Source organism: Bradyrhizobium liaoningense (genome assembly GCF_018130955.1).
GTDB classification, from domain to species: Bacteria; Pseudomonadota; Alphaproteobacteria; order Rhizobiales; family Xanthobacteraceae; genus Bradyrhizobium; species Bradyrhizobium liaoningense_C.
Genome location: NZ_JAFCJM010000016.1, coordinates 1 through 115,343 on the forward strand (window position 1 = coordinate 1; position 115,343 = coordinate 115,343).

Genomic DNA, 115,343 nt, shown 5'->3' on the forward strand with positions numbered 1-115,343 from the left:
CTCTCCAGCAGATCAATCTGCTCAGAGAATCATATCCGCTCGACACTCGATATGGGAAAGAGTCACAGCCTCGTAGGATGGGTTGAGCCCTTGCGAAACCCATCATAATCGCCGAGGCGATCGGCGATGGGTTTGGCTTCGCTTTACCCATCCTGCGAGCTAATTGCCGTTATCCGCCGCAAGGCGCAGAAATTGCCGCTTCATCGCGTTGACCCTCGCGACATAGCTTGCGACGAGGTGATCGCCGCAGCGCTCGCCGGCCATCATCTGAAAGTGACGGCGCGCGTAGGCTGTGGCGGGACCCGCGCCGCAGAGATGGATGAAGGCGGCCAGATCCTGCTTCTGCTGCGCGCTTGCCTTCACATCGCCCGCACGGCCGAGAACATCGGCCACATTGTTGTCCAGATACACCGATGCCAGCTCGATCGCGTGGCTCGGAATCGCGCGGATATAGAGACTGGTGAACCCGCAGCCGGTATCCGTGACCGCGTTATCACGGACACAGAACCGTGCGGCCTCGGCGTAGGCTGCGTCTAGCATCTGGTAGAGGCCGACGGCGCTGGAGGCGGGCCGGTAGATCGCGAGGGGATTGAGGCTCAATCGCCAGCGCCAGTAGGTGCGCGCGACCGGATTGCCTGAACTCTCGACCTGCGCCAGCGCGGCCAGCAATTCGGGCGTGATCGTAGCGGTGGAATGCTTGCGGAACAGCGGCCCGTATTGCCGCCAGTTCTCTGATGGATCCTTGTCGAGGGCGTTGCCGACAAGGACAAACAGCTCAGTCGGCTTGCGGATCATTTGATAGACGATGTTCAGAAGCGCGACGCCCGCAACCAGGATCGCCACGCCGCCCGCGATCCGAGCCATCCGCGGTGCTCGTGCGAACCTCTTCCGCGCCCACCGCGCGCCCCGCCGCAAGCTGCGAAGGCGACGGAGGAGGCGACTGCTTTTTCTTGGCATGGGTCTTGTGGGCGTCCATCACGCCAATTGCTGCGCTCCACCGCTGAGGCGACATGTCAGTCGGCAGGGTTCCCACGTGCTGTGCGGGACCCGTCGGTTAACACATTGGTCATTCGTTTGCGGTCATTTTCGTAGCCTCATTCAACAAAGAGGCACCATGACTGACATCACCATTCCCGGCGGAAAAATTCGTTCGTTCGTCGAGCGAATCGAGAACCTGGATACTGAATTGCAGGAGTTGAACGAGCAGAAGAAGGAGGTCTTCTCGGAAGCGAAGGCCGAGGGTTTCGATGTGAAGATCCTCAAGGAGATCATCAAGTTGAGGAAGCAGGACCAGGACGAGCGCGACGAGCGCGAAACCCTGCTTGATCTCTATATGCGCGCGATGGACACGGCGCAGACCGAGAGTGTCGCAAAGGCGGCGTGATACAAATCATCAAATCAAGTGACGAGAGTCGCTTGAGTTGGCGAGCCGGTCCGCGCTTCGCGCGGCCCGGTTGCACCTGCAAGCGACATCGCGAGGAAGCAGAATTTTAAGATTCGCTGCGGGCCGATTTGCGCGATTCCGATTCGTTCCTTGAGAACGAAGCGGAGTCAGATGCAGAACGAATGTCTCTGCAAAGGCATGTGAGTGAGCTTACGGTGCTCGCACGGCGTAGAGTCTTTGGTAGATCATCCGCTCGGGGAGCCGATCCAGCAGCCGGTAGCCAAGCGGCAGCTTGAGGAGGATGCCGACGATCCGAGATGAAAGCGGATGCCAATAGACCGACAGATTATAGAATCTGATGACCGTGAATCCGAGCGTCTTGAATTCGAGCATCAATCGCCTGTGGCTGAAGTATCTCTGATAATCGATGATGGGACCCGAAAGCCAAAGCAACTTGCCGGAGTGTTCCCTGGCAACCTTCGCCAGAAATGCTCCCTGCTCCTCATGGGACAAATAGTGGATACATTCGAGGGCTGCGATCACGTCGTAACCCCCAAACGACGTGTCCAGGAGGTCCGCGGCCTCGAACCTGGCATTTCCCAGATTCAACGACTTCGCGCGGGCAATCGCGACATCGCTGATATCGACGGCAGTCACCGATCGCGCCCTGTGAAAAATCACCTGGGTGAGGTGGCCTTCGCCGCAGCCAAGCTCAAGAACCGTTTTCTTGCGAATGGATCGCGTCAGGCGCCGGCGCAGCACCTTGTCCCTGAATGTCGCGCGCGCGTAGCCCCACGGATCAGGCGTTGCATAGTAGCGATTGAAATCTTCGGCCGTGCGCATGGCGAGGCGGCTAGAGGCTGGCGCCTGAGGCCATCAGCATTGCGCCGACGGCCATGAGAAGAACTCCTGGCCAATTCGATTTGAAGCCAAGGAAGCGCAGACTCCGCCGCGGCGGTTCCAGCGTACCGCGAACGTCCCGAGCGGAATCCTGACCGCTAAGCGGTCCTCGCCAAATCGTGGCGCGCGCCATGTACAGGAGTCCGCCGATGATGAGCAGCGCGCCAAGGCCCATCAGGACCATTTTCGCCTCTCAACTCGTCAGTGCCACCCATAACGGACGTAGCCTATTTCAAAACCTTGAATGGTGATTGGTTCCACACACCGCCGCCATCGCTGGGTATCGGCTTCCGCCTTCGCTCGCTGAGCTTCGGCGAGACAAGTCCGCCTTCGCTCTCCGAGCCATGGCGGACAAGTCGCTCTGCCCATCATACCGGCTCACCAATCCGGATCGCCGTAATAAGGGTCGACCATGTATGGCGGGGGCGTCCAGGGTCCGCGCGGCGGCCTGGGCCGCCGAGGTGTGGCCGCGGGAATGTGCCGACGCGCAGCCATATCGGTCTCCTTCATCACGCTCTGCCCGGCGGGTTTCGCGGATAAGGTCGTAAGCTGCGTTTGCAGCGCCTGGACCTGCGCGGCGAGGCGCGCATTGTCATGAGCACCTTTCTCCTGCGCGGTCTTGAGTTGTTGAATGGCGTCGGCCTGCTCGCGAAGCGTTTGCTCGTTGCGGCTCTTCTGTTGCTCGAGCTTTTCGTTGATGCTCGCAAGTGCCTCGGTGATGGTCTTGAGCGATTGCGTCAGCTCGGCGGATGCCTGGTTGGGCGATGTAGCGCCGGCCGGCGGAGCGCTTTCCGCCTCCTTGTGGGCCGGCGGTGCGGGCAGGGGCGTCTGCTCATCCGCAGCAGCCAGCAGGACCGTCGGCGGCCCTGCCGGACTGCGAACCTCTGATACCTCCGGGGGCGGGTTCGCGACCGGCGGGGCCCATCGGGCCATGATCGCCTTGGCCTCATCGCGGTATTGCGAGGCGAACGCAGCACCAAGGACGCCTATCGCCAGCAACAGGCCAACGAAGGCTCGCAGCATGGGCCGGTCCCCTTTCAGGCCTTGATGGCGAGCCTTGCTCTCCGGCGCTGGCGCCTGGGGAGCGTCGCCTCGTTCCGCACCAGCTCTTACCTGCCGGACCGGTGGGCTGTCGCTGCCGCGCTCCAATCCGGAGACCACTCGATCCAGCCGTGCAAGTTCCTCATTGGCGCTCTTGATCCGTTCATAGGCCTGCGCCAGCTCGACATCCGAGCGCTGTCTGCCTTGCGGATCGTCCGGCTTGGGGGCGTCCGGTTTGGGGGCGTCCGGTTTGGGGTCGTGCGTCTCAGGCACCGATGCGCTCTCCATCCAGTCTTGCGTCAACGGAATGAGTGCGGCAGTCCGCGGATGTGGAAAGAATAGGTCCCGCCGCCGTCGCGATCAAGACAACGCAAGCTGTTCTATCTCGAGCGTTCGGCCGCCGCAGTCAGCACTGGATAGCGGGCGTAGAACGTGTCGACGCGGTCCCGCCACATCGCCACGAACGCGGCCGAGGTGAGACCATCGACCGACTTCCATTCGCGTTTGACCGCCGGCAGCGTGTTGCCCCAGATGGCTCGCTTGCACCATCGCTCGCCCTTCTCCGAGCCCTCCTGGGTTGCGCACATGGACTTCCAGGCAATCCGCTGCGGATGGCTGATGTGTTCGGCGGCTCCTTGCCAGCCCTGCTGGTGGATCAGGTAGAGATCGGAAAGGGTCGGCTTCTTCTGCGTTAATATTTCGAAGAGCGCAGCCTCGGTGAGGAACTTGTAGGCGGCACCCATCGCGTTGTCGCGCGGATTGAGGATATCGCCCGATCCGAATTTGCCGAACTCGTACTTGCTCAGCTGGAACAGGCCGATATAGGAGCCGGTGCGTTGCTTCGGATTGAAATCGGATTCGATCTTGGCGACTGCCTTCATGAAATTGGCGTCGATACCGAACGCTTCGGCCGCGCGTTCGATCTCCTGGACCGGCGTTCCGAGCGGAACGTCGCTCAACGCCGACAAGGCGATCTTCGCGGGCTTCTCCGGCGGCGGAATTTCCGAATAGACGTAGTACTTGAGATACGATTGTTTGCCTTCGCCTGGATTGGGCGACGGAGCCGGCGCACGGTCCTGCGGTTGCGCCGCCTCGTTTTCTGGCGGCGCAGTCTCCAGGCTGGCGACCTGCAACCCTGGCCCTTGCGAACCGGTTACATCGGACGGCGGCACCGAGTCCCGCGCCGCGGCGCTGAATCCCGCCGCAACTTTCGCATTCGCCGATAATCCCGTATCGAATTTCGCCGCGATGACCGGGGTCGGATACGCCGCGCTGGCATTTGTCAGCGCCGTCGTCACATTCAGCGCGATGCCGCTGAATGCATCGGCAACTCTCGCATTCGGCGTTGCCATGCTCGGGCGCAATACCGCGATCGGATGAATCGCGCCAAGCGACGCCGCGGTCAGCGCGGCGGCAATATAGCTTGCCTGCCAAATCTTCAATGTGGCCAGCCGCGCGGCCGCGGTCCCCCCGTTCATGGCCCCGACTAGGCACGCAGATTAAGGAGGCGAGGGGATGACAATGGGGCGCATCTGCGGCGCAGATGCGGCCAGTCTCGGCCGCGTCGCCAAGGTCGCCTTAATTGGAAGCCCGCAGGATGGGGTTGAGCTCGCGAAACCCATATCGTCGTGGGTCGCAATTGATGGGTTTCGCTTCCGCCTTCGCTCGTCGAGTTACGGCGGGTGTAGTCGGCTAATCCACCCTACGGGCTGTTCGCCGTCTCCGTCCAGCGCCTCGGCGTCGCGCGCGCCGCGGTAGAGCCGTAGGATGGGTGGAGCGCAGCGATAGCCATCGCCTTGGTGCGTCACGATTGATGGGTATCGCTGCGCTCCACCCATCCTACAACATCGCGCCGCTGCGCGTGTCAGCCCTGCAGACGCATGGGTTGAGCGCGCGGCGGCGTCGACGTACCTCCAGACCATGGACCAACGCACGCGCGGCACCGACGCGCTCACTCAAAAGCCCGACGCGACACCGGCGCTGCTCGGCATCGTCTGCGGCCTCGCGGCGGCGCTGTTCTGGGCGCTCGGCTTTGCCGCTACGCGGCACGGGCTGAAGGCCGGCTTCACGCCGGTCGATCTTTTGGTGCATCGCTACGTCTGGTCCGGCATCGCGTTCGTGCCGCTGGTGCTGCGCGCAGGCATCGGGGATCTCTGCGGCATCGGGTGGGGACGGGGCCTCGTGCTGATGGTGCTCGGCGGCCCCGTGATGTCGCTGATCTCCTATACCGGCTTCCTGTTCGTGCCGCTCGGCCATGGCAGCGTCATCCAGCCCTCGTCGGCCACGCTCGGCGGCCTCCTGCTCGCGGCCGTCGTGCTGAAGGAGAAGATCACGGCCTCGCGGCTGGCGGGCGCCATCGTCATCGTCGGCGGCCTCTGCGTGATCGGCGCAGAGTCGATCGGCCATATCGGTGCCGACGGCGTGCAGGGCGATTTGATCTTCGTGCTGACCGGCTTCATGTTCGCGAGCTTCGGCATGCTGTTGCGCCGCTGGCGCGTCTCGGCCTATTCCGCCGCCATCGTCATCAACGTGCTGTCGCTCGCCCTGCTACCGATCTACCTCCTCACCGGCGGCCTCGCGCGCGTCGCGGCACTTGGGCTCACCGAGAACGCGCTCCAGGCGCTGGCGCAAGGCATCCTGGCCGGCCCGGCCGCGCTCTATCTGTTCGCCGTCTCCGTCCAGCGCCTCGGCGTCGCGCGCGCCGCGGTGTTTCCGGCCTGCGTGCCAGCCCTGACGCTGCTCGTCGCCTGGCTCTTGCTCGGCGAGCATCCGACGTCACTGCAGATGGCGGGACTGGCGACGGTGCTGTGCGGGTTCTGGCTGGCGCAGAGGCAGGGGTAGGGCGCCGGCCAACGGATCTTTGCTCGAACACTTAGACGCAGTAGAACCTCGCCGGGCGGCTTCGCGCGGGCTGGCGTGGAGCGGGGATCGGGGCCATCGAAGGAATCGCAGTGGACACGCGCAAACTTGCCGACCGGGCTGCCTTGCAGTGACGAAACGATTCCTGACGGGAGCGTTGCCGTTTTACGCGCTGGCTGGACTGGCCATGTGCGTGTACCTGCTGCTCTACAAGACAAACATCCTGGACATGAACGCGATCGTGCTCGAGGCGGCCGCCTCGTCATGGTTTCCGGTTTTCATATTCGTGTGTGTGCTGCTGGAGTCGGTCTTCCCGTACTTCGGCTATTTTCCAGGAACCGCTCTGATCCTGATGTCCGTTGCGCTGAATCCCAAGCCCGCGGATGCCTTCGTCTTCATCCTGGCATGGCTGGCCATCATCGTGGGCGCCGTCCTCAGCTATGGACAGGCCCGGTTCTTCAGGCCGTTCCTGAAGCGGATAGCCTCGAGAGCCGCGATCAGCAAATGCGAATCCCTGCTCGACGCTTACGGGCCTTATGCGCGGATCGCCGTGTTCGTTCACCCCAACGCCGGCGCGATGTACTTCACGGCGCTCGGACTTCTCGACCGCAACCTGACCGGTGAATTCGTCCATCTCTGCCTGGGGGCCGCGGTCTCGGTCGGCATCCTGTTCGTCGTGGTGACGAGGCTGTTGTCGTCGGTCGGCTCCACCGATGACGGCGAATTGCAACTGTTGCTCGCGGCAGCGCTCGTCGCGATCGGGACCCTCGTCGGTCTCTACGCGGCCTTGCGCCGCGGCAGGACGGCATAGGCTTCGCCCGATATTACTCAACGATCTATCCGAATTGAGTGCACTGTCACCGTAATCTCCGGCCCTGACACAGCTCGTCGCCTGGCTGCTGCTTGGCGAGCATCCGACGTCACTGCAGATGGCGGGACTGGCGATGTTGCGGTGCGAGTTTTGGCTAGCACAGAAGTAAGGGTAGGGGCGAGCAGGAGCGACGTCCGGTTCATTTATACGACCAGCTTGCCGGACATCGCTGCCGCATTTTTGAGGGCACCACTATGCAACCAAGGCGAGATATGATTTTAATGTGCTATCCGGAGGAGGCGACGGTTGCCGGCTAACTGCGGATTACGCCTTCGGCTGGTCCGCCCTATGCTTGCTTGAGCCTGTAGTCATTTAGCCGGGGCATCTGGTTGAATGATCGGAGTCGCTTCACGCTGTTTTTGCAAATCGCTCGAGTAAAGGATCTCACGCAGTAGATAGCCGGGTGTTACGGCGGCTATTCCGACGTTTTGAGCGTACGTTGGTAGGACTGCATTAGGAGTTTGCAGGAGACCGCCAACCCGCGGCTCGTTGAAGTTGCCGCGCATAACGCCAGCGAGGGTGATTTCATCGCTTCCAACAACGATTGCGCCCGGGACACGATCGATCCCTTGCGAGAAAAACACCGGCGAACCACTGTTCCCACCGAACGACATGGTTTCAAGGAGGGAAAGTTCGACCATCTCCAGTGGCTTCCCTTGCTCCTGCCAGCGGACTCGATCATCTGTCAGCATCGCTACTCGTCCGAAACGAAATATCGGAACATTTCGCTTCTCGCCGTAGTGCGGCACGAACAAGCCGCTGAAGAAAACATCCGAACCGGGTTGTATCGTGCCAGCCCTGAACTGATCCTTCGTTTTGATCATGGAAGTAGGTATCGCTAGGAAATCGAAATTCTGGTCGGGTAGTGCGGGAATGACAGCTATATCTACGGTGGGATCGGGATGAATAAATACGTTCTGCTGCGGCCGGGAATCATTAAGATCGAGCACGATGAAGCCAGAACCCTCTGCTTTGTGATTTACGCGTAAGAACACGCGCTTGAAGAAGTGGCCGTTCGCGTCCTTCAGGACATGTTTTGCGGTAACCACATATCCCCAACCGCCTGGTCCCCCATCGTTCTCTACCAAGACAAAGAAGCCGGTTCCGACTGCCACCGGGGCACCGTTTTCCACGAGCGGATTGCCCGCCAGATCTGCAAGAAAGATAAAGGCTACTGTCTTCGGAATATCCTTCGGCGGTGGCGATGCCATGACAGGTCCCGTGAATAGGAGCCAGAGCGCGGCTGAAAGAATTTTGAGCATCTTTGGTCCGGTGCTGCCAGTTCGATAGGATGCTGCTCGTCTTGGTTGTAGTCGATCGGATAGAAAAATAAAGGGCGGCCCTTCGGCCGCCCTTCGTGGATGCCCGGGTCAAGCCCGGCCATGACGTTCTTGTTGCGACGCGCTACCGCCTCACGAACACCCCGTCGTGCTTCCGCACGTATCGCACTTCATGCACGTGCCATTCCGCACCAGCGTGAAATTTCCACACTCCGAGCACATCTCGCCTTCGTAGCCTTTGGCTTTCGCTTCCGCGCGGCGTTCGGCTTTGGTGGGGACGATCGTCTGGGCGGCGGTGCCGGCCTTGCTCCACTGGATTGCCTCGAGCTTCTCGGTGGGCGAGAGGTCGTGGCTGGCTTCCTGCTTCAGTGCGACGGCGCCTTCGACCGCGTCACCGGCGCGGGCCGAGGTGCCGTGGGAGGCCAGCGCGGTGACCTTGTTGCCGCCGTCCGTGCTCGCCGGCATCGTGCCGCCGCGCATCACGACGAGGTTGTCGGTGCGGGAGCGGGTGAGGCCGCGCGACACCAGTTTTGTCGCGTGGTGGCCGCGGTCCTCGTCCGGCTCCTTGCCTTCCTCGACGCCCTTGCCGAGCGCGTCAAAGCCGGTCTCGTTGGGATCGACATGGGCGAGGTCGAAGCGGGACAGATACGACACCGCGAGCTCGCGGAAGACGTAGTCGAGGATCGAGGTCGCGTACTTGATCGAGTCGTTGCCCTGCACGGGGCCCGCCGGCTCGAAGCGGGTGAAGGTGAAGGCGTCGACATATTCGTCGAGCGGCACGCCATATTGCAGGCCGAGCGACACGGCGATCGCGAAGTTGTTGATGAAGGAGCGGAGTGCTGCGCCTTCCTTGTGCATGTCGATGAAGATCTCGCCGAGACGGCCATCGTCATACTCGCCGGTGCGGAGATAGACTTTATGTCCGCCGACGACCGCCTTCTGCGTGTAGCCCTTGCGTCGATCCGGCATCTTCTCGCGCTCGCGCATCACGATGATGCGCTCGACGAGCTTTTCGACGACCTTTTCGGAGATCTGCGTCGCACGCGCGGCCATCGGCTTCTCGTAGAGCGCCTCGACCGCATCGTCCTCGTCCTCATCGTCGCTGATGAGCTGCGAGTTGAGCGGCTGGGAGAGCTTCGAGCCGTCGCGGTAGAGCGCGTTGGCCTTGAGCGCGAGCTTCCACGACAGCATGTAGGCGGACTTGCAGTCCTCTACCGTGGCGTCGTTCGGCATGTTGATGGTCTTGGAGATCGCGCCCGAGATGAAGGGCTGCGCCGCCGCCATCATGCGGATGTGGCTCTCGACCGACAGATAGCGCTTGCCGATCTTGCCGCAGGGATTGGCGCAGTCGAACACCGCGTAATGTTCGGCCTTGAGGTGGGGAGCTCCCTCGACCGTCATCGCGCCGCAGATGTGGACGTTGGCTGCCTCGATCTCGCGCTTGGTGAAGCCCACGGCCTGGAGCAGGTCGAAGCCGGGGGCCGCAATGGCCTCGGCACCAATGCCGAGCTGGTCGCGGATAAAATCCTCGCCAAAGGTCCACTTGTTGAAGGCGAACTTGATGTCGAAGGCGGTCGGCAGGGCCTTTTCGACCTTGGCGATCGCTTCATCGGTAAAGCCCTTGGCCTTCAGCGTCGAGGCGTTGATGCCGGGGGCGTTGGAGAGCGAGCCGTGGCCGACGGCGTAGGCCTCGATCTCCGCAATCTCGCTCTCGCGATAGCCGAGCGCACGAAGTGCGGCGGGCACGGCGCGGTTGATGATCTTGAAGTAGCCGCCGCCGGCGAGCTTCTTGAATTTTACCAGCGCGAAGTCCGGTTCAATACCCGTCGTGTCGCAATCCATGACCAGGCCGATCGTGCCGGTCGGCGCGATCACCGTGGTCTGCGCGTTGCGATAGCCGTGCTTCTCGCCGAGCTCGAGCGCCGCATCCCAGGCCGAGGTCGCGTGTGCGATCAGGTCGGCTTGCGGGCACGAAGCGTGGTCGAGCGGCACCGGGTTGACGCTGAGCGCCTCGTAGCCGGAGGCCTGGCCGTGCGCGGCGCGGCGGTGGTTGCGGATCACGCGCAGCATGTGCGCGGCGTTCTTCTTGTAGCCGGGGAAGGTGCCGAGTTCGCCCGCCATCTCCGCCGACGTCTTGTAGGTGACGCCGGTCATGATTGCGGTCAGCGCGCCACAGAGCGCACGGCCTTCCTTGGAGTCATAGGACAGGCCCATGGTCATCAAGAGGCCGCCGATATTGGCGTAGCCGAGGCCAAGCGTGCGGAACTCGTAGGAGAGTTCGGCGATCGCGCGCGAGGGGAACTGCGCCATCATGACCGAAATTTCCAGCACGATGGTCCAGAGCTGGCAGAGATGCTCGTAGCCCGCGACGTCGAACTGCTTCGTGGTCGTGTTGTAGAACGTCAGCAGATTGGCGGAGGCGAGGTTGCACGCCGTGTCGTCCAGGAACATGTATTCCGAGCACGGATTGGACGCGCGGATGTCGCCGGACGCCTTGCAGGTGTGCCAGTCGTTCATGGTGGTGTTGAAGTGCAGGCCGGGATCGGCCGAGGCCCAGGCGGCGTAGCCGATTTTTTCCCAGAGGTCGCGCGCCTTCAGGGTCTTCGTCACCTTCTTGGAGGTGCGGGCGTTCAGATTCCAGTCGCCATCGGTTTCGACCGCACGCAGGAAGTCGTCCTTCAGCGAGACCGAGTTGTTGGAGTTCTGGCCGGAGACGGTGAGGTAGGCTTCGGAATCCCAGTCGGTGTCGTAGACGTCGAACTGGATGTCCTTGTAGCCCTGCTTGGCGAACTGGATGACCCGCTTGATGTAGTTGTCGGGCACGAGGTTGCGGCGCGCGAGCTTGATCTCACGGCGCAGGGCAGGGTTCTTCTCCGGATCAAAACAGTCGTCGCCCGACCCTTCGCAGTTCACGCAGGCCTTGTGCACGGCCTTGAGGTGCTTCTGGTTGATTTTTGAGCCGGTGACGAGAGCGGCGACCTTCTGCTCCTCCTTCACCTTCCAGTCGATATAGGTCTCGATGTCGGGGTGATCGACGTCGACCACGACCATCTTGGCCGCGCGGCGCGTGGTGCCGCCCGACTTGATCGCGCCCGCGGCGCGGTCGCCGATTTTCAGGAAGCTCATCAGGCCGGAGGAGCGGCCGCCGCCGGAGAGCTTTTCGCCTTCGCCGCGCAGGCGCGAGAAATTCGAGCCGGTGCCGGAGCCGTATTTGAACAGGCGCGCCTCGCGCACCCAGAGGTCCATGATGCCGCCCTCGTTGACGAGGTCGTCACCGACGCCCTGGATGAAGCAGGCATGCGGCTGCGGATGCTCGTAGGCCGACTTGGACTTGGTCAGCTTGCCGGTGAAGGGGTCGACGTAATAATGGCCCTGGCCGGGGCCGTCGATGCCATAGGCCCAGTGCAGGCCGGTGTTGAACCATTGCGGCGAGTTCGGCGCGACCATCTGCATAGCGAGCATGTAGCGGAGCTCGTCGTAGAAGGTCTGCGCGTCTTCGTCAGAGGTGAAGTAGCCGCCCTTCCAGCCCCAATAGGTCCAGCAGCCGGCGAGGCGGTCGAACACCTGCTTGGCCGAGAGCTCGCTGACGAAGCGCTCTTTCTCGGGCAGGGAGGCAAGTGCGTCGGTGTCAGGCACGGAGCGCCACAGGAAGGAGGGGACGGATTCCTCCTCGACCTTCTTCAGGCGCGCGGCAACGCCGGCTTTGCGGAAGTATTTTTGGGCAAGCACGTCCGAGGCGACCTGCGACCACTCGGTCGGCACCTCGACATTCTCGAGTTTGAACACCACCGAGCCGTCGGGATTCCTGATCTCCGACGTGGTCAGCCGGAAATCGATCCCGGCGTAGGGTGACTGTCCCGAAGTGGTGTGGCGCCGCTGAATCTGCATAGTTGCCCCGTCCTTTTATTTGGCCGGCTCCGCCTCCGTTCAGGCGTGCCGGATCGTTATGTCTTGCGCGAATTCCTCCCGGCCTTTCGGCCTTCAGGCTTCGCAGTTGCTGCCGGTGGATCCGGCCCAGTTTCTCTCGCCGCAGCTCCGGTGTTTGCACCGGCACTGCGTCGGCATGCCGCCTCATCCCACCCCCGGGATGAAGGGCCATGCGTTCAACGCCCCACGCCACTTGTTCAACCAGGCTCTTTCGGGTCTGTGCCGACCCGTTCGAGCGCCCCGGAGGTTCGCGTTTTCAGGGCAGACAAGCCCTTCCCCCGCTGCCTCTAACCGGCCGGCGGAGTGGTTCTTTGCGGACCCTTTTGGGGAGTGACCGGCGGGACGCAAACACACTCGCGCCGAACGGATCGAAAGCTAGGACTCTCCGTTGCGCCCGTCAAGAACTAGTACGAGTTCCTGAATCAAATACTAAATATGGTGGAATGACGGGGATAACAGGGGTCCGTGCCGCGCCTGTTGTGGAGGCAAGTATCAGTGAGTCCTCAGAGATTCGAAACCGAAAAAATTTGTTTCCGCGATGCTCGCGAGGCTTCGTCCCGCTGTTCACAGGTCAGCTATTTTTTCGCGCCTCAGGATTGCGTCAGTGAGACTCACGTAGTGCTACGGAAATAAGCGGTCAGCATGCCCGTTGAGGTGGTGGCGGCGGCGTCGAATTCGCGCCAAGGTAGGCAGAATATTGCCGGGTCTATCGCATGCATGATTCGACGCGACGGGGGATGCGCCCACGCATCGCCCCCGCGGGCCTGATGTTCCTCGCCATCACCTCGGTCGGCTGGGGTTTTAACTGGCCGGTGACGAAATTCCTGTTGTCCGAGCTGCCGCCGCTGACCTTGCGCGGGGTGACGGGCGTGCTCGGCGCGCTCCTGCTCGCCGTCTTTGCGATCTTGCGCCGCCAGAGCCTGAAGGTTGCGCCCGAGATCTGGCCGCGGCTGTTGCTCGCGGGCCTGCTCAATGTCACCGGCTGGATGGTGCTGATGGGGCTTGCGCTCTTGTGGCTGCCGGCGAGCGAGGCGGCGCTGATCGCCTACACCATGCCGGTCTGGGCCTCGATTATCGCCTGGCCCGTGCTCGGCGAGCGGCCGACGCTATTGCGCACCATCGCCCTGGTGATGGCCTTTGCCGGGCTCGCCGCCATCATGGGCGGCAACGGGATTGCGGCGAGCGAGGAGAAGCTGCCCGGCATCATCATGGCGCTCGCGGGCTCGATCGGCTTTGCCGTCGGCACCGTGCTGTCGAAGAGGCTGCCGATCCATCTGCCGCCGATCACGGCGGCGGCCTGGCAGATCGGCGCCGGCTGCCTGCCGGTCGCGCTCGCCGGCCTCTTGCTCGAGACCACGCATCTGGACCGGATGACGACGGTCGGCTGGGTGCTGGTGGTCTATTCCACGGTGGTGCAGTTCTGCATCGCCTATGTGAGCTGGTTTGCAGCGCTCGCGCGCCTGCCGGCCTCGGTCGCCGCGATCGGCACCATGGCGGTGCCGGTCATCGGCGTGGTGTCCTCGGCGATCGCGCTGCATGAGCCGCTCGGACCCGGGCAGATCGCAGCGCTGATCTTCACGCTCGCGGCCGTGGTGCTGGCGACGCGGGGCTAGGACGCCGCCGCGTCGGCGCTTCCGTTCAGCGCAAGGCGGATCATGTCGGCGAGCTTGTTGCGCCGGTAGGGCTTTGTCAGCAGCAGCACGCCTTCGCCAAGCTTGCCCTGCTTCACGACCGCGTCGTCCGTGTAGCCCGACGTGAACAGCACCTTCAGCCCGGGACGGCGCTTGGCGATGATTTCGGCGAGCTCCCGCCCGCTCATGCCGCCGGGAATGACGACGTCGGTGAACAGCAGGTCGAACACCGCGCCGCCGTCGACCAGCGCCAGCGCGGCGCGGCTGTCGGCGGCCGCGATCGTCCGGTAGCCGAGGCTCTCGAGCTGCGCGGTGACGAAGGTGCGCACGAGGTTGTCGTCCTCGACGACGAAAATGGTCTCGACGCCGCCGGCCGCCGGCGGCGCCACCGTGCCGGTGGCTTCCGTCTCGCCCTGGCCCGGCGGCAGATAGAGCTTGATCGTCGTGCCGTGGCCGATCTCGCTGTAGATCTTGATGTGGCCGCCGGACTGCCTGACGAAGCCGTAGACCATGGAGAGGCCGAGCCCCGAACCCTTGCCGACCTCCTTGGTGGTGAAGAACGGCTCAAACGCCTGCTCCTGGATCTCCTTGGACATGCCGGTGCCGGTGTCGGAGACCGCCACCATCACGTAAGGGCCGGGCAAGACACCCGGATTGGCCTGCGCATAGTCTCCGTCGAGCTCGACCTTGTGGGTCTCCAGCAGCAGCTTGCCGCCACCCGGCATGGCGTCGCGCGCGTTGATCGCCATGTTGAGCACGGCGTTGGTGAGGCGCGAGGGATCGATGTGCGAGGTGACCGCGCCCTGTTCGAGCGCGGTCTCGATCTGGATCTGCTCGCCCAGCGTCGGACGCAGCAGCTTTGCGATGTCGGTGAGCGCGGCGTTGACCTCGACATTGCGCGGATGCAGCGGCTGCTTGCGGGCGAAGGCGAGCAGATGCTGGATCAGCTCGGCGCAGCGGTCGGCGGCGTCGAGGATCAGCTTTGCCACGCGCTCCGGCTCCGGCTGCTCCTTCAGCTCGGCAACCAGCGTCTCGGTATTGCCGGAGATGACGGTGAGCATGTTGTTGAAGTCATGCGCGACGCCGCCGGTGAGCTTGCCGATCGCATCGAGCTTTTGCGACTGGGCCAGTTGCCGCTCGGTGTCGCGCGAGGCGGTCGCGTCGTGATAGACCAGCACCGCGCCGCTGATCGCGCCCTGCGCGTCGCGCATCGGCCGGCCGCTGACGACGAGATGTCGCATCGGGGTTCCGTGATAGGGCAGGACGACGATTTCGAGCTCTTCGAACTCTTCGCCGCGCAACACGCGCATGGACGGCAGCTCCTCGGGCATCAGCGGGGTGCTGCCGTCGCTGGTGACGACGTCGCCGCGCTCGCGCAGGTCCTCGAGGTTCATGCCGGTGCGATGCACCAGCATGCGTTCCGCTGCCGGGTTGGAGAGCAGCACCTCGCCATGGCTGTCGATGACCAGCACGGCTTCGGCCATGCTGTTGAACGTGCTCTGGAGCACGTTGACCGACAAACGGAGCTCGTCATGGGCGGTGACGAGATGCTCGGTGCGCTCGGCAACGGCCGCTTCCAGGGCTTCGTTGGCGGCCTTGGTCTCGTGCAGAGTGCTTTGCAGCTCGACCCTGGTGCGCCGGGTTTCGCGCAGCAGGAGCGCCACTAGCAGCAGGATCAATATCGCGCCGGCGACATCGATGCCGAGCAGGACGATGCCGGTCCGGCGCGAGTCGGCCGAGCGCGCGGCAAGCTGCTCTTCCTCCGCCGCGGTCAGCCGGTCGAGATTGGAGGTGACCGTCTCCATCAGGCCGCGGCCCTCGGCCTTGCCCTGGAGTGCGGCGATGCCGGCCTCGTCGCGGTCGGCCCGCAGCCGCATCGCTTCGGCGGCGATGTCGACGCGGCGCTTGATCAGCGGCTCGGTCGCCTCGACGAGCGCGACCTGGTCGGGATTGTCACGCACGGCGCGCTTGAGATCGGCGAGCGCGGGCGCGATCTGCGCCCGCGTGGTCTGGAACTCGTCGTTGAAGGTCTGGCCGCGATAGAGCTCGTAGCCGCGCGCCGCACTTTCGGCGCGGCGGACGAGCAGGCGCAGGTCGGAGATCTTTTTCAGCACCTCGACCGCGTGGTTGGTCCAGGCAGTATCGGCGCGTGACTTGAGGTCGAGCCCGATCGAGGCAGCGGTAATGATCAGGAGGATTGCAAGTCCGGCTGCAAGAATGACGCGCTGCGAGGGAATCAAGGGGATGACTTGTCCTTCGTCGGGGCACTCTCGTCCGGCCGGCCGAGACATTCCTGAATGGTGGAGAGAAGCGTAGCCGGCGTGAACGGCTTGCGCAGGCAGCGCGTCGCGCCAAGCTCGAGCGCCATGCGCAGGAAATCGGGGGAGGGTGAGGCGGATGAGGCGAAGGCGTAGCCGGACATCGCGATCAACGGAACGCTCGGCGCGCGCTCATGAAAGATGCGGATGGATTCGTAGCCGCGCATGTGCGGCATGAAGATGTCGACCAGCATCACGTCGAACGTCTGCGTCTCGAGCGCAGCCAACCCCATCTCTCCGCCGTCCGTCAACGTGACGTCGAAGCCCTGGCGTTGCAGGAGGACCTCAATGGTCGCGCCGACCATCGGATCGTCATCTACCACGAGTATCCGCGGCATGACATTGCCTAACCAATCGAAGTCCCCACCGCGATTGCTGATATAGGCGAATCGCGCATCCGGTCAATTTTGGATTGGATCAGTACAGATATGCCCGGTGGGGTGCATAGAGCTTGTTCCCACGGAGTCGCGCGCGCCGCACAGAAAAAAGGCGTCGCCGAGCGGCGACGCCTTTTTCATCACGTGTCGAATGCGCGTGGCGCGGGGCTGCTACGGGCACGGATGCCGCAAGCCGTCATAGCCGAGATAGGTGCCTGACGCCGGGTCATAGGACCGGTAGCGCTGCTGGCAGTAGGCGACGGAATCGCCGCCCTCGGGCACGACTGCGACAGACGCACTGTCATCGTAGTAGCCGTCATTGTAGTAATAGGAATCATCGTAGTAGGGCCCGCCGCCGTAATAGGCGTACGAGCCGATCGCGGCTCCGGCCGCGACGCCCGGCCAGAATCCGCCGCCGCGATGGCGCCAGTGGCCACCGCGCCAGCCCGAACCCGGTGTCGCCGCTGCGACACTGCCACCGGTAAAGGCCGGCCCCGCTCCAATGCTCGGCCGCGTGGCACCTGCTGTGAAGCCGCGCCCACCGCCAAAGGCTGGCCCTGCACCGATGCTCGGCCGCGACACTGCGGCGCCTGCCGCGAAGTTGCCGCCACCGCCACGGAAGGCCGCACCTGCGCCAGGTCCAGCGCCGGGACCACCGCCCATCCGGGCACCACCACCGCCGCCACCCATCGCGGCGTGTCCGCCACCGCCACCGGGGCCGCGGCCTCCACCACCGGGACCCTGTGCGAAGCTGGCGGACGGCGCGATCAACGGCAACACCAGCGCCAAAGCCGCCGCGGCGCTTAAAACTCTGAGACTGTTCATGTTCGGCTCCTTTTCCCGGAGGACAAACCCCGTGACGGGGCCGCAGTTCCCGGGCCGCGCACACGATTGCGCGCGCGGGGCAGCCTCTCACTGGGCGACTGTACCCGGCATGAACGGATCGCGACTGCTTTGCGGCAGATCTACTTTAGGGCCCAACTGGACAATTCGGCTCCCGGATGGCATCAGGGCGCCAGACAGCAGGGCCCGCGCCGCATGAAACAGTTCTTTCTCAAGCTCTTCACCTGGTGGAATAGCCAGACTTTTGGCACGCAGCTCTGGACCTGGCGGTTCGGCGAGCTGGTCGGTGCGGACGAGCAGGGCAACCGCTACTACCGGACTCGCGGCGGGGTGATCGATCCGACGCTTGGATTCGAGCGGCGCTGGGTGATCTACAATGGCGTGGCCGAGGCGAGCCGCGTGCCGCCGTCCTGGCACGGCTGGCTGCACCACGTCGTCGACGTGCCGCCGACCCAGGACGGTTACAAGCCACGCGAGTGGGAAAAGCCGCATCAGCCAAACCTGACCGGCACACCCGCGGCGTACCGGCCGTCCGGCTCGACGCTTGCGAGCGGCAAGCGCCCGAAGGCCACCGGCGACTACCAGGCCTGGACGCCCGGCAGCTAGCCCTTCGACTTTCGCGCGTTGGATGCATTCGCATCCGTATCTCAGGCTGTGAACAACGGGATCAGCGGGGACGCCGCGTGCGCACCCGTTGCGTCCGCACGCGTCCTGCGGCTCAATGTACCCATCTTATGGAGATGGGAGACCATCGCGTCGGTTCGGGCAACAGATCGCGACTGTCCCGAGAATGCAGCGGCTGCCGAGCAGGACTCGATCGGGAGATAGGCCCCCGGTCAAAGAATTCCGAAATCGCCCGGTGATATGTGCAGCCATCGTAAGACAGGAAAGGCCGCTTGGGAAACCGAGCGGCCTTTTTCTGTCGTGGTTCAGTATCTCACATCACCCGTGCTGCAGCGCGCTTGTTGGCTTCCATGCGGCGGGCCTGCGACGGCGCGATCTTCTCCTTCATCAGCGCGAGCACTTCGGCGGGCGCGGTGTCCGGCGAGCCGGCATTGAAAGGCGGGGCGGGGTTGTATTCGAGCCGGAGCTGAATCGCCTCCGCTAGCGTGCGGTTGACCAGGATTCGTTACCGCAGGCATCGATTTTGCGCTGAGCGCCGGTGGCGCGGTTGCGATCGATGCAGACGCGCGACTTGGTCGGCGTTGCCCCGAACAATGCCAACGCGTCCATCGCGCTCCAATGGGTGGTGGCGCGATAGCCCTTCAACAGGCCCGCCGCACCCAGCACCAGCGAACCCGTGCAGACCGACGTGACGAATTTGGCCCCTTCGGCCTGCTTGCGCAGGAAGTCCAGCGTCTCCTCGTCGTTGACGAGCTCGTCGGTGCCAAAGCCGCCGGGCACGCAGATCACGTCGAGCTGCGGGCAGTCGGCGAAGGTCGTGGTCGGCGTCAGCGTGAGCACGGAATCGCTCGGCACCGGCTCGATGCGTTTCCAGATCAGATGCACTTTTGCGCCGGGCACGCTCGAAAACACCTGCACGGGGCCGGTGAGATCGAGCTGGGTGACGCGCGGAAACACGAGAAGTCCGATCTGAAGCGGCTGCGACATCGGGAAGGCCTCCAAGATTTGGCTTGACGGAACCACGATGCCATGGTGGCCTTCCGTCCGAAATGGCGTAATTCCCTCATTTTAGGACATGGCTGATATCATCATGATCGGCGTGCTGATCTTTCCGGATTTCCAGTTACTCGATGCAGCGGGCCCGATCTCGGTATTCGAAATCGCCGCGCGCTACACGGGGAAGGTGCCTGCGATCCGCGTGCTCGCGGTGAAGGCGGGTCCCGTGCGCAGCTCGTCCGGCGCAGAGATGCTGGCGCGCGATTTCAAATCGGCTGGCGCCATCACGACGCTGATCGTGGCGGGCGGCGAGGGGATTGCGACCGCGTCGCGCTGCCCGATCACGCTGGCCTTCGTGCAGCGGATGGCCAAACGCGGCGTGCGCGTCGCAAGCATCTGCTCCGGCGCTTACGTGCTGGCGGAGGCAGGGCTGTTGGACGGCCGGCGGGCGACCACGCATTGGGGACGGACGCGCGATTTCGTCGCGCGTTATCCCAAGATCAAGTTCGAGCCCGACCAGATCTTCACCCACGACGGCCCGATCTGGACGTCCGCCGGCATCACCGCCGGAATCGACCTCGCGCTCGCCATGGTCACCGAGGACCACGGCGAGGCCGTCGCGCAGGATACTGCGCGCCAGCTCGTGCTCTATCATCGCCGCAGCGGCGGCCAGTCGCAATTCTCCTCGCTGCTGGAATTGAAGACGCCGAACGGCCGCTTCGGCCCGCTGCTCGCCTGGGCGCGCGAGAATCTCGACGCACCGCTGACGGTAGAAGATCTCGCCGACCAGGCCGGCATGAGCTCGCGGCACTTTGCCCGCGCCTTCACCGCCGAGACCGGTACGACGCCGTCGAAGGCCATCGAGCGGCTGCGCATCGAGGTGGCGCGCGAGCGCGTGCAATCGTCGAGCGAAGCGATCGAGCTCGTGGCGCAATCCACCGGCTTTCGCGATCCGGAACGGATGCGCCGCGCCTTCATCCGCGCCTTCGGCCAGCCGCCGCAATCGCTGCGCCGCGCGGCGCGGGCGGTTTAGCGCGTACGCGTCGCGCCTGTTCGTAGCCGATACGGCGGACGCGCAAGCTTCAATTCAACGTCTTCAGCCACGTTCCGATCTCGCTCGCCGCGACATCGGCCTGCTGCAGCAGCCTGCCCATGGTGAAGAAGCCGTGGAATTGGCCGGGGAAGTGGCGGTAGGCGACGCCCACGCCGGCCTGCTTCAGGCGCGCGGCATAGTCACAGCCCTCGTCGCGCAGGGGATCGGCGCCGGCGGTGAGCACATAGGCGGGCGGCAGGCCGACAAGCGTCGAGGCGCGTGCGGGGGAAGCGCGCCAGTCGTGGGTGTCGGCGGCGCCGTTCAGGTAATGGTCGCGGAACCAACGAATCACGGAATGCGTGAGCAGCACGCTGGTCTCGGGCTCGCTGTGCGAGCGATGCGTCATCGCAAAGTCGACGGCGGGGTAGATCAGCACCTGTCCTGATAGCGCCGGGCCGTTGCCGTCGCGCGCGGCGATCGCGACCACGGCCGCGAGATTGCCGCCGGCGCTGTCGCCGCCGACACACAGGCGCGAGGCGTCGATGCCGAGCTGTCTCGCATTGTCAGCCACCCATTGGGTCGCGGCAATGGCGTCGTCGACGGCGGCCGGAAATTTGTGCTCGGGCGCGAGGCGATAATCGACTGAGATCACGATCAGCTCGCCCGCGTCGGCAAGCTTGCGGCAGGCGACGTCATGGGTGTCGAGATCGCCGATCACCCAGCCGCCGCCGTGGAAGAACACCAGCGCCGGCGATAGACCGTTCCGCTCCCGCAGGCGCTTGGGCACGTAGAGGCGCGCCGGGATTGCGCCATGCGGCGCCGGGATCGCGAGTTGCTCGACCCGCGCAAGCTCGGGCGGCTCCGGACTGACGACGAGGCGGGCCTGCGAATAGGACTCGCGCGCTTCGGCCGCGGTCAGCCTTTCGTAAGGCGGCCGGCCGGCCTCGAGGAAGGCCTTGTAGACGGCGGCTGCATCGGGATCGAGAACGACGGGCATGCGGGCAGCGGACCTGTGATTTGAGGGAGTCATTCCGGGCTCGCCTCTTCGAGGCGCCGCTCCGGTTGGCCTGGAGACGCCAGGGGCCCGCGACGGGGCCCCTGGCAGCGACTATTCCATCTGCAGGGCGCTCTGGCCAGACGGCCGGCGGGCGGGGCAGGGTTGCCGCCCTTTCCCCGCCGTATTCGCCGTGTTAACCGGAAGGTCTGCGAGCGGCGGTAACCCCCTGTACAATGTCCCGAAACCCGATTCGCTGTTGAAGCCGCGCGAGATGTCTCGAAACCTTGTCCTGACCGGTCTTGCGGCCCTGCTCGCCGCCACAGCGATGACGCTTGCCCCGCCTGCGCAGGCGCAGATCGGCACGATTTTCTCCGATCCGCCGCCGCGGCCGCCGGGTGCAATTCCGCGCGGCAATCAGCTGCCCCAGCCGATGCCCGACGACGACGAAGAGGTGGTGCCGGAGCTGCCGCGGCAGGGCCGCGTGCTGCCGACGCGTCCCGCGCCGCCGCCGGCCCAGCAGGGCAATGCGCTCCCGGGTCCGGTGCAGTCGCAGCCCCTGGCGCCGCCGCCTGGCGCGACGGTTGCGCCCCAGAACCAGCCGCCCGCGGTCGCCGTCGCGCCGCCCAATCCGCAAGCCGCGCCGCAGCCTGGCGCAAATCCGACGCTGCCGGGCCTGCCGCCCGGCCAGCGCCAGCCCAAAGGCGCGCCGGGCGCCGTACCGCAGACGCCGGCGAGCCTGCAGCCGGGCGACGAGGTCGTCACCGAGCCGCCGGCGCAGAAGATCGTGAACAAGAAGGCGACCTTCTCCGGCCTCGACAAGATCACCGGCCGCATCATCAATTTCGACGAGGAGATCGGCGAGACCGTGCAGTTCGGCGCGCTGCGCGTCAAAACCGACGCCTGCTACACGCGCCCGGCGACGGAAGCCGCAAACACCGACGCCTTCGTCGAGGTCGACGAGATCACGCTCCAGGGCGAGGTGAAGCGGATCTTTTCGGGGTGGATGTATGCGGCGAGCCCCGGCCTGCACGGCGTCGAGCATCCGATCTACGACATCTGGCTGACCGACTGTAAGGAGCCGCAGACGACGATTGCGACCGCCGCGCCCGATCCAGGCGCCAAGCCGCCCGCACCGCCTCCGGCGCAGAAGAAGTCCGCGCCGCCCAAGCAGACGGTGCAGCAGCAGCGTCCGCCGCAGCCGCTGCCACAGCCGCAACAGCCACCGCCGCCTCCGCCGCCCCAGCAGCAGCCGGGCCTGTTTCCGTTCCCGGGTTTTGGCCGCTAAGCGATACGCTTCGATCGGCTAAGGCGCGATGATTGAATCGTCATCGCGCTTTAGCTCTTTGTTTGCGCATGATTTCCGCGCAAACGCGTTCCGCGTTTGTCGCGAGGGAAAACCGCTGCGCGCTTTTCCGGATCATGCTTATTGCCGCGCGGCGATGATCTCGAGCGCGCTTGTGCCCGCAATCGGCTGCTCCGGCGGCAGCCTCAGGAAATCGGCGGGATCGCCGGCGAGCGCCTTGTCGAGCAGGGCAGTGTAGCGCCGCCGCGAGATCTCGACCGCGCCAAAGCTCTTCAGATGCTCGGTGACATATTGCGTGTCGAGCAGCTCGAATCCACCCGCGATCAGGCGCGCCACGAGATGCACCAGCGCCACCTTGGAGGCGTCGCGCACGCGGTGAAACATGCTTTCGCCGAAGAAGGCGCGCCCCAGGCTGACGCCATAGAGTCCGCCGACGAGATCGTCGTCCTGCCAGACCTCGACCGAGTGGCAATGGCCGAGCGCGTGCAGCCCGCCATAGAGGTCGCGGATGCGCTTGTTGATCCAGGTGTCCTCGCGTCCGGCCTGCGGCGCGGCGCAACCGGCAATCGTCGCCTTGAAGGCGGTGTTGACGGTGACGCGAAACGCGTCCGAACGCACCGTCCGCGCCAGCCGCGAGGCGATGCGAAAGCCGTCCAGCGGAATCACACCGCGCAGCTCCGGCTCGACCCAGAACAGCGTCGGGTCGTCGGCGCTCTCCGCCATCGGAAAGATGCCGCAGGCATAGGCGCGCAACAGGACGGCGGGGGTGATTTCAGACGAGGCGGAGTCGCGCGAGGTCATTGCCGAACAATAGCAGGATCGTATCGCGCTTGCGATGGGGTCGCGAGATCAGCTCGCGGCGGCGCTGCTCGCCGGAGCCGCCGTTGCAGGCACGCGGCGGAACTTCAGCACGATGCGGGTCCCCGCATGATCGGGATCGCGCTCGACACAGGCATCGAGCTTGGAGGCCATTGCCGCGACGATACGCTGGCCCATGCCGGTCGAGCGCGGGTCGGCCTTGACGGCATCGCCGACGCCATCGTCGGTGATCGACAGCAGGAGATCGTCCTCCTGCGAGACGAGCTCGACATGAATGGGGCCGGCGCCGTCGGGATAGGCGTATTTGACCGCGTTCATCACCAGCTCATTGACGATGATGCCGACGGCAACCGCACGGTCCGGATCGATCTCGACCGGCTCGGCCTTCAGCGTCAGGCGCGACATCCGGTTACCTTCGGCGGAGCGGCGGAGATCCTCGAGCAGGGAATCCAGATACTGGTTCAGGACCACGCTCTTCAGGTCCTGCGAGGTGTAGAGGCGGCGGTGCACCTGCGCGACCGCGGCGACGCGGCCCATCGCGTTGGTGAGGGCGGCCTTGACCTCTTCCTGACCGGCGGAACTCGCCTGCAGATGCAGGAGCGAGGCGATGATCTGGAGCGAGTTGCCGACGCGGTGGTTGACCTCGCGCAGCAACATCTCGCGCTCGGCGGCGAGCGCGGCATAGCGGTCGCGCGAGGCGTGGATTTCGGCCTCCGCGTCTTCGCGCGCCTTCTGCAGCTCGGCCTGCCGCAGCGCGCCGTCGGCCGCGACATGCAGGAGCGGGATGAAGTCGCCCTTCACGTCCTTGACGAGATAGTCGGCCGCGCCCGCCTTCAGCGCGGTGACCGCGATGTTGGAGTCCTGCGACGCCGTAACGAAGACGACCGGCGGCGCCTCCGTGATCGCCATGATCTGCTCGAGCGTCTCCAGCCCGTCGAGGCCCGGCATGTACTGGTCGAGCGCCACGACGTCGATGCCGCCTTCGCGGATGCGCTCGAGGCCTTCCTCGCCGCTCGATGCATTCAGCACTCTGTAGCCGCGCCGCGTCAGGCCACGCTCGACCAGGCGCGCAAGCGCCGCGTCGTCGTCGATATAGAGCAGCGTCGGCATGGTTTGGCTCATGTGGCGGCCGCCGGGACCTGGATCACGGAGAAGAACAGGCCGAGCTGCCGGATGGCGTTGGCGAAGTTCTCGTAGTTGACGGGTTTGGTGATGTAGACGTTGCAGCCGAGCTCGTAGCAACGCTTGATCTCCTGGGAGTCGTCGGTGGTGGTCAGGACCACCACGGGCGAAGCCTTCAGATATTTGTTCTCCTTGATCCGTCGCAGGATGTCGATGCCGCTCATGTCGGGCAGGTTGAGGTCGAGCAGGATCAGGAGCGCGTGGCCCTTCTGCACGAGCCCGCTGCCGTCGGCACCGAACAGATATTTGACCGCATCCGTGCCGTTGGCAAAGGGCACGATCTCGTTGTTCACGCCGGAACGACGGATGTTGCGCTCGATCAGGCGCGCATGTCCCTCGTCGTCCTCGATCATGATGATGGTCACGGGTTGAGTCATCGGTCTCTAGTCCGCTTGCTGGCGTTCCAATTGATCGGCAGCGTGATGGTGAATGTACTGCCTTGATTGAGCTCTGACGATACGGACATAGTGCCGCCCAGTCGGCGTACCAGTGCACGCACATGGGCAAGACCGATGCCCTGGCCCGGCTTGTCCTGGGTTCCGGCGCGGCGGAACAAGTCGAAAATGCGCTGATGGTCCTTGGCGTCGATGCCGCGGCCGTTGTCGGCAACTTCATAGATCGCGTAGCCGAGCTTGGTGCGGCCACGGACCGTGATCTTGCCCGCTTCGTCGTTCCTCAGATATTTGACGGCGTTGTCGATCAGGTTGGAGAAGATCTGCTCCAGCGCCAGACGGTCGCTCGTGATGTCGGGCAATTCGCCGATGCGGATTTCGGCGTTCGCCTCCGCGGCCTGATGGGCCACGGTCGCCGCGATGGCCTCCATCAATTCGCGCATGTCGATGCGAACAGGCTCGAACGCGCGCCGTCCTTCGCGGGTGAGGTTGAGGATCGCCGAGATCAGGCGGTCCATCTTGGCGATCGACGATTTGATGAAGCCGAGCGCCTCGGAAAAGTCCTGGGAGAGCTGCTTGTCCTGCGCTTCCAGCGTCTCGCCGCCATCGCCCGGGGCGATTGGCGGTCCGCCGGCCGGGACCTGGGTCAGGCTTGCGATGCGGCCGAAAATATCGTTGCGCAATTCCTCGAGCTCGCTGGTGAAGCCCATGATGTTGACGAGCGGCGAGCGAAGGTCGTGGCTGACGATATAGGCGAAGCGCTGGATTTCGTCGTTGGCTTCACGGAGATCGGCGGTGCGCTCGTCGACCGTGGTCTCGAGGTCGACATTGGCGTCGCGCAGGCGCGCCTCGGCTTCGTCGCGAAGCTGCGCGGAACGCCGCACCAGCCAGATCGAGACCAGGGCGAGCACCACGACCAGACCGGAGCCGATGCCGGTGAGGGAGGCAGCCAGGGTCTGGCTGCTGTCGGCATTTGCCGAGCGGAGCGTGAACAGCCGCTGCTCCTCGCGGAGCATGGCGTCCGCCGCATCCCGGATGGCGCCCGTTGTGTTGCCGGCGGCCGCTTCGCGGACGAGCGCGGTGGCGCTCGCGAAGTCACGCTGTTGGATGAAATTCATCTCGCGCGCGAACTGATCGAGCCTTGCTTCGACCGCCGGTCGGAGCTTACGGACGTTTTCCGTCTGCGCCGGATTGTCCTTGGTCAGTTCGGCGAGTCTCTCGAGATGCGGCAGGATCGCCGCCACCGCGGTCTGGTGGTCGGTCCAGAGTTCCGGCCCGCGCGTGAGGAGAAATCCGCTGGCACTGCTCTCGGCGCGACGAATTTCCAGGAGCAGCGCATGAACCTGGTTCTCGACCTCGATCGTGTGGATCACGGCGGCGTTGTCGTCGCGGGCCTTGTTGACGAGGTAGACCGAGCCGGCGCTGATCACCGTCAGCACCAAGAGTCCCGCCGCAAGCAGCAGGATCTGCCAAAATGCACGCCGCCGCCTCAGGTCGGGCGTTGCGGCCAATTCGGTCCGGACTTTAAGAATTTCCACTCCCCCGAGCGCAAATGCCGGCGAATAACGCCTCTGGAGACGTCCGGTTCCATGTCACGGGGGATCTCTTGCCGATCACCCGCCGGACTGGCCGGCCAGGTACTGTTCCAGCCAGTGGATGTGATAGTCGCCGTTGATGATGGCGTCTTCGCGCACCAGGGCCCGGAACAGGGGCAGCGTCGTCTCGATGCCGTCCACCACCATCTCGTCGATCGCGCGGCGCAGCCGCATCAGGCACTCGGCGCGGGTCTTGCCGTGCACGATCAGCTTGCCGACCAGGGAATCGTAATAGGGCGGGATCGTGTAGCCCTGATAGACGGCGGAATCGATCCGCACGCCCAGACCGCCGGGCGGATGATATTGCAGGATGCGGCCGGGCGAGGGGCGGAAGGTCTGCGGATTCTCCGCGTTGATGCGACACTCGATCGCGTGGCCGATGATCGCGATCTCCTGCTGTTTCGCCGGCAGATCGCCGCCGGCGGCGATGCGGATCTGCTCCAGCACGAGGTCGATGTCGGTGATGCTCTCGGTGACGGGATGCTCGACCTGGATGCGGGTGTTCATCTCGATGAAGTAGAACTCGCCGTCCTCGTAGAGGAATTCGATGGTGCCGACGCCGAGATATTTCATCTCGCGCATCGCCTTGGCGCAGGTCTCGCCGATCTTCGCGCGCGCGGCGGCGGTGAGCACGGGCGAGGGGCCTTCCTCCCAGACCTTCTGGTGACGGCGTTGCAGGGAGCAGTCGCGTTCGCCCAGATGAATCGCGCCGCCGCGGCCGTCGCCGAGGATCTGGATTTCGATGTGGCGCGGCTTCTGGAGGTACTTTTCCAAGTAGACGGAGGCATCGCCGAAGGCCGATCTGGCTTCGTTGGCTGCCGTCGATAGCGCAATCTGCAGGTCCGCCTCGCTGTGCGCGACCTTCATGCCGCGACCGCCGCCGCCGGCAGCCGCCTTCACCAGCACCGGGAAACCGATATCCCGGGCGATCGCCATCGCGTCGTCCTCGGGGCCGACCGCGCCGTCGGAGCCGGGCACCACGGGGATGCCGAGGCGCTTGGCGGTCTTCTTCGCCTCGATCTTGTCGCCCATCAGGCGGATGTGTTCGGCCTTGGGGCCGATGAAATGCAGATTGTGCTCGGAGAGGATTTCCGCAAAGCGCGCGTTCTCCGACAGAAAACCATAGCCCGGATGCACCGCATCGGCGCCGGTGATCTCGCAGGCCGCGAGCAGCGCGGGCACGTTGAGATAGCTGTCCTTCGACGGCGGTGGGCCGATGCACACGCTCTCGTCCGACAGCCGCACATGCATGGCGTCGGCGTCGGCGGTGGAGTGCACGGCGACGGTCGCGATTCCGAGCTCCTTGCAGGCCCGCAGGATGCGAAGGGCGATCTCGCCACGATTGGCTATGAGGATCTTGTCGAACATGGTGTCCTTAGGGGACGAGTGGCGCGCAGGATGTGGCGAGGCGTCGCCACTCCCAGCTATTCAATGATCACCAGGGCTTCGCCGAATTCGACCGGCTGACCATCCTCGATCAGGATCTGCGTCACGGTGCCGGCGCGGGGCGAGGGGATCTGGTTCATCGTCTTCATGGCTTCGATGATCAGCAGCGTCTGGCCGACCGAGACCTTGGAGCCAACGTCGATGAACGGCTTTGCACCGGGCTCGGGCGCCCAATAGGCGGTGCCGACCATCGGCGAGGTCACCGCGCCCGGATGTTTTGACATGTCGGCGGGCGCTGGTGTCGCAGCCACGGTGACGCCGGCGATCGGGGCCGCGCTGATGGTGGGGACCGGCATGGGCATCGTCGCGGCGACGCTGATGTTGCGGGCGACGCGCAGGCGCAGGCCTGCGCGCTCGATCTCGATCTCGGTGAGGCTCGTCTCATCGAGCAGCAGTGCGAGCTCGCGGATGAGGGCGGAGTCGTCGCTGGAGAATTTTGCGTCTGATTTGTCGTCTGGCTGGCGCGCCATGATCTCTGTTCCGAACCGTGTGTTGAAAGGGTGCGTCAGGCTTTGGCCTTGACGCCGATTTTGGCGGCAAGACCCTGTATCGCGAGGCGGTAACCCTCGATGCCGAAGCCGCACAGCGACGCGAAGGCGGCGCGGGCGGTGTAGGAGTGGTGGCGAAAACTCTCGCGGGCGTGGATGTTGGTGACGTGCACTTCCACGGTCGGGATCTGGACTGCCAGCAGCGCATCATGAAGCGCGATCGAGGTGTGCGAATAGCCGCCGGCGTTGATGATGATGCCGCGCATCTTCCTGGCATGCGCCTCGTGGATGAAATCGATCAGCTCGCCCTCGCGGTTGGACTGGCGGCAGTCGGCCTTGAGGCCGAAGAGCGCTGCCGCCTCGCGGCACAGCGCCTCGACGTCGGCCAGCGTCGCATGGCCGTATTTCTCCGGTTCGCGCGTCCCCAACATGTTGAGGTTCGGGCCGTTGAGAACGAGAATCGTATCGGTTGCTGGTTCAGCCATTTCCATCCCGCAGAAGGTGCTTGGCGCAGGTGGCGGGGTTATAGGTAACAAAGGGCGTCAGGGGAAGCCTTGAAGGACCTCGGAAGGGGCTTCAAACAGCTCATCCGGCTTGCAAAAACCTGTGCGGAAGCTACGGAAATTGCTTGTTAACCAGTCCAAAGCATGGCTGTCGGCCATATGCAAAGGGGCGGGCATTGCTGCCCGCCCCCGAAGCGTCTCGTCCGCCGTGCCTTAGACGTTCAGGACGGCCACGATCTCGAAGGTCGCCGGATCGATGATCACGATTTCCTCGCGGACCAGGATGTACTTGTAGGCCCGCCATTCCGGATAGATCGTCACGACCCGGGACGGCAGGGCGTGAAGCGTGATGCCCTCGCGCGGCACGCGGGTACCGACCGAAATGTTGAAGTTCACGTTGGTCACCGGCGCCACCTTCTCCTCGCGGATGACCGAGGTGATCTGCGTGCGCTGCTCGGTCGAGAGCTTGGCGCTCGCGCCGGCCTGGCCGACGGTGGTCGAGGACGAAGTACCGGTCTGGCCCTGGGCCTTCATATCCGTGCTGGTGCCGGGGCGGGTCTCGGCGCTGCTCTTGCTCGCTGCGCCGCTCTTGCTGTCCTCGGCCTTCATGTCCTTGGTGCCGGACTTGGTCTGGGTCTCCGAGCTCATGCTCTTCGACTTGTCCTGCTGACCTTCGGTGCGTTGGCCCTTGGTGGCGCCGGCCTTGTCGTCAGCCGACTGGTTCTTGTGCATCGTGCCGGAGCGGTCGTCCTTCATGGCGCCGGACTTGTCCTCGGACTTCATGGCGCCACCAGCCTGTCCGACGGTGCCCTTGTCCTTGGTCGCATCCTTATCCTTGTTCGTTTCCTTGTTCATGGCGCCGCCGTGCTCAGCCGCGCCACCCGAAGGCTGCGAGTGCTGTTGCATCGGCTGCGCGCTGGGCGAACCGGCGTCGCGGTTCATCGTGCCCTGTGCGTTCGCCAGGCCGGTTCCGGCGACGAGCGCGAGCGCGGCAACCGAGATCATGAAGCGATTAGACATTGAAACTCTCCTCACGTGTTTTGTGCGTCATTGCCCGCGCCGACAACGAAAGGAGATATCGGTTGTTCCTGAACTTCTCTTGTTCCGCGGCGTTTGTTTGTTGAACGCCGGATGAATGGAAGCGCCGCGTTCGCGACACCTGCGCGCAGGAGACGGCGCGAAAAACAAAGAGGCCGGCGCTCCGGCCGGCCTCTCGAAAACGCTTGCGATCGTGAGTGGGATCAGCAGGTCGCCTTGCCGCAGCGTGCGATGCCGATCTTTTCCTTGAGCGCTTCGACGCCGACGGCGCCGACGATGATCTGCTTGCCGATGACGTAGCTCGGCGTGCCGTTCATGCCCATCGCTTCGGCGAGCTTGAAATTCTCTTCGATGGTGGCGCGCACTTCGGCGCTCGAGAGATCCTTCTCGATCCTGGCGGTGTCGAGGCCCGCTTCCTTGGCGGCAGCCATCGCGTGCGCCTTGTCGGCCTGGCCACGGCCGCCCAGGAGCTTCTGGTGGAAGTCGAGATATTTCTTGCCGGTGGGATCCTGCATGCGCACGGCAACCGCCACTTGGGCTGCTTCCACCGAGCCCTGGCTTAGCACCGGAAACTCCTTCAGCACGACCTTGAGCTTGGAGTCGCCCTTCATGATCTCGATCATGTCGGTCATCGCGCGCTTGCAGTAGCCGCAATTGTAATCGAAGAACTCGACGAAGGTGACGTCGCCGTCCTTGTTGCCGAGCGTCACCTGGCGCGACGAGTTGAAGATCGCGTCCGCGTTCATGGCAATGCTCGCCTCGTGCTTGGCGGCTTCGGCCGCGGCCTGGCGCTTGGTGAGCTCGGCCATTGCTTCCTCGAGCACCTCGGGATGGGTGACGAGATAGTTCCTGACAATGGCCTCGATGTCCGAGCGCTGGGTGTCGGAGAAGCTCTGGGCCGAGGCGGGGCCCGCGGCGCCGAACATTGCGAGCGCAAACAGCGCGGGAACGAGCAGGCGCAGCGAAGGCATTGGCAAATCCTCTTGTCGAAACCGGTTTCGGAAAAGCGTCCCCTCTGGGACTAGTGATGCTCGGTTTAAGTCTAGTTACCGCGCGGCGGCTTCGCCGTCACGATGTCGTCAGCCTTGACCCATCCGGGTGTCCCCACCGCGAAGCGGGTCTTTGCGCGGGTGGCAAGCTCGCGCGCGGTCTTGTTATCGCCGCGCAGGTACGCGGCTTGTGCCGAAGCCAAGTCGGCCTCCGCATAGTCGCCCTTGCGGCCATAGGCCATCGCGAGCTGCGTGTAACCGATCGGCGCCTCCGGCTCGCGCGCCACCGCGGCACGGAGAATCCGGATGGCCTCGTCCGTGTAGGCCTTATTATCGGTTCCGACCAGCGCCTGCCCAAGTAACATCTCGATGAGCGGCGCGTTGCCCGACAGGTGAACCGCCTTTTGCAGTGACGGGATGGCTTCGGCCGGCTTGCCGCTTTCCAGCAGCGCCTGACCGCGCACCTCGTAGATGTACGGGTTGTTCGGCTGGACCTGGATCAGCGCGTCGATCTGCGTCAGCGCGCTGCGCAAATCGCCGTGCAGATAGGTGCTGATGGCGCGGGCATAGCGCGCCGGCACGCTGTCATTGGACTGGGGATAGCGGCGGTAGACGGTTTCCGGCCGCTCCATGAAGGCCGAGATCTTGGCGCGCGCCATGTCGTGGCGCAATTGCAGCGCCGGGTCGTCCTTCTTGTCCCAATAGGGGCTCGAGCGGGCGAATTGCGCCAGCGCCTCGACGCGCTCGGCGGGCATCGGATGCGACTGCAGATAGGGGTCGGCGCCGCGGGCGGCAAACAGGCTCTCGCCGGTGAAGCGCTTGAAGGTCTCGTACATGCCGCGCGGCGACTGGCCGGTCGCGGTCAGGAACTTCACGCCGGCGCGGTCGGCATTCTCTTCCTGCTGGCGCTGGTAGGACAAGAGCGAGCGGCGGATCATCTCCTGGGGGCCGGCGACGGCCGCAGCACCGGCATTGGCAAGGCCGTTGTTCGGGTTGCCGCTGCGGGCGCCCGCAACCATCGCGCCGGCGCCGAGCAGCATGGCGATGATCATCTGGGTCTGCGCGGCAGCGAGCTGCTCGCGCAGCTTGGCGAGATGGCCGCCGGCCAGATGTCCGGTCTCGTGCGCGAGCACGCCGATCAACTGGTTCGGGGTCTCCGACTGCATGATCGCGCCGTAATTGACGAAGATGCGGCGGCCATCGGCGACAAACGCGTTGAACGAGCTGTCGTTGAGGATCACCATCTGGATGTTCTGCTTCTCCATACCCGCCGCACGCAGGATCGGGCGGGTATATTCGCGCAGCAATTGCTCGGTCTCGGTGTCGCGCAGGACGGGCAGTCCCTTGGCCTGCTGCGCCTGCGCCGCAGGCAGCGGCGACAGGGCGAGGCCCACCGCCGTCACCAGGGCGGTCAGGGCGGAGGCCTTCTTGCGTGAAACGAACTGGAGCAACATCGATCGGTCTTGAAATGCAGTTTCGTGTTTGGCTTGGCGATTGGCGGCGGACCGGATACGGGATATGCCCTAATGAACCGCACAATGCGGCCAGTCTGGGGCGCATCGGCCCCGGTTCCCGGTCCCGGAAGGGGCCGGCGGAGAGCGAAATAGCAGATATCCATGGTTGAGGCGACCTTGAGAAACCGGCTGGGACAATGGCTGGAGCCGTCCCGTCGCAGCGATGTTCCCCCGTTCATGGTGATGGACGTGATGGCGGCCGCGGCGCGAATCGAGGCGGCCGGCGGCCATGTCATCCCCATGGAGGTGGGCCAGCCCGCAGCATCCGCTCCCAGGACGGCGATTGCGGCCGCGCACGCGGCCCTCGACACCGGGCGGATCGACTACACCTCCGCGCTCGGCATCCCCAGCTTGCGCGAGCGCATCGCCCGCCATTACCGCGATGCCTATGGCTGCACGGTCAGCCCCGACAGGGTGGTCGTCACCACGGGGTCCTCCGGCGGATTCATCCTCGCATTCCTGTCGATGTTCGAGCCCGGCGACCGGGTCGCGGTCACGGTGCCCGGCTATCCGCCGTACCGCCACATCCTCACCGCGCTCGGCTGCGAGCCGGTGCTGATCGAGACCACGAACGAGACGCGTCATGCGCTGACCGGCGAGGCCTTGCTGGCCGCCCATCGCAAGGCGCCGCTGAAGGGCGTGCTGGTCGGCAGCCCGGCCAATCCCACGGGAACGATGATGTCGAAACAGGCGCTGTCGAGCCTGATCGCAGCGGCGGAAGGCGCGCGGATCCGCTTCATCTCGGACGAGATCTATCACGGGCTCGACTATGCGTTCCAGGCCGTTACGGCAGCCGCGTTGTCCGAGCAGGCGCTCGTCATCAACTCCTTCTCGAAATATTTTTGCATGACGGGCTGGCGCGTCGGCTGGATGGTCGTGCCGGAGATCCTGGTCCGGCCGATCGAGCGGTTGCAGCAGAACCTGTCGATCTCGGTGCCGGCGCTGTCGCAGATCGCGGCCGAAGCGGCTTTCGACGGCGCGGCAGAGATGGAGGAGATCAAGCACGGCTACCAGGAGAACCGCCGCATCCTGATCGAGGGCTTGCCGAAGGCGGGGCTGACTCGGTTCCTGCCCGCGGACGGCGCATTTTACCTCTATGCCGACGTCTCCGACTTCACCTCCGACAGTTTTGCCTTTGCCCAGGAGATGCTGGAGAAGGCCCATGTTGCGGCGACCCCGGGCATCGATTTCGACCCGGTTCACGGCCGCTCGTTCATCCGCTTCTCCTACGCCCGCTCGGCCGAGGAGATGCGCGAGGCGGTCGAGCGCATCGCCCGCTGGCTGCGTTAGCGCTGTCAATTTAACTGCAGGCCCACTTCAAGCGGCAGGCGGCATTGACTCTGTCCGCCTAATGGAATTTGGGTGAGCACAAGGGACAAACGCCGTTCACGGGGAGGAACAACTTCATGGCTGAAGCGATCGCAACCGGAGCGCCTGCAGTGCGAGAGACTGCGGCAAAGCCCTGGTACAAGGTTCTCTACGTTCAGGTTCTGATCGCCATCGTCCTCGGTGCCATCGTCGGCTGGCTGTGGCCGACCCTTGCCACCAACGAGTGGATCAAGGCGATGGGCGACGGCTTCATCAAGCTGATCAAGATGGTGATCGCGCCGATCATCTTCTGCACCGTGGTATCCGGTATTGCGCATATCCAGGATGCCAAGAAGGTCGGACGCATCGGCGTCAAGGCGCTGGTTTATTTCGAGGTCGTCTCCACCTTCGCCCTCGTCATAGGCCTCGTGGTCGGCAACCTCGTGAGGCCGGGCGCCGGTTTTGGCAATGCGGCGGCGAACGCGCAGGCCGTTGCCGGCTTCGCCAAGCAGGCGGAGGCGCAGAGGTCGGTCGACTTCGTGCTGCACATCATTCCCGACACCGTGGTGGGGGCGTTCGCGCAGGGCGAAATCCTCCAGGTGCTCTTGTTCTCGGTGCTGTTCGGCTTCGCGATCATGAGCCTCGGCGAGCGCGGCCACACCATCCGCTCGTTCATCGACGACGCCGCCCACGCCGTGTTCGGCGTCATCTCCATCGTGATGCGCGCAGCCCCGATCGGCGCCTTCGGTGCGATGGCCTATACCATCGGCAAATTCGGCACCGGCGCGATCCTCAATCTGATCGGGCTGATCGCGACGTTCTACCTGACGGCGGCGCTGTTCGTGTTCGTCGTGCTCGGTATCATCGCGCGGACGGCGGGGTTCTCGATCTTCAAGTTCCTCGCCTACATCAAGGACGAGCTCTTGATCGTGCTCGGCACCTCGTCCTCGGAAAGCGCGTTGCCGTCCTTGATGGAGAAGCTCGAACGGCTCGGCTGCTCGAAGTCGGTAGTCGGCCTCGTGGTGCCCACGGGTTACTCGTTCAACCTCGACGGCACCAACATCTACATGACGCTGGCGACGCTGTTCATTGCGCAGGCGCTCGGCTTCGATCTCTCCTTCAGCCAGCAACTCACGATCCTGGTCGTGGCGATGCTGACCTCGAAGGGCGCTTCCGGCATCACTGGCGCGGGCTTCATCACGCTGGCTGCGACGCTGGCGGTGGTCGATCCGCGCCTCGTGCCGGGCATGGCGATCGTGCTCGGCATCGACAAGTTCATGAGCGAATGCCGCGCGCTGACCAATCTCTGCGGCAACGGCGTCGCCTGCGTGATCGTTGCCTGGTGGGAGGGCGAGCTCGACCGCGACAAGCTCAACGCCAACCTCGCCAAGCAGATCGATCCGACCGACATGGAGACGGCGATCACAACGGATTAGTCGTCTCGGTTGATGGCAATGCCTGGGATGCTCAGGTCCGCTTCTTCCCGAATCGGACCTGAGCGTTCGCCCTGCCGGTCAACCTTTGCGGACATTCGCCAGGAATCGATCGAGCTCATGGCGCAGCTTGGTGCTTCCGGCTGAAAGCGTCTGGGCCGAAGCCAGGATATCGCCGGAGGCCACGCTGGTCTGTCGCGTTCCCTGGTTGACCGCATCGATGTCGGTTGTGACGTCCCGCATGCCGTTTGCGACGCGCTGCACGTTCTGCGCGATCTCCTGTGTGGCAAGGCCCTGTTGCTGAACCGCGTTGGCGATCGCCGAGCAGATGCCCGAGATTTCGTCGATGGTGCCGCCGATGGTCTTGATGGCCCCGACCGATTCATCGGTCGTCTGCTGAAGTTCGGAGATCTGTGATGAAATGTCGTCGGTCGCATGCGCTGTTTGCGCGGCCAGCGATTTCACCTCGGACGCGACGATGGCGAAGCCGCGACCCGCGTCGCCGGCGCGCGCGGCCTCGATGGTTGCGTTCAACGCCAGCAAATTTGTCTGCTCGGCGATCGCGGTAATCAGCTTGACGACGTCGCCGATCTGTTGCGTTGCACGCGTCAGCCTTGCAATCCGCTCGTTGGTCTCGGTCGCCTGGATGACTGCGCGTGCCGCGATCTGTCTGGATTCCTCGGCACGGAGTCCGATCTCCGTGACCGACGCGGAGAGCTGTTCTGTCGCCGAAGCGACGGCCTGGACGTTCGACGATGCGTCGCGAGAGACCTGCGCGACGCGCCCGGTCAAATCCTTCGTCAACCCGACCGTGCTCGTCAATGTATTTGCGGCAGAGCCGAGTTGCCTGGCCGAAGTCGAGACGTCGGTCACGATGGCTCCGACCGCGGCCTCGAATTCTTCGGCAAACCGGTGGAGTTCGCGACGGCGCTCGTCGCGGCTCGACCTGCTCATCGCGTCGCGCTCGGTTGCGTCACGCTCCGCCTTGGTGACGGCACGGCTCTTGAAGTCCTCGACCGCAGCGGCCATCTGGCCGATCTCGTCGCGGCGGCCGAGTCCCGGCAGAACGACGTCAAAATTGCCTTCGGCCAGCTCGCGCATGGCCTTGCACAGCCGGGTCATCGGGCGGGAAATCCCGCGACCCAGGACGAAGGCGAGCAGGCCGCCGATCACGGTTGTCGCCGCGGCAAGGCCAACAACGAAGGTCCGCGTCGTCGAGATCAAGGCCTCGGTCTCGCGCTGGATCGCGCTCTCCTCGGAGATCGAGCGGCTTCGGACCTGCCCGGCGTCGGCCACGATGCGACCCGTCAAGCGGTCCATGTCCTTGAGCAGCGCGTCGATATTGGCGGATACCGAGACCATCTCGTCGAACGCCTTGCGATAGGTCGCAAGCTGATCGTTCAGTGCCGTGATCCTGCGCGACATCATGGCGCTCGGAGAGCGGATGTCGCCGATGGTCTTCTCCAGCGCCTTGAGCCGTTCGGTCGCGGCGCCTGCGCTGGTCTCGTCGTAGCGCACCAGCATGGCGTTGATCGCCGTCGCGAGCGACGCGAATTGCGTGGTCGCTTCCTTGGCCCCGGCCTGGATGCTGGCCACGTCCGCGAGCATTGCCGCCTCGCCGAGCTCCTCGATCTTCTGCTTCAGCCCGGTTGCGTCGCGGGCGATGGCGGCTGTGGCGGACTTGTAACTGTCGCGCTTGGCGTCAACGATGCGCGCGAACAGCTTGGTTGCGGTTTCGAAGTTGTCGGACAGCCCGTTGAGAACCTGCTGGCGCTGGGGATCCTCGGTCTGGCGCAGCGATTCCTGAATTGTAGTCCGCAAGACGGACTCGGCCTTCAGTGCCTTTGCTGCGTCTGCTTCGTCGCCGGTGGCGACAAAGTAGCGCGTGCCAAACTGGTAGGCGGCGGCATCCCGATCGATCGCCTGGGCGGATATGCCTTCGGCAACGCTCGACCGATAAGCCGTAAATCCGGTCGAGACCTTGCCGTAGCCGAGCGCGGCGACTGCCGTCACGACAATGGAGAGTGTGAGAACAGAGACGAAGCCAAGGACGATCTTGGTCTGAAATGATGCATGTCCGAGGAAGGTTCCTCGACCGGCCCTCGCGCCGCCATCCGCCATGGACTGCCCCCGTTCGATTCGCATTTCCGCCCGCGAGCGCAAGCGTTTGGCATCCGAAATCTGGTGTCAATGACCGCGACGACGGTGGTCCATAACACGATGTTAAGGAGCGTTTGGGGACCTCTCGAAGCGTAGCGGGTCGCGACATGTAGATCGCCCGCCGGAATCGGCGCTGTCGTCCGTTTGACCTGCATCTGGCTTCTCGGGTGATGGGACGGACGGCATCGTGAGCACGGCGGCGGTCGATCGAATTCTGTTGCAGGCGGTTGGGCACTACGAAGCAGGGCGGGTGGAGCAGGCCGGTGCGCTCTGCGCCGGGCTCCTGGAGAAGCATCCGGACCATTTGCCGGCGCTGCACCTGTCCGCAATTATCGCTTTCGTCTCCGATCGGGTCGCGGACGGGGTGACGCTGCTCGGCCGCGTGTTCGGCCTCGATCCGGATCACGCGCCGGCGCTGGTCACGCTGGGCGATGCGCTTGCGGTCAAGGGCGAGCATGACGGCGCGGTGGCGGCGTTTGGGCGCGCGCTGCTCCGGCGGCCGCACGATGCCAGCCTGTACAACAAGCTCGGCATCGCCCTCTGCGAACTGTCGCGCCTTGCCGAGGCCGAGGCGGCTTATCGCCGTGCCATCGAGCTCGATCCTCAGCGTCGCGGCGTCTGGCTCAATCTCGGCAATGTGCTGGTCGACATGGGGCAGATTGAGGAGGCAATCGCCGCCTATCGTCGCGCGCTGGAGGCTGATCCCGACGATGTGGGCCTGCTCCGCAACCTCGGCGCCGCGCTTTATCGCCGGGGCCTGCTCGAGGACGCGCTTCTCCACTATCGGCGCGCAACCGAACTTGCGCCGGACCATGCGCCAGCGCTGCGCCTGCTCGGCCTCGTCCTGCATGAGGCCGGCCATCTGCGGGAGGCGGTCGAGGTCTACCGGCGGACGATCGCGCGCGACGATGTCGACTACGTCATCGCAAGCAATCTCGGCGCCTGCCTCTGCGAGCTCGGCGCGTTCGACGAGGCGATTGCGGCTTGCGAGCGCGCGCTGGCGCTCAGGTCCGATCACGCGCCGGCTCACACCAATCTCGGCATCATCTTCGAGAAGCAGAACCGGGTCGAGGCCGCCGTGGCCGCGCATCGGCGTGCGGTCGCCGCCGATCCCGCCTACGCCAAGGGCCATGCCAATCTCGCGGTCGCGCTGCGCAATGCCGGCGAAATCGACGAGGCGCTCGCGGTCTCGCATCGCTCCGTCGCGCTCGATCCGGCACAGCCGCTAGCGCAATATAACCACGCGCATTTCCTGCTGCTGAATGGTGATTTCGCAGCCGGCTTCGAGGCCTATCGGTGGCGGCGCAAATGCAAGACGCACTGCGAAGGCGATCCGGTGTTTTCCGAGCCGGAATGGCTGGGCGAGCCGCTCGCGGGACGCACGCTGCTGCTGTTCGCCGAATTCGGGCTTGGCGATGCCCTGCAATTCGTCCGCTATCTGCCGATGGTGGGTACGATGGGCGGCAAGATCATCCTGCAGGTGCAGCCGGCGCTCGCTGCGTTGTTGCGAACGATGACCGACGCCACGGTGATCGCGCGCGGCGAGCCGCTGCCGCCGTTCGACCTGCAACTGCCGCTGATGAGCCTGCCGCTTGTGTTCGGCACCACGCTCGACACGATTCCGGCCGAGGTGCCGTATCTGCAACCGGATCCGGCGAAGCTGGCGCGCTGGCGCTCTGCGCTTGATGGTGTGACTGCGCTCAAGGTCGGTGTGGTCTGGGCCGGCAATCCCAGGCACAAGGGCGACCATCAACGTTCGCTGCCGGCGGAAGCCGTGCTGCCGCGTCTGGTCACACCTGGCGTGCAGCTCTACAGCCTGCAAAAGGAGCCGCGGCCCAGTGACGTTCCGGTGCTATCCGCGCTGGGTGCCGACATCGTCGATCTTGCGCCCGCGCTCGGTGATTTTGCCGACACGGCGGCGGCGGTCGCAGCACTCGATCTCGTCATCGCCGTGGATACGTCGGTTGCGCATCTGGCCGGTGCGCTCGGCCGCCCGGTGTGGATGCTGCTGCCTTACGCACTGGACTGGCGCTGGCTGCGCGATCGCGAGGACAGCCCCTGGTATCCGACCATGCGGCTGTATCGCCAGGAGAAGCCGCAAGCCTGGGACGGCGTGCTGACGCGCGTCTCCGCCGAGCTCGCGCGGCTCGGGGAGGAGCGACAGCTCATCAAGCGCGGTTAGAACCGATCCACCCGATACGGCGTGGGATCGATGGAGGTGGCCCCGCCATTCATCATCTCTGCGAGCAGGCGGCCGGTCGCGGGCCCGAGCGTAAAGCCCTGGTGGCCGTGACCGAAGTCGAGCCAGAGACCGCGATGACGCGGCGCCGGTCCCAGCACCGGCAGCATGTCCGGCGTGCAGGGCCGCGTGCCGAACCATGGCTCGGGCTCGACGCGCGTTCCGAGATCGAGCAATGTTCGCGCGGCGGCTTCGGCATGGCCGAGCTGGATCGGGGTCGCCGGCGCGTCCGGGCTCGTCAGCTCCGCGCCTGTGGTGATGCGGATGCCCTTGGCCATCGGTGCCATGGCATAGCCGAGCGCGGTGTCGACCAGCGGCAGGTCGAGCGAGGTGCCGCCGTGATAGTGCATGTGGTAGCCGCGCTTGCGCACCAGCGGCACGCGGTAGCCGAACCTTTGCAAAAGATCGGGCGACCAGGGGCCGAGCGAAACCACGGCGGCTTCGGCGTCGATGCGCCCTTCGTCGGTGTCGACCGACCAGCCTGACGACGTTTCGCCGAGCGTCTGCGCGTCGCCGTGCAACAGCCTGCCGCCGAGCCGCTGGAACAGGCGCGCATAGGCCGCAACCAGGCCGCCGGGATCCGACACGGTCCAGGGCTCGAGCCAGTGGATGGCACCGGGCAGGTCGTCGCGCAGCAGCGGCTCGGCCTTGGCGAGCTCGTTTCCATCGAGCACGCGGAACTGCACGCCGTACTCGCGCTGGTTCTCCTCCGCGGCCTTGATCGCAAGCTCGAACGCCGCGGGATCGCGATGGAGCAGGCGATAGCCGGCGCGGCGGACGAGGTTGTCGGCATAAGCCTCGCGGATCAGGACGTCGTGCTCGGGCGTGGCGTAGGCGATCAGCCGCGCCCAGGCGGCGGTGGCCTCGCGATGACGCCGCGGCGCGGAGTGCCACCAGTAACGCAGCAGGGGCTCGATATGCTGGGAGAGCGCGGCCAGGCGATAGCGCACATCATTGGTGCGGCCCATCGCGATGCGTAACAGCGTGCCGAGATCGCGCGGCATCGGATAGGGGCGGACGGCTTCGCTCTGGACGATGCCGGCATTGCCGTAGCTGGTTTCCTGTCCGGGCTCCCTGCGGTCGACCAGCGTGACCGACCAGCCGCTGCGTTGGAGGTGCAGCGCCGCCGAGACCCCCACCATGCCGCCGCCGAGGACGATGACGCTCTTCATTGCCGACGACCTTCCAAATCAAAAACCGCCCGGCGCGAGCCGGGCGGTTTGGTATTGCGTGGCTAGCCTATTCGCCGCCGCCGAAACGGCGCGACCACCAGCCGGCGCGACGCGGCTGCGCCGGCGGTTCGGCAGTCTCGGTGGCCGGGGCGGGCGTGACAGGCGGCTCGACCTGCGTCGGTGCCTGCGTGACGGGCGCGCCGGGCTCGGCCTGGCTGCTGGTCATGAAGCTGACCTTCTCGCGCACCGTGGAACGGCGGCGGGCGGCCTTGTCATTCTCGGACGAAGCTTCTTCCGTTGCAGCCTCTGCGACCGGTTCGGACGGGGCCGGCTCCGGCTCAACGGGTGGCGGTTGAACGGTCACCTCGGCGATCGTCTCGGTTTGCGCAATCGAAGGCGAAGCCTGCGGCGCAAAACCGTCGAAATCAGCAACCGCTTCGGTCGCCTCGGACGGTGCATTGGCGCTCAACTCGTCTGAGATCGATCCGGCAAGCCCTTCATCCGGTCCGCCGCGCCGGCGGCGTCCGCCACGGCGTCCACGCCGGCGACGGCGCTCGCCGCCACCCTGCTGCTCGCCGCGCCCCAGATTGGCCTCCTCGGACTCCTCGCCATCCTGCTCGGTGTCGCCATCCTCGTCGGCTTCAGCCGCCGCCAAGGCAGGTTCGGGCAGGGTGGGCGCGGTGTCCTCGCGCAACTCGCCATCGCGCTGGCCACCGCGGCCGCGGCGGCGGCGGCGGCGCTTGCGGCGCTGGCCGTCCTGCTCGGGGGCTGCGTCGCCTGCGGCCTGCTCGTCGGCGAGACCTTCGGTCTCGTCGGTCTCGACCTCGGATTCGGTCTCGATGTCGAACAGATCCTCGTCGTCATAGGCCTCTTCAGGCAATGGCGGCGGGCTCGCCGCAGCCTGGGCCGCCAGCAGCGCCTTGGCGGCCTCAAGCGTGTGGACCTGCTCGCCGCGATCGATGAGATAGGCCTGCGGTCCGCTGACGCTGGGATCGGCGATGATCGACAGCGTGACCTTGAAGCTGTTTTCGAGGTCGCGCAGATGGCCGCGCTTGTGGTTCAGCACATAGAGCGCGACGTCGGTGCGGGTGCGGACCACGAGGTTGTGGGTCGCGCCCTTCATCAGGATTTCTTCAAGCCCGCGCAGGAGCTGCAGCGCGACCGAGGAGACCGAGCGGACATGGCCGGTGCCACCGCAATGCGGGCATGGATCGGTCGACGATTCCAGCACGCTGGCGCGGATGCGCTGGCGCGACATTTCCAGCAAGCCAAAGTGCGAGATACGGCCGACCTGGATGCGCGCGCGGTCCTGCCGCAGGCAGTCGGAGAGTTTTCGCTCCACCGCGCGGTTGTTGCGCTTCTCGTCCATGTCGATGAAGTCGATGACGATCAGGCCGGCGAGGTCGCGCAGGCGGAGCTGGCGGGCGACCTCTTCGGCCGCCTCCAGATTGGTCTTGAGCGCGGTATCCTCGATATGGTGCTCGCGTGTCGAGCGGCCGGAGTTGACGTCGATCGAGACCAGTGCCTCGGTCTGGTTGATCACGACATAGCCGCCGGAGCGCAACTGCACGGTCGGCGAGAACATCGCATCGAGCTGGCTTTCGACGCCCATCCGCGAGAACAGCGGCTGGCCATCGCGATACTGCCTGACAGCGCTGACATTGGCGGGCATCAGCATCTTCATGAAGTCGCGCGCTTCGCGGTAGCCGGCTTCGCCCGCCACCTGGATCTCGTCGATCTCCTTGTTGTAGAGGTCGCGCAGCGAGCGCTTGATCAGTGAGCCTTCCTCATAGACGAGGGTCGGGGCCTGCGACTTGAGCGTCAGGTCGCGCACCGTCTCCCACATCCGGATCAGGTATTCGAAGTCGCGCTTGATCTCGGGCTTGGTGCGGGAGGCGCCCGCCGTGCGCAGGATGATGCCCATGCCCTCGGGCACGTCGAGATCCTGCACCACTTCCTTCAGGCGCGAACGATCCTGGGCAGAGGTGATCTTGCGGCTGATGCCGCCGCCGCGCGCGGTGTTGGGCATCAGGACGGCATAGCGGCCGGCGAGCGACAGATAGGTCGTCAGCGCCGCGCCCTTGTTGCCGCGCTCTTCCTTAACGACCTGGACCAGCATCACCTGGCGGCGCTTGATGACTTCCTGGATCTTGTACTGGCGGCGCGGGCGGAAGGTGCGCTCCGGCACTTCTTCGAGCACATCGTCACCGCCGACGGATTCGACAACCTCTTCCTCGGCCTCTTCGCCGTCGTCATCGTCCTCGCCGTCAGCTTCCGCTTCGGTCGATTCCAGTTGCGGGGGGGCGCCGTCATGGTCGGCTGCGTAGACGGCATCTGCCGGCTCGACGGCCGCGGTGACGGCTTCGGCCAGCGCTTCGGCGTGTGCCTCGTGCGCGGACGCTTCCGAGGTCGCCTCTTGCGGCTCCGCGGCGGCTACCGCGCTCGGGGCTTCCTCCGTGCTCTGAGGCGCGGGTTCGGTTTCTGCAACCGCAACGGCCTCGGCCGCCTGCGGCGCGTCGGTGGGCTCGCGATCCTCGTGCTGGCCGTGATGATCATGGTCGTCATGATCGTGGTCATGATCGTGGTCATGGTCATGGTCGTGATGATCGTGGCCGTGGTCGTCGTGATCATGGGCCGCGAATTCGTGATGCTCGGCGTCGGCATGCGGAGGCGCACCGTCCTGCACGGCGGCTTCCGCCGGCAATTCGCCTTCGGTCGGCTGTGCGGCGGGATCGGCGCCGGCCTCGAGGCCTTCGACGATGTCGCTGCGGACGCGATCGCCATGGCCGCGGCGGCGCGCATTACGGTGACGCGAACGGCGACGGTTATGGGAACGACTCTCGTGCTCCTCTTCGGCCTCACGATGGGCCTGTTCGTCGGCCTCGATCAGCGCCTGCCGGTCCGCGACCGGGATCTGGTAGTAGTCGGGATGGATTTCGCTGAAGGCAAGGAAGCCGTGGCGGTTGCCGCCATATTCAACGAAGGCGGCCTGAAGGGACGGTTCGACCCGTGTGACCTTGGCGAGGTAGATATTTCCGCGCAGTTGCTTGCGTTGCGCGGTCTCGAAATCAAACTCTTCGACGCGATTGCCGCGGACCACGACAACCCGGGTCTCTTCCGGGTGGGTGGCATCGATCAACATCTTGTTGGGCATGTCTTAGCTCTCGGCGGCGGCGGGCGCGGTTCACCGTGGGCGCGTATCGCGCCGCCGGGTGACGCGACGGTCCACCTGATTCGGGGGTGAGGGGAAGGCCAAAACGCCCTCGCTCGCGCCGCTCCGAACGGGAAGCCGAAGGCGCAATGGGACGCGTGGAGATGTCGCTCCGCGGCGTCGCGAATTGTCCTTCAGATTTCGTCGGCACAGTCTGGCGCATCAAGCGTCGGCCCGTATGAAAACTTGGGCGGCGAGGGTGCCGCCCCTTGATCTGTCGCTGCTGGCCAGGTGTGGCGCCAAAGCGCTCGCCTGAGGAGGAACAACCGGCCCCATGCTCGGGACTGGGGTTAGGGGCCGCGCCGCCTGTCAGACCCGTCCCTGGACCTTAAGTGGTAACCTGGGACCGTCGCCGCCGGAGCTGGAACCCGTCCAAACCTCGCTGCCGCGCGCCGCGCTGGCCTTGAAGGAGGACGGAAAACGCTGGAATTCCCAAACCTTGAGAGCTCCGGCGCTGCACCGGGAGGCTGATTGCGACACAACCGGAAATATTGGCCGTCAGCACCTCGTACATACGTGGAATGCGACCTTCGTGCAAGGGAGCGTCGCTCGGCGGTCACAGTCGCCGATATTTGGTAGGGGAACGTTAAGAGCCGATTAACCCTGTGGTTCTATTGCGATAAAAGGGCTGCTCGGAGGCACGGAATCGGTGGCGAGCCGCGCAAATCAACGTCTTTTGCTGGGGTGTGCGCTGCTGTGCGCCGCGGCATTGCCGTGCGCCGATTCGAGTTCGCTCAGAGCTGCCGAAGGTGCGCCGCAAGCTGCTGTCGCGGCGTCGAATTTCCCGGTCGCGACGGGGGCGCGCCTGGCCGGCGATGCCAAGCAGACCCGCTTCATCCTCGATCTCGACCAGACCATCACCTTCCGTGCCTTCACGTTGGGCGATCCTTACCGGGTGGTGGTCGACATTCCCCAAATCAACTTCCAGCTTCCCGCAGGTGCGGGTGCGAGCGGGCGGGGACTGGTCAAGGCGTTCCGCTACGGCTTGGTGATGCCCGGCGGCTCGCGAATCGTGGTGGACCTGACCGGGCCCTCCAAGATCGCCAACTCCTATGTGCTCGAAGCGGCCAACGGCCAGCCGGCGCGGCTGGTGCTGGAGCTCGAGGAGGTGGATCGCGCCGCCTTCAGCCAGTCGCTGGCACCTGAGAGCCGCGCGGCCTTGCGGCCGGGCACAGCGGAGGCTGCGCCCGCCACGGTGGCGGCAAAACCCGAGCCCACCCAACAACAGAAGCCCGCTGCGCCGGTCGACTCGCGGCCCGTGGTTGTCATCGACCCCGGCCATGGCGGTCTGGACAACGGCACCCAGTCCAGCGGCGAGAGCGAGAAGAACCTGGTGCTCGCCTTTGGCCTCGCACTACGCGACCGGCTGGAGAAGAACGGCAAGTACAAGGTCGTCATGACCCGGGACGACGATACGTTCATCCCGCTGAACGACCGGGTGAAGGTTGCTCGCGGCCTCAATGCCGCGCTGTTCGTCTCGATCCACGCCGACGCCCTGCGGCGCTCGGAAGGCGATGCCCAGGGCGCCACGATCTACACGCTATCGGACAAGGCGTCCGACGCCGAGGCCGAGCGGTTGGCGGACGCTGAGAACCGGGCGGACGCCATCGGCGGGGTCAACCTCACCGACGAGCCGGTCGAGGTCGCCGACATCCTGATCGACCTGGCGCAGCGGGAAACCCGCACCTTTTCAAATCGCTTTGCCCGCCTCCTGATGGGGGAGATGAAGTCCACCGTGCGGATGCACAAGCATCCGCTTAAGTCGGCCGGATTCCGGGTGCTGAAGGCGCCCGACGTGCCGTCCGTCCTGGTGGAACTCGGCTACGTCTCGAACAAGAGCGATCTGGAGCATCTGGTCTCGGAGAGCTGGCGCTCCAAGACGGTGGCGTCGATGGCGCAGGCGATCGACGCGTTTCTGGCCAAGCGGCTGGCCACGGCCGGTCCGGGCAATTGAAAACGGAGCCTGGCGAGCCGCCCAAAGCCCTAGTTTGGCCACAGCGGGCGCCTTATAAAAACGGGATGAGGGGACCCGGAATCGGTGAGATCTCCCCCGGCAAGCGTGTTAGGGCTCGGCGCCCAGTGATGCTTATGACGTAGGCCGAAGACTTGGCTTCTTGAGGAAGAAGGCTTCGCTTCTTGAGGAAAGCGCCTTTTGCCGGCGCCAAAGGTTATTCAAGGGTTGGGACGGATAGACAGATAATGCGCTTGCTGGTGCGGTTTTTCGGTTTCCTGTTCGCCGCGGGAACAGTCGTCTTCCTGGTCGGCGTCGGAGCTGTGGCGGGCTTGATCTGGCATTTCTCCAAGGACTTGCCGGACTACTCTCAGCTTCAGGATTACGAGCCGCCGGTGATGACTCGCGTGCATGCGGTCGACGGTTCGCTCGTTGGCGAATACGCCAAGGAGCGGCGGCTGTATCTGCCGATCCAGGCGGTGCCAAAACTCGTGATCAACGCCTTCCTCGCCGCCGAGGACAAGAACTTCTACGAGCACGGCGGCATCGACTACACCGGCATGGCGCGCGCCGGCGTTGCCTACATTCAGAACTACGGATCCAACCGCCGCCCGCAGGGTGCCTCCACGATCACCCAGCAGGTTGCGAAGAACTTCCTCCTGACCAACGAGGTCTCGTTCGCACGCAAGATCAAGGAAGCCTTGCTGGCGATGCGCATCGAGCGCACCTATTCCAAGGACAAGATACTCGAATTGTATCTGAACGAGATCTATCTCGGCCTCGGCGCCTACGGCATCGCGGCCGCCTCGCTGGTCTATTTCGACAAGTCTGTCAACGAGCTCACGATCTCGGAGGCCGCCTATCTCGCCTCGCTGCCGAAGATGCCGGCGACGCTGCATCCCGTCCGCAATCGCGACCGCGCCATCGAGCGCCGCAACTACGTGATCGACCGCCTCGTCGAGAACGGCTGGATCAAGCAGGCCGACGCCGACAAGGCGCGCAAGGAACAGCTCGTCGTCGCCGGCCGCGGCAACGGCGCCCACACCTTCGCCGGCGAATATTTCGCGGAAGAAGTCCGCCGCGACATCTTCGAGCGTTATGGCGAGAAGAAGCTTTATGAAGGCGGCCTGTCGGTCCGCACCACGCTCGATCCCAAGATCCAGGTGATGGCGCGCAAGACCATGGTGACCGGCCTCGTCAATTACGATGAGCAGCAGGGCTATCGCGGCGCCGTCAGCAAGCTCGACATCTCCGGCGACTGGGGCGTGAAGCTCGCCGACGTCAAATCGCTCTCCGACATCTCGCCGTGGCGGATGGCGGTCGTGCTCGAGACCAGCGACCAGTCGGCGCGGATCGGCTTCCAGCCGGGTCGCGAACTCGGCGGCGCCATCAGCAAGCAGCGCGAGACCGGGCTGATCTCCATCGACGGCGTGAAATGGGCGCGGGCGACCGCGGGCAACGCAAAGGGCCGGCAGCCATCGTCGGTTGCGCAGGTGCTCCAGGCAGGCGACGTGATCTACGCCGATCCGCTCTACAAGGACGGCAACCCGGTCGAAGGCCAGTACCGTCTGCGCCAGATTCCCGAAGTGTCCGGTGCGATGGTGGTGATGGATCCCTGGACCGGCCGCGTGCTCGCCATGGTCGGCGGTTTCTCCTTCGACCAGAGCCAGTTCAACCGCGCCACCCAGGCCTATCGTCAGCCCGGCTCGTCGTTCAAGCCGATTGTCTATTCGGCCGCGCTCGATAACGGCTACACGCCGTCGACCGTCGTGGTCGACGCGCCGATCGAAATCGACCAGGGGCAGGGCGCCGGCGTCTGGCGGCCGGAAAACTTTGATGCCGGCAAGTACAACGGGCCGATGACCCTGCGTAACGCGCTGCGCCTGTCGCGCAACACGGTGACGGTGCGGCTCGCCCAGGACATTGGTATGCCCCTGATCGGCGAATATGCCCGGCGCTTGGGCGTCTATGATGAGTTGCCCAATTACCTGTCCTATTCGCTCGGCGCCGGGGAGACCACGGTGATGCGGATGGTCACGGCTTATTCGATGATCGCCAATGGCGGCCGCCGCGTGAAGCCGACCCTGATCGACCGCATCCAGGACCGTTACGGTCACACGGTCTTCAAGCACGACCAGCGCGAATGCCGCGGCTGCGACGCGCCTGGGGGCTGGAAGAACCAGGCGGAACCGCAACTGATCGACCGGCGCGAGCAGGTGCTCGACGCCATGACCGCCTATCAGATCACCGAGCTTCTGGAAGGCGTGGTCCAGGCCGGCACCGCCACCGTCATCAAGGAGGTCGGCAAGCCGATCGCCGGCAAGACGGGCACGACCAACGAGGCCAAGGATGCCTGGTTCGTCGGCTATTCGCCCGACATTGCTGTCGGCGTCTATATGGGTTTTGACAAGCCGCGTCCGCTCGGCCGGGGCAACGCTGCGACCGGCGGCCATCTCGCCGCTCCCATCGTGCGCGACTTCCTGAAGCTCGCGCTCGCCGACAAGCAGGCTGTTCCGTTCAAGGTGCCGGCCGGCATCAAGCTGATCCGCGTCGTCTCCAAGACCGGCATGCGCGCTGGTCCGGGCGAAACCGGCGGAACCATTCTCGAAGCCTTCAAGCCCGGCACCGCGCCGCCCGACAACTATTCGGTCATCGGCGTCGCCGACGCCGACGGACGGCTGCCGCAGCAGGCGCCGCCGGATTCCGGCTTCTTCATGCGGCCCGGCACCGGCGGATTGTACTGAGCCAACAGATTTGACGTGAACGAGCGGGCGGTTGCGCTTTGGCGCGACCGCCGTTACATCCCCATCTCAATCGAACGCGGTCATTCCGCGAGATCAGAGAACAACATGCGCGCCGAAATCGAACGGTTGGTAGAAGAGATCAAGCAGTCAGTCGGGCTGCTGAGGAGGCATCTTTGACGTCGAGAAATCGACGGCGCGCCTCGCTGAGCTGAACAAGCTCGCAGAAGATCCCAATCTCTGGAACGATCCCCAAAAGGCCCAGAAGCTGATGCAGGAGCGAACCTCGCTGGAGGATTCGCTGTCGGGCATCGGCAAGGTCGAGCAGGAGCTCGAGGACAATATCGGCATGATTGAGCTCGGCGAGGCCGAGGGCGATGAGGGCGTCGTCGCCGAGGCCGAGACCGCGCTGAAGAACCTCAAGAAGGAGGTTGCGCGGCGCGAACTCGAGGCGCTGCTGTCGGGCGAGGCCGATCGTTTCGATTCCTATCTCGAAGTCCATGCCGGCGCCGGCGGCACCGAGAGCCAGGACTGGGCACAGATGCTCTTGCGCATGTACACGCGCTGGGCCGACACCCACGGCTTCAAGGTCGAGGTCCTGGAAGAGTCCGAGGGCGAAGAGGCCGGCATCAAATCCGCGACGATCCAGGTTTCCGGCCACAACGCCTATGGCTGGCTGAAGACCGAAGCCGGCGTGCACCGGCTGGTGCGCATCTCGCCGTTCGACTCCAACGCCCGCCGGCACACCTCGTTTTCGAGCGTGCAGGTGTTCCCGGTCATTGACGACAGCATCAAGATCGACATCAAGGAATCCGACGTCCGCACCGACACCATGCGTTCGGGCGGCGCCGGCGGCCAGCACGTCAACAAGACCGAATCCGCGGTGCGCCTGACGCATATTCCGACCGGCGTCGCGGTGGTCTGCCAGGCCGGCCGCTCCCAGCACAAGAACCGGGCGCAGGCCTGGGACATGCTGCGCGCGCGCCTCTACGAGATCGAGCTGAAGAAGCGCGAGGAGAAGGCAGCCGCCGACCAGGCCGCCAAGACCGATATTGGCTGGGGCCACCAGATCCGCTCCTACGTGCTGCAGCCCTATCAGATGGTAAAGGACCTTCGCACGGGCGTGCAGACTTCCGATACATCGGGCGTGCTCGGCGGCGATCTCGACGAGTTCATGGCGGCAACGCTGGCGCAGCGCGCGTTCGGAACCACCACGGGCGACGTCGAGGACGTGGATTAGCCATGGCGCGCGTTGCCTTCATCGGGCTTGGACGGATGGGCCATGGCATGGCCGGCCGTTATCTCGATGCCGGCCACACCGTTGCGATCTGGAATCGCAGCAAGGCCAAGGCGGAGGATTTGATCGCGCGCGGCGCGCGTTGGGCGACCTCGCCGGAGGACGCCGCTGTTGATGCCGACGCGGTCGTCACTATGGTCGCCGATGATGAAGCTTCGCGCGCGGTCTGGCTCGGCCCCACGGGCGCTGCCAAGACCGCGAAGGCCGGTACGATCGCGATCGAGTGCTCCACCGTTTCCTACGATCACGCACGCGAACTCGGCCGCGAGCTGAACGCGCGCGGCCTGATGTACATCGACTGCCCCGTGACGGGATTGCCGGATGCCGCGGCGGCGGGAAAGCTGACGCTTCTGGTCGGCGCAGACGCCGCCGATCTCGAACGCGCGCGGCCTTTTCTCGAGCCGATCGGCTCGACCATCCGCCATTTTGGCGCGGTCGGCTCCGGCACGGTCTACAAGCTCATCAACAACCTCATGGGCGCGATCCAGATCGCGGGCCTTGCCGAAGGCCTTGCGATCGCCGAGCAGGCCGGGCTCGACATGAAGCTGGTGCTGGAAGCGATCCAGGGCGGCGTTGCCGCAAGCCCGCAGGTGCTGCGTCACTCCAAACGCATGGTCGCGCGCGACTTTGCCGGTGCGACTTTTACGGCCGCGCTGCGGCACAAGGATGCCGCCTACGCCGTGAAGCTCGCCGAGAGCTTGCTCGCCGGCAAGCCGCTGGTCGCCCGTGCCGCGGTGGAAGCCTATGCTCAGGCCAAGGCGGCGATGCCCGACGAAGACGAGGGTCGCATGATCGAGCTGGTGTCGCGGCCGAAATAGGGACGCTTGGCTCTCCCGGAAATCGGGTGGTCATTCCCCTGGCTTCGCGCTAGGCGGCGTGTCTGACGCCGGTGGCCAAAACGCCAAAACGCAATGCCTCACACTGACAACAGAATCGACGCGCGCGACTGGCTGTTGCTCGGCCTGCTCTCGGTGTTGTGGGGTGGTTCGTTCTTCTTCAACGGCGCAGCCTTACGGGAATTGCCGCCGCTGACGCTGGTGTTGCTGCGGGTGGCTCTGGGCGCGGCCTTCTTGTTGCCGCTGCTGCGACTCTATCGGATCAGCCTTCCCGGGGGTGTCGCAGGCTGGCGGCCGTATGTCGCCATGGCGTTTCTCAACAACGTGCTGCCGTTCTCGCTGATCGTGACGGGGCAATTGTTCATTTCGAGTGGGCTGGCGTCGATCCTCAACGCCACCACGCCGCTGTTCACGGTCGCCGTGATGGCGGCCGTGGGAGAGGAAGAGCTGATCGCGCGGCGGGTCGCCGGCGTCGTCGTGGGACTCTTTGGCGTGATCATTCTGCGGGGGACGGGCGCCGAGCTGCTGACGGGTCAGGGAATCGGGATCCTGCTCTGCCTCGCCGCGGCGCTCAGCTACGGTTTCTCGGCCCTGGTGGCGCGGCGCTGGCTCTCGACATCACCGCCACTTGCAACGGCGACATGTCAGTTGCTGGCATCGACAGTCATGATGACGGTTCTGGCCGTCGCAATCGATCAGCCGTGGCGCCTGCCGATGCCTGGTATCACAACCTGCCTCGCGGTGCTCGGCTCGGCAGGCCTCTCGACCGCGCTCGCCTACCTCGTCTTCTTTCAGGTGCTGCGGCGCTCAGGAGCAACCAACGTGACCCTGGTGACGCTGCTCATTCCCGTGACCGCGATCCTGCTCGGCTATCTCATCTTGGGTGAGCCGATCTCGGTGCGCGAGATCGTCGGTGCCTTGGTCATCGCCAGCGCGTTGCTCGTGATCGACGGGCGCGCGCTGACGTGGCTGCGACGATAGGTTAGCCGCGCGCCGCCTGCCATGCCGCAAGCCACCCCGTAAATCTCCCGCTGTCGCGTGCGCCGCCATGCCAGGCGGCGTAGACGCTGCCGTCGCCGGCGACCAGGATCACGGCATCGAGCCCCTTGGAGCGGCGCAGCGTGTCGACCGCCTGTTGCGGGGTCTGCGCGATGGGGCCGGCGACGTTGAACGACGTGTTGACCGACATCTCGACACCGATGCGGCGGCCGAGCGCCCTAAGATAGGCGTAGGTGAGGGGATCCTCGTCGGGGCCGACGATCTGGATGCGACCGGTGCCGTCGGCGTGAATGACGGCCGGTATTTTTTCGCGCGCGCCCGGCTTCGCGTGGGCCGTCAGCACCATGTAATTATAGGCGTTATAGCCGGCGTCGGAGGCACCGTCCTCCAGCACGAAGTACTGCTGTGCGGCCTCCAGCGTCGCCATCGGCGCGAGCGGCCGGATGGCCTCGCGATATTTGACGCGGGCATTGAGGTTTTCGCGGGCGCCGGCGTCGCAGGGGTTGGCAAAAATCGAGCGGTGGCCGAGCGCGCGGGGGCCGGTCTCGGCTGCACCCTGGTAGAGCGCGATGACCCCGGATTGCGCGACGATGGACGCCATGAGATCGGCGATAGCGTCGCGGTTCTCCGGTGTGGAGATGTCGCCGAGGCGTTGTGAGGCGACATCGTCGGCCGCGAGCGCCGTCTCGATGTCCGCCCGCACCGGCGGCAGGCCGCAATAGAAGGCGTGGCGCATCGGCGGACCGCGGCGTGCGCCCGCCATCTGCGCAAACAGCCAGGCCGCGCCGATGGTGACGCCGGGATCGCCGGGCACCGGCGGCACCCAGAGGTGCAGGCGCGCCTTCTGCCCCAGCGCCTTGGCGAACCAGCTCACGTCAAAATGCTCGAGCAGCCGCATATTGCCGACGGCATTGAGCGCGACACCGCCGGTCAGCACGACGCGGTTGGTGCCGGTCGTGCGCAACAGATGATCCACCACATGGATCATGGCGTCCTCGAATACGAGCTGGGTCGCGGCCGCCTTGTCGAGGCGGTCCTTAGTGTCGGAGCGGTGCTGGATATCCTCGACGCGCAAGACCGCGTCGGGATTCCAGAGCTGATCGGGGCGCAACGGCTCGCCCAAAATGTCGATCAGCGGCTGCTTGTAGGGATGGTCGAAGGGATCGCAGTACCAGTTCGCCATCGCGCGGTTGATCTGCACCTCGCCGTGGGGGCCGAAATGCAAGACCTGTTTCAGGCGTGCGTAGTAGGGATTGCTGGCGCGATCCATGTCGCCCCAGGCGGCCGCGCCCATGTAGCGTCCCTCGCTCGACAGCCAGGTCCAGCCGCCCTGCGTCGAGGAGATCACGCTGTAGAAGGCGCCCAGCGAGTCGAACATGCTGTTATTGCAATAGAGCCGCTTCATCTCGCCGCGCTCGACGACATAGAGCGAGATTGAGCCGAGGTCGCCGGTGCCGTCGAGCACGGCGATCGCGACCTTCTCGTCACCATCGGCGAAGGGCGAAGCGGCATAGGAGAACCAGGCATGGTTGTCGTGATGCGGCATCGTGATCAGTGGCACGCGTGCACCAAGCCCGAGCTGGCGCGCCAAAATTTTTGGCGTGCGCGTCATCTGGTCGAGGCGGCGGCCGTCGAACCCTGCGGCTTCCGTGTTGCGTGCCAAACGCAGGCTTTGCGGGGCTTCCTCGAGCAGCGAGCGGGCCAGCGTGCCTGATAGCGTCGGATAGTCCCATGAGGTGAGCCAGGCAAAGATGTCGCCGACGTCGCGGCCGATGCCGCGCAGCGCCGCCACCATCGCGTCGATCGACTGCGCCGGATACTCCGTCGTGTGCTTGTTGCCGGAGAAGCGCTCTTCCTCGTTGTTGAGGATCAGGCGCGGGCCCGTCGCCTGCGTGACCTCGACCAGCGCCACGCCGGAATTATGCGTGCCCGGTGCACCGAGGCCGGCGAGGTAGAGCGTCTCGCCGCGCGCGAGCTTTTCGCGCGCCAGCGCCAATCGTGCCTGTGCGAAGCTCGAGCCGATCTGGTGAAAACCCGCGCGCGCAAAGGCCTTGGTGGCGAGCCATTTCGCAAGGCGAAAACCGGCCGCGCCGAGCCCCGGATGTCGCGGTCCAATTCGTTTTGTCAGTTCCAATGCGAAAGTGCCCCGGCGTGTTCATCGGAGCATCAATCATACTTGGGCGCAGACAACAATGCCGAAGCGGGCGTGCGAACGCGACCTATTGCGCGGCCTGCATGCGCTCGACCGGGGCGGCGTATTGGCCGAGGAAGTCGCGCGCCTGGGTCTGGTAGCCGAAGCGTTCGGCCAGCTCGCCACGCCGGTCCCTGATCTTGCGGCGGCATTCCTCCTGCCGGGTCAGCACCCGCGTCACGGACGCGCAGATCGATTCCGTCGAGAACGGGTCAAAGTAGTCGGCGAGCTCGCCCGCGACCTCGCGGAACACGGGGATGTCGGAGCAGAGGACCGGCGTATTGGCCGCCAGGGCCTCGATGATGGGCACGCCAAAACCTTCGGCAAAACTCGGCATGATCAGGCCATGGGCCTCCGCGATCAGCGTTGCCTTCTCGTGCTCGTCGACATAGCCGGCGAAGCGGATGTTGGGCGGCACGTTCTTCATGCGATGGGCGAGGCCGGCATAGCCGATCACGACGAGGTCGGCCTGCGGCATGTTGCGGAAGGCGCGGATGGCGGCCGCAAGGTTCTTGCGCGGCTCGGCTGATACGATGATGACGAAGCTCGGTCGCCCCGGACGCCCTGCAGGGGCTGGCAGTTGCAGGACGTCCGGAGCGTCGAAGCGCGTACGTGGGTACACGACGCGCGTCGGCAGGTGAGCAAATTGCGGCAACAATTCCCTGAACCGCATCCTGCTGTAGTTCGAGACGAAGGCGAGCTCGTCGGCCTGGCGCAGGCTGGTCTTGAGCCGTGACAGGAACAGCCGCGTCGCGACATCGCTCAGCTTGAGGTCGGTGAGCGGCAACAGATCGTGGACGACGCAGATCACCTTGGCGCCGGGCTTGCGCTTGATCGCCACCCGTGTCGGGGTATCCACCAGAATGATGTCGTAGTCGCGGGCGTCGACCTGCGGCGGCGGCAGCATCAGCAGCGCCGAGGTGTCCTGATAGCTGTAGAAGCCGGACTCCAGGTGGAAGTCGCGGAACAGCTCGAGGTGCCGCAGGTCCGGCGGGATGTATTCCAGCGCTGCGGTCTTGTTTTCGAGCAGGTTGGCACGAAGGCCGAACAGGCCGAGCGCGCGCAGGAAGCAGGCGGCAAATTCGAATGACGTCGACATCGACAGCCGGTGCCTGACCCAGTCGATCGAGCGCCGCAGCGGGCTCTTCGCCATCGGCTCGTTCATGTCGACCTCGTCGAGAAAGCGATACAACGCCAAGAGCTCGATGTTGTGCGACTGTTCCGGAAACAGCCGGGTGCGCCGCTCGCGCCGGCGCATCTGCCGGTAGCGGCGCGTGGTCTCGACCAGCAGCGTCAGCTCATGGCCCTCGGCGGCGAGCGAACGGATCAATTCGCGCGTGAAGTGGAAGATGCCGCGCTTGTGGTTGGGTTCGCCAAGCGCTTCGGATACGACAAGAATGTTCTTCTTCATGCGCGTTTCTCGCGAAGCTCGAAGGGATGGGCCGCGGGCTGCTCGACCAGCGCGGTCGAGGCGATACGCCCGTGATCGAGGGTGATGATCCGGTTGCAGGTCCGCCGCAGCAGCGGCTGGTCGTGCGAGGCGATGATCACGATCGCGGCCTGCGAGACCATCTTGAGGAGGCGAGTCTCGGCCTTGGCCGAGAAATTCTCGTCGACCACGCTCAGCCACTCGTCGAGCAGCAGGATGTCGGCGGGAAAGGCCGTGGCGGTCGCGAACAGGACCCGCATCAGCATGCCCGAGGAGAACATGCGCAGCGGCAGGCGCTGCATGCGCTCCTCGAGCTCGGTGAAGGCCCAGATGTCGTCGATGATGGCGCGGGTCGGCTTGCGACCGCTGATGCGCAGGAGGAGTGCGATGTTGTCCTCGGCCACGAAGTCGAGATTGACGCCGGCATTCAGCCCGAGCAGGGGCATGACGCTGCCGGATATCTCGACATCGCCGCTCGAGGCCGGATAGACGCCGGCAATGAGCCGCAGCAGCGTCGATTTGCCGGACCCGTTGGGGCCGGCGAGGCCGATCCGCGCGCCGGCTGCCGCCTCGATCGAGACGTTGTCGACAGCGCGGATGGTCCGCATCTCGTCCTGCTCGCGGATGAGGCGGCCGAGCACGCGGCGCTTGAGCGAGAAGTCGTAGGCGCCGTAGAGAGGATAGTCGAGGCAGGCATTGCGCAGGCTGATCGAGGCCATGGGTCAGATCCAGAACGCCGCTTTGCGCAGATGCGTGAGCGTCAGGATGCTCGCGAGCGTCAGCAGGGCCAGCGCCGAAAGCACGTAGACGATGCTGACGGTGTCGATATGGCCGCCTGACAGCGGCTCGCGCCAGACCGCGAACAGATGCGTCAGCGGATTGAGCTGCATCACGGTCGAGCGGTGATTGATCATGTCCGACGACCAGATGACGGGCGAGGCGAGGAAGGCCAGCATCAGCGTGGATTCGATGATCGGCTTGAGGTCGCGAAACCGCGTCGCCAGGGCGCCGAGCACCAGGCTGAGCGCGAAGGTGCAGGCGACGAACAGCGCGAGCCCCGGCAGCGCCGCGACGGCGCCGCCCGTCTCGTGCCGGGTCAGCACCAGCCAGAGCAGCAGCGGAACGCAGGCATTGTGAAGCGCGAACAGCGCCTGGCGGAAGGTGCATTGCAGGAGGAAGATCACCGGCGGCAGCGCGCGATCGCGGATCAGGCTCCCGGAGTTTTGCAGCGCCGTGGTCGCGTCGAGCACGACGCTGTTGAGGAAGGTCCAGGCCGTCATCGACAGCGCCAGCATCGGCAGCCGCGACAGCACGCCGCCGTTGGACATCTGGCCGATCACCGAGCCCAGCACTGCGACCACGATCGCCATCTGCAGCGACATCCAGAACGGCCCGAGCAGAGAGCGCACGTAGCGATGGCGCATGTCGGACCAGGCCAGCGCGCCCGCGATCCTCACCGTGTCGATCCAGCCGGTGGTGGCCGCAGCGTCAGTCGCGCAGCTTGCGGCCCTGGCCGCCAGGGCCTGGCGATAGACCTGCTCGATGCCGTCCCTGAAACCTGCCGCCGAGTATTTCGTGGCCGCCCGGGTCCGGGCGGCAAGGCCCATGCGGCGGCGGCGCTCGGGATCCCTGATCAGCGTCTGGATGGCTTCGCCGAGTTTTTCGGCGTCGCCGGGCGGCACGGTGATGGCTTCAAGACCGTGGCGGGCGACGTGCGGCACGGCGGTGTCGAGCGCGGTGTTCACGATAGGACGGCCTGCCGCCATCGCCTCCAACTGGACGAGGCCAAACGTCTCGGCGTTGGTCACCGACGGCATCGCGAAGACGTCGGCGATGCACATCAGCTTGATACGCTCGCTATCGGGCACCGAGCCGAGCAGGCGGACGCGGTCGGTAACGCCGAGCTCCGCGATCAACTCCTCCAGCCGCTCGCGCTCGACGCCGTCGCCGACGATCCAGACCTCGAAGTCGTGGCCGGCGGCTGCGCGGATCAGGACGTCAAGGCCCTTGTAGGGAACCAGCCGCCCGCAGGCGAGCACGAGGCGTCCGCGGTCGTTTACGTGCTCGGGCGCGAGCCGCGGCCAATCGTATTTCGCAAGGTCGATGCCGAAGCCAACGACGTGGCACTTGTCGGAAAACTCCAGCAGCAGCGGCGAGCTATCGATCAGCACCTTGTCGGAGACGATGATCGCTTCCGCCCGCCGTAGCGTCCGGCGCATCAAGGGCTCGATGAACCAGCGCAGGCCGGCATGGGTGACGATGTCGGCATGCCAGTGCACGACCAGCGGCCCGCCGCGGCCAAATCCGAATGCGAAGACGAGGTCGGCGAGCGGGAAGGGGGCGTGCAGCGCGAGCAGATCGTGCTTCGGAATCTTTCGCCACAGCCGCCACGGAAAGGTCGGAGCCGCCGGCAACGAGAGGATGTTGCCGAACGAGCGGACGCGCTCGACCGGCACGTCGTTGACGACGATGTCGCGACGTTCCGCGGCCTTGGAGCAGACCAGCACCGCGGAGCTGAAGGCATCCTTCGCGCAGATGTCGCGGATGACAGTCAGGGTGCCGCCGAACAGGTCGGGGTAATAGACCTTGAAGATGTGAAGCACCGACGGGCGGCGCGTCGAATCGCTGACGGGACTCATGATTGCGTTCACCCCTCAGCCGGCCAGCAGCGCGGCGACGAACGGCGTTGCCAGCGCGAGGATGAAGATCACGCCGCGCAGCAGTGCCGGCAGCATCGGGAATGCGCCGCGCGCGCAGAACGCGCCGGCGGCATCGTGGAAACTGGAATTAGAGACCAGGCGGTCACGCATTGGGTCGAATCCCCTTCAAGTCGCGCCCTCAGTGCCGTCTCGTATATGTGGGAAAATTTACCACGTCAACGGAACAAAGCGAAAAAGTGGGATTGTGTCCCACGCGGGGCGTCGTTACAATTTCGCCATGAGCGCCAAGTCCGGGTCCAAATCGGCGAACAAATCGGCATCGTCAGAGCCGAACGCCGCAGCAAAGCTGCACGCGCCGCTGGCGCGGCTGCTGCGCCCGCTGGTGCGGCTTTGCATCCGGAGCGGCATGACATTTCCGGCGCTAACGCAGCTCCTGCGCGAGCTGTTCATCAATGTTGCTGAGCACGATTTTGCGCTCGAGGGCAAAGAGCAGACCGACAGCCGCGTCAGCCTGCTCACCGGCATCCATCGCAAGGAGGTGGCGCGGCTGCGCGGCGCCGGCGCGCCGGTGCATGAGACGCCCGCAGCACTGTCGCTGACGAGCGCGGTCATCGCACGCTGGCTGGCGGCGCCCGAATTCACCGACGCCAAGGGCGAGCCGCTGCCATTGCCGCGCACCGCCGAGGGCGAGGCGCCGTCGTTCGAGCAGCTCGTTGCCTCCGTGACCAAGGATGTGCGTCCGCGCGCCGTGCTCGACGAATGGCTGGATCGCGAGCTGGTCAGGATCAACGGCGACGACGAGATCGAGCTGGTCGAGGCCGCCTTCGTCCCGCGCGGCGAGGACGACAGCAAGTGGCACTACCTCGGCCGCAACCTGCACGACCACATCGCGGCAGCGGCGCAGAACGTCTCCGGCCCCACGCCGCGCTTCCTCGAGCGTGCGGTTCACTACAACGGCTTGTCGCCCAAACTGGCGCAACGGCTCGAGGCCCGCTCGCGCGAGCTCGCGATGGAGGCGCTGAAGACCGCCAACCGCGAAGCCAACCGCGCGCTCGCCAAGGACAAGGGCGGCGATGCCCGTTGGAATTTTGGCATCTACATCTACAGCGAGGGCGAGACATCCGAAGATGACGGTGAGGGCGGCAAGGAGGGCGGCAAGGCATGAGCAGGCCGCCGCTCATCTCGCGCCGTCTCCTGCTGACCGGCTTCTGGCTGGCCGGAACGGCCACGGCCTTGGCGCAGGTCAAACGCGGCTCCGACCAGGGCATCGGCGGCACCGGTATCACGCGCGGCAACGATCACGGCATCGGCGGCACCGGCATCGTCGGCATCATCCAGCGTTTCGGCAGCATCTATGTCAACGGCGAGCGCATCGCCTATGCGAGCGACGTTCCGGTGCTGATCGACGGCCAGCCGTCGAGCACCAAAGCGCTCCGGATCGGCCAGCTCGCGCGGGTGGTCGCGATTCGCCAGGCCGACGGCACGCTCGCTACCCGCAGCATTGGCATCGCGAGCGAGGTCGCAGGCCCCATCGAAGCGGTGAAGGGCGGCGAGATGACGGCGCTCGGCCAGCGCGTACTGTCGAGCGGCAAGGAAAGCTGGCGGCGCGCGGGCACGCATGTCGCCGTGTTCGGGCTGCGCCGCAGCGACGGCGCGATCGTCGCAAGCCATGTCGAGCCGCGCTCCGGCAGTACGGTGCGCGTCGCCGGTCTCGTCGAGCGTGGCACCAACGGCCTGCATATCGGCGGGCTCAGGCTCAGCGGCGCCGATCCCGCGCTGGTCGGCAAGCGTGCCCAGGTCGAAGGCAGCGTGCTGCAGGGGACCACGCTGCAGGTCTCGCGGGCGAGGGTGGACGACTTCTCAGATCTCGCCGGAGCGACCCGGATTTCCGTCGAAGCCTATGTGCAGCGCGTCGGCGCCAATCTCCAGTTTGGCTCCGGCATCGTCGCGCACGACGTGTCACGCTTTGCGCCTGCTGCGGGCGAGGCGCGCGTGGTGGTGAACGGCGTACTCGATCCGTCACGCGGCTTGCAGGTTGAGTCGGTGCAATCGGTGGATCGATTCCCGGGATCGTCGCTGCAAGGCCCGGGCTCCGGCCGATCGCCCGGTTCGTCGATCACCAATCCCGGTCCACGAGCAACGCCCGGAGGAAGCCCCGGGGGGCCGGCAGGCACCGTTCCCGGCGGAAGCCCGCCATCTGGCCCATCGGGACCCGCTCCCGGCGGCGGCTCGATGGAGCCGCCCGGCGGCGCCGGCGGTCCATTCGGGCCGGGTGGTGGGATGGGCGGACCAGGCGGTGGCGGATTTGGCGGAGGTAGCCCCGGCGGCGGAATGGGCGGAGGCGGCAGACGATAGGGGGAGGCTTGCGCGCTCGCCTCGCCGCGGCGGTTTGAACGGCCAGCTCAGCCCGCGCTCAGCCGCACGCCGGCGCGCAAAAATTTCTGCGGATCGACCGCGTCGCCGTCGATGCGGGTTTCGTAGTGCAGATGCGGGCCCGTGGAGCGGCCGGTCGAGCCGACGGCGCCGATCACCTGGCCGATCTTCACGATCTCGCCGACCTTGACGTGGATTTCGGAGAGGTGGCCGTAGCGCGTCGAGAGCCCGTTGCCGTGGTCGACCTCGACCATGCGGCCGTAACCGCCCGACCATCCCGACGAGACGACCTTGCCATAGGCGGTGACGCGAACGGGATCGCCGGTCGCGGCGCGGAAGTCGAGACCGGTGTGCATCGCGGGCCTTCCGAGGAAGGGATCGCTGCGCACGCCAAACCCCGAGGTGAACTCGACCTCGCCGATGACAGGCTTGCGATAAGGCACCAGCGCCAGCGTGCGGTTCAGGCGATCGAGCTCCGCGCGCGTGACGTTGATGCGATTGAGCTGCTTCTCGAACGGTCCGGCATTCGCCGGCAGCTTGACGGCAACGAACGGGCCGCCCATCGCGCTGCGCGGTACGGCGGCTTCGAGATCCGTCAGGTTGAGGCCGAGATCGCTGACCACGCCGCGCATGCGCCGGATCCTCGATTCCATACCGTCCTCGACCGCGCTGAGCGCCGCGATCTGGCGCCGCTCGACATTGTCGAGCGAAGTCGTCAGCCGCACCAGGACGTTGTCAAAACCCTGAGCCTTGGCGAACTGGTTCGGCTGCGGGCTTGCTACGGCCGGCGTGCGCGATTCCAGCCGCGCCTCGCGATCCGGCGGTGCCACGAAGATCACGGTGTCGCTGATCGGCGACGGTTTTGGCGTGCCCTGCGACGACGCCCCCGCATCCGGGCCGCGCTGCGGCGTCGCGCGGGGAATCGATCCCGTGACATCAGGCATGGCGCCCAGCGCCGTGGCACGGGACTCCAGCGCCGTCTGGCGCTTCATGATCTGGTCGAGCTTCTGGTCGAACTGCTCCTGATCGAGCAATTGCCGGCTGGTGGTGCGATCGACCTTGGCCCTGAGCTCGGCGATGCGGTCCTCATAGGCATATTGCATCTCGGCCTGACGGGCGATCAGCCGGGTCAGGACGTCGTCGCGAAAGGCGAAATAGGTGGCGGTTGCCGCCGACCACAGGCCGAGCAGAACGACCGTGCCGACCACGATCCAGAACACGACGGGGGCGAAGCGCACCTGTTTGCCGGCATGGACGATCGTGTAGCCGTCACTCTCGGCGGGCGCGGCAATCGCAGCCGCGGCGCTCACCGGGCGGCGGTTGAAAGGCCGGCCGTGGTCATGCGGGTGATGTTGGGGGTACTGCGAATACTGAGCAGAACTTTTCGACATCGGCACTCCCGCGCCGGTCGGAAAGGGCTCCGTACGGCCTAATTGCCGCAGCAATCTGGGCCGGTCATGGTTAATTTTCCGGAAACGGGAACACTCGAATTCGTCGGACTGGTTAAAGCTCTGTTGCGGCTGCTAACACCGCGTCCGCGTGGCCGTCGACCCGCACATGGCGCCAGATTTTTGCGACCTTGCCGTCGGCGCCGACCAGGATCGTAGTGCGAAGAATCCCTTGGAAGGTCTTGCCGTACATGGATTTTTCGCCCCAGGCACCATAGGCCTCCAGCATCTCATGCCGCTCGTCCGAGATCAGGGGGACACCGAGCTTGTGCTTGTCGCGAAACTTCTCCTGGGCCTTGGGCGGGTCGGCGGAGATGCCGAGCACAGCGGTACCGACTGCTGCGAACGCGTCCTTGAGCCGGGTGAAGTCGATAGCTTCCCGGGTGCAGCCCGGCGTGTCGGCCCGCGGATAGAAGAACAGCACCAGCTTCTTGCCGGCATAGTCGGTGAGCGTGGCCACGGCTCCGCCGTCGCGGGGCAGGCGGAAGGCGGGGGCCTTCTGGCCCTCGGATAGCACCGCTTTGGCGGCCGGCTTGGCCGCTGATGTCGTTTCGGAAGATTTTAACCGTTTCGATGCGGCGTTATGCGATGCTGATTTGGCTGTGGTCTTGCGTGATTTGCTGGTCGGCGCCCGCTGAGTTTTTGCGGACTTTGCTTTGGACTGGGCCGTCATTTTGGTTGTCGTTTTCCTGGTCGTTGCGCTGCCGGAGGCCGTCTTGGACGCTTTCTTACGCGATTTCTTGGACATACGCCTTCCTTTCGACGCTTTCGGCGGGTCAACCAGAACGCTATTGCAGCTTCCGTCCGGGGCGCCGGATTCGGGCCCTCGGCTGGGCAAGTCTGGCGACGCCGGAGTATGGTTACAAGGAATTCCACGCACCACCCCACTGCTCGTTGAACGCGCTCCCGGGGCGAAATGACGAACAGCAGGAACATTCACGGAATGGCTGCGGTGCCGGTGCAGGGGCGCTCGATCCCTGTCGACGGCTGTGGCCCTGGTGGCGGTCAATCGTACGATGGGCGCCTGTATCGAGAGGCAATGGCTAGGAATACGTCGCCCCAAGGACCCGGCAAGGGTTCGGAGCATGACCGGGACTACGATCGGCGCACCGCGCATCAGGCTCCTCCGGAGTGGGATGAGCCCGATTGGGATCCGGATCAGGAGGAGGCGGCGGGCCGTCGGGCGCGCCGGTTGCTGTCCCGTTCCAATTCGGGCGTTCATCGCATAGGCGACGGCTTTGGCACCCTGCGGCGTTGGCTGGTGGCCGATCGGTGGGTCAAGCGTCTCGCCATCGGCGTTGCCATGGTCGTCCTCATCTTCGTCGGCTGCTTCGGCGCGCTGTGGTGGCGGCTCGGTGCAGGTCCCATCAATCTCGACATCGCGACACCGTGGCTCGCCGAGGCGATCGAGGAGAACATCGGCCACGGCAACACCGTCGAGGTCGGCGGCACCCAGATCGAACGCGCCGGCCGCATCCGCATCGCCGTGCGCATCCGCGACATCATCGTGCGCGACCGCGACCGCGCCATCGTGGCGGTTGCGCCGAAAGCCGAGGTGAAGCTGTCCGGCACCGCGCTACTGATGGGGCGGCTGCGCGCCGAAAGCCTCAATCTCGTCGATGCCGAGCTGGCCATCCGCATCCTGCCTGATGGGACTGTCACCGTCTCCGCCGGCGATAGCGCAAAACCGCTCGCAACCGGCGTTGCCTCGAAGAAGGAAGCTGGCCTGCCGCCAACGTTCCCGCGTCCTGGATCTGCGCCGCCTCCGACTGCGCCCAATGTCGCGACCGGACCGGGCACGCCGGCAGCGCCACCGGCGGCCACCGCGCAGAGCGGGCTGCTGGCGAGCCTCGACTGGCTCGACAGTCTGAGCATGACCGGCCTCGACGGCCAGAACCTCAATGAGATCGGCCTGAAGAACGGCAATCTGATCGTCGACGATCAGCAGCGCGGCGGCAAATGGTCGTTCGAGAACATCAGCCTCAGCCTGCGCCGTCCCAGCAATGGCGGCGTGACCCTGAGCCTCGGCGAAGAGGGCGCCAAGCCATGGTCGCTGCGCGTCACGGTCGGGCCTGCCGCGAACGGCGTGCGCTCGGTCGACATCCGCGCCGACAAGGTTTCCACGGCCAACATCCTCCTGGCGCTGCGTCCAAAAGACCTGACCTACAATGCCGACCTGCCGCTCACCGGCGAGCTCAAGGGCGAGCTCGGGCGCGACGGCCTGCCGACCTATTTCCGCGGCAAGATCGTCGCCGGCGCCGGCAACATCATCGACACCGACACGCCCGACTATCCGATGGGGATCGACTCGGCCGAGATCAACGTCGAGTGGGACGCGGGGCGGCGAGTGCTGGTCGCACCGTTCAAGGTCATCGCGGGTGCCAATCGCGTCACGCTCTTGGCGCATCTCGAGCCGCCCAATGGCAACACCACGGATTGGCAGCTCGGCTTCAGCGGCGGTTCGATCCTGCTCGCCGGCATCGACAACGAGCCGCCGCTGGTCTTCAACCGCATCGCGATCGGCTTCCGCTTCGACACCGACCACAAGCGCGTGCTGCTGACGCAGGCCAATATCAGCAATGGCGAGATCGGCGTCGCCGGCACCGCCGCGGTCGATTATGCCAACGAGCCGCAATTGACGCTGGGCTTTGCGGGCACGGCGATGTCGGCATCCGCCATGAAGCGGATATGGCCGACGCTTGTCGTGCCCGAGCTTCGTGAGTGGGTGATCGAGCGGATCGAGCGCGGCTCGCTCCAGCGCATCGAGGTTGCCGTCAATTCGCCGGTGCGCAATCTCTCCCGCAAGGGGCCGCCGATCCCCGACGACGGGCTCTCGGTCAACATCGTCGCGAACGGCGTTGCCGTGCACCCCGTCGACGGCATGCCGTCGGTGCACGATGCCGATCTCAGGGCGCGCGTCACGGGCCGCACCGCGACCGTGAACATCGGGCAGGGCATTGCCGACACGCCCGCGGGCCGCAAGATCACGATCTCCGACTTCACCTTCGAGGTGCCGGATATGGCGCCAAAACCGTCGCCGTCGCGCAGCAGGTTCCGCGTCGAGGGACCGGTGCCGGCGGCCGCGGAAATTCTCGCCAACGACCGGCTGAGCGATCTGTCCGCAACCTTCGTCGATCCCAACACCAGCAAGGGAACGTTCAATGCGAACATCTCGCTTGCCTTGCCGGTCAAGGGCGAGCTGACCAAGGCCGACACCGTCTACGCCGTCACCGCCGACCTCAATGGCTTCGCCGCCGACAAGCTGGTGATGAACCAGAAGCTCGAGGCCAACACGCTCAAGATTGTCGCCAACAACCAGGGCTATCAGGTCAAGGGCGACGTCAAGATCAACGGGCAGGCGGCCTCGCTGGACTACCGCAAGCTGGCCGAGGGCGAGGCCGACGTCAAATTGCAGACCACGCTCGACGATGCCAGCCGCGCGCGCCTCGGCTTCGATTTGAGCCCGGCCGTCGCCGGCAATCTGCCGGTCAAGATCTCCGGCAAGATCGGCTCCAGCGCCGACCAGACCACGCGGCTTGGCGTCGAGGCCGACCTGACGTCGGTAAGGCTCGACAACATCCTGCCGGGCTGGGTCAAGCTGCCGGGCAAGTCGGCTAAGGCCAGCTTCAAGGTGGTGCCGACGGCACAGTCGACGCGGCTCGAGGACATCGTCGTCGACGGCGCCGGCGTCTCGATCCGCGGCTCTCTCGAGGTCGACCAGAACGGCGACCTCGTGAACGCGAACTTCCCGGTCTATTCGCCGTCCGACGGCGACAAGGCCTCGCTGCGCGTCGAGCGCGGGGCGGACGGCGTGGTCAAGGGCACGATGCGCGGCGAGGTGTTCGACGGCCGCGGCTTCCTGAAGTCGGCGATCTCAGGCACGACCAAGGACGACGGCAAGAGCAAGCTCAAGAACGTCGACTTCGACATCGACGTCAAGCTCGGCACGGTGGCCGGCTCCAACGGCGAGACGATGCGCAGCGTCGACGCAAAGATGTCGCGCCGCAACGGCGCCATCAAGGCGTTCACGCTGAGCGGCAAGGTCGGCAGCAATACGCCTGTCACGGCCGACTTGCGCGGTGGGCGCGCGCAGGGCAGCCGCGAGGTGATCTATCTCCAGACCAACGACGCCGGCGCTTTGCTGCGCTTCACCGACACCACCAACAAGGTTTACGGCGGCCAGATGGTGGTGGCGATGGAGCCGCCGTCGTCGGAGCCGACGGCCAGGGAAGGCCTGATCAATGTGCGCGATTTCTCTGTGAGGGGAATGGATCAGCTCGATCGCGTTGCGGCGGGTGGCCCCAACGGTGCGCAGAACGGCGTGGCATTCTCGGCATTGCGCGCGGAGTTCACCCGGCAGAACGGCGCGCTCACGATCCGCGACGGCGTCGTCAAGGGGCCGATGATCGGCGCCACCATCGAAGGCTCGATCGACTATCCCGGCAACCAGGTGTGTATGAGCGGCACCTTCGTGCCGATGTACGGCGTGAACAACATCTTTGGCCAGATTCCGTTGTTCGGTATCTTCCTCGGCGGCGGCAACAATGAGGGACTGATCGGTGTGACCTACGAGGTCGTGGGCACGCCCGCTGCGCCGGTGATGCGCGTCAATCCGATCTCGGCCATGGCGCCGGGCCTGTTCCGCAAGATATTCGAGTTCAATACCGGCAAGCAGAACTCGCCGATCGAGGAGCTGCCGACGCAGCAATCGGGCGACAACCCACCGCGGGCTCTCTCCAACGGCTGCAATCTCGCGCGGCGATAGCCCGGATCTTGCTGCCCATCCCGAATGGACGTGCGGGCACTCCACGGCGCGCGCGAACTCGAGCCAGGCGACGGCTTGCTTCGGCTCACAGACCAGAGATGATCGGTCTCAGGCACTGTGGGCTATCGAGCCGGGCCTGAACGGGCGTGCAATGAACCGACTAGTTCACCGCATCATCATGGCCGTGCTGCTGGTCGCAGCACTGGCCATCATCTGGAACGTGCTGGGGACAAAATAAGACGGCGCCAGCACATTGCGCTGGCGCCGTCTCAGTTCGCTTGAGCGGATCAGTTAGCGCCGTGCGAGCGCGCCGCTCGGCTCGTCGCCTTCCTTGCGGACCAGCGCATCGACGCTGATCGGGCCGCCGCCGGCTGCCGAGAGATAAAGGCAGGCGAAGCAGAACAGGATTGCCGCGGTGCCGCCGTTGAGCAGCGGCAAGAACACCGGCGCGCCGCTCTTGAACATGTGGCCCATGAAATAGGCGAAAGCCATTTCACCTGACAGCACGAAGGCCGAGATCCGCGTGAACAAGCCGATCATCAGGGCAGCACCCAACACGAGCTCGAGCGCGCCCGCCGTCCAGATCAGCGGCGGAATGTCGGCGAAGTAGGGGACCGCCGGAAACTTGAAGATCTTCGCGATGCCGTACTGGAGCAGCAACAGGCCCGTGATGAAGCGAAACAGGCTCAACAGAGCCGGCTGAAAGCGAGAGAGATTGATCATGATAAGCGCCCTTCCATCCAATTCCCGCTGCGACTTGAATCGCATTCGGTTTCACCCCGCAAGTCGCACGTGATCATTTCGCGCTGACTTTTTCGTCATGTAGGGCAAAACACCGCAGTTTCGGCTTTAAGCCTCACGAGCCGCTGATTTCGTCTCCGTATTTTTCCGGGTTACGGCCAGGGTTGCAGGTAACCTCCAGTACACCTAGCGTCGCAGCGCCGGCACGACGAGGAACGGGATCATGCCAAGCACGACGCTCGCAAGTGCGAAGGCAAGCAGCAGATTGTAGCCGCCCGTCGCGTCATGGATCAGGCCGCCGGCCCACGAGCCGAAGGCCGAACCCAAACCGCTGCCGATCGAAATGGTTCCGTAGATCGTGCCGATCCGCTTACCCCTGAAGATCTTCATCGCGGTTGCGGAAATCAGAGGCCCCCGCGAGCCCATCATGCTGCCGAAGCAGACGACGAAGCCGGTGAGCAGAATGGTACTCGGAGCATATTGCAGCAGCCACAGCAGGAAGATGCCGAGGATCGAGATCGCGTAGCTGAGCAGCACCGACGGCCTGCGTCCGATCAGGCCGTCGAGCGCGGACACCCCCAACATGCCGAACACCAGCACCACGCCGGAAAAGCCCCAGGCGGTCGCGGCCTGCAACGGCGGGAAGCCGGCATCGATCAGATAGGCGACGATCTGGGCGGCGATCGCATACATGCCGACGGCGGTGAAGAAGAAGGTCGAGAACAGCGCCCAGAATGCGTGATGGCGCGTCGCGCGGGACAGCGTCCAGCCGTCGTCGACGACATCGGAAGCGATCTTCTTCACGACATGCGGCGAGCCCGACGCAAACATCCGCCACGGCAGCAGCAGCAGCGGGACCAGGAGCGCGAATGTCGCGAAGCCAAAGATCTGGTAGGTGCTGCGCCAGCCGACATGGTCGATCAGGATCTGCGAGACCGGCAACAGCGCGAGCACGCCGCCCCCCATCGCCGAATAGACCACCGACATCGCGGTCGGCAGGCGTGGGCCGAACCAGCGGCCGAGCAGGATCGAGTTCGGCACGATGCCGATGAAGGCGACGCCGATGCCGACGCAAAGGCCGATCGAGAGCTGGAGTTGCCAGAGATGCTGTGCGTGCGCCGCGATCAGGAAGGCGGCGCCGAGCAAGAGCAGCCCGAGCGCGTAGACTGAGCGCGGTCCGGAATGATCGAACAGGCGTCCGACGAACGGCGCGGTGAGGCCGCTTGCGAGCCAGGTCAGCGAATAGACCGAGACGATCTGCGCGCGATCCCAGCCAAAACTTTCCGAGATCGGCTTCAGGAATACGGTAAAGCTGTCGCCGAGCCCGCGGCCGAGCACCGACAGCGTGAAGCACAGCGCGAGCACGATGAGGGCCACGCGCACCGGCTCGCGCGCCTTTGCTTCCTTGACGGTTTCCTTGACGGTTTCCTTGGGCGTGTTCTGGTCCATTGCCCGTCAGGGAGCGCGCTTCCGCGAGCCCTGGCAAGCAGTGAAAAGCGAATACGCCTATGCAGGCTTGACGAGGACGTGCCGCTTCTTGCCGAGCGAGAGCTTGATCACGCCCTCCGGCGTGAGCAGGGCCGGCGTCAGCACCATCTTCTCGTCGGTGACGGACGCGTCGTTCACGCGCAGGCCGCCGCCCTTGATCTGGCGCCGCGCCTCGCCGTTCGAGGCGACGAGCCCCGCCTTGACGAAGGCGTTGAGCACGCCGACGCCGGCGTCGAGTTCGCTACGCGGAATTTCGATCGTCGGCAGGCTCTCGGCCAGCGCGCCTTCCTCAAAGGTCCGCCGCGCGGTTTCGGCCGCCTCGTTCGCGGCATCGCGGCCGTGCAGCAGCGCGGTCGCTTCGGTTGCCAGCACCTTCTTGGCCTCGTTGATTTCCGAACCCGCGAGCGCGTCGAGTTTCGCGATCTCGCCCATCGGCAGCGTCGTGAACAGCTTCAGGAACTTGCCGACGTCGGCATCCTCGGTGTTGCGCCAGTACTGCCAGAAGTCGTAGGGCGAGAACTGGTCGGCGTTCAGCCACACCGCGCCCTGCGCGGTCTTGCCCATCTTGGCACCCGAGGCTGTCGTAAGCAGCGGCGTGGTCAGCGCAAACAGCTGCGGCGTTCCCATGCGGCGGCCGAGATCGACGCCCATGATGATGTTGCCCCACTGGTCGGAGCCGCCCATCTGCAGCCGGCAGCCGACGCGGCGCGACAGTTCGACATAGTCGTAGGCCTGGCAGATCATGTAGTTGAATTCGATGAAGCTCATCTCCTGCTCGCGCTCGAGGCGCAGCCGCACGGAGTCCATCGTCAGCATGCGGTTGACCGAAAAATGCTTGCCGATGTCGCGCAGCATTTCGATCCAGTTGAGCTTGGTCAGCCACTCCGCATTGTCGAGCATGACGGCGTCGGAATGCCCGTCGCCGTAGCGCAGCACCTTGGAGAACACGCCGCGGATCGAGGCCTTGTTGGCTTCGATCTCGGCGACGGTGCGGATCGCGCGTGTCTCGTCCTTGCCGGAGGGGTCGCCGACCATCGTCGTGCCGCCGCCCATCAGCGTGATCGGCTTGTTGCCGGACTGCTGCAGCCAGTGCAGCATCATCATGGTCAGGTAGTTGCCGATATGCAGCGAGGGAGCGGTACAGTCGTAGCCGACATAGGCCGTCGCCTGACCCTGGGCGGCGAGCGCGTCCAGGCCCTCAAAATCGGAACATTGGTGGATGAATCCCCGTTCCCTCAAAATATTGAGGAAATCAGATTTAAATGCACTCATCTGTCGGCTTGCCTGATCATTCTTATTTTACGGTAATTGCGGCAAGTTGCGGAACCCATGCGGATCGGGCTGCCGCCGCGAGGCGCGCTGTGGCATTATAAGATGTGCTTGTTTGATACAAGCCAGGCGTCGGGGTAGGGAGACGTCGAGGCTTACCGGGATGATGTTGACTGCGCTCGGTCTGATGAGCGGGACCTCGCTTGACGGGGTCGACGTTGCACTGATCGAAACCGATGGAAAGCAGGTGAAGGCGTTCGGGCCGTCCGGCTACCGGCCGTACACCCATGCCGAACGCAATCTGCTGCGCCAGGCCCTGACCGAAGCCGTTCATTTGCCGCAGCGCGACGCCCGGCCGGGCATTTTGGCCGAGGCGGAGCGGGCCGTGACGCTCGCCCATGCCGAGGCGGTGGCCGCCTTCACCGCGCAGAACCGCATGGTCCCGGAGGAGATCGACATCGTCGGCTTCCACGGCCAGACCGTGCTGCACCGCCCCGAGCGGCGCATGACGGTGCAGATCGGCGATGCGCCGGCGCTCGCCAAACTGATCCATATTCCCGTGATGCATGATTTCCGCGCCGCCGACGTCGAGGCCGGCGGGCAGGGAGCACCCTTCGTGCCGGTCTATCATCGCGCGCTGGCGCAATCGCTGGACCGCGAAGGCCCGATCGTGGTCGTCAATATCGGCGGCGTCTCGAACATCACCTATATCGACGGCAATGACGCGCTGATCGCCTGCGATACCGGGCCCGGCAATGCGCTGCTCGACGACTTCATGTTTCGCACCATGAACCAGGCTTTTGACAGCGAGGGCAAGTTTGCAGCGCTGGGCAAGGTCAATGAGGCCTGGGTCGCCCGCGCGCTGCAATTGCCGTTCTTCGCGCTGCCGCCGCCAAAGTCGCTCGACCGCAACGACTTTGCCGCGCTCAAGCTCGGCGATGTCGCGCCCGCCGATGGCGCCGCAACCCTGACCGCCTTCACCGCCGCCGCGATCGCCCGCGTCATCCCGCTGCTGCCAAAACGGCCTCGGAGCTGGATCGTCTGCGGCGGCGGCGCCCGCAACCTGACCATGCTGCGGATGCTGCGTGAGCGGGTGTCGCCGGCCTCGGTCCAGGCGGCGGATACGCTGGGGTGGTCGTCCGATGCTATTGAGGCCCAGGCCTTCGGCTTCCTGGCCGCTCGCGGCCTGAAGGGGCTGCCGCTGTCCTATCCTGCGACCACGGGGGTGCCGATGCCGATGACCGGCGGGGTGATTGCGCGCCCCTGATCACGGTTGGTTGATGCAGATGCATTGATCTTGACTTGTTCATGCAAATGCATCTATGTTGATGCGGTTGCATCTAACCGTCGGGATCCAGCCATGGCCGCTTCGCTCAAACTGATCAGTCACAAGCTTTGCCCCTATGTGCAGCGCGCGGTGATCGCGCTGGCCGAGAAGGGCGTGGCGTTCGAGCGGATCGACATCGATCTCGCCAACAAGCCGGACTGGTTCTTGAAGATTTCGCCGCTCGGCAAGGTGCCGGTGCTTGTCGTGACGACGGAGCAGGGCGAGGTCGCGCTGTTCGAGAGCAACGTGATCTGCGAGTACATCGAGGAGACGCAAGGCGGCGTGAAGCTGCATCCCGCTGATGCGCTGAAGCGCGCCGAGCACCGCGCCTGGATGGAGTTCGGCTCCGCGATCCTCGCCGACCTCTGGGGCCTGGAAACCACGACCGATGCCGCGACCTTCGAGAGCAAGCGGCAGGCTCTCGTCGCCAAGTTCACGCGTGTCGAGGCCGCCCTCGGTGGGGGCCCGTTCTTCGCCGGTCAAGGCTTCAGCCTGGTTGACGCCGTCTTCGCGCCGATCTTTCGCTATTTTGACGTATTCGATGAAGTCACTGAGCTCGGCATTTTCAGAGATCTGCCGAAGGTGCGGGCATGGCGGGCCGAGCTTGCGAAGCGCCCGAGCGTGAAGACGGCTGTCGGGGCCGACTATCCGCAATTGCTGCGCGCGTTCCTCGTGCGCCACGACGCGCATCTGCTCAAGCTCGCGGCTTGAGCGCACGGAAAGCTAGGTGCACCCGTCGGCGAGCAGCAGTCGGCTCGTGGTCGTGGCGTGGCGCAGCTTGAACAGGTCCTGGATTTCAGGGTCGTCCAGGAACGCTTGCGCCTTCGTGCGCTCCGGAAACTCGATGATGACGAGGCGCTCGGGTGTCCAGTCGCCCTCGATCGTCGTCGGCTGAACCCCTCGCACGATGTAGTGGCCGGAATGCTTGGCGATGAATGCCGGGATTTGGTCGATGTAGGTCTTGAAGCGCGAGAAGTCGTGCACCGACAGGTCGAGGACCAGATACGCCCTCATTTGCCGCCTTCCGCTACAGCTCCGCCGCCATCTTTGCGAGCGTCGCGATCGTGTTCATGTTGCGCGCGGTGCCGGCCTTGGCAGCGGGGATGACGAGTTTTGACGTCCCCATGCCGTCGCCATAGTGGACATAGATCTCGCGCCGGCCGAGACGCACCTCCTCGTCCTTCTGGCCGCGCAAACCTGCGAGCGTGTCCGCCGGCGGCGCCTTGTCGAGGAAGATCGCCACCGTGCGGTTGGGTGCGGCTTTCGGAAACGGATTGTCCGCCAGCACCTTCGCCATCTCGGCGGCGCTGCGCACGAGCACGCCGACCGGCGCGCCGGCATAGGCGTGCAGGCGCTTTTCCAGCGCGGTCTTGATGGCGGCTTCAGATTTGCGGCTGGTGAAGACGACGTTGCCGCTGGCGATGTAGGTGCGCACGGCGGCAAAACCGAGCTCTTCGCAAAACGCCTTGAGCTCGGTCATCGGCAGCTTGCCGGTGCCTCCGACATTGACGGCCCGTAGCAATGCCACGAACGCGCCCATCAGAGCATGATCCGGAAAAGTGTGAAGCGGTTTTCCGGCAAGATCATGCTCAAAACGTAACGCCTTACCGAACGTTGGCGAGGCGCATGTCGAGATAGGCCGTGATGGTTTCCATCAGCGGCTCGAGCTTGGAGTCGAAGAAGTGGTTGGCGCCGGGGATGACCTGCTGGTCGATCACGATGCCCTTCTGCGTCTTCAGTTTCTCGACCAGCGTGTTGACGTCCTTCGGCGGCACCACGGCGTCCTTCTCTCCATGCACGATCAGGCCCGAGGACGGGCAGGGCGCGAGGAACGAGAAGTCGTAGAGGTTGGCCGGCGGCGCGATCGAGATGAAGCCTTCGACCTCCGGACGGCGCATCAGAAGCTGCATGCCGATCCAGGCGCCGAAGGAGAAGCCGGCCACCCAGCAGGCGCGCGCCTCGGGATTGATGGTCTGCGCCCAGTCGAGCGCGGCGGCGGCGTCAGACAATTCGCCGGTGCCGTGATCGAACGAACCCTGGCTGCGGCCGACGCCACGGAAATTGAAGCGCAGCACCGAGAAGCCGCGATGCGCAAAGGCATAGTAGCACTGGTACACGATCTGATGATTCATCGTGCCGTGAAACTGCGGATGCGGATGCAGGATCATCGCGATCGGCGCGTTCTTCTGCTTGGCCGGGTGATAGCGACCTTCGAGGCGGCCAGCGGGGCCGGCAAAAATAACTTCAGGCATGGATTGTCTCTTGATTGATCCCTTGAAGACGATCCTCAGCAATCAACCGATTGTTCTGGCCTCCTCGGCGTCGAGCCGATGAAAGCGCGAATGAAGGGTGAGAAGGCGCCCTCGGATGATGCGCGAGCGGCGCACGGTGGAATTGACGGGCGCGTTCTAACATGAGGCGAGGGTCAAAAAGCAAGCATCTTGAACATCGCCAAATGAATTCAAGACGTTAGCTGGTCACCGGCGCGTCGCGATCGGGACGGCAACAGGCTCGTTGAGCCCGGCGGTGCGGGCAACCGATTGAAATCACGATGATTTATTGGACATTCCGGCCCGATTTACGCTGAAGTCGTGCGATTCCCGAACGCGGCCACCGAGGATCTGTAGCGCCGGCTGCCTCCCAGGGTCTGCCCGCTGTCGAAGGTGAGCTCGAAATCGCCTGACGGGTTGAGATCCACGCCCGCCACGCGATCGAGATTGGCAAGTTTGGTCCGGTGAACACGAACGATGTGGAAGCGCGCCAGCTCGGCTTCAGCGGTCGCCAGTGTCCCGCGGATCAGGTGCTGGGTGCCGTCAGCGAGGTTGTATTCGATGTAATTGCCGGCGGAGGCGACCCACAGGATGTCGCGCGGCGCAACCCGTACGCGGCTTGTGCCGTCCCGCAGCCAGATCGGGTCGGGGGATGAGGAGTGGGGCGGGGCGGCCGTCCCCTGCGGGGCGACCATTGCAGCCCTCTTCAGCTCACGCCGGCTTTCCAGCAGCCAGAGCGTGCCGCCGATCAGGAGGACGGCCACGGCATCCTTGCGAAACTCGTACAGGACCGTCGCCAGCGAGAAGCGGAAGTCGTAGGCGCCGCCGGCGAGCCAGAGCACGAGCTTCCGGATCCAGACCATGCCGGTGATGTGCAGGGCGGAGAAGCCGAGCAGGGCGGCCACGCCAATCCCGACCCGCACGAGGAGGCCTGAGGCACGGCGCATCTGCCTGATGGCGAGCACCAGGATCGGCAGCAGCAGCAGGATGACGGCGATGCTCGACATCTCCCAGAACAGCCGCCGGCCGACATCCGAACTGTCGCCGCGCCAGGCGGCATCCTGAGCGCCGGAGAGCGCATTCACGATTCCGATCGCGAGCGCGACGGCCCCGATCGCGAAGAACATCGTCCGGTCGCCACCGCTGATCCCGGAGAGCCCGCCGCTCGTCCCAGGGCGCGGCGGCTCATCCCCTCGCTCCCGGTCCTGGTCCCAAACCGGCTCGACGCGCTCGGTTTGTGGGGCATTTTCGGTGTCAGCCATGGCCAAAGAACCGTGCTTGGCGTCGCGTCAAGGAGCTGAAAACCATGTCAACACCGCAGCAACTCCCTGCCTCGGAACGGCGCATCGATCTCGATTGGGTGAGAATTTTAGCCTTCGGGCTGCTGATCTTCTACCACGTCGGCATGCTCTACGTGTCCTGGGGATTTCACATCAAGAGCGTGCACCGGCTGACCTGGCTCGAGCCCTTGATGCTGGTCCTCAATCCGTGGCGGCTGTCGCTGTTGTTCCTGGTCTCCGGCGTCGCCACCCGCTTCATGCTGCGCAAGTACCGGCTCGCCGCCTTCGTTCGATCGCGCTCAGCGCGGCTCCTGATCCCCCTGGTCTTCGGCATGCTCGTGATCGTGCCGCCGCAATCCTATCTCCAGATCGTCGAAGCCCTCGGCTATCCAGCGGGCTTTGCCGATTTTTATACCCGGCACTATCTCGCGTTCGGCTCGCAGTTCTGCCCAAATCCCTGCATCGTGCTGCCGACCTGGAACCATCTCTGGTTCGTGGTCTATCTGTGGGTCTACACAACAGCGCTGGTCGGCGTGCTCTGGCTGTGGCCTGCGCTGGCCGATCGGCTGGGTCTGCGGCTTGGCGCGCTGCTCACAGGACCTGGGGTTCTGATCCTGCCCTGCCTGTTGTTCGTGGCCTGGCGGCTGTTCCTGTACCCGGCCTTCCCGTCGACGCATGCGTTGTTCGGCGACTGGTACAACCATGCAGACTATGCGACGGCGCTCCTGATCGGCTTCCTGCTGGCAAGCGAGGACGGCATCTGGCGCGACATCGAGCGTCAGCGCTGGATCGCGCTGGCCACAGCCGCATTGCTGTTCGTCGTGTTCATTCTGGTTCGCGGCGGCCTGTTTGCGCCGTCGCAGATGTTGAGGTGGTTCGCGAGCTCCGCCTATGGTTGCTATCAATGGCTGGCCATGGTCGCGGTGCTCGGCTTTGCGCGACGGCACTTCATGGCCGACGGTCCCGTGCGCCGCTACCTGACCGACGCGATCCTTCCCTATTACATCGTGCATCAGACCGCGATCATCGTGATCGCACACGCGCTCGGGGATAGCGGCCTGTCGGCGGGAAGCGAGGCCTCCATCGTGATTGCCGGCACGGCGCTCACCTGCGTCGTCACCTATGAGGTCGTGCGGCGGATCGCCTGGCTGCGGCCGCTGTTTGGACTGCGGCTGGAGCCGCGCCGTTCGGCCGGACTGGCGCAGCAGCAGCCGGCCTGATGTGGTCCGGCTTGCGATTGGACCGGCAGCAAAAGGTGCTAAGAGGGCGGCATGCCCAATCGCGTCTATCTCGACTGGAATGCGACCACGCCGCTGCGCCCCGAGGCGCTGATGGCGATGGTCGCGGCCTACGAGCTGGTCGGCAATCCCTCGTCTGTCCATGCCGAGGGTCAGGAGGCGCGGCGGCTAGTCGAGGAGGCGCGGGCAGCCCTGGCAGGCGCGGTCGGCGCCTTGCCGCGCAATGTCATCTTCACGTCGGCGGGAACCGAGGCCAATGCGCTGGCCCTGTCGCCGGGCTTGCGCGGCGCCCACACCCGCCCCGTCGAGCGGCTGCTGGTGTCGGCCATCGAGCACGCCTCGGTGCTGGTGGGCGGGCGTTTTCCGGCCGGCGCCGTTAGCCTAGTCAAGGTGACGCCCGCCGGGGTCGTCGACCTCGACCATCTGAGGGCGCTGCTTGGCTCCGGACCGCCGGCGCTGGTGTCGATCATGGCGGCCAACAACGAGACCGGCGCACTTCAACCCGTTTCTGAAGCGGCCGCGATCGTGCATGAGGCGGGCGGCCTGCTGCACGTCGACGCGATCCAGGCGCTTGGAAAAATTCCCTTCAATATCAAGGTTGTAGGAGCTGATCTTGCGACCTTCTCTGCACACAAGATCGGCGGTCCCAAGGGTATCGGTGCGCTGGTCGTGGCGGAGGGCGTCGCGGGGCTTGAACCGCTGCTCAGGGGCGGGGGCCAGGAACTCGGTCGCCGGGCGGGAACCGAGAATGTCGGGGGCATTGCGGGATTTGGCGCGGCGGTTCGGGTCGCGATTGAGGCTTTGGCGGAGAATGCGAACAGGCTCACAAGTCTTCGGAATCGCTTGGAAAACGGCTTGCGCGAAATGGCCGGGACAACTGTATTTTCTGATACCGTGGACCGGTTGCCGAATACCACGCTGTTTACTGCGCCTGGCCTGAAGGCCGAAACCGCCGTGATCGGCTTCGATCTGGAAGGGATTGCGGTGTCCTCGGGCTCGGCCTGTTCCTCCGGAAAAGTCCAGCCATCTCATGTGCTTTCGGCCATGGGGCTCGATCCCCAGACGGCGCAGGGAGCGGTGCGCCTCAGTCTGGGCTGGTCCACGCAGGAGGCGGACATCAATCTGGCCCTGGAGGCTTGGCGAAAGCTCGGTAATACCCTACTTAAGACATGAGCGACGAAACACGGCCAGAACGGTTCTAAGGGCGTGCTTTCCGCGAAAAAACATCGTAGAAGTCGTTCGAGTTTGATCCACCGCGGTCCTTGAAACCGCGAGCGGAGGAATGGATGCCAGCCGTACAAGAGACGGTCGAGCGCGTAAAGCGCATCGACGTCGACCAGTATCGTTATGGGTTTGAGACCCTGATCGACTCCGAGAAAGCCCCCAAGGGGCTGTCGGAAGAGATCGTAAAATTCATCTCGCAGAAGAAGAACGAACCGGCCTGGATGCTGCAGTGGCGGCTCGAGGCCTATCGTCGCTGGCTCACCATGACGGAGCCGACCTGGGCGCGTGTCGACTATCCCAAGATCGACTTCCAGGACCTCTATTATTACGCGGCGCCGAAGCCGAAGAAGACGGTCACCTCGCTCGACGAGATCGATCCGGAGATTCTCAAGACCTACGAGAAGCTCGGCATCCCCCTGCGCGAAGTCGCGATGCTCGAGGGCGTCGAGCCGAAGCCCGGCGAGCAGGACCCGGCCCAGCGCAAGATCGCGGTCGATGCGGTCTTCGACTCGGTCTCGGTTGCGACCACCTTCAAGGCCGAGCTGAAGAAGGCCGGCGTGATCTTCATGCCGATCTCGGAGGCGATCCGCGAGCATCCCGAGCTGGTGCAAAAATATCTCGGCAGCGTGGTGCCGACCTCGGACAATTTCTATGCGACGCTGAACTCGGCGGTGTTCTCCGACGGCTCGTTCGTCTACGTGCCGCCGGGCGTGCGCTGCCCGATGGAGCTGTCGACCTATTTCCGGATCAACGAGCGCAACACCGGCCAGTTCGAGCGCACGCTGATCATCGCCGACAAGGGTTCCTACGTCTCCTATCTCGAAGGCTGCACCGCGCCGCAGCGCGACGAGAACCAGCTCCATGCCGCGGTCGTCGAGCTCGTGGCGCATGACGACGCCGAGATCAAATATTCGACGGTGCAGAACTGGTATCCGGGCAACTCCGAGGGCAAGGGCGGCATCTACAATTTCGTCACCAAGCGTGGCGACTGCCGCGGTGCCAATTCCAAGATCTCATGGACCCAGGTCGAAACGGGTTCGGCGATCACATGGAAGTATCCGAGCTGCATTCTCCGTGGCGACAATTCGCGCGGCGAGTTCTACTCGATCGCGATCTCGAACGGTTTTCAGCAGGTCGATAGCGGCACCAAGATGATCCATCTCGGCAAGAACACGTCGAGCCGGATCATTTCCAAGGGCATCGCCGCCGGCAAGTCGCAAAACACCTATCGCGGTCTCGTCACCGCGCATCGGAAAGCGACCGGCGCGCGCAACTTCACCGCCTGCGACTCGCTACTGATCGGCGACAAATGCGGCGCGCACACCGTGCCGTACATCGAGGCGAAAAATTCCTCGGCCACCTTCGAGCACGAGGCGACGACCTCAAAGATCTCCGAGGACGTGCTGTTCTACTGCATCCAGCGCGGCCTCTCCCAGGAGGAGGCCGTCGGCCTCGTCGTCAACGGCTTCGTCAAGGACGTGCTCCAGCAGCTCCCGATGGAGTTCGCGGTGGAAGCGCAGAAGCTGATCTCGATCTCGCTGGAAGGGTCGGTCGGTTAATTGCCGGCCCTCGCGGTGCGCTTCGGCGCTCCATGCATCGTTTGAATAGACTGGAAACCAAGATGGCTTTGCTTGAAGTGAAAGACCTGAAAGTCCGTGTCGAGGAGCGCGAGATTCTCCACGGGCTGACTCTGACCGTGAACGAGGGTGAGGTGCACGCGATCATGGGGCCGAACGGCTCCGGCAAGTCGACGCTCTCGCACGTCATCGCCGGCAAGCCCGGTTATGAGGTCACCGACGGCCAGATCCTGTTCAGGGGCGAGGACCTGCTGGAGATGGATCCCGATGAGCGCGCCGCCAAGGGCGTGTTCCTGGCGTTCCAGTACCCGGTCGAGATCCCCGGCGTTGCCACCATGACCTTCCTGCGCACCGCGCTCAACGCGCAGCGCAAGGCGCGCGGCGAGAGTGAATATTCGACGCCGGATTTTCTCAAGAAGGTCCGCGAGGTCTCGAAGTCGCTGAACATCCCGCAGGACATGCTCAAGCGCGGCGTCAATGTCGGCTTCTCCGGCGGCGAGAAGAAGCGCAACGAGGTGCTGCAGATGGCGCTGTTCGAGCCGAGCCTGTGCATCCTCGACGAGATGGATTCGGGCCTCGACATCGACGCGCTGCGCATTGCGGCCGACGGCGTCAACGCGTTGCGCTCGCCCAAGCGCGCGATGGTGGTCATCACCCACTATCAGCGGCTGCTCAACTACATCGTGCCCGATTTCGTGCACGTGATGTCCAGGGGCCGCGTGGTGAAGAGCGGCGGCAAGGACCTGGCGCTGGAGCTGGAAGCCTCCGGTTACACCCAGTTCGAGGACGCCGCGTAAGGGATATTTGGGATGAACGTTGCTTTGGCCAAGACCGGGAGCAGCCGCGCGGTGAGCGATCTCTTCGCCAGTGCTGAAGGCCGGCTGCCGGGTTCGCCCGCGATATCTGCGGCGCGCCGCCAGGCGTTTGAGACCTATGAGCGTCTCGGCTTGCCGCATCGCCGGATCGAGGAATGGAAATACACCGATCTGCGCGCGCTGGTCGGCGAGGTGCTGCCGCTGGCGACCAGCCCCGATGCGACTGCGCTGTCGAAGGCCGCCGACGCGGTCAAGGCTCACGCGATTGCAGGCGCCTGCCGGCTGGTGCTGGCGGATGGCGTCTTCGCGGCCGATCTGTCCGACGTCAAGGCGATCGCCCCCGGGGTCAGCGTCAAGACGCTGCGCGAAACGCTGGAGAAGGATGCCGGCGATATCCTTGAGACCGCTTCGACCGATGCGGTGATCTCGCTGAACGCGGCGATGGCAACCGACGGCGTCGTGCTTGAGATCGCCGACGGCGTGCAACTGTCCGCGCCGGTCCAGATCATCCATGTCGCGACCGCGGCCTCGGCCTCGGCGTTCACCCGCTCGCAGGTGCGGATCGGGAAGGGCGTCCGTGCCACCATCATCGAGAGTTTTGTGGCGGCCGGCGCACAAGCCTACCAGGTCAACGATGCCGTCATCGTTTCGATCGGCGATAACGCCGACGTCGCGCATATCCGCCTGATGGACGATGCGGCTGACGCGGTGAACATCACATCGCACTTCGTGACCGTCGGCGCGAATACAAAACTGAATTTCTTCAACATGACGACCGGAGGTGCCGTCAGCCGTCTCCAGGGGCTTATCACCCTGGCGGGCGAGGGCAGCGAGCTCGCCATCAACGGCGTGAACCTGCTCAAGAAGACCGAGCATGGCGACCTGACGCTGGTCGTCGACCACGCCGTGCCGAGCTGCACGAGCCGCGAGATCTTCCGTGCGGTGATTGACGATCGCGCCCATTCGGTGTTTCAGGGCCGCATCATCGTCCGCCCCGACGCGCAGAAGACCGACGGCAAGATGATGACCCGGGCGCTCTTGCTCTCGGATGAAGCCGAGGCCGACAACAAGCCCGAGCTCGAGATCTTTGCCGACGACGTCTCCTGCGGCCATGGCGCCACCGCCGGTGCGCTTGACGACACGCTGCTGTTCTATTTGCGCGCCCGCGGCCTGCCCGAGAAGGACGCCCAGGCGCTGCTGATCCAGGCGTTCGTCGGCGAGGCGATCGAGCAGATCGCCGACGACGATCTGCGCGCGCATGTGGTCGGCGTGGCCGAGCGTTGGCTGGAGCGGCGGTCATGAGCACGCATCCCGCAGTCAAGAACGGCGCTTACGACGTCGCCCGCGTGCGCCAGGATTTTCCGGCGCTCGCCATGCAGGTCTACGGCAAGCCACTGGTCTATCTCGACAACGCGGCATCTGCGCAGAAGCCGTCAGCAGTGCTCGACCGCATGACGCAGGCCTATACGAGCGAATACGCCAACGTGCATCGCGGCCTGCATTACCTCGCCAACGCCGCGACCGAAGCCTATGAGGGCGGCCGCGCCAAGGTGGCGCAGTTCCTCAACGCTGGGCGGACCGAAGAGATCATCTTCACCCGCAATGCGACCGAGGCGATCAACCTCGTCGCCTCGTCCTGGGGCGAGCCCAATATCAAGGCGGGCGACGAGATCGTGCTCTCGATCATGGAGCACCATTCCAACATCGTGCCCTGGCACTTCCTCAGGGAGCGTCATGGCGCGGTGATCAAGTGGGCGCCGGTCGACGACGAGGGCAATTTCCTGATCGACGAGTTCGAGAAGCTCTTGAGCCCGAAGACCAAGCTGGTCGCGATCACACAGATGTCGAACGCGCTCGGCACCATCGTTCCGGTCAAGGACGTCGTGAAGATTGCCCATGCCCGCGGCATTCCCGTCTTGGTCGACGGCAGCCAGGGCGCGGTGCATCTGCCGGTCGACGTGCAGGACATCGACGCTGATTTCTACGTTTTCACTGGTCACAAGGTTTACGGCCCGACCGGCATCGGCGTGCTCTACGCCAAGCACGATCTCCTGGTCGCGATGCGCCCCTATAATGGCGGCGGCGAGATGATCCGCGAGGTCTCCCGTGACGTCGTCACCTATGGCGATCCCCCGCACAAGTTCGAGGCCGGCACGCCGGCGATCGTCGAGGCGGTCGGCCTGGGCGCGGCGATCGACTACGTCAATTCGATCGGCAAGGAGCGCATCGCCGCGCATGAGCACGATCTCCTGACCTATGCCCAGGACCGTCTGCGCGAGATCAACTCGCTGCGGCTGATCGGCACTGCGCGGGGCAAGGGGCCGGTGATCTCCTTCGAGCTGAAGGGGGCGCATGCCCATGACGTCGCCACCGTGATCGACCGCCAGGGCATCGCGGTGCGCGCCGGGACCCATTGCGTGATGCCGCTTTTAGAGCGGTTCAATGTCACCGCGACGTGCCGGGCGTCCTTCGGCATGTATAATACACGGGAAGAAGTCGACCATCTGGTGCAGGCGCTCTTGAAAGCGCGGGATTTGTTCGCATGACCGATACGGCCGAAGTCAAAGCCAATCCGATGGAAACGCATTCGGCGCTGCCGCCGGAGGAAACCGAGCGGCTGTCGCGCGAGATCATCGCAGGGCTCAAGACCGTGTTCGATCCGGAAATCCCGGCCGACATCTACGAGCTTGGCCTGATCTACAAGGTCGAGATCAAGGACGATCGCTCCGTCGACGTGCTGATGACGCTGACGACCCCGAACTGTCCGGCTGCCGGCGAATTGCCGACCATGGTCGAGAACGCGGTTGCCAGCGTCCCCGGCGTCGGCGTTGTCGACGTCAAGGTGGTTTGGGAGCCGGCCTGGTCGCCGGAGCGGATGAGCGACGAGGCGCGCCTCGTGCTCAACATGTGGTGAGTGTGGGTGGGACAGGCGTTGGCATCTGATTTGCTGGATTGAATTCGCATCTGAACGGACCACATAGGTAACATGACCCAGGTAACATCAGCTCCCGTCAAGCCGAAGCGGCCGCGACCGCAGGTCATGCGGCTGACTGACGCCGCGGCGCAGCGCATCAACGAGCTCACCAAGCGCGCCGATTCCGAGATCGTGGGTTTGCGCGTCGGCGTGAAGAACGGCGGCTGCGCCGGCCAGTCCTACACGGTCGAATACGCCCACGACATCCGTCCGACCGACGAGGTCGTCGAGGACAAGGGCGTCAAGATCCTGGTCGATCCCAAGGCCGTGCTGTTCCTGCTCGGCACCGAGATGGACTACAAGGTCGACAAGATGTCGGCGCAGTTCGTCTTCAACAATCCCAACCAGATCTCCGCCTGCGGCTGCGGCGAGTCCGTGGAATTGAAGCCGGCCAAGATCGACGGCTAGGCCGGCTCTCGCATTTCACTCCGCTGTCGTCCTGGCGAAAGCCAGGACCCATACCGCGTGATCTCTCGATGGCGGGAGATGGCAGTACCGTGTGGTGTGGTATGGCCAGCAGTCTTCGCTAAACTCCTTCCTGTGGTCATGGGTCCTGGCTTTCGCCAGGACGACCATGTGGAGAGAGCCGGGCCATGGACCGCGAATTCCTGATCGACCTGTTCGCCGATTTCGGCCCCGTCACCATCCGAAAGATGTTTTCCGGCTACGGCATCTCCGCCGACGGCACCAACTTTGCGCTGTCGCTGCGTGCCGGCCTGTACTTGCGCGCCGATGAGGTGACCATCCCGAGCTTCGAGGCCGAGGGCTCGCGACCGTTCCAGTACCAGAGACGGTGACGGTCAATTCCTACTGGCAATTGCCGGCGCGCCTGTTCGACGATTCCGAGGAGCTCGCGCAATGGGCGCGGGCAGCGCTCGCTGCCGCGCAGCGCGCCAAGGTGAAGAAGCGGCCCAAGAAAGCAAAGAAGGCGGCGAAGCCTGCGAAGAAAGCGCCGGTGAAGAAGCTGGCCAAGAAGGCCGCGGTTCGCAAGCGCGCCAAGCGGAAAGCATAGGTCTCTCAACATCGTCATTCCGGGGCGCGGCAAAGCCGCGTGCCCGGAATCCATAACCACTATCGTGAGTATGGATTCCGGGCTCGCGCCAAGTGGCGCGCCCCGGAATGACAGCGGTGAATGCGGCTCACGCCACCTGGCTGCGCGTCTCGGCGACGTATTCCGGATCGGCTTCGCAGATCACGCGGTTGCGGCCGTTGCGCTTGGCGGCGTAGAGGCAGGCGTCGGCCCGCTCGATCAGCGAATAGGTGTCGTCGCCTTCCTTCAACATGGAGACGCCGACCGAGATGGTGACGCGGCCGAGGATCTCGCCGGTCGACTTCTTCTTCAATTCCTTCGCCATCACGGCACGGCGGATGTGATCGGCAACCGTGAGCGCCTGGCGCAGCGCGGTGTTGGGCAGCACCACCGCGAACTCCTCGCCGCCGTAACGCGCGGTGATGTCCTGGCCCTTGATGGTCTGCTTCAACGACAGGCCGACGAGCCGCAGCACCTGGTCGCCGGTGAGGTGGCCGTAGGAATCGTTGAACGACTTGAAATGGTCGATGTCGAACAGCAGCAGCGACAGCGGCTCGCCGCCGGCGAGCGCGTTCTGCACGGCCATGCCGATCATGCGATCGAAATATTTGCGGTTGCCGAGGCCGGTGAGCGGGTCGGTCAGGCTCTCGGCGCGGATCGCCTCGAGGCTCTGCTGGAGATTGCTGATCTCGTTCTTCGACAGCGTCAGCCGGTCTTCAAGCGCCTTGTTGGTCTCGCGCATCTCGCGCGTCGACTGGATCAGCGTCTCCACGATCGCCTTGACCTGCTCGGCGCCCTTGGCCGCGGACAGTTTCTGCGTCGCGCCCGAGAGGCTCGCGTCGTAGACGGCGGACATGCCGAGCGCCTCGCCAAGCAGCTTCATCACGTCGTCGATCTCGCCGATGACGCGCGCGCCGACCTTGTCGATGCGGTCGGTGGTCTTGATGTGGGAAAGATAGGTCTCGTAGATCTGCTCGAGATCGGCTTCGGTCAGCTTGCCGTTGCGCGCCAGCGTCTCGTTGATGATCTTGTTGAGGGGGGCGTTGTATCCGGTCGCGTAGACGTACCAGATCTCGTAGTTGCGGGGGATTGCAGTCTGCCGGAGCGAGCGAATCTGGCCAAGTGCCACTTCGGCAAACGCCATCGTGCGTTCGTGTTCTTCGAGCGCCTTGACCACTGAACATTCCCCACGGCGGTCGGTTTCACCCGGCCGCTGCAATGCTTAAATTATGGTCTCAGGCTAAAGGACGATTGTGAACGACCCGTAAATATACGGCCAACGGCCGTTTCCAAATTACGCCCCTGCGGGTGTGCGAACGGGGCGCAGCAGAAACGCCGGAAGATGCGAATGATCGCCGGGCTCGGTGTCGACCGGGCGCTGCGAGCGGCGCGGTTCGGGCCGACCGATCGACGGCACGCGCGACGTGTCGGCCTGCGGACGCGAAGCCTTGCGCCCATCGGACGCATGCCTGGGCTCGTGACTACGCTCGCGCGCCTCCTGGCTGCGCTGTTCACGCGGTTCGTGGCTGCGCTGCTCACGTGGCTCGCGCGTGCGTTCGCGAGGCTCGTGACCACGCTCACGCGATTCTTGGCTGCGTTCACGATCCTGTCCGCGCTGCGACCTGCCGCGACCGCCGCGGGAGCGTTCCCGGCCGCCGCGCGCTTCGCGCGGCCGCTCGGTCGATTCGTCGCCTTCGCTGCGGACTTCGTAATCGCCCTCGGCGCGCGGAATGCTTTGGCCGATCAGCTTTTCGATTGCGGCCATCGACTTCTGGTCGAGCGGCGTGACCATCGAGATCGCGGTGCCGGTGCGGCCGGCGCGGCCAGTGCGGCCGACGCGATGGACGTAGTCGTCGGGATGGTGGGGGACGTCGAAATTGAAGACGTGGCTGACCTCGGGAATGTCGAGGCCGCGGGCGGCGACGTCGGAGGCGACCAGCAGCGGAAGCTCACCCTTGCGGAACTGCTCCAGCGCCGCCATGCGGGCCGGCTGATCCATGTCGCCGTGCAGAGCGCCGACGCTGAACCCGTGCTTCTGGAGCGATTTGTGGACGATGGCGACTTCGCGTTTGCGATTGCAGAAGATAATCGCGTTCTTGAGATCCTTCGCCTCGCGCAGAAGGCGGCGGAGCAATTCGCGCTTCTCGTGCGCCTCGCGGCCCGCGGGCACCTGCGATTGCGTGACGGTCACGGCGGTCGTTGCGGGCTTGGAGACCTCGACCTTCTGCGGATTGTGCAGGAAGGCCTCGGTGATGCGCCGGATTTCCGGCGGCATGGTCGCGGTGAAGAACAGGGTCTGCCGCGTGAAGGGGACGAGCTTGCAGATGCGCTCGATGTCGGGGATGAAGCCCATGTCCAGCATGCGGTCGGCTTCGTCGATGACGAGCAGTTCGACGCCGGTGAGCAGGAGGCCGCCGCGCTCGGTATGGTCGAGCAGGCGGCCGGGGGTGGCGATCAGAACGTCGACGCCGCGCGTCAATTTGGCGTCCTGGTCGCCGAAGGAAACACCGCCGATCAGGAGGGCGACGTTGAGTTTCTGGCCGGCGCCGTAGCGGTCAAAATTCTCTTTGACCTGTGCCGCGAGCTCGCGGGTCGGCTCGAGGATCAGCGTGCGCGGCATGCGTGCGCGGGCGCGACCCTTTTCTAGGATGGTGAGCATCGGCAGCACAAAGGCTGCGGTCTTGCCGGTGCCGGTCTGGGCAATTCCGAGCACATCCTTGCGTGCGAGGACGTGGGGGATCGCCTGTTCCTGGATGGGGGTAGGGGTGGTGTAACCGGTGGCCGCCACTGCGGCGAGGACTTTTTCGGATAGTCCGAGATGGGAAAAGGACATTGAGCCTCTGGTCGAAACCGCCGTTCGGAATCGAGGGTAATAAGGCTGTCGCGTTTCACCCCGAAACGGCGCGCTCTCAAAGAAGCTGGGGGTGCTGACTTACGCGAACAAAGCGCCAAGCTCAGGAATCGCTTTTCGATACCGAGCCGCGTCGCCCCGGAACATAGGGGGGAATCGGCCAAAGTCAATGGAGCAGGCGCGGGAAGGCCCTTAAAACCCTAAGGTTTTTGCTCAAATTGCGGGCGAAGTACGGCTTTTCGGGCTTGCAAAGGTCTAGGCCGACACCGTTCCCTGGTTCCGGAAATCGCCCGGCGCCATGCCAAAAGCCGAGTTGAACGCCCGGTAGAAGGTCGCCAGGCTCTCGAAGCCGCTGGCAAAGGCGATGTCGGCAATCAGCCGCTCCGGCGCCTCGACCAGTAGACGGCGGCTGTGCTTCAGGCGCGCCTCGGTCACGGTATGGGAGAAGCTCCTGTCCGCCATTTCGAACAGCATGTGCATGTGGCGGACGGAGACGCCGAGCATGCCCGCCACCATGGCGGGCGACAGTTCCGGGTTTGCCAGATGGCGCGCGATCAGCCGCCGCGCCAGCGACAGGCGGCCGATCCGCAGCGCGAACTGCCCGCGGCGGCTGGCCCGGTTGACGACGCCGCGCTCGATCAGCGCGAGTTGCGCCAGGGCCTGCACTTGCGGCACGGCATGATCCTCAGTGCCGGTGCCCTCGACGAGATCGGTGAAGCAGGAGTTCAGCAACGGCGCCAGTGAACCGTCCGTAAACGTCTTCGCCGTGAGGCCGCGGAGCTGCCTTGCCAGCGCAGGGACGTGCGCGGCGGGGATTTTCAGGATGCGCAGGTGAAACCCCGCGTTACCAAGCGGCGCCGTGCGATAGGGCAGGTCGGTGTGGCTCGTCGCGAAGCGGCCGCTGTCGATGGTGAAGTCATCGCCGGGCAGGCCGCCGAACCAGCCGCCGCCGCCGAGTTGCTGATAGATACAGATGCTATCCCCCGGCGCATCCGCGATGTCGGCCTCGCTCCGCTCGACGCGGTAGGGTGATGCCCTGAGCTCAACCAGGCCGGCTTCGCCGACCCGGCGCAGCGAGAACTCGCCGAAGAAGTCCGCCCGCTGTTCGCGCTCGAGTTCAGCGGTGACCCCGAACAGCCCCTTGGCGCGCACCTCGCGCCAATAGTCGAAGCGGTCGTGCGGCTCAACCTCGTCGGTACACCAGGAATACACGAAGGACCTCGATAAACAGCTATCGTGTCAAACACAGCAGATTCCGGCCGAACCCGCCAGTTAAGATGCTGAAAGGCGCCCCCGGAGGGGCGCCGGGGTGGCTTTTGAACCGCGGATATGGCTCAACCGACTATCACATCAGCGGCGGCAGGACCGCAAAACCCTCCTGCGACGGGATACTTGCGATGATGCATCGGCTTTCCAGAATCTTGGCGGCATTGGGCGTTGCAGCCAGCCTGATGGCATCAGCGGTTCCCGCAGAGGCCGCAAAGCGCGTCGCGCTTGTCGTCGGCAACAACGAGTACAGGAATGTCCCAAAGCTGCTGAAGGCCGTGAACGACGCCCGCACCATGGGCGACACGCTCCGCCAGCTCGGCTTTGCCGTGATGGTGGCGGAGAACCAGAACCGCCAGCAATTCGCCGAGACGCTGCTCGCCTTCGACAAGGCGATCGAGCCAGGCGACACTGCGTTCTTCTTCTACGCCGGCCATGGTTTTGAGATCGCAGGGCAGAACTACCTGCTGCCGACCGATGTGCCGGCGGCGACCGAAGGCCAGGAGGAGCTGGTGCGCGACTCCTCCATTCTCGCCGACCGCATTGTCGAGCGTCTCCAGAACAAGAAGGCGCGCACCTCGATCCTGGTGTTCGACGCCTGCCGCAACAATCCGTTCGAGCGCGCCGGCACGCGCGCGGTCGCCGGTGGCGGCGGACTGGCGCCGATGGTGCAACTGCCCGAAGGCGTGTTCTCGGTATTCTCGGCAGGTCCGCGCCAGACTGCGCTCGATCGCCTCTCCAACGACGACGCCAATCCCAATTCGGTGTTCACGCGCACCTTTGCCAAGGAGCTGCTGCAGCCCGGTGTCAATCTCGTGCAGGTGGCGCAGCATACCCGCAGGACGGTCAGCGAACTGGCCGACACCGTGAAGCACAAGCAGGTGCCGGTCTATTTCGACCAGATGGTCGACGACGTCTTTCTGACCGGCACCGCCAAGCCTGCACCGGACAAGGTGGCATCGGATACGCCTGCATCGAATTCGAATGCCAACGCGCGGCCAGCCGACGCGCCGATGAAGGTCGCAGCCTTGCCGCCGGTCGCGCCGCTGAAGCCGCCGAAGGAAGAATCCCTCAACGCGCCGATCGCGATGTTCTCGCGCCACAATGGCGGCTGGACCGTGGTGTTCTCGATCGCCGATCCGACGCTCGGCATTTCCTGGCGCATCGGCGAGAGCGGCGACTTCCGCGAGACCGGTTTCCTCGACACGCTGGACTCGCGCACGCGCAAGCGCATGCCCAATCCGTCGATCGAGCTGCCTGCCGACGCGCAGGCCGCAACCATCCAGGTGCGCTATGTCGACGCCTCCGGCGACATGCAGGGGCCGTTCCCGATCAAGTTCGACCCCGAGGCCGCCCTGATCCGCGATCAGCGCAAGATCCTCGACATGACGTCGAATAGCTGGCTGTCGTTCCGCCAGTTCAACGGGCTGCTGGTCTACTGGTCGCATCTGGTGTCGTATCGCTGCGCAATCCGCGAGGTGAGGATCGGCATCGACAGCGCGGTCCCCAACCAGGTCCTCCCCATGCCGCCCTGCGACATGCGGGACCCCAGCGCTATCCCCCACAACGCCGCGCTCTACCAGAAGCTCGCGCCCTCGACGCAGTTCATCTCGGTCGAGCTGACCTATCGCGACGGCAGCGTCTCCGAAATCAAGAGTTTTCGCTCGGCGAACCGCAGCAATAATTGAGTGCGCGCACCTGCCTGAACCTTGAGTGAACTACCCCCGTCATCCTGAGGTGCCGGAGCGTAGCGGAGGCCTCGAAGGGTGAGCGGCCCGGCTGCATCCCGGCCGTTCATCCTTCGAGGCTCGCCGCGCGATGCTGCGCACCGCACGGCTCGCGCCTCAGGATGACGGGTTGACTCTGCTGCGCGCGATGTAGACTGGCGCTACAATTCTCGTCGAAGATCAATCCACAGAGCCGGATCATGGATGCAACATCAGAACGGCACCCCGCCACGCGCTCCATAAAAGTCCGCTGCTGCGTTGTCGGCGGCGGGCCGGCCGGCATGATGCTCGGCTATCTCCTGGGGCGCGCCGGCGTCGACGTCGTGGTGCTGGAGAAGCATGCGGATTTCTTCCGCGACTTTCGCGGCGATACCGTGCATCCCTCGACGCTTCAGGTGATGGACGAGCTCGGCCTGATCGACGGCTTCCTGAAGCTGCCGCATCAGCGCCTGCAGAAGATGGACGGCATGTTTGGCGGCACGCCGGTGCGGATCGCCGACCTCGCCCGGCTCGACACAAAATACCCGTTCATCGCCTTCATGCCGCAATGGGATTTTTTGAATTTTTTGCGCGAACGGGGCCAGCGCTTTTCCTCGCTCAAGGTCATGATGAGCACGGAGGCCGTCGACCTGATCCGCCGCGGCGATGTGATTGCCGGCGTGCGCGCGAGTACGCCGGACGGGCCCATCGATATCGAGGCCGACCTCACCATCGCCTGCGACGGCCGTCATTCGACGGTGCGCGCGCGGGCCGGCCTCGCGGTCGAGGAGATCGGAGCGCCGATGGACGTGTTGTGGTTTCGCGCAGCCCGCAAGGGCGACGAGACCGAGAACGTGTTCGCCCGCGTCGAGCCCGGCAAGATGATGATCACCTTCGATCGCGGTGATTACTGGCAATGCGCCTATGTCATCGCCAAGGGGCAATACGAGACGGTGAAGGCGAGGGGACTTCAATCCATGCTCGACGACGTCGTCCGCATGGCGCCGATCCTCAAATCCGGAATTGCCGAGGTCAAGAGCTGGGACGACGTCAAGCTGCTGACCGTTGCGATCAATCGCCTGAAGCGTTGGACGCAGCCGGGGCTCCTGTGCATCGGCGACGCCGCGCATGCGATGTCGCCGGTCGGCGGTGTCGGCGTCAATCTCGCCGTGCAGGATGCGGTCGCGACCGCCAATTTGCTCAGCGACAAGATCAGGACCGGCTGTCCGTCCGAAGACGAGCTCGACGCTGTACGGCGCCGCCGCGAATTTCCGGTGAAGATGACGCAACGCATGCAAATGGTCGTGCAGAACAACATCATCAGCGGCGCGCTCAAGTCCGGCAACGAGCCGTTGAAGGTTCCGCTCGTGGTGCGCCTGATCACCGCGCTGCCCTGGCTGCAGGGAATTCCTGCACGCTTCATCGCGCTCGGCGTGCGGCCGGAGCACGTGCATTCGCCGATCGCGAGCATGCCCTGACAAGCTGCACTTCGGTAGGGATAACGGCGCGTTAAGATCCGCGCCGTGCGTTGCGTGCGTGCAACAGCGCAAACGGATTCGAAGCGCGCGTGTCGCCGATCTCGCCGCTTAACTTTCTTGATTCAAATTTGAGTAAGAACTGTCTGTGAGCGTGCGCCCATCTGAGGATAAGGGGTGTACCATGCGTACCAAGTTGATTGCTGCCTTCGCCTGCACGACCGCGCTCGTCACAAGCGGCGCTGCCTCCGCCGCCGATCTCGCCGCGCGGCCTTACGCGAAGGCGCCGCTCTACGCCGAGCCGCTATTCAACTGGACCGGTTTCTATGTCGGCGGTCACATCGGCGGCGCCTGGACCAACCAGCAGTGGATCAACAGCGCCAACACGACGCTGTTCGGCGACCTCGGTCCGGGTGAGGGTTTCCGTCAGCGCGGCTCCGGCATCATGGGTGGCGCGCAGATCGGCTACAATTGGCAGGCCAGCAACTTCGTGTTCGGCCTCGAAGGGACGATCTCCGGGCTCGACAACCGCGGTACCGTGAACAACACGGTGTTCGGCCTTGGCCTCGACGACCAGTTTAGCTGGCGCACGAACGTGCTGGCGACGATCGTCGGTCGCGCCGGCTTCGCCGTGAACAACAACCTGTTCTACGCCAAGGGCGGCTATGCCGGCGCGAACAATCGTCTCTCGGTCGTCGACAATGTTCCGGCGACCGGCTCGGGCGGTCAGACGCACTGGGCCAACGGCTGGACTGTCGGTGCCGGCTGGGAATACGGCGTCACCCGCAACTGGATCGTCGGCGTCGAGTACAACTACGCCGCTTTCGTCAGCCAGACCTACCAGCTCGCCGGCACGGCGGCGGGCACCTACGCGTTCGACGCAAAGCCCCGCGACATTCAGTGGGCCGTGGTCCGCGCGAGCTACAAGTTCGATGCACCGGTCATCGCGCGTTACTGAGATTTTCTGAAGAAGTCTGGTCACTGCCAACAACTGAAGGCCCCGGCATCGTCCGGGGCCTTTTTTCTTGGGCGAGGCGACCTCAGGCCATCACGGAAAAACCGCCGTCGACGGGGATCGCGGTGCCGGTGACGAAGTTCGAGGCTGATGAGGCCAGGAACACCGCAATGCCGGCAAAATCGTCAATGTGGCCCCAGCGGCCCGCGGGCGTACGCGCGAGCACGCGCTCGTGCAGCCCTGTGACCTGCTGGCGGGCGCCGCGGGTGAGGTCGGTGTCGATCCAGCCCGGCAAAATGGCGTTGACCTGGATGTTGTCGGGCGCCCAGGCATTGGCGCAGGCGCGCGTGTACTGCACGATGCCGCCCTTGCTCGCCGCATAGGCCGTCGCGAAGCTCGCGCCGAAGATCGACATCATCGAGCCGATATTGATCACCTTGCCATTCCCGGATGCCTTCAACGCCGGATAGGCCAGTTTCGAGCACACGAACGCGCTGGTGAGGTTGGTGTCGATCACCTTGTTCCATTCGTCGAGCTCGAGCTCGTGCGGCGGCTTGCGGATGCTCATGCCGGCATTGTTGATGAGGATGTCGATCCGGCCGAGCTCGCTTCCGACGCGATCGACCATCGCGGCGACCGCCGTCTTGTCGGTCACGTCGGTCGTCACCGCCATCGCCCTGACGCCACGCTGCTTGAGGTCCGCGACCGCCGCTGCGGATTTGGCTTCGTTGCGTCCGACCACGGCGACGTTGGCGCCGGCGTCGGCGAGCCCGTGGGCCATGCCGAGCCCGATGCCGCCATTGCCGCCGGTGACGATCGCGACCTTGCCGCGGAGATCGAACGAGCTGGATGTCATGCTGTCATTCCCTTTTGTTCTTAAGTTGTTGCTTGCCAGATCAGCACCAGTCCGAAGCCGGCCATGGCGGCGCCATAGCCGGCCCATTGCAGTTGCGCGATCATGAAGCTCGATCGGGGCCAGGGAAACGTGCCCGTGCCTTGTCCGATCCAGAGCAGGCCTATGGCGAGCGCGAACAGGCCTGCGATCAGCAGAAATCTGCGCATGTGTCCTCCCCCAAGCTCTTTTTGTCCAAGGTCTGTTCTGTCGCGGTGCGGAATCGCCACTCATTCATGGCCGGCCGTGCCGCGAAAACCTGGAGCGCAGACTATCCGTAGCTCCGGTGCGGATACAATGGCGTCAGTGCTCCAGTCTGAAAACGCGAAAGCCCCGGACGTTGCCGGGGCCCTCGGGCTTCATTTCCGGATCGGGATCGGTCCGGTATCGGTGCTTGGGTCAGTACCTTTATCAGTACTTGGCGACGACCGGGCTGGTCGAGTTGAAGCGATAGACCAGCGAGGTGCTGATGGTCTGCACCCACGGCTTGAACGTCACGACATCGCCGGTCGGGCCGCCACCGAAGGCGGGACCGAAAGAGGCGGGCAACTCGACTCGGTCATAGAACGCCGAGCGGTATTCGGTCTTCATGAACCAGCCCGGCGCGGAGACGCCGAGAATGTTGAGGCTGTTCTCGACACCGCCGCCGACGAACCAGCCATTGCGGTGGAACGACGGCGTCGTGACGACGTCCACGAGACCGATCGCGTTCTCCAGGCTGGAGTGGCTTGCGCCCGACCAATCCGATCCCGAATAGCCGGCGTTGACGTAGGACAGCACGTTCGGCGCGACGAGATAGCCAAGCCGCACGCCCGCAGCGTAGCTGGTGCGAAGCCTTTCCTGACCCTCGGTGATCCGGCCGATGAAGTTCGGATCGCTGATCGAACCTTTGAGATTGCCGAACTGGGCGTCGGCGAACACACCTGCGACCCAGGTGCTGTTGAACTGCCTGTCGTAGCCCAGGCCGACGGTCCCGAACCAGCCATTGCCGCCGAGGCGCTGGTCACGCACCACCACGCCAATGGGTGGGTTCACCACGCCGCTGTCAGCATTCCAGATACCGCCGCCGCCGCCGCCAAAGACGTGGAAGCCGGTCCAGTTCGGACCTGCTGCGAGGCTGGGCGCCTTGGCGTAGAGGTGCGTGGGAGAGCCCGCGGCCGCCGCGGTGCCCATGTCGTTGAACCGATAGACCAGCGACGTGCTGACAGTCTGGACCCATGGCTTGAAGGTCGCCGCGTTGCCCGTTGGAGCGCCGCCAAACGCCGGGGTAAACGTTTCGGGCAGAGTGGCGCGATCGTAATAGGCCGAACGATACTCAGTTTTCATGAACCAGCCGGGCGCTGCGACCCCGAAGATGTTCAGGCTGTTCTCCACGCCGCCTCCGACAAACCATCCGCTACGACGGAAGGATAGCGTCGTGAATGTGGCAAAGCCGCCGCCGCCAGGGGGCAGACCCATGAACGTGCTGCCCGACCATTCCGAACCGGAGTAGCCGGCATTGACGTAAGAGAGCACGTTGGGGGCGACCAGAGTTCCCAGCCGCACGCCCGCTGCGTAGCTTGTGCGAAGTTTTTCCGTGCCTTCGGTGAAGCGCGCTGGATCGGCGATGGAGCCGTGGATGTCGCCAAACTGTCCATCCGCGAAAACGCCGGCGACCCAGGTCGGCGTGACCTGCCAATCATAGCCGAGACCGACGGTGCCGAACCAGCCGGTGCCACCGAGCCGCTGGTCGCGTGTGAGCGCCAGTCCACCCGGCGACGTCACTGCGTTGCTGTCAGCGTTCCAGAGCCCGCCGCCAGCTCCGCCGAAGACGTAGAACCCGGTCCAGTTTGCGCTCGGCGCCAAGGCAGGGGCCTTCACGTAGGTCTTGGCCGCGAGATCGGCCGCGGTCGCCGCGCCCGATCCTGCGGCGACGGCTGCAAGCACAATCACCAACTTCTTCATTTCGATTCCGAGCCTCGAATCCAGCGTGAATCCCTGCTCGTTCAATATGCGAGTTCCAACGCAAAGGCTGTTGCCAGTCGGTCACATACGCAACCCGCTCGCACGGCCTGTCGCGACGCACCCGGACTCGTCCGCCAGCCGGGACGCGCCCGCACCCTGCAACACCGGAACTGCGGCTTCCAACCCGCAACGAAAAAGCCCCGGACGATGCCGGGGCTTTCCGATTGTCAGAGACGGAAGGTCGGATCAGTACTTCGCGACCAGGGGGGCGCCCCAGTTGAAGCGGTAGACCAGCTCGCTGCGCACGCTGTGCTCGCGGATCTTCTGGTCGGTAGAGAAACCGGCTGACGTAGTGGTGCCGAAAAGGACTGGGTTAACGGTCGCTCGGTCGAACTCCGAATAGCGGTACTCGGTTTTCCAGAACAGGCCCGGCAGGATGCTGGTCAGAGCATACTCGTCGCCGGTGCCGATGAACCAGCCTCCTTTGGTGAAGCCAGGTGCCGTGAGGGTGGGGATCGCGGCTCCGGCTTGGGTAAAATCGGTCGATTTCCAGTGGCCCTGGGTGTAGCCGCCCGAGACGTAGGTCAACAATTGGGGCAAGACTAGGTAGCCAACACGACCGCCGACCGCCCACTGCCAATCTTGCTTCTGCTGTCCGTAGAGTGGGCCACCGGCCGTGCTCAGGTCACCGTGCACATCCATGAAGTCATAGTCGGCGAAAGCGCCGATCACCCAGTTGTTGAACTGGTAGTCGCAGCCGCCCTGAACACTTAACGGGTTCCAGGAAGATTGCTGTAGCCGATCAGTCACAGTCCGGAGGGTGGCGTGTCGTCTACGACGCCGCAATCGGGCGTTGGGTGTCATTGCCGGGATTCTGAGTAAGGCCGGATGAAGGGGTGCAACAGGCAGGACTGGCGCAGATAACGAAAAAAGCCCCGGACGATGCCGGGGCTTTTTGACGTTTGAGATCGAGGTCGGATCAGTACTTCGCGACGACCGGACCGCTCCAGTTGAAGCGATAGACCAGCGAGGTCGAAACCGTCTGGTTCCAGGAATTGGCGCGGATGTCGCGGCCAACCAGGACGTTGGTGCCGTCGACCAACTCGTTCTGGGTCTTCTGGTTGTAGAAAGCGGAACGATATTCGGTCTTCATGAACCAGCCGGGGGCAGTGATGCCGAAAATGTTCAGGTTGTTCTCGACGCCGCCGCCGATGAACCAGCCGTTGCGATTGTAGCCGTTGAGGTGGATACCGGCAGGAGCGCCAGCCAGGTCGGTGAAGCTGGTGCTACCGAAGTGGGCGCCCGAGTAACCGCCGTTGACGTAGGAAAGAACGTTCGGGGCAACCAGCCAGCCGAGGCGAACACCAGCGGCCCAGGAGTCCTGCAGCTTCTGGCTGCCGGTGATGCCCGCGATCGGATCCTGAACGGTCGAGCGGATGCTGCCGAACTGGCCGTCGGCGAACACGCCCGCAACCCAGGTACCGCTGAACTGCCAGTCATAGCCGAGGCCGACGGTGCCAAACCATCCCGAGCCGCCCTGGCGCTGCGTGATCGTCAGCGGCGTGCCGGTCGCCGTATCCAGAATGCTCTGGTCAGAGGCCGAGATGCCGCCGCCGGCGCCACCGAAGATGTAGAAGCCGGTCCAGTTCGCTACGGGCGCCGGCATCGGGGCCTTCGCGTAGGGCCGCGCGGCGAGGTCGGCGGCCGAGGCCGAGCCAGTCATTGCCGCAACCGCGGTCAGAGCAAGCAAAATCTTCTTCATCTTGAAATCCCCAACCTTGGTTTGGCAGGCGCGAGCGCACTTAAGTCCAGTCATCTGATGCCGGAACTATAGACGTTTCCGGTCGAAAAGCTGTTGCGGGACGGGCACACCAAGCGGAAAACGCTCCGCAGTTGTACGGAGGACACACCCTTGGCGTCCATAACGGCAATGAAATATCTTGCTTCAATATCAATTATTTAGTCGGGTTTTGCAGCGCCGGGAATGGCTCCCGGCACCGCCGTCCCGCGTCAGACGTCGAGCATCTCTTCGCTCGCGAACTCGGCTTTGTCCGAGATGAAGGCGAATCGTGCCTCCGCCTTGGTGCCCATCAGGCGTTCCACCGAATCGGCCGTGGTGTCGCGGTCATCGGCCAGCAGGACCACCTTGAGCAGCGTCCGCTTGCTCGGGTCCATGGTGGTTTCCTTGAGCTGCGCCGGCATCATCTCGCCGAGGCCTTTGAAGCGGTTCACCTCGACCTTGGCGTTGGCGTTGAATTCGCTCTTGAGCAACGCCTCCTTGTGGGCGTCGTCGCGGGCGTAGACCGATTTGGAGCCGTGGGTGAGCTTGTAGAGCGGCGGCACCGCCAGGAAGAGGTGACCCTCGTCGATCAGCCGCGGCATCTGCCGGTAGAAGAAGGTGATCAGCAGTGAGGCGATGTGGGCGCCGTCGACGTCGGCGTCGGTCATGATGATGATGCGCTGGTAGCGCAGATCCTCTTCGCGATATTGCGCGAGCGTGCCGGAACCGATCGCCTGCACGAGGTCGCTAAGCTGGGCGTTCGCCGTCAGCTTGTCCTTGCCGGCAGACGCCACGTTGAGGATCTTGCCACGCAAGGGCAGCACGGCTTGCGTCTTGCGATCACGCGCCTGCTTGGCGCTGCCGCCGGCCGAGTCGCCTTCGACGATGAAGAGTTCCGAACCTACGGTGCCGGCGTCGGTGCAGTCGGCGAGCTTGCCCGGCAGGCGCAGTTTCTTGCCCGCGGTCTTGCGCGCGGTTTCCTTCTCCTGCCGCCGGCGCAGGCGCTCCTCGGCGCGGTCGATCACGAAATCCAAAAGCCGGTTGGCCATGTTTGGATTGCCGGAGAGCCAATGATCGAACGGATCCTTCATCGCCTGTTCGACGATGCGCTGGGCTTCGGCCGTGGCGAGGCGGTCCTTGGTCTGGCCCTGGAATTCCGGCTCGCGCACGAACACCGAGAGCATCACGGCCGCGCCCACCATGACGTCTTCGGAGGTGACGGAGGCTGCGCGCTTGCCTTGGCCGACGCGCTCGGCGTGATCCTTGAGGCCGCGCAGCAGGGCGCTGCGCAGACCGGATTCGTGCGTGCCGCCGTCCGGCGTCGGCACCGTGTTGGTGTAGGAGGAGAGGAAACCGTCGGCATCCGCCGTCCACGCAACAGCCCATTCGCAGGCGCCATGCGCGCCGTTGCGGCCCGACTTGCCGGAGAAGATGTCGGGATGCACCAGCGTGTCGGCATGGATTGCGGCAGCCAGATAATCCTTCAAGCCGCCGGGGAAGTGGAATGTCGCCTCGGCCGGCACGTCCTCGATGCCTTTGAGCAATTCGGGCGCACAATTCCAGCGGATCTCGACGCCGCCGAACAGATAGGCCTTGGAGCGCGTCATCTTGAACAGGCGCTGCGGCTTGAACGCGGCCTTGGCGCCAAAGATGTCGGTGTCCGGCCTGAAGCGCACGCGCGTGCCGCGGCGGTTGTTGATCTTGCCGAGGTCCTCGAGCTTGCCCTTGGGATGGCCGCGCTCGAACGTCATGCGATAGAGTTTTTGGCTGCGCGCGACCTCGACCTCGAGGCGCGAGGACAGCGCGTTCACCACGGAGATGCCGACGCCGTGCAGACCGCCCGAGGTTTCATAAACCTTGCTGTCGAACTTGCCGCCCGAATGCAGCGTGCACATGATGACTTCGAGCGCCGACTTCTTCGGGAACTTTGGATGCGGGTCGACCGGAATGCCGCGGCCGTTGTCGGTGACGGTCAGAAATCCGTCCGCGCTCAGCTCGACCCCGATGAAGGTCGCGTGTCCGGCGAGCGCCTCGTCCATCGAGTTGTCGATCACTTCGGCAAAGAGGTGGTGCAGCGCCTTCTCATCGGTGCCGCCAATATACATGCCCGGCCGGCGCCGCACCGGCTCCAGACCCTCGAGCACCTCAATGTCGGCCGCAGTGTAGTCGGCCTCGCCGCCGGTTCCGCGGGAGGCCACCTTGAGGGGCGCGCGCGATTTCGGCTCGGTGCCCTCGAAGAGGTCGGTGTCTTTTGATTTCGAAGGCTTTTTCAATGGCTTGGACATTTGTCTTGATGTAGCTGGAGCGGCGCCGCGACGGCGAATCGATTAGGCCGACTATGCCATGGTTGGGCTGAAAAGGTGACCGTAGCGGGCACAAGACCGGCGTCGTTGCGGGTCAATCCCGGCGAATTTACGCACGGCACGCCCGAAATCCCGTCAATGTGACGCCTTTGCCGGGCCGAAGCCGCCCTTGACCGCCCTTTGTGACTTGAAGTCACGCAAGGCGGTGGCTTACCAGTTTTGTTCGATTGACCAAGACAGTCGGTCGACACGCGCGGCTGGGGCCGCGGTCAGCATACGCGGCGGGCGGGAAGGCATTTTTAGAGATGGAGCAGTATGCGCACGCAGTGGCTGAATTCGTGCGCGAGCATCAGGCCTGGGCCGCACCGATCGTGTTCCTGCTGGCATTCGGTGAATCGCTCGCCTTCATCTCGCTCCTCGTCCCCGCCTGGGGCGCGCTGGTCGCAATCGGAGCCCTGATCGGCGTCAGCGGCATCAGCTTCTATCCGGTATGGATCGCCGGCGGCCTTGGTGCAGCACTCGGCGACTGGGTCTCCTACTGGTTCGGCTTCCGCTACAAGGAGCAGGTCGCGCAGATGTGGCCGTTGTCGAGCTATCCGGACCTGCTGCCGCGGGGCGAAGCCTTCGTGAGGGACTGGGGCGTGCCGAGCATTTTCATCGGCCGCTTCTTCGGACCGCTGCGTGCCTCGGTGCCGCTCGCCGCGGGTATTTTCGAGATGCCGTATTGGAGCTTTCAGATCGCCAATTTCATCTCGGCGCTGGTATGGTCGGCGGTGCTGCTGATGTTCGGCGACGTCATCGGCAAGATCATGGAGTGGATCTCGCGCGTGGTCTGACCGGGCCGCTGCTTCAGCTCGGTCGGTGCGCTCCCTCTCCCGCTTGCGGGGGAGGGCTGGGGAGGGGGTGTCGCCGCAATCGAGAACCCTCTGTGGAGCGAGCCCCCAACCGGCGCTTCGCGCCGACCTCCCCCGCAAGCGGGAGAGGTTGACCGAGCCTGCGGCGAAGGCCATCGAACCTCAGAGCGAGGCGTTCCAGATTGACGGGATCCAGCGATAGCCTGCGCCATCCTTCTCGACTCGGACGAGGCCGGGGAAGGCGGCGTGGAAGGCCTGGATCGGCATCTTCTCGGCGATCGCCATGTCGTAGAGCTTGCGCCGCGTCGCCTGCGCCAGCGGCTTGTCGACGTCGGAGGCGATGTTCCATTCGGGGTGCTTGACGAACAGGAACGCCGCACCGGCCGTGATGTCGACCTGCACCAGTACCTTCTCCGATCCTGATGCGACGACGAAGGAGGTGTGGCCGGGCGTATGCCCGGGGCTCGCGACTGCCGTGATGCCGGACGCGACCTCCTTGCCGGACTCATATTGCGTGACCTTGCGGCCGAGCGCGTCGAACACGCGACGGATGTTCTTGAAGTTGTTTTCGAGGATGGGGTTGCCCATTCCCTTGCTCATCTCGCCGTCATCCATCCAGAACTTCCACTCCACCGCCGGCACCAGGATCTCGGCATTGGGGAAGGCCGGCTTGTTCTCGGCCGCGAGCAGGCCGTTGATGTGGTCGCCGTGGAAGTGCGAGATGATGACGGTATCAACCGCCGCGCGGTCGATGCTGGCCGCCGCAAGGTTGTTGTGGAACTGCCCGACCTTGCCCTTGGTCTGCGCGAACTGGTCCGGCCCAAGGCCGGTGTCGATCACGACGAGTTTTGGCCCGGTGTTGACCACGACAGGGTTGAAGGTGTGGGTCACCTTGTCGATCGGCAGATGGTTCTCGGCAAAAACCTTGTTGATCTCGTCCTTGGTGGCGCCGGCCGCGTAATTGTCGGCCAGGTTGACGGTGGACACGCCGTCGCAGACCACAGTGACCTGGTGGGTGCCGACATTGTAGCGATAGAAGCTCGCGTTCTGCTTCTCGGCCAGGGGAGCAGCAGCGTATGCGGGCGGCGCTTTTGCGAAGGGCAGGAGCGCCGAGGCGGCGGCGCCGGCTAGCGTGGCACGACGGGTGATCTCGGTCATGGCGATGTCCTGATCTGTTGTCCTGGTCTGACGTTCTGGTCTCTTTGGCCTTGTTGCGCTGATAGCACGGACTGGCGGAGGCTTGCGGCGCCAGTCCTACTCCGGAACCCCTTTCGCGAAAGGAAATTCCGCTGCAACCTCCGATTTGGTGCGCATCTTGCGGGCAGCATGCTGCTGTTGTGTCGCAGCAATTTGGGCTTGACCGGGGAACCCGCCGGCCTTATAGCCGCGCGCCATGATCAACGCCGCGACCATTTTGTTCGCCCGTCGCCGCCGCCGCACTCTTGCGGTTTGGGCGGTCGATCGCGTTTGAGATCATCGTCTTTGCCGCTGGACCCGATCCGCGGCATCCTCTCTCCTGTCAGCGCGATCTGATCCGGCGGCCCCACCAGGAGGCCAAGCAGGAGTTCGAGATGTACATTCCGCCCTTTTTCAAGCAGGACCGCGCCGCAAGCCTCGGATTTGCGGACGCGCGCGGTTTTGGCACCGTCTGCGCCTTTGACGGCGAGAAACCGGTCGCATCCGCGTTGCCGTTCTATCTGACCTATGCCGCCGACGGCACGCCGCAGGCCGCCTTTCATGTCGCCCGTCACAATCCGCTGGTAAAGCTCGCGGACGGCCAGGCGTCCTGGCTGCTCGCGATCAACGGTCCGGACGCCTATATATCGCCGGACTGGTACGTCTCGCCGGACCAGGTGCCGACCTGGCTCTACCAGTCAGTGCACCTGACCGGACCGGTGCGCGCTCTGTCGGACAGCGAGCTTGCGGTGCAGGTGGACACGCTCAGCGCCAAGTTCGAGGACTGGCTGCTCCCGAAGACGCCCTGGACGTCGGCGAAGATGACGGCCGGTCGGCGGGAGACGTTGAAGAACGCGATCGTGGGCCTGGTCATGACGGTGGAAGAGGTCGAAGGCAGCTTCAAGCTCAACCAGCACAAATCCGAAGCCGACTATGCGGCCGTGGCCGTTGCGCTCGGCTCGCAGACCGATCCCGGCTCGCAAGCGATTGCCGGCCTGATGCGGCAGACGCGGCCGGACGCGTTTGCAGATGAAACCAACAAGCTCGAAAGGAGCGTGCCATGAGCCTCGCTGATACAAAGCAAGCCCCGACCAGCGGCGCTGCTACCAAACCCGCCGTGTTCGTCGATGGCGGCTCCGGCACCACCGGGCTCGGCATCAACGAGCGGCTCAAGCTGTCGAACGACGTCGTCGTCAAGACGATCCCTGACGACAAGCGCAAGGACCCCGTCGCCAAGAAGGCGCTGATGGCGGAGGTCGATCTTGTGATCCTGTGCCTGCCTGACGATGCCGCCAAGGAAACGGTCGCGCTGATCGACAGCATGGGCGCCGCGGGGCCAAAAGTGCTGGACGCCTCGACCGCGTATCGGGTCGCGCCCGACTGGGCCTATGGTTTTGCCGAGCTCGCGCCCGACCAGGCCGACAAGATCAGGGCCGCCAAGAAGGTCTCCAATCCCGGCTGTTATCCAACCGGCGCGATCGCGCTACTGCGGCCGATCGTCGACGCCGGCCTGCTGCCGCCGGACTATCCCGTCACCGTCAACGCGGTGAGCGGCTATTCGGGCGGCGGCAAGTCGATGATCGCGAGCTTTGAGGACGGCAGCGCGCCGGCGTTCGAGCTCTACGGCCTCGGCTTCGAGCACAAGCACCTGCCGGAGATGCAGCTCTACTCGAAGCTGACGCGGCGGCCGATCTTCATTCCCTCCGTGGGCAACTACCGGCAGGGCATGCTGGTCTCGGTGCCGTTGCAGCTCGATACGCTGCCGGGCAAACCCAGCGGAGCCGATCTCCACGCAGCGCTCGCAACGCGCTACACCGGCTCAAAATTCGTTTCGGTGATGCCGCTCCAGAACGAGGCGACCAAGACCGGCCGGCTCGAGCCCGAGGCGCTCAACGAGACCAACCAGCTCGAGCTCTACGTCTTCGCAAGCGACAAGTACCACCAGGCGGTGCTGGTCGCGCGGCTGGACAATCTCGGCAAGGGTGCCTCGGGTGCCGCCGTGCAGAACATGCATTTGATGCTGGGGCTGCCGGAGAAGTAGGCGAAGCTCTCTCCACTCGTCATGGCCGGGCTTGTCCCGGCCATCCACGCGTAACCGCAAGTGTGGAAGAACGTGGATGCCCGGGACAAGCCCGGGCATGACGGTCGCGACGCTTCCGCGACGTACCACTCCTCAACGCAAAATGATGTCTGCCGGAAACGCCCGAACAGGCCGCCCGGCGCAGACGTTGTTGCGCGCCGCCACCGAGTCGCGGTGCAATTTCTCAATCTCGCCGAGCGAGCGGCTGGAGATCTCGCACGTCTCCTGATGGTCGTATGCATAAGCGCGCACGGCGCTCCAGGCGAGCGAGGCGCGAATATAGGCGTCGCAACGGCCCGGGACAAACCCACCGTTCATCGGCTTGGAGACCTCGACGGCCTCGCTGCGCAGGCGGGTCAGTTCGAGGCATTCCGCGTGCGCGGCGCCGCCAAATCCGGCGAGCGCGATCATTGTGACGGCTGGCAAAAGGGTCCGCATCGGGAAATCCTTCGCGTCGATTGTCTCAACTTGCGCGAAGGTATCCCGGATTGCAGTGGCGTGCAGCTCCTTTTCGGAGGTCTCAAACCACCTTGAAGATCGCCAGCGCGAGCACGGCCTGGGCCAGGAAGCCGACAGTGAAGGCCAGCGTGCGGAACACCGGGATCCCGATCGCGTAGACGATCAGGTGCGCGACGCGCGACCAGAAATACACGGCGCAGGCGAGCACGGTCCATTTGGTCGAATAGTCGATCGAATTGAGGATCAGCACCAGCGGCGCGAAGATCACGAGGTTCTCGACCGCATTGTCATGCGCGAACATCAGCCGGTTCGCCCATTCAGCGTGCGGCTTGTCGTTGCGGGAGGGGTTCGCCATGGCGCCGGAGAGGCCGCGGACCTGGGCGCGGTTGATGATGTAGGGGACCCAGAGGACACCGGTCAAAATCACCGTCAGCGTCAGCCAGAACAATTCGCGCGTCATGACCCGGTCCCCTCATTCATCCATCTTGGTGGGTTGAGCTTATACGAAAGTGCCCGCGATTGCGCTATGCGCGAACGCGGACATAGCTGCCGGGCGCGTCCTCGATCGGGGGCAGGGCCTCGCTGCCGACGGTGCGCGCCGGCACTTCTTCCGCGTCGATGCTGCTCAGCCATTCGCGCCAGTCCGGCCACCACGAGCCCTTGTGCTCCTGCGCGCCCTTCATCCACTGGGCCACCGTCACGTCCTTGATGTTGTCATTGGTCCAGTACTGGTACTTGTTCGAGGCCGGCGGGTTGACGACGCCGGCGATGTGGCCCGAGCCGGACAGCACATATTTCACGGGCCCGCCGAAGAACTGCGAGCCGTACAGCACCGACTCCGCCGGCGCGATGTGGTCCTCGCGGGTCGCAAGGTTGTAGACGGGCACCTTGACCTTGGAGAGGTCGAGCAGGGTGTTGTCCAGCACCATCGTGCCGGTGGAGAGGCGGTTCTCCAGATAACAGTTGCGCAAATAGTAGGAATGGTTCGACGCGCTCATGCGGGTGGCGTCCGAATTCCAGTGCAGGAGGTCGAATGCGCTGGGCTGCTGGCCCTTGAGATAGTTGCTGACGACGTAGGACCAGATCAGATCGTTGGAGCGCAGCATGTTGAAGGCCATCGCCATCTTGGAGCCTTCGAGGACGCCTGCGGCCTTCATGTCGCGCTCGAGCGCGGAGATCTGGTTCTCGTCGACGAACACCAGCAGGTCGCCGGCATGGGTGAAGTCGACCTGGGCGGCAAAGAACGTCGCCGACATCACGCGCTGGCGGCGCTTCTCGGCGAGCCATGCCAGCGTGGTCGCGAGCATGGTGCCGCCGACGCAATAGCCCGCGGTATGCACCTTCAACTCGCCGGTGGCCTTCTCGATCACGTCCATCGCCGTGAGCGGGCCTTCCTTCATGTAGTCTTCCCAGCTCTTGCTGCCGAGCTGCTTGTCGGGATTGACCCAGGAGATCACGAACACCGTGATACCCTGGTCGACGCACCATTTGATGTAGGATTTTTCCGGCTTGAGATCGAGAATGTAGAACTTGTTGATCCAGGGCGGCACGATCAGGAGCGGGGTGCGCAGCACCTTCTCCGTGGTCGGCGTATACTGGATGAGCTGCATCATCTCGTTCTGATAGATCACCTTGCCCGGCGTCGTCGCCATGTTGATGCCGAGCTCGAGATTGTCCGGATTGGACTGGCGGATCTTCAGCGTGCCCTTGCCGGCCGCGATGTCCTCGGCGAGCATCTTCAAGCCGCGCGCCAGATTGTCGCCGTTGGACGCGACCGTCTCGCGCAGCACCTCCGGATTGGTCAGCACGAAGTTCGACGGCGACAGCGCGTTGGTGACCTGCTGCATGTAGAACTCCGCCTTGCGGCGGGTGTGCGGATCGAGGCCGTCGGCGTCCTGCACCAGCTCATGCGCGCGCTTGGTGGTGAGCAGATAGAGCTGCTTCATGAAGTCGAAGAACTGGTTCGATTTCCACTCGGGGTCCGCGAAGCGCTTGTCGCGCGGCGACGCATCGATCGCGGGCGCGACCTGCTCGCCGGCCATGCGCCGCGCGGCCGTGCCCCAGAGGTCGAGATAGTCCTTGGCGAGCCTCGTCTGGAGCTCGGAGGCGCGCGCATTGTCCGACAGCCAGTATTCGGCGACCGCGGTGAAGGTCTTGACCATCTCGGTCAGTTCGGGCGGCGGCCGATCCTGGACGGCGGCGCCGTCGCGCGGCTGCAGCATGGCGGCGAGCGCCTTGCCCCCGTTCTCCATGGCCTTCGCGACGTTCATCGCGAAGGCTTCCGCATCGAACTTGGTCTCGGTCGGCTTGTCGGTCGTCACGGTACTCATGGAGAAAACACTACAGATTCATTCCGGGTTCGTCACCGCGAAGCTCGCATGTTGCGGGTTAATTGCTCTCCAAGATGTGTTGCACTGCGACAAAGTTTCTTGGTTCTGTCACATTGAAGCCGCAACGACAGGTTTCGTTGATCGAGCGCAGGTTATTGGGGGCGACAATGATCCGCGCTGCGAGTAATCTCGGCCCGCCTTGGGCTGGGATGGGTAGGGGATTTCCCAAGTGTTGGCGCTCCGAGTGTTGGCGTTCCAAGTTTTGGCGCGGGTGAACCGGCAATGGCGGCGGCTTGCGCTGGGCGCTCTGCTGACGGCGTCGTTTGCGCTTGCAGGTTGTTCCAGCCAGATCGCCGATTTGACACCGGCGGATGCCCAGCCGCGCCCGCGGGAGGCCGGCACCTATCTGCCGGTCCATGACGTGCCGCCGGCCCGCGACGAAGCTGGGGCGATCTCGCCCGAGCAGCGCGCCAAGATCGAGGCCGAGCTGATGGCTGCGCGCGACCGCCAGGCCACCGCCGCCAAGGACGCTAAATAACCGACGCTAAATGTCCGACCCCCAAATAGCGTTGGCCAAGGTAATCGCTGGCGTGCCAGCCCGTCCGTGCTACAACACGTCAATTCAGCCGAAAGTCAGGGCAGGGGAATTCATCAAGTCTCTCCTAATTCAACTCCAAGTATTTGATCTTGAGTTGATTTCTGGTGGTGACGACAGCCCCTTGGAAGGCCGGTCACGCGGCCTCCGATTCTGCCCCAGCCGGTTGTTCGGAGCTCACGAACCGAAGTCTGGACCCATGGAAGAATTTTACCGCATCCGCCGTCTGCCGCCTTACGTCTTCGAACAGGTCAACCGGGCCAAGGCGGCCGCGCGGAACGCCGGCGCCGATATCATCGACCTCGGCATGGGCAATCCGGACCTGCCGGCCCCGCCGCATGTGCTGGAGAAGTTGAAGGAGACCCTGGGCAAGCCGCGCACCGACCGCTACTCGGCGTCCCGCGGCATCAACGGCCTGCGCAAGGCCCAGGCCGCCTATTACGCCCGCCGCTTCGGAGTGAAGCTCAATCCGGACACCCAGATCGTCGCGACGCTAGGCTCCAAGGAAGGCTTTGCCAACGTGGCGCAGGCGATCACCGCGCCCGGTGACGTGATCCTCTGTCCGAACCCGAGCTACCCGATTCACGCCTTCGGCTTTTTGATGGCGGGCGGTGTGATCCGCTCGGTTCCGTCGGAACCGACGCCGCAATTCTTCGAGGCGGTGGAGCGGGCGATCGTGCATTCGATCCCAAAACCGCTGGCGCTGGTGGTCTGCTATCCCTCGAACCCGACCGCCTATGTCGCGAGCCTCGATTTCTACAAGGACCTCGTGGCGTTCGCGAAGAAGCACGAGATCCTGATCCTGTCGGATCTCGCTTATGCGGAAGTCTATTTCGACGAGAGCAACCCGCCGCCCTCGGTGCTGCAAGTGCCCGGCGCGATGGATGTCACCGTCGAGTTCACCTCGATGTCGAAGACCTATTCGATGGCCGGCTGGCGCATGGGCTTTGCGGTCGGCAATGAGCGCGTCATCGCGGCGCTGGCGCGGGTCAAATCCTATCTCGACTATGGTGCGTTCACGCCGATCCAGGTCGCGGCAACAGCGGCGCTGAACGGACCGGACGATTGCATCAAGGAGATGCGCGACACCTATCGCAAGCGGCGCGAGGCGCTGGTGGAGTCGTTCGGCCGCGCCGGCTGGGAGATCCCGCCGCCGTCTGCCTCGATGTTCGCCTGGGCGCCGCTGCCGGAGGCGTTCCGCAGCGTCGGCAGCATGGAATTCGCGACCCTGATGGTGGAGAAGTCAGGCGTGGTGGTATCGCCCGGCGTCGGCTTCGGCGAGCATGGTGAAGGATATGTCCGCATCGCCATGGTGGAAAACGAGCAGCGTATCCGGCAGGCCGCGCGCGGCGTGCGCCGCTTCCTTGAAAGCGGCATCGAAACGTTGCACAACGTCGTTCCGCTCGCCAATCGGCGTTAATTCTTTCCGGCAGGTTTTCGTTAGTTATGGTCGCACCCCTGAAAGTGGGTATTGCGGGGCTCGGCACCGTGGGCGCCGAAGTTGTCCGTCTCATTGAATCCCAGGCCCGCGTGCTCTCGGGCCGCAGCGGCCGCGGCATCCGCGTCGTCGCCGTCACCGCGCGCTCCAAGGCCAAGAAGCGCAACGTCGATCTGCGCGGCGTCGAATGGGTCAAGGATCCGCTCGCGCTCGCCACCCATGACGGCATCGACTGCTTCGTCGAGCTGATGGGCGGCTCCGGCGATCCCGCGCTGTCTGCCGTCGAGGCGGCGCTGAAGTCGGGCAAGTCGGTCGTAACAGCCAACAAGGCGCTGCTCGCCAAGCACGGGCTGAAGCTCGCCAAAGCTGCCGAAAACCATGGCGGCGCGCTGAACTTCGAGGCAGCGGTCGGCGCCGCGATCCCGGTCATCAAGACGCTGCGCGAGGGCCTTGCGGCGACCGGCATCAACCGCGTCTACGGCATTCTCAACGGCACCTGCAATTACATCCTGACGCGGATGGAGCAGGAGGGCCTGTCGTTCGCCGAATGTCTGAAGGACGCGCAGCGGCTCGGCTATGCCGAGGCCAATCCGTCCTTTGACGTCGACGGCCATGACACCGCCCAGAAGCTCGCGATCCTGGCGAGCCTCGCCTTCGGCACGAAAGTTGCTCAAAGCGCTGTCTATGTCGAAGGTATCTCCTCCATCGCGCCGGAAGATTTGCGCGCGGCCGACGATCTCGGCTACCGCCTCAAGCTGCTCGGTGTTGCCGTCCGCACCGCCAAGGGCATCGAGCAGCGCGTGCATCCGACCATGGTTCCAAAATCCTCCTCGATCGCGCAGGTGATGGGCGTCACCAATGCGGTCACGATCGACGGCGAGGGCATTCCGCCGATCACGCTGGTCGGCCCCGGCGCCGGCGGCGCTGCGACCGCGTCAGCGGTGCTGGCCGACATCGCCGACGTCGCGCGCGGCATCCGCGCAAAGCCGTTCGGGCGGCCCGTCGCGCAGCTCCGCGACACCAAGAAGGCGCCGATGGAGCGGCACGAGGGCGGCTATTACATCCGCCTTTTGGCGCGCGATTTCCCTGGCACCGCGGCTGCGATCGCGACCCGGCTCGCCGAGCAGAAGATTTCGATCGAGTCCATCGTGCAACGCCATCCCAACGGGGGCAATGCGGCGGCCGACGGCAAAACTTCTCCCGTGCCCGTCATTCTGATTACCTATGCGACCCATGAGGATGCCGTGCGCCGAGCGCTTGCTGCCGTGCAGAAGGACAAGGTCATCAGCGGACGGCCGCAGGTGATCAGAATCGAGAAGAACTAGCGCATGATCCGGAAAAGTGTGCAGCGGTTTTCCGATAAGATCATGCGCAATCAAAGGCGCGGTTCGAACGAACGCGCGCGACGCGAATTAAAGCGCTGAGCTGTCTTGAAGGAGTGAGCCAAATGTCGACCCATATTTCAGTCCCGCCGCATGCCTTGCTCGAGCGCATCCTGACGCTGGAGATCGTGCGCGTGACGGAGCGGGCGGCGGTGTCGTCGGCGCGGCTGCGCGGGCACGGTAACGAAAAGGCGGCCGACCAGGCCGCGGTCGATGCGATGCGGCGCGAGCTCAACAAGCTGCCGATCGAGGGCACCATAGTGATCGGCGAGGGCGAGCGCGACGAGGCGCCGATGCTCTTCATCGGCGAGAAGGTCGGCATGAACGCCGGCCCGCAGGTCGATATCGCCGTCGACCCGCTCGAAGGCACCACGCTGTGCGCCAAGAACATGCCGGGCGCGATCGCCACCATGGCGATGGCCGACGGCGGCACGCTGCTGCACGCGCCCGACGTCTACATGCAGAAGCTCGCGATCGGCCCGGGTTACGCCAAGGGCGTGGTCGAGCTCGACGCCACGCCTGCCGACAACGTGCGCCGTCTGGCGAAGGCCAAGGGCGTCGGCCCCGAGGCGATCACAGTGCTGGTGCTGGACCGTCCGCGCCACGCCGACATCATCACGAGCGTGCGCTCGACGGGCGCCGCAGTGCGCCTCATCACCGACGGCGACGTCGCCGGCGTCATCCACTGCGCCGACCCTGACAACACCGGCGTCGACATGTATCTCGGCACCGGAGGCGCGCCTGAGGGCGTGCTGGCTGCTGTGGCGCTGCGCTGCATCGGCGGCCAGATGCAGTGCCGCCTGATTCTCGATTCCGACGAGAAGCGCGAGCGCGCCGCCAAGATGGGCGTCAACGATCCCAAGATGATCTACGGCATCGAGGACATGGCGAAGGGCGACTGCCTGTTCGCCGCCACCGGCGTCACCACGGGCTCGCTGCTCTCCGGTGTCAAGTTCCGCAAGGACGGCGTGATCGAGACCGAGACAGTGGTGATGCGCTCCGTCACCGGCACCGTGCGCTACATCAAGGCCGAGCACCGCGAACTCGCGAAGTTCCATCTGGATTAAGACGCTTCGTCATTCCACATTGCGCAAGTGCGCAATGGGGGCTCGCGAAGCGAGAGCCCGGAATCCATCGGGCGGCAGAGTCTGAGGTGAAATGGATTCCGGGTTCGATGCTGCGCATCGCCCCGGAATGACTGCGATAAAAATACGGGGAAGCGCACATGTCCGACCTGTCCTCCGTGAAGGCGCTGGTGTTCGACGTGTTCGGCACCGTCGTGGACTGGCGCACCAGCCTGATCACCGACTTCATGTGGTGGGGGAAGGGCCGCGGCATCACTGCCGACTGGACCGCGCTCGTTGATGGCTGGCGCGGCATGTACGTCGCCTCGATGGACGACGTACGCAGGCATCCCGAGCGCGGCTACGTCATGCTCGACGTCCTGCATCGCCGCTCGCTGGAAAAGCTGGTCGAGAAATTTGCCATCAAGGGCCTGACTGATACCGATCTCGACTATCTCACCAAGGGCTGGCACCGCCTGCATCCCTGGCCGGACAGTGTCGCGGGGCTGACACGGCTGAAGACCAAATTCGTCATCTCGCCGCTCTCGAACGGCAACGTCGCACTCCTCACCAACATGGCGAAGTTTGCGGGCCTGCCGTGGGACCTCGTGATGTCCGCGGAATTGTTCGAGCACTACAAGCCCGACGCCGAAACCTATCTCGGCGCCGCGCGCCTCCTGGGCTTGAAGCCCGAGGAGGTCATGATGGTCGCCGCCCACAACAACGATCTCGCCGCCGCACAGAAGAACGGTCTCAAGACCGCCTTCGTCGCGCGTCCGACCGAGTACGGTCCGCTGCAGAAGGTGGACTTCGAAGCCACCGGCAGCTGGGACATCGTCGCCAGGGATTTCGGCGGCATTGCCGACCGGCTGGGGTGCTAGGCGGCGCTGCAGGAGACGTAGCCGGCTTACATTTCTCCAACCGGCGCCATATTTTTCACGGTAACGTCGAGGCTTGAGACAGTCGGGGAGATAACCGGAGGAGTGGACCTTGCGCTATTTCTTCGAGGACTACTCATTCGACACTGATCAGCGCGAGCTGAGGCGCGGGCCCGAACTGATCCCGACGGCTCCCCAGGTTTTCGACCTGCTCGACTATCTGATCCGAAACCGGGACCGCGTCGTCAGCAAGGACAATCTGGTGGAGTCGGTCTGGAACGGACGCATCGTGTCCGATGCCGCGGTGACGACCCGCCTGAATGCGGCTCGGACCGTCATTGGCGATTGCGGCGAAGAGCAGCGCCTGATCAAGACGCTGCCGCGCAAGGGTTTTCGCTTCGTCGGTTCGGTGCGGGAAGCGCCGGGTCGGGCAGCTCCCGCCGGTGTCGGGAGCGCGGCTGGCCGCGACGCGCCCGCCTCGGCTTCACCGCCGCATCTGTCCATCGTTGTGCTGCCCTTCGCCAACCTCAGCGGCGATCCCGCGCAGGACTACTTCGCCGACGGCATAACCGAGAGCCTGACCACGGACCTGTCACGCATTCGGGGCTCGTTCGTGATCGGCCGGCACACCGCCTTCACCTACAAGGGAAAGCTGACGAAGCTCAAGCAGATCGGACAAGAGCTTGGTGTGCGATATGTGCTCGAAGGATCGGTTCAACGAAGCGGAAACCGCCTTCGGGTGAACGTTCAGCTTGTGGATGCGGAAACCGGCGCGCACCTGTGGGCAGATCGTTTCGACAAGACGATCGCCGATCTCTTCGACATGCAGGACGAGATCGTATCGAGGCTCGCCAATGCCTTGCAGGCCGAGCTCACTGAGCAGGAGGCAAGGCGATCGGAACGATCTCCGCACCCCAGTTCGATGGACCTGTATTTCCAGGGCAAGACCACGTTGTACAAGGGTTGGACGCCTGAACATGCGGTAAAGGCTCGCGGGCTTTTCGAGCAGGCGCTTGCCCTCGATCCGGACAACCTCGAGGCGATGATCTGGACCGCCGTTGTGGATCTGCTGGTCGGCGTTGCACACATGAGTGATGACAAGGCCGCGCTTGTTGCGACTGCCGAGGCGACGCTGATGAAGGTGCTGTCTGTCGCTCCGAACCATGCGATGGCCCATCTCTACATGGGCACTGTGCTGATGGCTTCGAATCGCGGCGCCCAAGGCATTGCCGAGTGCGAGAGGGCGCTGGAGCTGGATCGCAATCTGGCCGAAGCGCATGCGCAGATCGGGATGGGCAAGTTCTACATGGGGCGCGGGTCCGAGATCGACGCGCACATGGATGTGGCGTTTCGCCTCTCGCCACGAGATATGTTCGCCTTCGATTGGCTCATGATGGTTGGCTTCGCAAGACTACAGGTTATGGCAGATGCTGAAGCCATCGCCTGGTTCCGGCGCAGCGTCGAGGCCAACCGGAACTATCCGCTCGCGCATTTCGCGCTCGGCGCGGCACTCGCGCTGCTCGGTTCGCAGGACGAGGCGGGGGCCGCCACCAAGGCCGGACTTGCGCTCGATCCGACCTTCACCGTTCGGCGCTACCGTCTCAATCCACAAAGCGATGACCCATTCTACCTCGCCAGGCGACAGCGCGTCGCCGAAGGCTTGCGCCTGGCTGGTGTGCCGGAGGGATGATGTCCGAGACCGGGCCTGTCGGTGCGCGCCTTCGGCGCGGCCCGTTGGCGCCAGCCTCTCTCAAAGAGGCCGTGAATGCCCGATGCGGCATGGCGAAGTTTGCGGGCCGGCCCTCGGATCTCGTGATGTCCCCGGAATTGTTCGAGCACGACAAGCCCGACAAAAGAACGGCCTGAGGACCGCTTTCGTCGCGCGCCCGACCGAGTACGCAACGCGACCACGTGAATGGCGAGTGCGGTAGAGGTCAAATCGGGTCGCGCCCTGTCCAAGAAGGTGCCGCGACGCGCGCATCCGCGCTGTTGCAGCAAAGCCTCGTCGACACGGAAGTTATTGGCATTCCGTCAGAATTCAAAAGCAGTGCTGTCCAGACCAAGACGATCGGACCGCCGCGCGCTAGCTGATCGCAACTCGGCAACAACCAGCACCCGGCACCAGTAGGAGCCGCGGTGCAGCGCCTCGCTCGCGAGGCGCGGACTGTCGCGCGAGGAGAATGCCGTCCTTTGCTCAGGAATTTTCATGCTCGAGTCCCGTTCGTCTCGTCGTCTGGCCGCTCTCCTCGGCTCCACCGCGCTGGTTGCAGTTGCGAGCGCTTCATCTTCGTTTGCCGGCAATGTGAGCTGGATCGGTAGCACGACGGATTGGCAGTCACCCGTCAACTGGACCGGCATCACAGTGCCGGGCATGACCGACACGGTGACCATCAACACGACGAACGCCCCCGCCATGCTTGTGAACGGCATGGCGGGGACCACTGGATCCCTGCTCGTCGGCACCGCCGGCAGCGGCTCGCTTTGGATTGACAACGGCCTGCAGTTGACGAGCTGGGCCAGCAGCAGCGTCGGCGACACGGCGGGCAGCACCGGCGTGGTCACGATACGAAACACCTCCAGTTGGGTGTTGCAGGGCGTTTCCCTGCTGGAGGTCGGCAAGGCCGGCAACGGTACGCTCGATCTCGCTCACGGCTCCTGGGTGACCGGCACGAACGCTGTCATCGGCACCCAGGGTGGATCCACCGGTCTTGTGACCATCGACGGGACGAATTCCAAGCTCCAGGTCAACGGCACCCTGACCGTCGGCAATAGCGGCAAGGGCACGATCAACATCACCAACGGCGGAAAGGCGCTCGGCGGTAATGCCGCCGTGGTCGGCGCTGCGAGCGGCGGCACCGGCTTCGTCACGGTCGATGGCGCCAACTCGTGGTTTTCCGCAAACGCCGTCACCGTCGGCTCGTCCGGGACAGGCACGGTCACGGTCACCAATGGGGGAACGCTCGGCGCAGGCCTTTACCTCGGCCTCGGTTACGCGAGCGGCGCAAGCGGCACTGTCACCATCACCGGAGCCGGCTCAAAGGTCCAGGTCGGCTCGGGAGGCACCGGCAACGTCTTCATTGGTGATCAGGGGGGCACCGGCACCTTGAAGCTTCAGTCCGGCGCGAGCGGCGTGGTCAGCGGCAACGTGACACTGGGCAACACCGTTAACACAAGCGGTACGCTGGACCTGTCGGGCAGCGGCACAACGCTTGCGATCAATTCGGTCGCCGGCAGTGGCGGTGGCTTTTATGTCGGCTACGCCGGAAACGGCACCGCCAATCTCAGCAATTCTGCGTCCCTGACTGCCGACAATATCTACGTGGGCTCCCAGGCCAACAGCCAGGGCACGCTCACCGTCCAATCAGGAGCAACCATCACCGGGCGCGTGACGCTCGGCGTCGGGGCCAACAGTTCGGGGACGTTCACAGTCACCGGGGCAGGCACGAACACAACGGTCGGTGCCGTTACGGTCGGAGATGCGGGCACCGGTTTCCTGAACGTCCTTGCCGGCGGCAAGGTTACCGGTGGCTTCACCGCCCTCGGCTTCGCCACCGGGGGCAGCGGCACGATCACGGTCGATGGAAGCGGCTCGCGCCTTGATCTGAGCGGCAATCTCTATGACGGCAGCTTTGGAGCCGGCGCCATTACGGTCTCGAACGGTGGTGTCATGACCGAGGCAGGCAATACCAATATCGGCTTCAAGGCGGGCGCCAGCGGCAGCCTCTCGATCAAGGGCGCGGGGTCGCAATACCTGAGCATCGGCAGCTCCGTCGACTTCAACATCGGCATCAACGGGGCCGCGACGGTCGACGTCAGCGACGGCGGCAAGCTTGTCGCCGGCCACACCCTTGGCGTCGGTATGAATACCGGGACCGCCACGCTCACCGTCGACGGCACCGGCTCGGTTGTCGAAGCCGATCGCATCTATGTCGGTTCCAACAAACCCGCCGGCGCGAAGGCCGTTCTCAACGTCGTCAATGGCGGCGCCGTCAACGTCCAATATGCGGAGCTGGGCTCAGCGGTGGTGAGCGGGGCCGGGTCGGCGTTGAATGTCTCTTCGGCCATCGGCGGCACTTCGCTGGTGATCGGTAGCAACAACGACAGCGTCCTCACCCTCAA

91 protein-coding genes and 4 pseudogenes (1 of these 95 running past the window's edge) are annotated in these 115,343 nt (G+C 64.8%); 43 read left to right on the forward strand and 52 right to left on the reverse strand.

Features of this window, described 5'->3' with window-relative positions; translation table 11 throughout:
- Positions 1-159: 159 nt before the first annotated feature.
- Positions 160-957 carry a transglycosylase SLT domain-containing protein gene (locus JQ632_RS15730; RefSeq protein ID WP_212403492.1) on the reverse strand — a complete coding sequence of 266 codons (798 nt, stop codon included), beginning with the start codon at positions 955-957 and terminating at the stop codon, positions 160-162.
- A gap of 157 nt (positions 958-1,114) precedes the next feature.
- Between JQ632_RS15730 and JQ632_RS15735 the strand changes: the two genes are divergently transcribed.
- Complete coding sequence (locus JQ632_RS15735) at positions 1,115-1,384, forward strand: DUF2312 domain-containing protein (RefSeq protein WP_212403493.1); 270 nt, start codon at positions 1,115-1,117, stop codon at positions 1,382-1,384.
- Positions 1,385-1,594: 210 nt separating this feature from the next.
- Here the strand turns inward: JQ632_RS15735 and JQ632_RS15740 are convergent, their stop codons facing one another.
- The 3 genes from JQ632_RS15740 to JQ632_RS15750 form a co-directional block, all read right to left on the reverse strand.
- Complete coding sequence (locus tag JQ632_RS15740) at positions 1,595-2,227, reverse strand: trans-aconitate 2-methyltransferase (RefSeq protein WP_212403494.1); 633 nt, start codon at positions 2,225-2,227, stop codon at positions 1,595-1,597.
- 435 nt (positions 2,228-2,662) lie between these two features.
- On the reverse strand, positions 2,663-3,598 hold the full coding sequence (locus JQ632_RS15745) for a hypothetical protein (protein ID WP_312015612.1): 936 nt from the start codon (positions 3,596-3,598) through the stop codon (positions 2,663-2,665).
- A gap of 107 nt (positions 3,599-3,705) precedes the next feature.
- On the reverse strand, positions 3,706-4,803 hold the full coding sequence (locus JQ632_RS15750) for a transglycosylase SLT domain-containing protein (protein ID WP_249152070.1): 1,098 nt from the start codon (positions 4,801-4,803) through the stop codon (positions 3,706-3,708).
- Positions 4,804-5,245: 442 nt separating this feature from the next.
- Between JQ632_RS15750 and JQ632_RS15755 the strand changes: the two genes are divergently transcribed.
- A complete protein-coding gene (locus JQ632_RS15755) occupies positions 5,246-6,166 on the forward strand; it encodes a DMT family transporter (RefSeq protein WP_212403496.1) in 921 nt (306 codons plus the stop codon).
- Between the two features lie 205 nt (positions 6,167-6,371).
- On the forward strand, positions 6,372-6,995 hold the full coding sequence (locus JQ632_RS15760) for a hypothetical protein (protein WP_212403619.1): 624 nt from the start codon (positions 6,372-6,374) through the stop codon (positions 6,993-6,995).
- Positions 6,996-7,363: 368 nt separating this feature from the next.
- Here the strand turns inward: JQ632_RS15760 and JQ632_RS15765 are convergent, their stop codons facing one another.
- Together JQ632_RS15765 and JQ632_RS15770 are read right to left on the reverse strand one after the other, a co-directional pair.
- Positions 7,364-8,317: a serine protease gene (locus JQ632_RS15765; protein ID WP_212403497.1), complete on the reverse strand. Its 954-nt coding sequence runs from the start codon at positions 8,315-8,317 to the stop codon at positions 7,364-7,366.
- Positions 8,318-8,467: 150 nt separating this feature from the next.
- Positions 8,468-12,223 (reverse strand): vitamin B12-dependent ribonucleotide reductase, encoded by a 3,756-nt coding sequence (locus tag JQ632_RS15770; RefSeq protein ID WP_212403498.1) that lies wholly within the window; start codon positions 12,221-12,223, stop codon positions 8,468-8,470.
- A 752-nt stretch (positions 12,224-12,975) separates the two neighbouring features.
- Here JQ632_RS15770 and JQ632_RS15775 point away from each other — a divergent pair.
- Positions 12,976-13,875 (forward strand): DMT family transporter, encoded by a 900-nt coding sequence (locus tag JQ632_RS15775; protein ID WP_212403499.1) that lies wholly within the window; start codon positions 12,976-12,978, stop codon positions 13,873-13,875.
- On the opposite strand, the gene JQ632_RS15780 is transcribed toward JQ632_RS15775, so the two are convergent.
- The 3 genes from JQ632_RS15780 to JQ632_RS15790 all read right to left on the reverse strand — a co-directional run bounded on the left by JQ632_RS15780 (position 13,872) and on the right by JQ632_RS15790 (position 17,413).
- Positions 13,872-16,133, reverse strand: coding sequence for a CHASE3 domain-containing protein (locus tag JQ632_RS15780; RefSeq protein WP_212403500.1), 2,262 nt, complete (start codon positions 16,131-16,133; stop codon positions 13,872-13,874). The two genes, JQ632_RS15775 and JQ632_RS15780, sit on opposite strands and share 4 nt — an antisense overlap.
- Positions 16,130-16,549, reverse strand: a complete 420-nt coding sequence (locus JQ632_RS15785; RefSeq protein ID WP_212403501.1) for a response regulator — start codon at positions 16,547-16,549, stop codon at positions 16,130-16,132. The genes JQ632_RS15780 and JQ632_RS15785 overlap by 4 nt, the downstream gene beginning before the upstream one ends.
- Positions 16,550-16,759: 210 nt before the next feature.
- The gene (locus JQ632_RS15790) at positions 16,760-17,413 is read right to left on the reverse strand and encodes a BA14K family protein (RefSeq protein WP_212403502.1); all 654 of its coding nucleotides are present in this window, start codon (positions 17,411-17,413) and stop codon (positions 16,760-16,762) included.
- A gap of 213 nt (positions 17,414-17,626) precedes the next feature.
- Between JQ632_RS15790 and JQ632_RS15795 the strand changes: the two genes are divergently transcribed.
- Positions 17,627-18,037, forward strand: coding sequence for an NADH:ubiquinone oxidoreductase subunit NDUFA12 (locus tag JQ632_RS15795; RefSeq protein WP_212403503.1), 411 nt, complete (start codon positions 17,627-17,629; stop codon positions 18,035-18,037).
- 331 nt (positions 18,038-18,368) lie between these two features.
- Here the strand turns inward: JQ632_RS15795 and JQ632_RS15800 are convergent.
- Positions 18,369-19,042 (reverse strand): annotated as a pseudogene (locus JQ632_RS15800) (DJ-1/PfpI family protein).
- A 103-nt stretch (positions 19,043-19,145) separates the two neighbouring features.
- Between JQ632_RS15800 and JQ632_RS15805 the strand changes: the two are divergent.
- Positions 19,146-20,084: a GlxA family transcriptional regulator gene (locus JQ632_RS15805; protein ID WP_212403620.1), complete on the forward strand. Its 939-nt coding sequence runs from the start codon at positions 19,146-19,148 to the stop codon at positions 20,082-20,084.
- A 49-nt stretch (positions 20,085-20,133) separates the two neighbouring features.
- On the opposite strand, the gene JQ632_RS15810 is transcribed toward JQ632_RS15805, so the two are convergent.
- On the reverse strand, positions 20,134-21,081 hold the full coding sequence (locus tag JQ632_RS15810) for an alpha/beta hydrolase (RefSeq protein ID WP_212403504.1): 948 nt from the start codon (positions 21,079-21,081) through the stop codon (positions 20,134-20,136).
- 271 nt (positions 21,082-21,352) lie between these two features.
- Here JQ632_RS15810 and JQ632_RS15815 point away from each other — a divergent pair, with 271 nt between their 5' ends.
- The gene (locus tag JQ632_RS15815; protein WP_212403505.1) at positions 21,353-22,366 is read left to right on the forward strand and encodes a DUF2155 domain-containing protein; all 1,014 of its coding nucleotides are present in this window, start codon (positions 21,353-21,355) and stop codon (positions 22,364-22,366) included.
- 138 nt (positions 22,367-22,504) lie between these two features.
- On the opposite strand, the gene aat is transcribed toward JQ632_RS15815, so the two are convergent.
- The 10 genes from aat to JQ632_RS15865 all read right to left on the reverse strand — a co-directional run bounded on the left by aat (position 22,505) and on the right by JQ632_RS15865 (position 32,290).
- Positions 22,505-23,185 carry a leucyl/phenylalanyl-tRNA--protein transferase gene (gene aat / locus JQ632_RS15820; protein WP_212403506.1) on the reverse strand — a complete coding sequence of 227 codons (681 nt, stop codon included), beginning with the start codon at positions 23,183-23,185 and terminating at the stop codon, positions 22,505-22,507.
- A 48-nt stretch (positions 23,186-23,233) separates the two neighbouring features.
- Complete coding sequence (locus tag JQ632_RS15825) at positions 23,234-24,325, reverse strand: sensor histidine kinase (RefSeq protein ID WP_212403507.1); 1,092 nt, start codon at positions 24,323-24,325, stop codon at positions 23,234-23,236.
- Positions 24,322-24,762: a response regulator gene (locus JQ632_RS15830; protein ID WP_212403508.1), complete on the reverse strand. Its 441-nt coding sequence runs from the start codon at positions 24,760-24,762 to the stop codon at positions 24,322-24,324. Before JQ632_RS15830 ends, JQ632_RS15825 begins: the two co-directional genes overlap by 4 nt.
- Positions 24,759-26,309: a CHASE3 domain-containing protein gene (locus JQ632_RS15835; RefSeq protein WP_312015615.1), complete on the reverse strand. Its 1,551-nt coding sequence runs from the start codon at positions 26,307-26,309 to the stop codon at positions 24,759-24,761. The genes JQ632_RS15830 and JQ632_RS15835 overlap by 4 nt, the downstream gene beginning before the upstream one ends.
- A gap of 81 nt (positions 26,310-26,390) precedes the next feature.
- Positions 26,391-27,740 (reverse strand): acetyl-CoA carboxylase biotin carboxylase subunit, encoded by a 1,350-nt coding sequence (gene accC / locus JQ632_RS15840; protein ID WP_212403509.1) that lies wholly within the window; start codon positions 27,738-27,740, stop codon positions 26,391-26,393.
- Between the two features lie 56 nt (positions 27,741-27,796).
- On the reverse strand, positions 27,797-28,288 hold the full coding sequence (accB, locus tag JQ632_RS15845; RefSeq protein ID WP_212403510.1) for an acetyl-CoA carboxylase biotin carboxyl carrier protein: 492 nt from the start codon (positions 28,286-28,288) through the stop codon (positions 27,797-27,799).
- Positions 28,289-28,323: 35 nt separating this feature from the next.
- On the reverse strand, positions 28,324-28,791 hold the full coding sequence (gene aroQ / locus JQ632_RS15850; RefSeq protein ID WP_212403511.1) for a type II 3-dehydroquinate dehydratase: 468 nt from the start codon (positions 28,789-28,791) through the stop codon (positions 28,324-28,326).
- Between the two features lie 231 nt (positions 28,792-29,022).
- A complete protein-coding gene (locus tag JQ632_RS15855) occupies positions 29,023-29,829 on the reverse strand; it encodes a DUF1236 domain-containing protein (RefSeq protein WP_212403512.1) in 807 nt (268 codons plus the stop codon).
- A gap of 221 nt (positions 29,830-30,050) precedes the next feature.
- Complete coding sequence (locus JQ632_RS15860) at positions 30,051-30,818, reverse strand: DsbA family protein (protein WP_212403513.1); 768 nt, start codon at positions 30,816-30,818, stop codon at positions 30,051-30,053.
- A gap of 71 nt (positions 30,819-30,889) precedes the next feature.
- Positions 30,890-32,290 (reverse strand): M48 family metalloprotease, encoded by a 1,401-nt coding sequence (locus JQ632_RS15865; protein WP_212403514.1) that lies wholly within the window; start codon positions 32,288-32,290, stop codon positions 30,890-30,892.
- A gap of 162 nt (positions 32,291-32,452) precedes the next feature.
- On the opposite strand from JQ632_RS15865, the gene JQ632_RS15870 reads away from it, so the two are divergent.
- The gene (locus JQ632_RS15870; RefSeq protein WP_212403515.1) at positions 32,453-33,640 is read left to right on the forward strand and encodes a pyridoxal phosphate-dependent aminotransferase; all 1,188 of its coding nucleotides are present in this window, start codon (positions 32,453-32,455) and stop codon (positions 33,638-33,640) included.
- A gap of 116 nt (positions 33,641-33,756) precedes the next feature.
- Positions 33,757-35,094, forward strand: a complete 1,338-nt coding sequence (locus JQ632_RS15875; RefSeq protein ID WP_212403516.1) for a dicarboxylate/amino acid:cation symporter — start codon at positions 33,757-33,759, stop codon at positions 35,092-35,094.
- Positions 35,095-35,172: 78 nt separating this feature from the next.
- Here JQ632_RS15875 and JQ632_RS15880 read toward each other — a convergent pair whose 3' ends face one another.
- The gene (locus tag JQ632_RS15880; RefSeq protein WP_212403517.1) at positions 35,173-37,212 is read right to left on the reverse strand and encodes a methyl-accepting chemotaxis protein; all 2,040 of its coding nucleotides are present in this window, start codon (positions 37,210-37,212) and stop codon (positions 35,173-35,175) included.
- A gap of 226 nt (positions 37,213-37,438) precedes the next feature.
- Here JQ632_RS15880 and JQ632_RS15885 point away from each other — a divergent pair, with 226 nt between their 5' ends.
- The gene (locus tag JQ632_RS15885) at positions 37,439-39,433 is read left to right on the forward strand and encodes a tetratricopeptide repeat protein (RefSeq protein WP_212403518.1); all 1,995 of its coding nucleotides are present in this window, start codon (positions 37,439-37,441) and stop codon (positions 39,431-39,433) included.
- Here JQ632_RS15885 and JQ632_RS15890 read toward each other — a convergent pair.
- Together JQ632_RS15890 and JQ632_RS15895 are read right to left on the reverse strand one after the other, a co-directional pair.
- The gene (locus tag JQ632_RS15890; RefSeq protein WP_212403519.1) at positions 39,430-40,662 is read right to left on the reverse strand and encodes an FAD-binding oxidoreductase; all 1,233 of its coding nucleotides are present in this window, start codon (positions 40,660-40,662) and stop codon (positions 39,430-39,432) included. The genes JQ632_RS15885 and JQ632_RS15890 overlap by 4 nt on opposite strands.
- A 67-nt stretch (positions 40,663-40,729) precedes the next feature.
- Positions 40,730-43,816 (reverse strand): ribonuclease E/G, encoded by a 3,087-nt coding sequence (locus tag JQ632_RS15895; protein WP_212403520.1) that lies wholly within the window; start codon positions 43,814-43,816, stop codon positions 40,730-40,732.
- Between the two features lie 706 nt (positions 43,817-44,522).
- On the opposite strand from JQ632_RS15895, the gene JQ632_RS15900 reads away from it, so the two are divergent.
- From JQ632_RS15900 to JQ632_RS15920, 5 genes are all read left to right on the forward strand, one after another.
- A complete protein-coding gene (locus tag JQ632_RS15900) occupies positions 44,523-45,827 on the forward strand; it encodes an N-acetylmuramoyl-L-alanine amidase (protein WP_212403521.1) in 1,305 nt (434 codons plus the stop codon).
- 245 nt (positions 45,828-46,072) lie between these two features.
- Positions 46,073-48,568, forward strand: coding sequence for a penicillin-binding protein 1A (locus JQ632_RS15905; protein WP_212403522.1), 2,496 nt, complete (start codon positions 46,073-46,075; stop codon positions 48,566-48,568).
- 105 nt (positions 48,569-48,673) lie between these two features.
- Positions 48,674-49,805, forward strand: a protein-coding gene (gene prfB / locus JQ632_RS15910) for a peptide chain release factor 2 (RefSeq protein WP_212403523.1) whose coding sequence is annotated in 2 segments (ribosomal slippage) — positions 48,674-48,742 and positions 48,744-49,805 — 1,131 coding nt in all. Because the reading frame shifts where the segments join, the coding sequence is not laid out codon by codon here.
- Between the two features lie 2 nt (positions 49,806-49,807).
- Positions 49,808-50,680, forward strand: a complete 873-nt coding sequence (locus JQ632_RS15915) for an NAD(P)-dependent oxidoreductase (protein WP_212403524.1) — start codon at positions 49,808-49,810, stop codon at positions 50,678-50,680.
- Positions 50,681-50,773: 93 nt separating this feature from the next.
- Positions 50,774-51,679 (forward strand): DMT family transporter, encoded by a 906-nt coding sequence (locus JQ632_RS15920; RefSeq protein ID WP_212403525.1) that lies wholly within the window; start codon positions 50,774-50,776, stop codon positions 51,677-51,679.
- 1 nt (position 51,680) lies between these two features.
- Here the strand turns inward: JQ632_RS15920 and JQ632_RS15925 are convergent, their stop codons facing one another.
- The 5 genes from JQ632_RS15925 to JQ632_RS15945 form a co-directional block, all read right to left on the reverse strand.
- Complete coding sequence (locus JQ632_RS15925) at positions 51,681-53,831, reverse strand: carbamoyltransferase C-terminal domain-containing protein (protein ID WP_212403526.1); 2,151 nt, start codon at positions 53,829-53,831, stop codon at positions 51,681-51,683.
- An 85-nt stretch (positions 53,832-53,916) separates the two neighbouring features.
- Complete coding sequence (locus tag JQ632_RS15930) at positions 53,917-55,299, reverse strand: glycosyltransferase family 1 protein (RefSeq protein ID WP_212403527.1); 1,383 nt, start codon at positions 55,297-55,299, stop codon at positions 53,917-53,919.
- Complete coding sequence (locus tag JQ632_RS15935; RefSeq protein ID WP_212403528.1) at positions 55,296-56,036, reverse strand: ABC transporter ATP-binding protein; 741 nt, start codon at positions 56,034-56,036, stop codon at positions 55,296-55,298. The genes JQ632_RS15930 and JQ632_RS15935 overlap by 4 nt, the downstream gene beginning before the upstream one ends.
- 3 nt (positions 56,037-56,039) lie before the next feature.
- Positions 56,040-57,956 carry a glycosyltransferase gene (locus tag JQ632_RS15940; RefSeq protein WP_212403529.1) on the reverse strand — a complete coding sequence of 639 codons (1,917 nt, stop codon included), beginning with the start codon at positions 57,954-57,956 and terminating at the stop codon, positions 56,040-56,042.
- A 15-nt stretch (positions 57,957-57,971) separates the two neighbouring features.
- Positions 57,972-58,127 carry a hypothetical protein gene (locus JQ632_RS15945; RefSeq protein WP_212403530.1) on the reverse strand — a complete coding sequence of 52 codons (156 nt, stop codon included), beginning with the start codon at positions 58,125-58,127 and terminating at the stop codon, positions 57,972-57,974.
- 127 nt (positions 58,128-58,254) lie between these two features.
- Between JQ632_RS15945 and JQ632_RS15950 the strand changes: the two genes are divergently transcribed.
- Both JQ632_RS15950 and JQ632_RS15955 read left to right on the forward strand, forming a co-directional pair.
- Positions 58,255-59,142, forward strand: coding sequence for a DUF6502 family protein (locus JQ632_RS15950; RefSeq protein WP_212403531.1), 888 nt, complete (start codon positions 58,255-58,257; stop codon positions 59,140-59,142).
- Positions 59,139-60,332: a DUF5666 domain-containing protein gene (locus JQ632_RS15955; protein WP_212403532.1), complete on the forward strand. Its 1,194-nt coding sequence runs from the start codon at positions 59,139-59,141 to the stop codon at positions 60,330-60,332. The genes JQ632_RS15950 and JQ632_RS15955 overlap by 4 nt, the downstream gene beginning before the upstream one ends.
- Positions 60,333-60,379: 47 nt before the next feature.
- Here the strand turns inward: JQ632_RS15955 and JQ632_RS15960 are convergent, their stop codons facing one another.
- A complete protein-coding gene (locus JQ632_RS15960; RefSeq protein WP_212403533.1) occupies positions 60,380-61,741 on the reverse strand; it encodes a M23 family metallopeptidase in 1,362 nt (453 codons plus the stop codon).
- A 112-nt stretch (positions 61,742-61,853) separates the two neighbouring features.
- Positions 61,854-62,546 (reverse strand): peroxiredoxin, encoded by a 693-nt coding sequence (locus tag JQ632_RS15965; protein WP_212403622.1) that lies wholly within the window; start codon positions 62,544-62,546, stop codon positions 61,854-61,856.
- 195 nt (positions 62,547-62,741) lie between these two features.
- Here JQ632_RS15965 and JQ632_RS15970 point away from each other — a divergent pair, with 195 nt between their 5' ends.
- A complete protein-coding gene (locus JQ632_RS15970; RefSeq protein WP_212403534.1) occupies positions 62,742-66,563 on the forward strand; it encodes a DUF3971 domain-containing protein in 3,822 nt (1,273 codons plus the stop codon).
- 291 nt (positions 66,564-66,854) lie between these two features.
- On the opposite strand, the gene JQ632_RS15975 is transcribed toward JQ632_RS15970, so the two are convergent.
- The 3 genes from JQ632_RS15975 to tyrS all read right to left on the reverse strand — a co-directional run bounded on the left by JQ632_RS15975 (position 66,855) and on the right by tyrS (position 70,064).
- Positions 66,855-67,286: a DoxX family protein gene (locus tag JQ632_RS15975; RefSeq protein WP_212403535.1), complete on the reverse strand. Its 432-nt coding sequence runs from the start codon at positions 67,284-67,286 to the stop codon at positions 66,855-66,857.
- 204 nt (positions 67,287-67,490) lie between these two features.
- Entirely contained in the window at positions 67,491-68,753 is a 1,263-nt protein-coding gene (locus JQ632_RS15980) for an MFS transporter (RefSeq protein WP_212403536.1), read from the reverse strand.
- Between the two features lie 57 nt (positions 68,754-68,810).
- A complete protein-coding gene (tyrS, locus tag JQ632_RS15985) occupies positions 68,811-70,064 on the reverse strand; it encodes a tyrosine--tRNA ligase (protein WP_212403537.1) in 1,254 nt (417 codons plus the stop codon).
- Between the two features lie 160 nt (positions 70,065-70,224).
- Here tyrS and JQ632_RS15990 point away from each other — a divergent pair, with 160 nt between their 5' ends.
- Positions 70,225-71,328 (forward strand): anhydro-N-acetylmuramic acid kinase, encoded by a 1,104-nt coding sequence (locus JQ632_RS15990; protein ID WP_212403538.1) that lies wholly within the window; start codon positions 70,225-70,227, stop codon positions 71,326-71,328.
- Between the two features lie 93 nt (positions 71,329-71,421).
- Positions 71,422-72,099, forward strand: coding sequence for a glutathione S-transferase family protein (locus JQ632_RS15995; RefSeq protein WP_212403539.1), 678 nt, complete (start codon positions 71,422-71,424; stop codon positions 72,097-72,099).
- Between the two features lie 12 nt (positions 72,100-72,111).
- Here JQ632_RS15995 and JQ632_RS16000 read toward each other — a convergent pair whose 3' ends face one another.
- The 4 genes from JQ632_RS16000 to JQ632_RS16015 all read right to left on the reverse strand — a co-directional run bounded on the left by JQ632_RS16000 (position 72,112) and on the right by JQ632_RS16015 (position 74,920).
- The gene (locus JQ632_RS16000) at positions 72,112-72,402 is read right to left on the reverse strand and encodes a DUF1330 domain-containing protein (RefSeq protein ID WP_212403540.1); all 291 of its coding nucleotides are present in this window, start codon (positions 72,400-72,402) and stop codon (positions 72,112-72,114) included.
- A gap of 13 nt (positions 72,403-72,415) precedes the next feature.
- The gene (locus JQ632_RS16005) at positions 72,416-72,928 is read right to left on the reverse strand and encodes a DUF1697 domain-containing protein (RefSeq protein ID WP_212403541.1); all 513 of its coding nucleotides are present in this window, start codon (positions 72,926-72,928) and stop codon (positions 72,416-72,418) included.
- Positions 72,929-72,992: 64 nt separating this feature from the next.
- Positions 72,993-73,640: an alpha/beta hydrolase gene (locus tag JQ632_RS16010; protein WP_140976459.1), complete on the reverse strand. Its 648-nt coding sequence runs from the start codon at positions 73,638-73,640 to the stop codon at positions 72,993-72,995.
- A 326-nt stretch (positions 73,641-73,966) separates the two neighbouring features.
- The gene (locus JQ632_RS16015; protein ID WP_212403542.1) at positions 73,967-74,920 is read right to left on the reverse strand and encodes a LytTR family DNA-binding domain-containing protein; all 954 of its coding nucleotides are present in this window, start codon (positions 74,918-74,920) and stop codon (positions 73,967-73,969) included.
- Between the two features lie 44 nt (positions 74,921-74,964).
- Between JQ632_RS16015 and JQ632_RS16020 the strand changes: the two genes are divergently transcribed.
- From JQ632_RS16020 to JQ632_RS16060, 9 genes and pseudogenes are all read left to right on the forward strand, one after another.
- On the forward strand, positions 74,965-76,158 hold the full coding sequence (locus JQ632_RS16020; protein ID WP_212403543.1) for an acyltransferase family protein: 1,194 nt from the start codon (positions 74,965-74,967) through the stop codon (positions 76,156-76,158).
- Between the two features lie 51 nt (positions 76,159-76,209).
- A complete protein-coding gene (locus tag JQ632_RS16025) occupies positions 76,210-77,349 on the forward strand; it encodes a cysteine desulfurase family protein (protein WP_212403544.1) in 1,140 nt (379 codons plus the stop codon).
- Between the two features lie 113 nt (positions 77,350-77,462).
- Positions 77,463-78,959, forward strand: coding sequence for a Fe-S cluster assembly protein SufB (gene sufB / locus JQ632_RS16030; protein WP_212403545.1), 1,497 nt, complete (start codon positions 77,463-77,465; stop codon positions 78,957-78,959).
- Between the two features lie 62 nt (positions 78,960-79,021).
- Positions 79,022-79,774 carry a Fe-S cluster assembly ATPase SufC gene (sufC, locus tag JQ632_RS16035; RefSeq protein ID WP_212403546.1) on the forward strand — a complete coding sequence of 251 codons (753 nt, stop codon included), beginning with the start codon at positions 79,022-79,024 and terminating at the stop codon, positions 79,772-79,774.
- Positions 79,775-79,786: 12 nt separating this feature from the next.
- Positions 79,787-81,094 (forward strand): Fe-S cluster assembly protein SufD, encoded by a 1,308-nt coding sequence (sufD, locus tag JQ632_RS16040; RefSeq protein ID WP_212403547.1) that lies wholly within the window; start codon positions 79,787-79,789, stop codon positions 81,092-81,094.
- Positions 81,091-82,338 carry a cysteine desulfurase gene (locus JQ632_RS16045; protein ID WP_212403548.1) on the forward strand — a complete coding sequence of 416 codons (1,248 nt, stop codon included), beginning with the start codon at positions 81,091-81,093 and terminating at the stop codon, positions 82,336-82,338. The genes sufD and JQ632_RS16045 overlap by 4 nt, the downstream gene beginning before the upstream one ends.
- On the forward strand, positions 82,335-82,706 hold the full coding sequence (locus JQ632_RS16050; RefSeq protein ID WP_212403549.1) for an SUF system Fe-S cluster assembly protein: 372 nt from the start codon (positions 82,335-82,337) through the stop codon (positions 82,704-82,706). The genes JQ632_RS16045 and JQ632_RS16050 overlap by 4 nt, the downstream gene beginning before the upstream one ends.
- Positions 82,707-82,778: 72 nt before the next feature.
- Positions 82,779-83,174 carry an iron-sulfur cluster assembly accessory protein gene (locus tag JQ632_RS16055; protein ID WP_212403550.1) on the forward strand — a complete coding sequence of 132 codons (396 nt, stop codon included), beginning with the start codon at positions 82,779-82,781 and terminating at the stop codon, positions 83,172-83,174.
- A gap of 185 nt (positions 83,175-83,359) precedes the next feature.
- Positions 83,360-83,778, forward strand: a pseudogene (locus JQ632_RS16060) (TfoX/Sxy family protein).
- Between the two features lie 127 nt (positions 83,779-83,905).
- Here JQ632_RS16060 and JQ632_RS16065 read toward each other — a convergent pair.
- From JQ632_RS16065 to JQ632_RS16075, 3 genes are all read right to left on the reverse strand, one after another.
- Positions 83,906-84,973 carry a GGDEF domain-containing protein gene (locus JQ632_RS16065; protein ID WP_212403551.1) on the reverse strand — a complete coding sequence of 356 codons (1,068 nt, stop codon included), beginning with the start codon at positions 84,971-84,973 and terminating at the stop codon, positions 83,906-83,908.
- Between the two features lie 117 nt (positions 84,974-85,090).
- On the reverse strand, positions 85,091-86,629 hold the full coding sequence (locus JQ632_RS16070; RefSeq protein ID WP_212403552.1) for a DEAD/DEAH box helicase: 1,539 nt from the start codon (positions 86,627-86,629) through the stop codon (positions 85,091-85,093).
- Between the two features lie 273 nt (positions 86,630-86,902).
- Positions 86,903-87,859, reverse strand: coding sequence for a helix-turn-helix domain-containing protein (locus JQ632_RS16075; protein ID WP_212403553.1), 957 nt, complete (start codon positions 87,857-87,859; stop codon positions 86,903-86,905).
- Positions 87,860-88,044: 185 nt separating this feature from the next.
- Between JQ632_RS16075 and JQ632_RS16080 the strand changes: the two genes are divergently transcribed.
- From JQ632_RS16080 to JQ632_RS16090, 3 genes are all read left to right on the forward strand, one after another.
- A complete protein-coding gene (locus JQ632_RS16080) occupies positions 88,045-89,601 on the forward strand; it encodes a caspase domain-containing protein (RefSeq protein WP_409363488.1) in 1,557 nt (518 codons plus the stop codon).
- Positions 89,602-89,840: 239 nt separating this feature from the next.
- Entirely contained in the window at positions 89,841-91,097 is a 1,257-nt protein-coding gene (locus tag JQ632_RS16085; protein WP_212403554.1) for an FAD-dependent oxidoreductase, read from the forward strand.
- A 181-nt stretch (positions 91,098-91,278) separates the two neighbouring features.
- On the forward strand, positions 91,279-92,052 hold the full coding sequence (locus JQ632_RS16090; RefSeq protein WP_212403555.1) for an outer membrane protein: 774 nt from the start codon (positions 91,279-91,281) through the stop codon (positions 92,050-92,052).
- 82 nt (positions 92,053-92,134) lie between these two features.
- Here the strand turns inward: JQ632_RS16090 and JQ632_RS16095 are convergent, their stop codons facing one another.
- From JQ632_RS16095 to parE, 6 genes are all read right to left on the reverse strand, one after another.
- Entirely contained in the window at positions 92,135-92,905 is a 771-nt protein-coding gene (locus JQ632_RS16095) for an SDR family NAD(P)-dependent oxidoreductase (RefSeq protein ID WP_212403556.1), read from the reverse strand.
- A gap of 20 nt (positions 92,906-92,925) precedes the next feature.
- Positions 92,926-93,111, reverse strand: a complete 186-nt coding sequence (locus JQ632_RS16100) for a hypothetical protein (RefSeq protein WP_140976478.1) — start codon at positions 93,109-93,111, stop codon at positions 92,926-92,928.
- A 241-nt stretch (positions 93,112-93,352) separates the two neighbouring features.
- Positions 93,353-94,885 carry an outer membrane protein gene (locus JQ632_RS16105; protein WP_212403557.1) on the reverse strand — a complete coding sequence of 511 codons (1,533 nt, stop codon included), beginning with the start codon at positions 94,883-94,885 and terminating at the stop codon, positions 93,353-93,355.
- Between the two features lie 246 nt (positions 94,886-95,131).
- Complete coding sequence (locus tag JQ632_RS16110) at positions 95,132-95,749, reverse strand: outer membrane protein (RefSeq protein WP_212403558.1); 618 nt, start codon at positions 95,747-95,749, stop codon at positions 95,132-95,134.
- Between the two features lie 115 nt (positions 95,750-95,864).
- Positions 95,865-96,647 carry an outer membrane protein gene (locus JQ632_RS16115; protein ID WP_212403559.1) on the reverse strand — a complete coding sequence of 261 codons (783 nt, stop codon included), beginning with the start codon at positions 96,645-96,647 and terminating at the stop codon, positions 95,865-95,867.
- Between the two features lie 248 nt (positions 96,648-96,895).
- Complete coding sequence (parE, locus tag JQ632_RS16120; RefSeq protein ID WP_212403560.1) at positions 96,896-98,950, reverse strand: DNA topoisomerase IV subunit B; 2,055 nt, start codon at positions 98,948-98,950, stop codon at positions 96,896-96,898.
- A gap of 323 nt (positions 98,951-99,273) precedes the next feature.
- Between parE and JQ632_RS16125 the strand changes: the two genes are divergently transcribed.
- Positions 99,274-99,804, forward strand: coding sequence for a DedA family protein (locus tag JQ632_RS16125; protein ID WP_212403561.1), 531 nt, complete (start codon positions 99,274-99,276; stop codon positions 99,802-99,804).
- A 180-nt stretch (positions 99,805-99,984) separates the two neighbouring features.
- On the opposite strand, the gene JQ632_RS16130 is transcribed toward JQ632_RS16125, so the two are convergent.
- Both JQ632_RS16130 and JQ632_RS16135 read right to left on the reverse strand, forming a co-directional pair.
- Positions 99,985-100,980: an MBL fold metallo-hydrolase gene (locus tag JQ632_RS16130; protein WP_212403562.1), complete on the reverse strand. Its 996-nt coding sequence runs from the start codon at positions 100,978-100,980 to the stop codon at positions 99,985-99,987.
- Between the two features lie 96 nt (positions 100,981-101,076).
- Positions 101,077-101,235: a hypothetical protein gene (locus tag JQ632_RS16135; protein WP_212403563.1), complete on the reverse strand. Its 159-nt coding sequence runs from the start codon at positions 101,233-101,235 to the stop codon at positions 101,077-101,079.
- Between the two features lie 158 nt (positions 101,236-101,393).
- Here JQ632_RS16135 and JQ632_RS16140 point away from each other — a divergent pair, with 158 nt between their 5' ends.
- Both JQ632_RS16140 and argC read left to right on the forward strand, forming a co-directional pair.
- A complete protein-coding gene (locus tag JQ632_RS16140) occupies positions 101,394-102,062 on the forward strand; it encodes an FMN-binding negative transcriptional regulator (protein ID WP_212403564.1) in 669 nt (222 codons plus the stop codon).
- Positions 102,059-103,039, forward strand: a complete 981-nt coding sequence (gene argC, locus JQ632_RS16145; RefSeq protein ID WP_212403565.1) for an N-acetyl-gamma-glutamyl-phosphate reductase — start codon at positions 102,059-102,061, stop codon at positions 103,037-103,039. The genes JQ632_RS16140 and argC overlap by 4 nt, the downstream gene beginning before the upstream one ends.
- A 132-nt stretch (positions 103,040-103,171) precedes the next feature.
- On the opposite strand, the gene JQ632_RS16150 is transcribed toward argC, so the two are convergent.
- The 3 genes from JQ632_RS16150 to JQ632_RS16160 form a co-directional block, all read right to left on the reverse strand.
- Positions 103,172-103,489 (reverse strand): hypothetical protein, encoded by a 318-nt coding sequence (locus tag JQ632_RS16150; RefSeq protein ID WP_212403566.1) that lies wholly within the window; start codon positions 103,487-103,489, stop codon positions 103,172-103,174.
- Positions 103,490-103,598: 109 nt separating this feature from the next.
- Positions 103,599-103,997 carry an MAPEG family protein gene (locus JQ632_RS16155; RefSeq protein ID WP_212403567.1) on the reverse strand — a complete coding sequence of 133 codons (399 nt, stop codon included), beginning with the start codon at positions 103,995-103,997 and terminating at the stop codon, positions 103,599-103,601.
- Positions 103,998-104,061: 64 nt separating this feature from the next.
- The gene (locus tag JQ632_RS16160; protein WP_212403568.1) at positions 104,062-105,867 is read right to left on the reverse strand and encodes an alpha/beta hydrolase; all 1,806 of its coding nucleotides are present in this window, start codon (positions 105,865-105,867) and stop codon (positions 104,062-104,064) included.
- 244 nt (positions 105,868-106,111) lie between these two features.
- On the opposite strand from JQ632_RS16160, the gene JQ632_RS16165 reads away from it, so the two are divergent.
- The 8 genes and pseudogenes from JQ632_RS16165 to JQ632_RS16195 all read left to right on the forward strand — a co-directional run.
- A complete protein-coding gene (locus tag JQ632_RS16165) occupies positions 106,112-106,405 on the forward strand; it encodes a hypothetical protein (RefSeq protein WP_312015613.1) in 294 nt (97 codons plus the stop codon).
- Between the two features lie 256 nt (positions 106,406-106,661).
- A complete protein-coding gene (locus JQ632_RS16170) occupies positions 106,662-107,882 on the forward strand; it encodes an LL-diaminopimelate aminotransferase (RefSeq protein WP_212403569.1) in 1,221 nt (406 codons plus the stop codon).
- 26 nt (positions 107,883-107,908) lie between these two features.
- On the forward strand, positions 107,909-109,225 hold the full coding sequence (locus tag JQ632_RS16175) for a homoserine dehydrogenase (protein WP_212403570.1): 1,317 nt from the start codon (positions 107,909-107,911) through the stop codon (positions 109,223-109,225).
- 122 nt (positions 109,226-109,347) lie between these two features.
- Positions 109,348-110,349: a class II fructose-bisphosphatase gene (gene glpX, locus JQ632_RS16180; RefSeq protein WP_212403571.1), complete on the forward strand. Its 1,002-nt coding sequence runs from the start codon at positions 109,348-109,350 to the stop codon at positions 110,347-110,349.
- 158 nt (positions 110,350-110,507) lie between these two features.
- Positions 110,508-111,227 (forward strand): haloacid dehalogenase type II, encoded by a 720-nt coding sequence (locus JQ632_RS16185; RefSeq protein WP_212403572.1) that lies wholly within the window; start codon positions 110,508-110,510, stop codon positions 111,225-111,227.
- A 109-nt stretch (positions 111,228-111,336) separates the two neighbouring features.
- Positions 111,337-112,914, forward strand: a complete 1,578-nt coding sequence (locus tag JQ632_RS16190; RefSeq protein ID WP_212403573.1) for a winged helix-turn-helix domain-containing protein — start codon at positions 111,337-111,339, stop codon at positions 112,912-112,914.
- A gap of 89 nt (positions 112,915-113,003) precedes the next feature.
- A pseudogene (locus JQ632_RS39465) lies at positions 113,004-113,122 on the forward strand (haloacid dehalogenase type II); the annotation flags it as partial.
- 530 nt (positions 113,123-113,652) lie between these two features.
- Positions 113,653-115,343 (forward strand): annotated as a pseudogene (locus tag JQ632_RS16195) (autotransporter domain-containing protein); its annotated part runs 1,504 nt beyond the window's last position; the annotation flags it as partial.

What these genes read in the sequence shown, in the direction of transcription:
- JQ632_RS16135 (WP_212403563.1), bottom strand. Translation starts at nt 101,235, where the DNA reads ATGGTCGCGGCGTTGATCATGGCGCGCGGCTATAAGGCCGGCGGGTTC.
- JQ632_RS15825 (WP_212403507.1), bottom strand. Translation starts at nt 24,325, where the DNA reads ATGAGCCAAACCATGCCGACGCTGCTCTATATCGACGACGACGCGGCG.
- aroQ (WP_212403511.1), bottom strand. Translation starts at nt 28,791, where the DNA reads ATGGCTGAACCAGCAACCGATACGATTCTCGTTCTCAACGGCCCGAAC.
- JQ632_RS15795 (WP_212403503.1), top strand. Translation starts at nt 17,627, where the DNA reads ATGAAACAGTTCTTTCTCAAGCTCTTCACCTGGTGGAATAGCCAGACT.
- JQ632_RS15730 (WP_212403492.1), bottom strand. Translation starts at nt 957, where the DNA reads ATGCCAAGAAAAAGCAGTCGCCTCCTCCGTCGCCTTCGCAGCTTGCGG.
- JQ632_RS15890 (WP_212403519.1), bottom strand. Translation starts at nt 40,662, where the DNA reads ATGAAGAGCGTCATCGTCCTCGGCGGCGGCATGGTGGGGGTCTCGGCG.
- JQ632_RS15965 (WP_212403622.1), bottom strand. Translation starts at nt 62,546, where the DNA reads ATGTCCAAGAAATCGCGTAAGAAAGCGTCCAAGACGGCCTCCGGCAGC.
- JQ632_RS15980 (WP_212403536.1), bottom strand. Translation starts at nt 68,753, where the DNA reads ATGGACCAGAACACGCCCAAGGAAACCGTCAAGGAAACCGTCAAGGAA.
- JQ632_RS16090 (WP_212403555.1), top strand. Translation starts at nt 91,279, where the DNA reads ATGCGTACCAAGTTGATTGCTGCCTTCGCCTGCACGACCGCGCTCGTC.
- parE (WP_212403560.1), bottom strand. Translation starts at nt 98,950, where the DNA reads ATGTCCAAGCCATTGAAAAAGCCTTCGAAATCAAAAGACACCGACCTC.
- JQ632_RS16115 (WP_212403559.1), bottom strand. Translation starts at nt 96,647, where the DNA reads ATGAAGAAGATTTTGCTTGCTCTGACCGCGGTTGCGGCAATGACTGGC.
- JQ632_RS15860 (WP_212403513.1), bottom strand. Translation starts at nt 30,818, where the DNA reads ATGCCTTCGCTGCGCCTGCTCGTTCCCGCGCTGTTTGCGCTCGCAATG.
- JQ632_RS16055 (WP_212403550.1), top strand. Translation starts at nt 82,779, where the DNA reads ATGACCCAGGTAACATCAGCTCCCGTCAAGCCGAAGCGGCCGCGACCG.
- JQ632_RS15960 (WP_212403533.1), bottom strand. Translation starts at nt 61,741, where the DNA reads ATGTCGAAAAGTTCTGCTCAGTATTCGCAGTACCCCCAACATCACCCG.
- sufB (WP_212403545.1), top strand. Translation starts at nt 77,463, where the DNA reads ATGCCAGCCGTACAAGAGACGGTCGAGCGCGTAAAGCGCATCGACGTC.
- JQ632_RS15760 (WP_212403619.1), top strand. Translation starts at nt 6,372, where the DNA reads ATGTGCGTGTACCTGCTGCTCTACAAGACAAACATCCTGGACATGAAC.
- aat (WP_212403506.1), bottom strand. Translation starts at nt 23,185, where the DNA reads ATGACCTCGCGCGACTCCGCCTCGTCTGAAATCACCCCCGCCGTCCTG.
- JQ632_RS16025 (WP_212403544.1), top strand. Translation starts at nt 76,210, where the DNA reads ATGCCCAATCGCGTCTATCTCGACTGGAATGCGACCACGCCGCTGCGC.
- JQ632_RS15815 (WP_212403505.1), top strand. Translation starts at nt 21,353, where the DNA reads ATGTCTCGAAACCTTGTCCTGACCGGTCTTGCGGCCCTGCTCGCCGCC.
- JQ632_RS15755 (WP_212403496.1), top strand. Translation starts at nt 5,246, where the DNA reads ATGGACCAACGCACGCGCGGCACCGACGCGCTCACTCAAAAGCCCGAC.
- accB (WP_212403510.1), bottom strand. Translation starts at nt 28,288, where the DNA reads ATGGCGCGCCAGCCAGACGACAAATCAGACGCAAAATTCTCCAGCGAC.
- JQ632_RS16020 (WP_212403543.1), top strand. Translation starts at nt 74,965, where the DNA reads ATGTCAACACCGCAGCAACTCCCTGCCTCGGAACGGCGCATCGATCTC.
- JQ632_RS16155 (WP_212403567.1), bottom strand. Translation starts at nt 103,997, where the DNA reads ATGACGCGCGAATTGTTCTGGCTGACGCTGACGGTGATTTTGACCGGT.
- JQ632_RS16170 (WP_212403569.1), top strand. Translation starts at nt 106,662, where the DNA reads ATGGAAGAATTTTACCGCATCCGCCGTCTGCCGCCTTACGTCTTCGAA.
- JQ632_RS16085 (WP_212403554.1), top strand. Translation starts at nt 89,841, where the DNA reads ATGGATGCAACATCAGAACGGCACCCCGCCACGCGCTCCATAAAAGTC.
- JQ632_RS16175 (WP_212403570.1), top strand. Translation starts at nt 107,909, where the DNA reads ATGGTCGCACCCCTGAAAGTGGGTATTGCGGGGCTCGGCACCGTGGGC.
- JQ632_RS16185 (WP_212403572.1), top strand. Translation starts at nt 110,508, where the DNA reads ATGTCCGACCTGTCCTCCGTGAAGGCGCTGGTGTTCGACGTGTTCGGC.
- JQ632_RS15895 (WP_212403520.1), bottom strand. Translation starts at nt 43,816, where the DNA reads ATGCCCAACAAGATGTTGATCGATGCCACCCACCCGGAAGAGACCCGG.
- JQ632_RS16080 (WP_409363488.1), top strand. Translation starts at nt 88,045, where the DNA reads ATGATGCATCGGCTTTCCAGAATCTTGGCGGCATTGGGCGTTGCAGCC.
- JQ632_RS16105 (WP_212403557.1), bottom strand. Translation starts at nt 94,885, where the DNA reads ATGAAGAAGTTGGTGATTGTGCTTGCAGCCGTCGCCGCAGGATCGGGC.
- JQ632_RS16010 (WP_140976459.1), bottom strand. Translation starts at nt 73,640, where the DNA reads ATGCCTGAAGTTATTTTTGCCGGCCCCGCTGGCCGCCTCGAAGGTCGC.
- JQ632_RS15935 (WP_212403528.1), bottom strand. Translation starts at nt 56,036, where the DNA reads ATGGCCTCGATCAGCCTGCGCAATGCCTGCCTCGACTATCCTCTCTAC.
- JQ632_RS16005 (WP_212403541.1), bottom strand. Translation starts at nt 72,928, where the DNA reads ATGGGCGCGTTCGTGGCATTGCTACGGGCCGTCAATGTCGGAGGCACC.
- JQ632_RS15970 (WP_212403534.1), top strand. Translation starts at nt 62,742, where the DNA reads ATGGCTGCGGTGCCGGTGCAGGGGCGCTCGATCCCTGTCGACGGCTGT.
- JQ632_RS16095 (WP_212403556.1), bottom strand. Translation starts at nt 92,905, where the DNA reads ATGACATCCAGCTCGTTCGATCTCCGCGGCAAGGTCGCGATCGTCACC.
- JQ632_RS16140 (WP_212403564.1), top strand. Translation starts at nt 101,394, where the DNA reads ATGTACATTCCGCCCTTTTTCAAGCAGGACCGCGCCGCAAGCCTCGGA.
- JQ632_RS16110 (WP_212403558.1), bottom strand. Translation starts at nt 95,749, where the DNA reads ATGACACCCAACGCCCGATTGCGGCGTCGTAGACGACACGCCACCCTC.
- JQ632_RS16125 (WP_212403561.1), top strand. Translation starts at nt 99,274, where the DNA reads ATGGAGCAGTATGCGCACGCAGTGGCTGAATTCGTGCGCGAGCATCAG.
- JQ632_RS15775 (WP_212403499.1), top strand. Translation starts at nt 12,976, where the DNA reads ATGCATGATTCGACGCGACGGGGGATGCGCCCACGCATCGCCCCCGCG.
- JQ632_RS16045 (WP_212403548.1), top strand. Translation starts at nt 81,091, where the DNA reads ATGAGCACGCATCCCGCAGTCAAGAACGGCGCTTACGACGTCGCCCGC.
- JQ632_RS15735 (WP_212403493.1), top strand. Translation starts at nt 1,115, where the DNA reads ATGACTGACATCACCATTCCCGGCGGAAAAATTCGTTCGTTCGTCGAG.
- JQ632_RS15945 (WP_212403530.1), bottom strand. Translation starts at nt 58,127, where the DNA reads ATGCGTGACCGCCTGGTCTCTAATTCCAGTTTCCACGATGCCGCCGGC.
- JQ632_RS15955 (WP_212403532.1), top strand. Translation starts at nt 59,139, where the DNA reads ATGAGCAGGCCGCCGCTCATCTCGCGCCGTCTCCTGCTGACCGGCTTC.
- JQ632_RS15770 (WP_212403498.1), bottom strand. Translation starts at nt 12,223, where the DNA reads ATGCAGATTCAGCGGCGCCACACCACTTCGGGACAGTCACCCTACGCC.
- argC (WP_212403565.1), top strand. Translation starts at nt 102,059, where the DNA reads ATGAGCCTCGCTGATACAAAGCAAGCCCCGACCAGCGGCGCTGCTACC.
- JQ632_RS16050 (WP_212403549.1), top strand. Translation starts at nt 82,335, where the DNA reads ATGACCGATACGGCCGAAGTCAAAGCCAATCCGATGGAAACGCATTCG.
- JQ632_RS16160 (WP_212403568.1), bottom strand. Translation starts at nt 105,867, where the DNA reads ATGAGTACCGTGACGACCGACAAGCCGACCGAGACCAAGTTCGATGCG.
- tyrS (WP_212403537.1), bottom strand. Translation starts at nt 70,064, where the DNA reads ATGAGTGCATTTAAATCTGATTTCCTCAATATTTTGAGGGAACGGGGA.
- JQ632_RS15765 (WP_212403497.1), bottom strand. Translation starts at nt 8,317, where the DNA reads ATGCTCAAAATTCTTTCAGCCGCGCTCTGGCTCCTATTCACGGGACCT.
- JQ632_RS15830 (WP_212403508.1), bottom strand. Translation starts at nt 24,762, where the DNA reads ATGACTCAACCCGTGACCATCATCATGATCGAGGACGACGAGGGACAT.
- accC (WP_212403509.1), bottom strand. Translation starts at nt 27,740, where the DNA reads ATGTTCGACAAGATCCTCATAGCCAATCGTGGCGAGATCGCCCTTCGC.
- JQ632_RS15990 (WP_212403538.1), top strand. Translation starts at nt 70,225, where the DNA reads ATGATGTTGACTGCGCTCGGTCTGATGAGCGGGACCTCGCTTGACGGG.
- JQ632_RS15855 (WP_212403512.1), bottom strand. Translation starts at nt 29,829, where the DNA reads ATGTCTAATCGCTTCATGATCTCGGTTGCCGCGCTCGCGCTCGTCGCC.
- JQ632_RS15785 (WP_212403501.1), bottom strand. Translation starts at nt 16,549, where the DNA reads ATGCCGCGGATACTCGTGGTAGATGACGATCCGATGGTCGGCGCGACC.
- JQ632_RS15930 (WP_212403527.1), bottom strand. Translation starts at nt 55,299, where the DNA reads ATGAAGAAGAACATTCTTGTCGTATCCGAAGCGCTTGGCGAACCCAAC.
- JQ632_RS15740 (WP_212403494.1), bottom strand. Translation starts at nt 2,227, where the DNA reads ATGCGCACGGCCGAAGATTTCAATCGCTACTATGCAACGCCTGATCCG.
- JQ632_RS15810 (WP_212403504.1), bottom strand. Translation starts at nt 21,081, where the DNA reads ATGCCCGTCGTTCTCGATCCCGATGCAGCCGCCGTCTACAAGGCCTTC.
- JQ632_RS15915 (WP_212403524.1), top strand. Translation starts at nt 49,808, where the DNA reads ATGGCGCGCGTTGCCTTCATCGGGCTTGGACGGATGGGCCATGGCATG.
- JQ632_RS15750 (WP_249152070.1), bottom strand. Translation starts at nt 4,803, where the DNA reads ATGAACGGGGGGACCGCGGCCGCGCGGCTGGCCACATTGAAGATTTGG.
- JQ632_RS16000 (WP_212403540.1), bottom strand. Translation starts at nt 72,402, where the DNA reads ATGAGGGCGTATCTGGTCCTCGACCTGTCGGTGCACGACTTCTCGCGC.
- JQ632_RS15920 (WP_212403525.1), top strand. Translation starts at nt 50,774, where the DNA reads ATGCCTCACACTGACAACAGAATCGACGCGCGCGACTGGCTGTTGCTC.
- sufC (WP_212403546.1), top strand. Translation starts at nt 79,022, where the DNA reads ATGGCTTTGCTTGAAGTGAAAGACCTGAAAGTCCGTGTCGAGGAGCGC.
- JQ632_RS16100 (WP_140976478.1), bottom strand. Translation starts at nt 93,111, where the DNA reads ATGCGCAGATTTCTGCTGATCGCAGGCCTGTTCGCGCTCGCCATAGGC.
- JQ632_RS16150 (WP_212403566.1), bottom strand. Translation starts at nt 103,489, where the DNA reads ATGATCGCGCTCGCCGGATTTGGCGGCGCCGCGCACGCGGAATGCCTC.
- JQ632_RS15905 (WP_212403522.1), top strand. Translation starts at nt 46,073, where the DNA reads ATGCGCTTGCTGGTGCGGTTTTTCGGTTTCCTGTTCGCCGCGGGAACA.
- JQ632_RS15995 (WP_212403539.1), top strand. Translation starts at nt 71,422, where the DNA reads ATGGCCGCTTCGCTCAAACTGATCAGTCACAAGCTTTGCCCCTATGTG.
- sufD (WP_212403547.1), top strand. Translation starts at nt 79,787, where the DNA reads ATGAACGTTGCTTTGGCCAAGACCGGGAGCAGCCGCGCGGTGAGCGAT.
- JQ632_RS16015 (WP_212403542.1), bottom strand. Translation starts at nt 74,920, where the DNA reads ATGGCTGACACCGAAAATGCCCCACAAACCGAGCGCGTCGAGCCGGTT.
- JQ632_RS15940 (WP_212403529.1), bottom strand. Translation starts at nt 57,956, where the DNA reads ATGAGTCCCGTCAGCGATTCGACGCGCCGCCCGTCGGTGCTTCACATC.
- JQ632_RS15805 (WP_212403620.1), top strand. Translation starts at nt 19,146, where the DNA reads ATGATCGGCGTGCTGATCTTTCCGGATTTCCAGTTACTCGATGCAGCG.
- JQ632_RS15865 (WP_212403514.1), bottom strand. Translation starts at nt 32,290, where the DNA reads ATGTTGCTCCAGTTCGTTTCACGCAAGAAGGCCTCCGCCCTGACCGCC.
- JQ632_RS15790 (WP_212403502.1), bottom strand. Translation starts at nt 17,413, where the DNA reads ATGAACAGTCTCAGAGTTTTAAGCGCCGCGGCGGCTTTGGCGCTGGTG.
- JQ632_RS15880 (WP_212403517.1), bottom strand. Translation starts at nt 37,212, where the DNA reads ATGGCGGATGGCGGCGCGAGGGCCGGTCGAGGAACCTTCCTCGGACAT.
- JQ632_RS15975 (WP_212403535.1), bottom strand. Translation starts at nt 67,286, where the DNA reads ATGATCAATCTCTCTCGCTTTCAGCCGGCTCTGTTGAGCCTGTTTCGC.
- JQ632_RS15950 (WP_212403531.1), top strand. Translation starts at nt 58,255, where the DNA reads ATGAGCGCCAAGTCCGGGTCCAAATCGGCGAACAAATCGGCATCGTCA.
- JQ632_RS15875 (WP_212403516.1), top strand. Translation starts at nt 33,757, where the DNA reads ATGGCTGAAGCGATCGCAACCGGAGCGCCTGCAGTGCGAGAGACTGCG.
- JQ632_RS16070 (WP_212403552.1), bottom strand. Translation starts at nt 86,629, where the DNA reads ATGTCCTTTTCCCATCTCGGACTATCCGAAAAAGTCCTCGCCGCAGTG.
- JQ632_RS16130 (WP_212403562.1), bottom strand. Translation starts at nt 100,980, where the DNA reads ATGACCGAGATCACCCGTCGTGCCACGCTAGCCGGCGCCGCCGCCTCG.
- JQ632_RS15870 (WP_212403515.1), top strand. Translation starts at nt 32,453, where the DNA reads ATGGTTGAGGCGACCTTGAGAAACCGGCTGGGACAATGGCTGGAGCCG.
- glpX (WP_212403571.1), top strand. Translation starts at nt 109,348, where the DNA reads ATGTCGACCCATATTTCAGTCCCGCCGCATGCCTTGCTCGAGCGCATC.